Annotated in this window: 112 protein-coding genes, 5 pseudogenes, 1 CRISPR repeat array, 1 riboswitch and 1 other annotated feature (2 of these 120 cut by a window edge); of the genes and pseudogenes, 57 read left to right on the top strand and 60 right to left on the bottom strand. The window is 39.9% G+C overall.

Features of this window, described 5'->3' with window-relative positions:
* From I3B46_RS12465 to I3B46_RS12495, 7 genes are all read left to right on the top strand, one after another.
* Positions 1–1,151, top strand: the 3' portion of a protein-coding gene (locus I3B46_RS12465) for a TonB-dependent hemoglobin/transferrin/lactoferrin family receptor (protein ID WP_104873420.1). It extends 850 nt beyond the left edge of the window; the window shows 1,151 of its 2,001 coding nt (coding positions 851–2,001); its start codon lies off the left edge, out of view; the stop codon is at positions 1,149–1,151.
* Positions 1,152–1,177: 26 nt separating this feature from the next.
* Entirely contained in the window at positions 1,178–2,227 is a 1,050-nt protein-coding gene (locus I3B46_RS12470) for a hemin-degrading factor (RefSeq protein WP_004919129.1), read from the top strand.
* Between the two features lie 17 nt (positions 2,228–2,244).
* Positions 2,245–3,066: a heme/hemin ABC transporter substrate-binding protein gene (locus I3B46_RS12475; RefSeq protein ID WP_004919127.1), complete on the top strand. Its 822-nt coding sequence runs from the start codon at positions 2,245–2,247 to the stop codon at positions 3,064–3,066.
* Positions 3,063–4,064, top strand: coding sequence for a FecCD family ABC transporter permease (locus I3B46_RS12480; RefSeq protein ID WP_040133063.1), 1,002 nt, complete (start codon positions 3,063–3,065; stop codon positions 4,062–4,064). The genes I3B46_RS12475 and I3B46_RS12480 overlap by 4 nt, the downstream gene beginning before the upstream one ends.
* A gap of 5 nt (positions 4,065–4,069) precedes the next feature.
* On the top strand, positions 4,070–4,855 hold the full coding sequence (locus I3B46_RS12485; RefSeq protein WP_004919124.1) for a heme ABC transporter ATP-binding protein: 786 nt from the start codon (positions 4,070–4,072) through the stop codon (positions 4,853–4,855).
* Between the two features lie 651 nt (positions 4,856–5,506).
* Positions 5,507–5,878 (top strand): helix-turn-helix domain-containing protein, encoded by a 372-nt coding sequence (locus tag I3B46_RS12490; protein WP_014658208.1) that lies wholly within the window; start codon positions 5,507–5,509, stop codon positions 5,876–5,878.
* A gap of 397 nt (positions 5,879–6,275) precedes the next feature.
* Positions 6,276–7,814, top strand: a complete 1,539-nt coding sequence (locus I3B46_RS12495) for a sulfatase-like hydrolase/transferase (protein WP_104873419.1) — start codon at positions 6,276–6,278, stop codon at positions 7,812–7,814.
* Between the two features lie 77 nt (positions 7,815–7,891).
* Here I3B46_RS12495 and I3B46_RS12500 read toward each other — a convergent pair whose 3' ends face one another.
* From I3B46_RS12500 to btuC, 11 genes are all read right to left on the bottom strand, one after another.
* Positions 7,892–8,908 (bottom strand): lipoate--protein ligase, encoded by a 1,017-nt coding sequence (locus tag I3B46_RS12500; protein ID WP_061064120.1) that lies wholly within the window; start codon positions 8,906–8,908, stop codon positions 7,892–7,894.
* A gap of 75 nt (positions 8,909–8,983) precedes the next feature.
* A complete protein-coding gene (locus I3B46_RS12505; protein WP_014658203.1) occupies positions 8,984–9,472 on the bottom strand; it encodes a C40 family peptidase in 489 nt (162 codons plus the stop codon).
* A gap of 90 nt (positions 9,473–9,562) precedes the next feature.
* Entirely contained in the window at positions 9,563–9,964 is a 402-nt protein-coding gene (gene arnF / locus I3B46_RS12510) for a 4-amino-4-deoxy-L-arabinose-phosphoundecaprenol flippase subunit ArnF (RefSeq protein ID WP_004919107.1), read from the bottom strand.
* Positions 9,961–10,308 (bottom strand): 4-amino-4-deoxy-L-arabinose-phosphoundecaprenol flippase subunit ArnE, encoded by a 348-nt coding sequence (gene arnE, locus I3B46_RS12515; protein ID WP_004919105.1) that lies wholly within the window; start codon positions 10,306–10,308, stop codon positions 9,961–9,963. Before arnE ends, arnF begins: the two co-directional genes overlap by 4 nt.
* Positions 10,305–11,963 carry a lipid IV(A) 4-amino-4-deoxy-L-arabinosyltransferase gene (gene arnT / locus I3B46_RS12520; protein WP_072502212.1) on the bottom strand — a complete coding sequence of 553 codons (1,659 nt, stop codon included), beginning with the start codon at positions 11,961–11,963 and terminating at the stop codon, positions 10,305–10,307. The genes arnE and arnT overlap by 4 nt, the downstream gene beginning before the upstream one ends.
* A gap of 7 nt (positions 11,964–11,970) precedes the next feature.
* On the bottom strand, positions 11,971–12,864 hold the full coding sequence (gene arnD / locus I3B46_RS12525; RefSeq protein ID WP_004919102.1) for a 4-deoxy-4-formamido-L-arabinose-phosphoundecaprenol deformylase: 894 nt from the start codon (positions 12,862–12,864) through the stop codon (positions 11,971–11,973).
* Positions 12,864–14,846 (bottom strand): bifunctional UDP-4-amino-4-deoxy-L-arabinose formyltransferase/UDP-glucuronic acid oxidase ArnA, encoded by a 1,983-nt coding sequence (gene arnA, locus I3B46_RS12530; RefSeq protein ID WP_004919101.1) that lies wholly within the window; start codon positions 14,844–14,846, stop codon positions 12,864–12,866. The genes arnD and arnA overlap by 1 nt, the downstream gene beginning before the upstream one ends.
* On the bottom strand, positions 14,846–15,838 hold the full coding sequence (arnC, locus tag I3B46_RS12535; protein WP_004919099.1) for an undecaprenyl-phosphate 4-deoxy-4-formamido-L-arabinose transferase: 993 nt from the start codon (positions 15,836–15,838) through the stop codon (positions 14,846–14,848). Before arnC ends, arnA begins: the two co-directional genes overlap by 1 nt.
* Positions 15,838–16,983: a UDP-4-amino-4-deoxy-L-arabinose aminotransferase gene (gene arnB / locus I3B46_RS12540; protein WP_104873418.1), complete on the bottom strand. Its 1,146-nt coding sequence runs from the start codon at positions 16,981–16,983 to the stop codon at positions 15,838–15,840. The genes arnC and arnB overlap by 1 nt, the downstream gene beginning before the upstream one ends.
* Positions 16,984–17,115: 132 nt before the next feature.
* Complete coding sequence (locus I3B46_RS12545) at positions 17,116–17,886, bottom strand: vitamin B12 ABC transporter ATP-binding protein BtuD (RefSeq protein WP_040133060.1); 771 nt, start codon at positions 17,884–17,886, stop codon at positions 17,116–17,118.
* A 6-nt stretch (positions 17,887–17,892) separates the two neighbouring features.
* A complete protein-coding gene (gene btuC, locus I3B46_RS12550) occupies positions 17,893–18,894 on the bottom strand; it encodes a vitamin B12 ABC transporter permease BtuC (RefSeq protein WP_036943866.1) in 1,002 nt (333 codons plus the stop codon).
* A 121-nt stretch (positions 18,895–19,015) separates the two neighbouring features.
* Between btuC and I3B46_RS12555 the strand changes: the two genes are divergently transcribed.
* Positions 19,016–20,032: a RhoGAP domain-containing protein gene (locus I3B46_RS12555; protein ID WP_004919091.1), complete on the top strand. Its 1,017-nt coding sequence runs from the start codon at positions 19,016–19,018 to the stop codon at positions 20,030–20,032.
* Positions 20,033–20,280: 248 nt separating this feature from the next.
* On the opposite strand, the gene ihfA is transcribed toward I3B46_RS12555, so the two are convergent.
* From ihfA to fos, 14 genes are all read right to left on the bottom strand, one after another.
* Positions 20,281–20,577, bottom strand: coding sequence for an integration host factor subunit alpha (gene ihfA / locus I3B46_RS12560; protein WP_004919089.1), 297 nt, complete (start codon positions 20,575–20,577; stop codon positions 20,281–20,283).
* Between the two features lie 4 nt (positions 20,578–20,581).
* Entirely contained in the window at positions 20,582–22,969 is a 2,388-nt protein-coding gene (gene pheT / locus I3B46_RS12565; RefSeq protein ID WP_004919087.1) for a phenylalanine--tRNA ligase subunit beta, read from the bottom strand.
* 14 nt (positions 22,970–22,983) lie between these two features.
* Positions 22,984–23,967: a phenylalanine--tRNA ligase subunit alpha gene (pheS, locus tag I3B46_RS12570; RefSeq protein WP_004919085.1), complete on the bottom strand. Its 984-nt coding sequence runs from the start codon at positions 23,965–23,967 to the stop codon at positions 22,984–22,986.
* A 123-nt stretch (positions 23,968–24,090) separates the two neighbouring features.
* Positions 24,091–24,215: a sequence feature (Phe leader region), on the bottom strand.
* A complete protein-coding gene (pheM, locus tag I3B46_RS22695) occupies positions 24,165–24,209 on the bottom strand; it encodes a pheST operon leader peptide PheM (protein ID WP_120752679.1) in 45 nt (14 codons plus the stop codon). (Overlaps the previous feature by 45 nt.)
* A gap of 89 nt (positions 24,216–24,304) precedes the next feature.
* Positions 24,305–24,661 carry a 50S ribosomal protein L20 gene (gene rplT, locus I3B46_RS12580; RefSeq protein WP_004263714.1) on the bottom strand — a complete coding sequence of 119 codons (357 nt, stop codon included), beginning with the start codon at positions 24,659–24,661 and terminating at the stop codon, positions 24,305–24,307.
* Positions 24,662–24,703: 42 nt separating this feature from the next.
* On the bottom strand, positions 24,704–24,901 hold the full coding sequence (gene rpmI / locus I3B46_RS12585) for a 50S ribosomal protein L35 (protein ID WP_004263702.1): 198 nt from the start codon (positions 24,899–24,901) through the stop codon (positions 24,704–24,706).
* A 94-nt stretch (positions 24,902–24,995) separates the two neighbouring features.
* Complete coding sequence (infC, locus tag I3B46_RS12590; protein ID WP_036943861.1) at positions 24,996–25,535, bottom strand: translation initiation factor IF-3; 540 nt, start codon at positions 25,533–25,535, stop codon at positions 24,996–24,998.
* A gap of 347 nt (positions 25,536–25,882) precedes the next feature.
* On the bottom strand, positions 25,883–26,422 hold the full coding sequence (infC, locus tag I3B46_RS12595; RefSeq protein ID WP_071599650.1) for a translation initiation factor IF-3: 540 nt from the start codon (positions 26,420–26,422) through the stop codon (positions 25,883–25,885).
* Positions 26,423–26,425: 3 nt separating this feature from the next.
* Positions 26,426–28,354 (bottom strand): threonine--tRNA ligase, encoded by a 1,929-nt coding sequence (gene thrS, locus I3B46_RS12600; protein WP_014658195.1) that lies wholly within the window; start codon positions 28,352–28,354, stop codon positions 26,426–26,428.
* Positions 28,355–29,162: 808 nt separating this feature from the next.
* Positions 29,163–29,762: a LysE family translocator gene (locus I3B46_RS12605; RefSeq protein WP_014658194.1), complete on the bottom strand. Its 600-nt coding sequence runs from the start codon at positions 29,760–29,762 to the stop codon at positions 29,163–29,165.
* Positions 29,763–30,069: 307 nt separating this feature from the next.
* Complete coding sequence (locus I3B46_RS12610; RefSeq protein WP_036943860.1) at positions 30,070–30,519, bottom strand: methyltransferase family protein; 450 nt, start codon at positions 30,517–30,519, stop codon at positions 30,070–30,072.
* A 122-nt stretch (positions 30,520–30,641) separates the two neighbouring features.
* Positions 30,642–31,037: a hypothetical protein gene (locus I3B46_RS12615; RefSeq protein ID WP_004919070.1), complete on the bottom strand. Its 396-nt coding sequence runs from the start codon at positions 31,035–31,037 to the stop codon at positions 30,642–30,644.
* A 130-nt stretch (positions 31,038–31,167) separates the two neighbouring features.
* Entirely contained in the window at positions 31,168–31,692 is a 525-nt protein-coding gene (locus tag I3B46_RS12620) for a GNAT family N-acetyltransferase (protein ID WP_053110851.1), read from the bottom strand.
* 55 nt (positions 31,693–31,747) lie between these two features.
* Complete coding sequence (gene fos, locus I3B46_RS12625) at positions 31,748–32,167, bottom strand: fosfomycin resistance glutathione transferase (RefSeq protein WP_036943857.1); 420 nt, start codon at positions 32,165–32,167, stop codon at positions 31,748–31,750.
* Between the two features lie 462 nt (positions 32,168–32,629).
* Between fos and I3B46_RS12630 the strand changes: the two genes are divergently transcribed.
* Positions 32,630–33,334 (top strand): MarC family NAAT transporter, encoded by a 705-nt coding sequence (locus I3B46_RS12630; RefSeq protein WP_004919062.1) that lies wholly within the window; start codon positions 32,630–32,632, stop codon positions 33,332–33,334.
* Here I3B46_RS12630 and I3B46_RS12635 read toward each other — a convergent pair.
* A complete protein-coding gene (locus I3B46_RS12635; RefSeq protein WP_004919061.1) occupies positions 33,331–33,987 on the bottom strand; it encodes a transglycosylase SLT domain-containing protein in 657 nt (218 codons plus the stop codon). The two genes, I3B46_RS12630 and I3B46_RS12635, sit on opposite strands and share 4 nt — an antisense overlap.
* 266 nt (positions 33,988–34,253) lie before the next feature.
* Here I3B46_RS12635 and I3B46_RS12640 point away from each other — a divergent pair, with 266 nt between their 5' ends.
* From I3B46_RS12640 to I3B46_RS12655, 4 genes are read left to right on the top strand one after another with little or no spacing between them, the layout of a single operon-like run.
* Positions 34,254–35,165 (top strand): metal ABC transporter substrate-binding protein, encoded by a 912-nt coding sequence (locus I3B46_RS12640; RefSeq protein WP_004919060.1) that lies wholly within the window; start codon positions 34,254–34,256, stop codon positions 35,163–35,165.
* A 1-nt stretch (position 35,166) separates the two neighbouring features.
* Positions 35,167–36,057 (top strand): manganese/iron ABC transporter ATP-binding protein, encoded by an 891-nt coding sequence (locus I3B46_RS12645; RefSeq protein WP_014658190.1) that lies wholly within the window; start codon positions 35,167–35,169, stop codon positions 36,055–36,057.
* Positions 36,054–36,944, top strand: a complete 891-nt coding sequence (locus I3B46_RS12650) for a metal ABC transporter permease (protein WP_004919054.1) — start codon at positions 36,054–36,056, stop codon at positions 36,942–36,944. The genes I3B46_RS12645 and I3B46_RS12650 overlap by 4 nt, the downstream gene beginning before the upstream one ends.
* A complete protein-coding gene (locus I3B46_RS12655) occupies positions 36,937–37,803 on the top strand; it encodes a metal ABC transporter permease (RefSeq protein ID WP_004919051.1) in 867 nt (288 codons plus the stop codon). Before I3B46_RS12650 ends, I3B46_RS12655 begins: the two co-directional genes overlap by 8 nt.
* A gap of 86 nt (positions 37,804–37,889) precedes the next feature.
* Here the strand turns inward: I3B46_RS12655 and I3B46_RS12660 are convergent, their stop codons facing one another.
* Positions 37,890–40,178 (bottom strand): FdhF/YdeP family oxidoreductase, encoded by a 2,289-nt coding sequence (locus tag I3B46_RS12660; protein WP_014658189.1) that lies wholly within the window; start codon positions 40,176–40,178, stop codon positions 37,890–37,892.
* 381 nt (positions 40,179–40,559) lie between these two features.
* Here I3B46_RS12660 and I3B46_RS12665 point away from each other — a divergent pair, with 381 nt between their 5' ends.
* Positions 40,560–41,429 (top strand): fructosamine kinase family protein, encoded by an 870-nt coding sequence (locus I3B46_RS12665; RefSeq protein WP_004919048.1) that lies wholly within the window; start codon positions 40,560–40,562, stop codon positions 41,427–41,429.
* 40 nt (positions 41,430–41,469) lie between these two features.
* On the opposite strand, the gene I3B46_RS12670 is transcribed toward I3B46_RS12665, so the two are convergent.
* Positions 41,470–42,009, bottom strand: a complete 540-nt coding sequence (locus tag I3B46_RS12670; protein WP_014658188.1) for a YniB family protein — start codon at positions 42,007–42,009, stop codon at positions 41,470–41,472.
* Positions 42,010–42,534: 525 nt separating this feature from the next.
* On the opposite strand from I3B46_RS12670, the gene hxpB reads away from it, so the two are divergent.
* From hxpB to I3B46_RS12690, 4 genes are all read left to right on the top strand, one after another.
* Complete coding sequence (gene hxpB / locus I3B46_RS12675; protein ID WP_104873415.1) at positions 42,535–43,200, top strand: hexitol phosphatase HxpB; 666 nt, start codon at positions 42,535–42,537, stop codon at positions 43,198–43,200.
* A gap of 189 nt (positions 43,201–43,389) precedes the next feature.
* Positions 43,390–43,965, top strand: coding sequence for a metal-dependent hydrolase (locus I3B46_RS12680; RefSeq protein WP_004919040.1), 576 nt, complete (start codon positions 43,390–43,392; stop codon positions 43,963–43,965).
* Between the two features lie 180 nt (positions 43,966–44,145).
* Positions 44,146–45,537, top strand: coding sequence for an L-cystine transporter (locus I3B46_RS12685; protein WP_004919037.1), 1,392 nt, complete (start codon positions 44,146–44,148; stop codon positions 45,535–45,537).
* Positions 45,538–45,818: 281 nt separating this feature from the next.
* On the top strand, positions 45,819–46,208 hold the full coding sequence (locus I3B46_RS12690) for a YkgJ family cysteine cluster protein (protein WP_004919036.1): 390 nt from the start codon (positions 45,819–45,821) through the stop codon (positions 46,206–46,208).
* A gap of 319 nt (positions 46,209–46,527) precedes the next feature.
* Here I3B46_RS12690 and I3B46_RS12695 read toward each other — a convergent pair whose 3' ends face one another.
* Positions 46,528–47,538, bottom strand: coding sequence for a luciferase-like monooxygenase (locus I3B46_RS12695; protein ID WP_104873414.1), 1,011 nt, complete (start codon positions 47,536–47,538; stop codon positions 46,528–46,530).
* Between the two features lie 256 nt (positions 47,539–47,794).
* Here I3B46_RS12695 and I3B46_RS12700 point away from each other — a divergent pair, with 256 nt between their 5' ends.
* Both I3B46_RS12700 and I3B46_RS12705 read left to right on the top strand, forming a co-directional pair.
* The gene (locus I3B46_RS12700) at positions 47,795–48,115 is read left to right on the top strand and encodes a hypothetical protein (protein ID WP_004919034.1); all 321 of its coding nucleotides are present in this window, start codon (positions 47,795–47,797) and stop codon (positions 48,113–48,115) included.
* A gap of 264 nt (positions 48,116–48,379) precedes the next feature.
* Positions 48,380–48,568, top strand: coding sequence for a YegP family protein (locus I3B46_RS12705; RefSeq protein ID WP_004919033.1), 189 nt, complete (start codon positions 48,380–48,382; stop codon positions 48,566–48,568).
* Positions 48,569–48,645: 77 nt separating this feature from the next.
* Here the strand turns inward: I3B46_RS12705 and I3B46_RS12710 are convergent, their stop codons facing one another.
* Entirely contained in the window at positions 48,646–48,966 is a 321-nt protein-coding gene (locus tag I3B46_RS12710) for an AzlD domain-containing protein (RefSeq protein WP_004919032.1), read from the bottom strand.
* 2 nt (positions 48,967–48,968) lie between these two features.
* Entirely contained in the window at positions 48,969–49,625 is a 657-nt protein-coding gene (locus I3B46_RS12715) for an AzlC family ABC transporter permease (protein WP_014658184.1), read from the bottom strand.
* An 81-nt stretch (positions 49,626–49,706) separates the two neighbouring features.
* Between I3B46_RS12715 and I3B46_RS12720 the strand changes: the two genes are divergently transcribed.
* Positions 49,707–50,267 carry a helix-turn-helix domain-containing protein gene (locus I3B46_RS12720; protein WP_004919030.1) on the top strand — a complete coding sequence of 187 codons (561 nt, stop codon included), beginning with the start codon at positions 49,707–49,709 and terminating at the stop codon, positions 50,265–50,267.
* Positions 50,268–50,361: 94 nt separating this feature from the next.
* On the opposite strand, the gene I3B46_RS12725 is transcribed toward I3B46_RS12720, so the two are convergent.
* Positions 50,362–50,712, bottom strand: a complete 351-nt coding sequence (locus I3B46_RS12725; RefSeq protein ID WP_014658181.1) for a hypothetical protein — start codon at positions 50,710–50,712, stop codon at positions 50,362–50,364.
* 113 nt (positions 50,713–50,825) lie between these two features.
* Between I3B46_RS12725 and I3B46_RS12730 the strand changes: the two genes are divergently transcribed.
* Positions 50,826–51,002 (top strand): DUF2526 family protein, encoded by a 177-nt coding sequence (locus I3B46_RS12730; protein ID WP_004919027.1) that lies wholly within the window; start codon positions 50,826–50,828, stop codon positions 51,000–51,002.
* Positions 51,003–51,466: 464 nt separating this feature from the next.
* Here the strand turns inward: I3B46_RS12730 and I3B46_RS12735 are convergent, their stop codons facing one another.
* The 4 genes from I3B46_RS12735 to crcB all read right to left on the bottom strand — a co-directional run bounded on the left by I3B46_RS12735 (position 51,467) and on the right by crcB (position 56,437).
* Positions 51,467–52,651 carry a M20 family metallopeptidase gene (locus tag I3B46_RS12735; protein WP_004919023.1) on the bottom strand — a complete coding sequence of 395 codons (1,185 nt, stop codon included), beginning with the start codon at positions 52,649–52,651 and terminating at the stop codon, positions 51,467–51,469.
* Between the two features lie 68 nt (positions 52,652–52,719).
* Positions 52,720–53,958, bottom strand: coding sequence for a Zn-dependent hydrolase (locus I3B46_RS12740; RefSeq protein ID WP_223854756.1), 1,239 nt, complete (start codon positions 53,956–53,958; stop codon positions 52,720–52,722).
* A 3-nt stretch (positions 53,959–53,961) separates the two neighbouring features.
* A complete protein-coding gene (locus I3B46_RS12745) occupies positions 53,962–55,185 on the bottom strand; it encodes a hypothetical protein (RefSeq protein ID WP_004919020.1) in 1,224 nt (407 codons plus the stop codon).
* Between the two features lie 871 nt (positions 55,186–56,056).
* Positions 56,057–56,437, bottom strand: a complete 381-nt coding sequence (gene crcB / locus I3B46_RS12750) for a fluoride efflux transporter CrcB (RefSeq protein WP_014658179.1) — start codon at positions 56,435–56,437, stop codon at positions 56,057–56,059.
* A gap of 104 nt (positions 56,438–56,541) precedes the next feature.
* Positions 56,542–56,614: riboswitch (Fluoride riboswitch) on the bottom strand.
* A gap of 365 nt (positions 56,615–56,979) precedes the next feature.
* Here crcB and fetA point away from each other — a divergent pair.
* The gene (gene fetA / locus I3B46_RS12755; protein ID WP_053110710.1) at positions 56,980–57,633 is read left to right on the top strand and encodes an iron efflux ABC transporter ATP-binding subunit FetA; all 654 of its coding nucleotides are present in this window, start codon (positions 56,980–56,982) and stop codon (positions 57,631–57,633) included.
* Between the two features lie 9 nt (positions 57,634–57,642).
* Positions 57,643–58,419, top strand: a complete 777-nt coding sequence (gene fetB / locus I3B46_RS12760) for an iron efflux ABC transporter permease subunit FetB (RefSeq protein WP_004919013.1) — start codon at positions 57,643–57,645, stop codon at positions 58,417–58,419.
* A gap of 168 nt (positions 58,420–58,587) precedes the next feature.
* Here fetB and I3B46_RS12765 read toward each other — a convergent pair whose 3' ends face one another.
* Complete coding sequence (locus I3B46_RS12765; RefSeq protein WP_163762053.1) at positions 58,588–58,977, bottom strand: hypothetical protein; 390 nt, start codon at positions 58,975–58,977, stop codon at positions 58,588–58,590.
* 1,122 nt (positions 58,978–60,099) lie between these two features.
* Here I3B46_RS12765 and I3B46_RS12770 point away from each other — a divergent pair.
* The gene (locus I3B46_RS12770; protein ID WP_004919006.1) at positions 60,100–60,390 is read left to right on the top strand and encodes a hypothetical protein; all 291 of its coding nucleotides are present in this window, start codon (positions 60,100–60,102) and stop codon (positions 60,388–60,390) included.
* 173 nt (positions 60,391–60,563) lie between these two features.
* Here the strand turns inward: I3B46_RS12770 and I3B46_RS12775 are convergent, their stop codons facing one another.
* Both I3B46_RS12775 and I3B46_RS12780 read right to left on the bottom strand, forming a co-directional pair.
* Positions 60,564–61,304, bottom strand: a complete 741-nt coding sequence (locus tag I3B46_RS12775; RefSeq protein WP_004919004.1) for a YnfC family lipoprotein — start codon at positions 61,302–61,304, stop codon at positions 60,564–60,566.
* A complete protein-coding gene (locus tag I3B46_RS12780) occupies positions 61,304–62,338 on the bottom strand; it encodes a LacI family DNA-binding transcriptional regulator (RefSeq protein WP_004919002.1) in 1,035 nt (344 codons plus the stop codon). The genes I3B46_RS12775 and I3B46_RS12780 overlap by 1 nt, the downstream gene beginning before the upstream one ends.
* Positions 62,339–62,570: 232 nt before the next feature.
* Between I3B46_RS12780 and I3B46_RS12785 the strand changes: the two genes are divergently transcribed.
* The 3 genes from I3B46_RS12785 to I3B46_RS12795 are packed head-to-tail and all read left to right on the top strand — an operon-like array spanning position 62,571 to position 64,588.
* On the top strand, positions 62,571–63,014 hold the full coding sequence (locus tag I3B46_RS12785; protein WP_014658177.1) for a PTS sugar transporter subunit IIA: 444 nt from the start codon (positions 62,571–62,573) through the stop codon (positions 63,012–63,014).
* An 18-nt stretch (positions 63,015–63,032) separates the two neighbouring features.
* A complete protein-coding gene (locus tag I3B46_RS12790) occupies positions 63,033–63,320 on the top strand; it encodes a PTS sugar transporter subunit IIB (RefSeq protein ID WP_004918996.1) in 288 nt (95 codons plus the stop codon).
* Positions 63,321–63,331: 11 nt separating this feature from the next.
* On the top strand, positions 63,332–64,588 hold the full coding sequence (locus I3B46_RS12795; RefSeq protein ID WP_014658176.1) for a PTS ascorbate transporter subunit IIC: 1,257 nt from the start codon (positions 63,332–63,334) through the stop codon (positions 64,586–64,588).
* 41 nt (positions 64,589–64,629) lie between these two features.
* Here I3B46_RS12795 and I3B46_RS12800 read toward each other — a convergent pair whose 3' ends face one another.
* From I3B46_RS12800 to I3B46_RS12810, 3 genes are all read right to left on the bottom strand, one after another.
* Positions 64,630–65,442, bottom strand: a complete 813-nt coding sequence (locus I3B46_RS12800; protein ID WP_163762055.1) for a bestrophin-like domain — start codon at positions 65,440–65,442, stop codon at positions 64,630–64,632.
* 280 nt (positions 65,443–65,722) lie between these two features.
* The gene (locus tag I3B46_RS12805; RefSeq protein WP_230089714.1) at positions 65,723–66,292 is read right to left on the bottom strand and encodes a TetR/AcrR family transcriptional regulator; all 570 of its coding nucleotides are present in this window, start codon (positions 66,290–66,292) and stop codon (positions 65,723–65,725) included.
* Positions 66,293–66,758: 466 nt separating this feature from the next.
* The gene (locus I3B46_RS12810) at positions 66,759–67,109 is read right to left on the bottom strand and encodes a phage holin family protein (RefSeq protein ID WP_004918982.1); all 351 of its coding nucleotides are present in this window, start codon (positions 67,107–67,109) and stop codon (positions 66,759–66,761) included.
* A gap of 546 nt (positions 67,110–67,655) precedes the next feature.
* Here I3B46_RS12810 and I3B46_RS12815 point away from each other — a divergent pair.
* Positions 67,656–67,922, top strand: coding sequence for a LysR substrate-binding domain-containing protein (locus tag I3B46_RS12815; protein WP_004918980.1), 267 nt, complete (start codon positions 67,656–67,658; stop codon positions 67,920–67,922).
* Positions 67,923–67,968: 46 nt separating this feature from the next.
* Here the strand turns inward: I3B46_RS12815 and map are convergent, their stop codons facing one another.
* Entirely contained in the window at positions 67,969–68,763 is a 795-nt protein-coding gene (map, locus tag I3B46_RS12820) for a type I methionyl aminopeptidase (protein ID WP_004918978.1), read from the bottom strand.
* Entirely contained in the window at positions 68,756–68,962 is a 207-nt protein-coding gene (locus I3B46_RS12825) for a ParD-like family protein (protein ID WP_036943836.1), read from the bottom strand. The genes map and I3B46_RS12825 overlap by 8 nt, the downstream gene beginning before the upstream one ends.
* Before the next feature lie 321 nt (positions 68,963–69,283).
* On the opposite strand from I3B46_RS12825, the gene I3B46_RS12830 reads away from it, so the two are divergent.
* The 15 genes from I3B46_RS12830 to I3B46_RS12900 all read left to right on the top strand — a co-directional run bounded on the left by I3B46_RS12830 (position 69,284) and on the right by I3B46_RS12900 (position 83,218).
* Positions 69,284–69,709, top strand: coding sequence for a universal stress protein (locus I3B46_RS12830; RefSeq protein ID WP_163762056.1), 426 nt, complete (start codon positions 69,284–69,286; stop codon positions 69,707–69,709).
* 462 nt (positions 69,710–70,171) lie between these two features.
* Complete coding sequence (gene nirD, locus I3B46_RS12835; RefSeq protein ID WP_004918973.1) at positions 70,172–70,486, top strand: nitrite reductase small subunit NirD; 315 nt, start codon at positions 70,172–70,174, stop codon at positions 70,484–70,486.
* A 2-nt stretch (positions 70,487–70,488) separates the two neighbouring features.
* Positions 70,489–70,797: a recombinase-like helix-turn-helix domain-containing protein gene (locus I3B46_RS12840; RefSeq protein ID WP_004918964.1), complete on the top strand. Its 309-nt coding sequence runs from the start codon at positions 70,489–70,491 to the stop codon at positions 70,795–70,797.
* Positions 70,798–70,861: 64 nt separating this feature from the next.
* Positions 70,862–71,899, top strand: coding sequence for an aromatic ring-hydroxylating oxygenase subunit alpha (locus I3B46_RS12845; RefSeq protein WP_004918962.1), 1,038 nt, complete (start codon positions 70,862–70,864; stop codon positions 71,897–71,899).
* Positions 71,892–72,647, top strand: a complete 756-nt coding sequence (locus I3B46_RS12850; protein WP_004918960.1) for an SDR family oxidoreductase — start codon at positions 71,892–71,894, stop codon at positions 72,645–72,647. Before I3B46_RS12845 ends, I3B46_RS12850 begins: the two co-directional genes overlap by 8 nt.
* A 31-nt stretch (positions 72,648–72,678) precedes the next feature.
* Positions 72,679–73,455, top strand: a complete 777-nt coding sequence (locus I3B46_RS12855; RefSeq protein WP_036943834.1) for an IclR family transcriptional regulator — start codon at positions 72,679–72,681, stop codon at positions 73,453–73,455.
* Between the two features lie 110 nt (positions 73,456–73,565).
* Entirely contained in the window at positions 73,566–74,492 is a 927-nt protein-coding gene (locus I3B46_RS12860; RefSeq protein ID WP_104873410.1) for a VOC family protein, read from the top strand.
* Between the two features lie 4 nt (positions 74,493–74,496).
* Positions 74,497–75,711, top strand: coding sequence for an NAD(P)/FAD-dependent oxidoreductase (locus I3B46_RS12865; RefSeq protein WP_004918952.1), 1,215 nt, complete (start codon positions 74,497–74,499; stop codon positions 75,709–75,711).
* Between the two features lie 70 nt (positions 75,712–75,781).
* A complete protein-coding gene (locus I3B46_RS12870) occupies positions 75,782–77,005 on the top strand; it encodes an MFS transporter (protein WP_376739126.1) in 1,224 nt (407 codons plus the stop codon).
* A gap of 30 nt (positions 77,006–77,035) precedes the next feature.
* Complete coding sequence (locus I3B46_RS12875; RefSeq protein ID WP_004918950.1) at positions 77,036–77,554, top strand: cupin domain-containing protein; 519 nt, start codon at positions 77,036–77,038, stop codon at positions 77,552–77,554.
* Between the two features lie 15 nt (positions 77,555–77,569).
* Positions 77,570–78,409: an alpha/beta fold hydrolase gene (locus tag I3B46_RS12880; protein ID WP_104873409.1), complete on the top strand. Its 840-nt coding sequence runs from the start codon at positions 77,570–77,572 to the stop codon at positions 78,407–78,409.
* Between the two features lie 14 nt (positions 78,410–78,423).
* Positions 78,424–79,218 (top strand): SDR family oxidoreductase, encoded by a 795-nt coding sequence (locus tag I3B46_RS12885; RefSeq protein ID WP_014658164.1) that lies wholly within the window; start codon positions 78,424–78,426, stop codon positions 79,216–79,218.
* A gap of 10 nt (positions 79,219–79,228) precedes the next feature.
* Positions 79,229–80,023 (top strand): aspartate dehydrogenase, encoded by a 795-nt coding sequence (locus tag I3B46_RS12890; RefSeq protein WP_104873408.1) that lies wholly within the window; start codon positions 79,229–79,231, stop codon positions 80,021–80,023.
* A gap of 13 nt (positions 80,024–80,036) precedes the next feature.
* Positions 80,037–81,506, top strand: coding sequence for an aldehyde dehydrogenase (locus tag I3B46_RS12895; protein WP_104873407.1), 1,470 nt, complete (start codon positions 80,037–80,039; stop codon positions 81,504–81,506).
* Positions 81,507–81,574: 68 nt separating this feature from the next.
* Positions 81,575–83,218 (top strand): thiamine pyrophosphate-binding protein, encoded by a 1,644-nt coding sequence (locus I3B46_RS12900; protein ID WP_104873406.1) that lies wholly within the window; start codon positions 81,575–81,577, stop codon positions 83,216–83,218.
* 57 nt (positions 83,219–83,275) lie between these two features.
* On the opposite strand, the gene I3B46_RS21805 is transcribed toward I3B46_RS12900, so the two are convergent.
* Positions 83,276–83,458: a hypothetical protein gene (locus I3B46_RS21805; protein ID WP_231405852.1), complete on the bottom strand. Its 183-nt coding sequence runs from the start codon at positions 83,456–83,458 to the stop codon at positions 83,276–83,278.
* 783 nt (positions 83,459–84,241) lie between these two features.
* Between I3B46_RS21805 and I3B46_RS12910 the strand changes: the two genes are divergently transcribed.
* A complete protein-coding gene (locus I3B46_RS12910; RefSeq protein ID WP_004918937.1) occupies positions 84,242–84,673 on the top strand; it encodes a hypothetical protein in 432 nt (143 codons plus the stop codon).
* Between the two features lie 19 nt (positions 84,674–84,692).
* Here the strand turns inward: I3B46_RS12910 and I3B46_RS12915 are convergent, their stop codons facing one another.
* The 4 genes from I3B46_RS12915 to I3B46_RS12930 all read right to left on the bottom strand — a co-directional run bounded on the left by I3B46_RS12915 (position 84,693) and on the right by I3B46_RS12930 (position 90,791).
* A complete protein-coding gene (locus I3B46_RS12915; protein WP_004918928.1) occupies positions 84,693–85,448 on the bottom strand; it encodes an energy transducer TonB in 756 nt (251 codons plus the stop codon).
* Between the two features lie 48 nt (positions 85,449–85,496).
* Positions 85,497–88,496, bottom strand: a complete 3,000-nt coding sequence (locus I3B46_RS12920) for a TonB-dependent receptor domain-containing protein (protein ID WP_104873405.1) — start codon at positions 88,494–88,496, stop codon at positions 85,497–85,499.
* Positions 88,497–88,513: 17 nt separating this feature from the next.
* Positions 88,514–89,974: a porin family protein gene (locus tag I3B46_RS12925; protein WP_104873404.1), complete on the bottom strand. Its 1,461-nt coding sequence runs from the start codon at positions 89,972–89,974 to the stop codon at positions 88,514–88,516.
* Positions 89,975–90,041: 67 nt separating this feature from the next.
* On the bottom strand, positions 90,042–90,791 hold the full coding sequence (locus tag I3B46_RS12930) for a Slam-dependent surface lipoprotein (RefSeq protein ID WP_231405853.1): 750 nt from the start codon (positions 90,789–90,791) through the stop codon (positions 90,042–90,044).
* Positions 90,792–92,150: 1,359 nt separating this feature from the next.
* Between I3B46_RS12930 and copM the strand changes: the two genes are divergently transcribed.
* Positions 92,151–92,516 (top strand): CopM family metallochaperone, encoded by a 366-nt coding sequence (copM, locus tag I3B46_RS12935; protein WP_036943814.1) that lies wholly within the window; start codon positions 92,151–92,153, stop codon positions 92,514–92,516.
* Positions 92,517–92,641: 125 nt separating this feature from the next.
* Here the strand turns inward: copM and I3B46_RS12940 are convergent, their stop codons facing one another.
* Positions 92,642–93,115 (bottom strand): anti-virulence regulator CigR family protein, encoded by a 474-nt coding sequence (locus I3B46_RS12940; RefSeq protein ID WP_036943812.1) that lies wholly within the window; start codon positions 93,113–93,115, stop codon positions 92,642–92,644.
* Positions 93,116–94,013: 898 nt separating this feature from the next.
* Positions 94,014–94,310, bottom strand: a complete 297-nt coding sequence (locus I3B46_RS12945; protein ID WP_004918910.1) for a putative quinol monooxygenase — start codon at positions 94,308–94,310, stop codon at positions 94,014–94,016.
* Between the two features lie 151 nt (positions 94,311–94,461).
* Between I3B46_RS12945 and I3B46_RS12950 the strand changes: the two are divergent.
* The 3 genes and pseudogenes from I3B46_RS12950 to I3B46_RS12960 form a co-directional block, all read left to right on the top strand.
* A pseudogene (locus tag I3B46_RS12950) lies at positions 94,462–95,040 on the top strand (sulfatase-like hydrolase/transferase); the annotation flags it as partial.
* A gap of 336 nt (positions 95,041–95,376) precedes the next feature.
* The gene (locus I3B46_RS12955) at positions 95,377–95,541 is read left to right on the top strand and encodes a hypothetical protein (protein ID WP_004918906.1); all 165 of its coding nucleotides are present in this window, start codon (positions 95,377–95,379) and stop codon (positions 95,539–95,541) included.
* A gap of 303 nt (positions 95,542–95,844) precedes the next feature.
* Positions 95,845–96,219 carry a lytic polysaccharide monooxygenase gene (locus tag I3B46_RS12960; RefSeq protein ID WP_231405854.1) on the top strand — a complete coding sequence of 125 codons (375 nt, stop codon included), beginning with the start codon at positions 95,845–95,847 and terminating at the stop codon, positions 96,217–96,219.
* Here the strand turns inward: I3B46_RS12960 and I3B46_RS12965 are convergent.
* Positions 96,187–97,295, bottom strand: a protein-coding gene (locus I3B46_RS12965; protein WP_196992986.1) for an IS3 family transposase whose coding sequence is annotated in 2 segments (ribosomal slippage) — positions 96,187–97,043 and positions 97,043–97,295 — 1,110 coding nt in all. Because the reading frame shifts where the segments join, the coding sequence is not laid out codon by codon here. The two genes, I3B46_RS12960 and I3B46_RS12965, sit on opposite strands and share 33 nt — an antisense overlap.
* 66 nt (positions 97,296–97,361) lie before the next feature.
* On the opposite strand from I3B46_RS12965, the pseudogene I3B46_RS12970 reads away from it, so the two are divergent.
* Positions 97,362–97,670, top strand: a pseudogene (locus I3B46_RS12970) (lytic polysaccharide monooxygenase); the annotation flags it as partial.
* 388 nt (positions 97,671–98,058) lie between these two features.
* Positions 98,059–98,286: a HEAT repeat domain-containing protein gene (locus I3B46_RS12975; RefSeq protein WP_004918896.1), complete on the top strand. Its 228-nt coding sequence runs from the start codon at positions 98,059–98,061 to the stop codon at positions 98,284–98,286.
* A gap of 575 nt (positions 98,287–98,861) precedes the next feature.
* On the opposite strand, the gene I3B46_RS12980 is transcribed toward I3B46_RS12975, so the two are convergent.
* The gene (locus tag I3B46_RS12980; protein ID WP_053110723.1) at positions 98,862–99,641 is read right to left on the bottom strand and encodes an elongation factor Tu; all 780 of its coding nucleotides are present in this window, start codon (positions 99,639–99,641) and stop codon (positions 98,862–98,864) included.
* Positions 99,642–100,035: 394 nt separating this feature from the next.
* Here I3B46_RS12980 and I3B46_RS12985 point away from each other — a divergent pair, with 394 nt between their 5' ends.
* The gene (locus tag I3B46_RS12985) at positions 100,036–100,530 is read left to right on the top strand and encodes a hypothetical protein (protein WP_004918885.1); all 495 of its coding nucleotides are present in this window, start codon (positions 100,036–100,038) and stop codon (positions 100,528–100,530) included.
* Between the two features lie 160 nt (positions 100,531–100,690).
* Positions 100,691–100,958: a CRISPR direct-repeat array (repeat unit 28 nt; unit sequence TTTCTAAGCTGCCTATGCGGCAGTACAC).
* A 244-nt stretch (positions 100,959–101,202) separates the two neighbouring features.
* Here the strand turns inward: I3B46_RS12985 and I3B46_RS12990 are convergent.
* Positions 101,203–101,853: a DUF4431 domain-containing protein gene (locus I3B46_RS12990; protein WP_014658149.1), complete on the bottom strand. Its 651-nt coding sequence runs from the start codon at positions 101,851–101,853 to the stop codon at positions 101,203–101,205.
* Between the two features lie 730 nt (positions 101,854–102,583).
* On the opposite strand from I3B46_RS12990, the pseudogene I3B46_RS12995 reads away from it, so the two are divergent.
* A pseudogene (locus I3B46_RS12995) lies at positions 102,584–103,576 on the top strand (chitinase); the annotation flags it as partial.
* Positions 103,577–104,365: 789 nt separating this feature from the next.
* On the opposite strand, the gene I3B46_RS13000 reads toward I3B46_RS12995, so the two are convergent.
* Positions 104,366–104,968, bottom strand: coding sequence for a DJ-1/PfpI family protein (locus tag I3B46_RS13000; RefSeq protein WP_036943804.1), 603 nt, complete (start codon positions 104,966–104,968; stop codon positions 104,366–104,368).
* 595 nt (positions 104,969–105,563) lie between these two features.
* Between I3B46_RS13000 and I3B46_RS13005 the strand changes: the two genes are divergently transcribed.
* A complete protein-coding gene (locus I3B46_RS13005) occupies positions 105,564–105,902 on the top strand; it encodes a hypothetical protein (RefSeq protein ID WP_163762058.1) in 339 nt (112 codons plus the stop codon).
* A gap of 775 nt (positions 105,903–106,677) precedes the next feature.
* On the opposite strand, the gene I3B46_RS22700 is transcribed toward I3B46_RS13005, so the two are convergent.
* Positions 106,678–106,944 (bottom strand): hypothetical protein, encoded by a 267-nt coding sequence (locus tag I3B46_RS22700; RefSeq protein WP_004918857.1) that lies wholly within the window; start codon positions 106,942–106,944, stop codon positions 106,678–106,680.
* 708 nt (positions 106,945–107,652) lie between these two features.
* Between I3B46_RS22700 and I3B46_RS13015 the strand changes: the two genes are divergently transcribed.
* Positions 107,653–108,309: a CPBP family intramembrane glutamic endopeptidase gene (locus I3B46_RS13015; protein ID WP_060561331.1), complete on the top strand. Its 657-nt coding sequence runs from the start codon at positions 107,653–107,655 to the stop codon at positions 108,307–108,309.
* 220 nt (positions 108,310–108,529) lie between these two features.
* Here I3B46_RS13015 and I3B46_RS22010 read toward each other — a convergent pair whose 3' ends face one another.
* The gene (locus I3B46_RS22010; protein ID WP_004918846.1) at positions 108,530–108,664 is read right to left on the bottom strand and encodes a hypothetical protein; all 135 of its coding nucleotides are present in this window, start codon (positions 108,662–108,664) and stop codon (positions 108,530–108,532) included.
* Between the two features lie 207 nt (positions 108,665–108,871).
* Here I3B46_RS22010 and I3B46_RS13025 point away from each other — a divergent pair, with 207 nt between their 5' ends.
* Positions 108,872–110,602, top strand: a complete 1,731-nt coding sequence (locus I3B46_RS13025; protein ID WP_404935920.1) for a replication endonuclease — start codon at positions 108,872–108,874, stop codon at positions 110,600–110,602.
* 152 nt (positions 110,603–110,754) lie between these two features.
* Positions 110,755–112,533, top strand: coding sequence for an AIPR family protein (locus tag I3B46_RS13030; RefSeq protein ID WP_163762059.1), 1,779 nt, complete (start codon positions 110,755–110,757; stop codon positions 112,531–112,533).
* Positions 112,534–112,950: 417 nt separating this feature from the next.
* Here I3B46_RS13030 and I3B46_RS13035 read toward each other — a convergent pair.
* From I3B46_RS13035 to I3B46_RS13045, 3 genes and pseudogenes are all read right to left on the bottom strand, one after another.
* Positions 112,951–114,038 (bottom strand): annotated as a pseudogene (locus I3B46_RS13035) (IS3 family transposase).
* 112 nt (positions 114,039–114,150) lie between these two features.
* A pseudogene (locus I3B46_RS13040) lies at positions 114,151–114,769 on the bottom strand (terminase small subunit); the annotation flags it as partial.
* 366 nt (positions 114,770–115,135) lie between these two features.
* Positions 115,136–115,343 carry the 3' end of a lysis protein gene (locus tag I3B46_RS13045; protein WP_169342347.1) on the bottom strand. It continues 221 nt past the right edge of the window, so the window shows 208 of its 429 coding nt (coding positions 222–429); its start codon lies off the right edge, out of view — the gene reads right to left on this strand; the stop codon is at positions 115,136–115,138.

Consider the following 115,343-nt stretch of genomic DNA (forward strand, 5'->3'; position numbering starts at 1 on the left):
TAAACCCAGAATCAAACGATTGGTTAAATCTTAAAGCAACCACTTACTATTCTGACGTTAATATTACCGCTAAAGGTAAAAATACTCACTATGAAGGCCGTACCCAAAAAACTTATGGTCTGAAAGTTGATAATAAAACACACTTGTATGATTTACCTATCGCAGCCCATAACTTTACTTATGGCGGCGAAACATACAAACAAAATCAAACACCTTACGCTTCAACAACGCAATTCCCTGATGCTGATATCACCTTTGCTTCAGGTTTCTTGCAAGATGAAATCGCCTTAAAAGATTTACCTGTATCGTTTATTGTTGGCACTCGCTATGACCATTATAAAGCAACCGCTAAAGATAATGAGGACGTGAAAGAAGGCAAATGGTCTTCTAAAGGCGCCGTTAGCATTACACCAACAGACTGGTCAATGCTATTTGCCTCTTATTCAGAAGCTTTCCGAGCACCTTCTATGATGGAAATGTATAACGATGAAATTCATTTCCAAATGGGCCCAATAGTAAATAAATGGCGACCAAATCCGAATCTCAAACCAGAGTCTACACGTACTGCTGAATATGGGGTTGGGCTACGGTTTGATGATCTATTCACTGAACGTGACAATCTACAATTTAAAGCAAGTTATTTTGACACTAAAGCAAAAGACTATATCAATACCTATGTGAACGTTGACTTTAGAAATCCTCAGAATAACTACACAACCTCCATCAATACAAAACGAGCTAAAATTTGGGGTTGGGATGCTTCAATGGACTATAAAAACGACTATTTGGGTTGGAATTTAGCTTATAACCACACCGAAGGTAAAGATGAATCAAATGGTAAATCAATTACCTCCATTAAACCTGACTCGCTAACCAGCAACCTTAACGTACCAATTTCAGACAGTGGTTTTTCTGTGGGTTGGTTAGGTGAATTTACTCGTCATACCGATTTCAACGATGCATCCAAAGCACCGCGCCAAGCAGGCTACGCTGTTCATGATTTTTACGTTAGCTACCAAGGTGAAGGCCAATTAAAAGGCCTAGGAACCAGTGTCGTTTTAGGCAATGCCTTCGATAAAGAATACTACTCGTCACAAGGCGTCCCTCAGGATGGGCGTAATGCCAAGCTGCTCGTCAGCTTCCAATGGTAATTTATAGTTAATTAAGGAGATACACTGTGAGTTCAACACTTTTCGAGCGTTACCAACAAGCAAAAGCAGAAAACAAAGCAAAATACGCTCGTGATCTGGCTGCCTACCTTAATGTTTCAGAAGGTGAACTATTGCATTGTCGTGTAGGTCATGACAAAGCACAAAGACTGAATGTTGATGCCCCAACACTGCTGAAAGCGCTAGCATCTGTCGGTAAAGTTAAGGCCATCACCCGCAATGAGTATGTTGTTCATGAGCAAGTTGGTCGCTATGACAATGCAAAATTTAGCGACCATGCAGGGTTAATTTTAAATCCACGCGCCTTAGACTTACGCATGTTCTTCTCTCATTGGGATGCCATTTTCACGCTGACTGAAGATTCAAAAAATGGTGAACGCCATAGTATTCAATTTTTCGATAAACAAGGCGATGCGCTGCATAAAGTCTATACTACAGATGAGACTGATATGGCGGCATGGAACTCTCTCATTGCACAATATGCAACGTCAGACAATCCACCTCTTGCTATTGAAGCTGCTGTGCCATTCTCTGAGCAGCCAATCAGTGATGAATTGAAACAGCAGCTAGAACAAGAGTGGCGCAACATGACCGATGTCCACCAGTTCTTTATTTTATTGAAAAAAAATAATCTTAGTCGCCAACAAGTCTTCCGTGCCGTTAGTGATGATTTAGCATGGCAAGTTCCTGTTGATTCATTCAATCAATTAGTCAATACCGCGTTTAATGACCAAAATGAAATCATGATTTTTGTTGGTAATCGTGGCTGCGTGCAGATTTTTACTGGTCAATTAAAACGCCTTATGCCATACCAAGCAGAAGGTTCGGACATTAAATGGCTCAACATTTTTAATCCAGACTTTACGTTGCATATGATTGAAAACGGCGTTTCAGAGTGTTGGGTAACACGTAAACCTACTCAAGATGGTTTCGTAACAAGCCTTGAAGTCTTCGATAAAGACGGTAATCAAATCGTACAAATGTACGGGCAACGTACTGAAGGTACTCCAGAGCAAGAACAATGGCGTAATCAGGTTATGGCGCTACCGCACATTTAATCGTTAGGTAAATAAAAATGAAACAATGGCTTCTAATTGCAGTGACATTAATCATGAGCTTTTCCGCTCAATCAGCCGAACGGATCATCACGTTAGGTGGTGATGTTACGGAGATTGTTTTTGAACTTGATGCAGGCGCTCAAGTGGTTGCTCGAGATAGCACCAGCCTTCATCCTGCTCAAGCTGTTAAGCTACCCGATGTCGGTTATATGCGAATGCTCAACGCTGAAGGTGTGCTTTCTATGCGCCCAACGCTTGTGCTTGCCAGTGAACTAGCAAAACCCTCAATGGCACTTTCCCAGATAGAAAAAAGTGGTGTAAAAGTCATCAAGGTGACTGGTAAGCCTGCATTAGAAGCCATTCCAGAAAAAATTACAACGGTGGCTAATGCTGTCGGTAAAACAGAACAAGGTAAACGGTTAGTTGAGCAATTTAATCAACAGATTGCCAAAGTAAATACCTCACCCATAGATAAAAAAATTCTGTTTATCATGAGTCATGGTGGCGTAATGCCGCTTGCTGCGGGGCAGCAAACCGCTGCGGATAGTCTTATCAAAGCGGCGGGAGCTAAAAACGCCATGAACGGGTTTAATAGTTACCGCCCATTATCACAAGAAGGTGTGATTGCAAGTCAACCTGATTTGATTATCGTCACCCATGAAGGCATCAAATCATTAGGTGGTGAAGATAAAGTCTGGAAATTGCCAGGCCTGGCAATGACACCTGCCGCAAAAAATAAGGCACTAATCGTTGTTGATGATATGGGAATGCTTGGATTTAGCCTTGGTACCCCTAAAGTCATGCAACAGATACGCGAGGCATTAGAGAAGTTTCAATGAGTCGAATTAAATACCCTCTGTTCGCTATCATTGCGTTATTGTTCGTTTTGATGGCGATTGCCTTACTTGCCTCCAACGCTGGCGCAATGAATGTATCGTTTAAAACTCTGTGGCAGACGCCTGCCACAGACCCTCTTTGGCAGATCTGGCTCAATATCCGGCTACCACGTATTTTGCTAGCGATTTTAGTCGGTCTTGCTCTTGCTGTTTCAGGTGCCATCATGCAGGGGTTATTTCGTAACCCGCTTGCTGATCCCAGCTTATTAGGGATCAGCAGTGGCGCTGCCTTATGTGTCGCTGCATTTATTGTATTCTCTTTTTCATTACCTACCGCCCTACTTAACTATGGGCATATTGGCGCCGCTTTCGTCGGCAGCCTTATTGTTTCAATTATTATTTTTAGCTTAAATCGCTACTCAAATGGGAATTTAGCACGCTTACTTCTCGCTGGGATTGCGATCAATGCCTTGTGTATGTCATTCATCGGCGTACTAAGCTATATCAGCGATGACCAACAGCTGCGTACTTTTAGCTTATGGATGATGGGAACACTTGCGAATGTCGACTGGACTTCCTTAACGATTGCCGCCAGTGTTATCTTACCGACCTGCTTTGTCTGCCTTTGGCAAGGTAATAAGCTTAATCTACTGCAACTAGGTGATGAAGACGCTCACTATCTCGGATTAAATGTGGAGCGAACAAAATTTATTTTACTATTCCTTAGCGCCTTACTGGTAGGTTGTGCTGTTGCAATGAGTGGCGTGATTGGTTTCGTCGGCCTCGTGGTGCCCCATTTAATCCGTATGACGCTAGGCCCTGATCACCGCTGGCTAATACCTGGCTCTGCGATTGTTGGAGCGACCTTACTTTTAATTGCCGATACCATTGCTCGAACTGCGGTTTCTCCTGCTGAAATTCCTGTTGGATTACTAACAGGACTCATTGGCGGGCCTTACTTTTTATGGCTAATTTTACGTCAACCAGCAGGGAGAGTTTAAACATCATGAATACACAAACTCTACTTGAAGCACGTAACCTCAGTTTTCACGTTGCCGATAAGGTATTAATAAAAGATATCAGTTTATCCATACAGCAACATGAAATGGTCGTCATTATTGGTCCAAACGGTGCAGGAAAATCCAGTTTATTAAAACTACTGACTGGTTTTCACTCTCCCACTCACGGGGAGTGTCTGTTAGAAGGTTTAGATTTACGCAAATGGCAACATAATGCATTGGCAAAAAAACGTGCGGTGATGAAGCAACAAAGTAGCTTATCATTTGCCTTTACTGTTGAAGATGTCGTGGCGATGGGGCGTAGCCCGTATGGCGCTGAGCATAAGCAACAAGCCATTGAAGAGGCGTTAGCACAAACAGATTGTTTGGAATTACGCCAACGCGATTTCCGTCAGCTTTCTGGTGGTGAACAACAACGCGTTCAGTTAGCACGAGTACTTGCTCAAGTCTGGCAACCCAACCATAGCCCTGCTTGTCTTTTTCTTGATGAACCAACTTCAGCTCTTGATCTTTACCACCAACAACATAGCCTACGGTTATTACACCAATTAACACGTGAGCGGCCTTTTGGCGTGTGTTGCGTCTTACACGATCTTAACCTTACCTCCCTGTATGCTGATCGCGTGTACTTAATTCACCAAGGCCAACTTGCGGCGGCAGGTACGCCTGAAGAAGTTCTGACGACAGAAAATCTAACTCGTTGGTATAAAGCAGATTTAGATGTGATCTCACATCCTGAAACAGCCACCCCACACATCTACTTGCGTCGTTAGTCACCTATTAGGTTTCTTGGGTCTTCTCAAGAAACCTAATAGTCTTCCCTTTGCATAATTTCATCTCCAGCTAACCTCTTTGCCAAAACAGGACATGAATGCCACGCCATGTATTTCTTGCTTATACCATGTTGAGTCAAGTGATTTTTTTAAATTGTTAAAGATACGTTAAGTAAATTGACTTATTTGATAGTTCAACTAAAGTTAAACAGTCAACCATTAGCATCAAAAATCACAGATTATTGAGCATTAACCCCCGTCACTATTACCTCGGTATTTCCTAAGTATTGATGGTAAAAATCAGCACACCTGTCACAACTTAAGTTAAATTAATTTTTCAATATTTTACTTGGTTAATAATTTCGAATACATCCAACAAAAAAATTGAACTTGATATATCCGACTGCTTTTTTGATATATCAACCCCTACCATTTACACTCAGCTATTTGATTTTAATAGACAAATAACATACACTCTTGTATGTATAAATTTGAATTATTAATAAAATCTATCGTATCAATAACTATTCTCATTAAAAAAAAGCACGTTATGCCTATCGATATATCGGAAAAATGGGAAGAATAGACAGTAATTTCTTTAGTTATTATTAGTTATTAATGAACAATAACCCATAGAAGTGGGAGGTAAATATGTCTGAGAGTGTAGTCAACGATATTGTTAAATGGCTGGAAAGTCAGTTACAGCGCAATGAAGGCATCAAAATCGACACAATTGCCGATAAAAGTGGTTATTCAAAGTGGCATTTACAGCGTGTTTTCAAAGAAATGAAAGGTTGCACGCTTGGCGAATACGTTCGTAAACGCCGTTTATTAGAAGCTGCTAAATCATTACGCAATGGTAACCTGCCAATTTTAGATATCGCTCTGCAATATGGTTTTAGCTCACAAGCTACTTTTACACGTATCTTTAAAAAACACTTTGACATTACCCCAGCAAAATTTCGTCAAAGTGGTCAGTTGCCTGAATGTAAAACATTTATGTCTTGCAACTGCAACAACTAAATAAATTTCAGTTGTATAGTTGAGTATTAATAGTCCCCTTAATTATTTTTTCATTCCCTAAACATTGAAGTCTATGTCCGAGCCGGTAAATACCGGCTCTTTTTTTGAAATTTGCCCATATCGCTAACAAGTTTATCCTCAATACCGCCTTATATAGCAACAAAAGAAAGCTATCTTCTCTTAAAAGATCATTTCAGAACGGATAATAGAGTGATGTCATGCCTTTAAAGCACACACGTCCAATGTGTATTTTTTTGACATTTATTGAAAAAAAACATAATCTGCGGCAACTCATTTATGAGTGTTATAGTTAAATTATTATTAATATTATTTTCTTATTGTTATAAAGGCTGTTTTTGTGGGACATTCCAGATTATTTGCATGGTATAAAAATAGAATGCAAAATAAAATCTTAAAAATAAAACACTATTTTGTATACATTATACCACTCATCATTCTTATCGTTTCATCAAAATTAATGTTGAAAGGTTCTGGGTATGCTCATCCAACTCCGAGAGACATTACGCTCGTCTGTGCTCTTTATATTATCCTTTACGCTTCAAAAAAAGCTTATTATTGGATAGGTGTACCAATAGCAATATTGTATGCTATTTATACGCCTATTGGACTGACCTTTGATAAACCAACCTACCAATATTTTGCTTCGGTTATTGCAACTGATGCTATTGAGGGCATTGAGTTTTTCACACAAATTCCATTTACTCATTATCTTTATGCCGTCCTCATTATTGTTGGAATATTCGCCTTCCAAAAATTATGTACAAAATTAAATATTAATTATTATCGAAACAAAACACTGATGATCATTCTGGTGATAATTGCCTTGATTAATCAATCGCCATTTGATTATTTCTACAATATTTATGAATCCATATCTAAGGTTAAGGGTGAGGTTAGCGCACTACATGATTTTACCAAATCCAGCGAATGGGGAAAATCAACGTTAAATAACAACAGCCGTTATGATGACTATGTATTAGTGATCGGAGAGAGTGTTCGCCGTGATTATATGGGTGTCTATGGATACCCTATAAATAACACCCCCTTCTTAAGCCGCGTGAACAGTACCATTATTGATGGGTTAAACAGTGCTGGAAATAACACTATTGGCTCATTAAGATTAATGTTAACACAGTCAGATAAAGAAAAATTAGAACCTAATTATGGCTTAAATCTAGTTGGACTCGCCAAATCAGCCGGTTTCAAAACATACTGGATATCGAATCAAGGTTATATCGGTAAACACGACACTCCAATTACCTTTATAGCAAAGCATGCTGATGTGAAAAAATTCAATAAACTCGGCGCCTTCAATTCTAATGATGAAAGTGATTTTTCCCTTATTCCTATCTTTCAAAAAGAATTAAATGCCCCTATCCAAAAGAAACAGAAAAGATTATTTATTATACATCTTTATGGTTCACACCCGAACCCATGCGGTAGAATTCAGGATTATGAAAATCATTTTATTACCCAAGATAGGCAATATCATAATATCTCCTGCTATGTTGCAAGCATTAATAAAACAGATGAGATCCTTGAGTCAATTTATTCATTGTTAGAGACGCAATACCAACAAAAAGAACGTAAATTCTCAATGATTTACTTTGCTGATCATGGTCTTTCCCATCAAGAAGAGGGAGACCAAATAAAGCTCCTACACGGAAAAACAAAATATGCGTATCGTGTTCCATTAATCCAGCTCTCTTCCGATCACCAATCAACTCAATATATTGTTGCTAACAAATCTGGGATGATGTTTATTGATGGTATTGCTAATTGGTTAGGCGTTTCTAATCCGCTTCTAAATGAAAATTATCATTTATTTAATTCAGAAAATTATATAGAAGATTTTGGTTTGAGTGAAAAAATAGAGGACAAACCGGATGACGCTATTAATATTCATGGTAAATAACGCTTAATGTTACCTACCCCTTACCTATTTTTATTTCGGGTTAGGTAACATTTAAGCAGCATAGAAACAAAGCGTATTTAGCTTAACTCATGCACTAGCCAGCTTTCAAGATCAGATAACTGTTCGGTTAATTCAGGCCATATTTGATGCATTTCTAATATTAATTTACGAATGGTTTCTGTTTGGTAAACTTGATCGGTAAGTTTCTGGCTTAACCATTCTAATGGGGATGGGTCAAGACTGTCCGTAAAAAATTGGCAACGTTTAATAACCCCTTTTTCGATATCAAAATGAAATTCGATACCTCCCCATGGGAAACGTGTATCACTGTAATGGGTAAAAGCAGGTGCTTGACCGAAATTCCATTCCCAACTACTTTGCTTCGCAAAAGTTTCACGAAAATGCGGTAAGTCCGGTAATTTCTCAGGTGAGATAAATTCAGCCTCAACGGTTTCACCATAATAATCGAAAAAGCTTTTTACGATACCCTCGCACACTTTTTCATGACTGATATCTGATACCAGTTCACATAAATTCGTGACTCTTGAGCGAACTGAAGTGATCCCTTTAGCCTGTAATTTTTTAGGGTCAGGGTTTAGATAATCTGCAAGCCGATTTAAATCAGAATTGATAAGTAAAGTACCATGATGGAATCCTCTGTCACGGGTTTCTCGGTAAGCAGATCCTGATATTTTCCTTGGCCCATCATCGGTGTGTAATACCAAATCATTGCGACCAGAAACCTCAGCATTGATCCCCACCCTTGCTAAGCCATCCACAATAATTTTTGTCGAAATACTTTTATCATATTCTGGTTTGCCCGCCATGAAGGTAAAACACGTATTGCCGAGATCTTGAAAAACGGCACCGCCCCCGCTACTACGGCGAGCTAAGCGTACATTATCCTCTTCCATACGACGCGTATTACACTCTTTCCATGGGTTCTGTGCTCGCCCAATAACGACCGTGTCAGCGTTACGCCATAAAAACATAACACGTTGATCGGCGGGCATTTGACGAAAAATCGTCTCTTCAACCGCAAGGTTAAACCAAGGGTCGAAAGATTCTGAAATCAGTAAACGTAAGCGAGACATTAAGCTATCCTAGAAACAAAAGTTGCAACTAAGATAGCATAATTGAAGACAAAAATGAGGGGATCACACGGGAAATCAGATACGCCGCGCTTGCCAAAACACTTTTCGCCAATACACATTATCCATTGACGAACGGATCACACCCTTACTGGTCGATGCATGAATAAAGGTATTATCTGTATCATAAATTCCGACATGTAAACCATTTTCACCGGACCCCGTTTTAAAGAAGACGAGATCACCCGGCATCAGATCGGATTTATCAATACGCGTTCCCAATCGTGTTTGATCTATCGTTGTACGCGGCAATTGGATAGCAAAACGGTCGCTAAATGTACGGTAAACAAACCCAGAGCAATCAATACCGCTTTGACTCATCCCACCATAATTATATGGCGTACCATACCATTGCTCTAACTGTTCTTTAAGTTGTGCAATGGTCATTATAGGGTCAGATAATTGCGTTTTTAGTGGCGGTGGTGGCGTTCTTTTTACCGACGTGGAAGAGCAGCCAATCAACACTAATGAAAGCAATAATGGTAGGTGTTGCCATTTTATTATCATGTTGCACCCTTAAATAAACAATCGACACGCTTAATTTATTATCATAGTTGCTCAAATATGAAAAATAAATTATCACGCAACCAAATTATTCTACTTTTGAGATTGTCCTTTTGTTGGACGGCTAATTAACCAAACACCAAGGATAATAAATGCAACGCCCCCTGCTTTTAGCCAAGTCGCGGGTTCATGATACCAAGGTAAAATAACCGCTAATAGATAAACAAATACATAGCTTAAACTAATCAGCGGATAGGCTTTATTAAGCGGGATGGATTTTAGTGCAAACAACCAACATAACATTGATAAGGCATAGCAGACTAACCCCACAAACACTATGCTAAGATTTGCCAGATTTGCGAGTAGCCATTCAGATTGTAACCAATGCCATCCTAATGTAAACGAAGGCAACCCCACTACACCTGCTTTTAAGCTTAATTGTGCAATGGTGACTAATAGCGCACTTCCTATTACCCAAAAATAGCCTTTGTTCATCCGCTTATACTCATCAAGAAAATACCAAACATAATTGCCGCCACACCTAGCCAATGATTAAGCCCTGTCTGCTCATGGTAGACAAACTGACCAATCAAAGTAACCAACACAAAATTAATACTAAGCATTGGATACGCAATGCTAAGCGGCATGCTTTCGAGCAATTTAAGCCAAAACAGCATGCCTAACCCAAGCATTAGCAATGCCAGCACCAGCCAACGAATGGCTGATGCCGTTTTATTATGTTTATCACCCTGCCAGCATACCACCGCTTGCTTTTGCGCTATTTGCCCAAGGCAAGTGAGTACACTAACTAAAAGCAGTAATAATAATTGAGCAATCATTGTTTGTGATACACCACTATCGCAATTCGCGAATTACTGATCACCTCATCTGGCTTAGGAATATCCGGTAATCCTTCTTTACGTCCAAGTAAGAAAACCACTGTCACTTGGCCTTCTTGGCGAGCTTTTGCCAACCAAGCCGCAAATTGATCAGGCTTCACTAAACGGTGTTGGCTATCCGGGTATTCCAAACCATAAGTCAGCTCACCGCTGCTATTATACAGGTAGATATTAGCGTTTTTCGTTTCCCACGCTAACCCGGCTGCAATGCCCACATTACTCGCCATAAGATATTTGCTATCCATCAACAAGTCATGGTTTTGGTGGATAAAGCTCTGTGGCAATTTGGAATTTATCGTGTTATTTGGCAATGCACTACCGATACACAGGCTCACCGCCAACGAGCAAGAGGCGGCCCATAGCCAATATTTGGCATTTAACACGGTACATAGGTAACCGATGATACCCCAAATCGAAAAAGCAACGATACCAAGCACCATTTTTGACCATTCGTCGGCTTCGTATAACGGGCGCTTAATCACCGTACTGACAACAATGACAGCGATTACGGCGAGCACCCCAATCGCAACGTTGATCATGCCATTGGCCTTTAATGCTTTCATCTTCCCACTGCGTACACAATCCACCCCATATTTAGCCATGAGCAGTGCTAGTGGAGCCATAAATGGCAGCATATATGTTGGCAATTTGCCGCGTGAAATGCTGAAGAAGATCACAGGCACAATAAACCAACAGAGCAAGAAAAACATATCTGGACTTGATTTGCGCTCTCTCCAACCTTTCAGCAAAGAGCCAGGTAATAACCCAACCCAAGGTATACTGCCTAATAAAATAATCGGAATGTAATACCAAAAAGGAGCAATGTGTTGCGCATCATCGGCGGTAAAACGTTTAATGTGCTCTATCCAGAAGAAATAATTCCAATAGTCAGGCTCCTGTTTAGCGATGGCTAGCGCCCAAGGTAAACTAATGATAACCGCTGATATAATCGCCAATGGCCCATACTTCACCATCTCAAGAAAGCGCTTTTGGTAGATTGTGATAGGCAACATTACAATCACAGGAATGGCAAGCGCAAGGAACCCTTTAGTCATAAAGGCCATCCCACACGCTAAACCAAGACATATCCATGCAGCAAGTTTTTCTTTTATGCCACGCGCCTTCATCGCCCATAGGCAACAATACATACTGGCTGCTATCCAGAGTGATAGCATAGGGTCAAGTACACTATAGGTGCCGACAGCAAATACCAAGAACATCGACACATAAATAAAACTTGCGACATAAGCGACATGGTTGTTACGCCACATCATTTTTGCCATTCGGTAAACAAGTAATGCACTGAGCAAAATACAAAATACCGAACCAAAACGAACTGCAAAGTTAGTATCGCCAAAAATCATTTGGCTAATATTGTTGATCCAATAGCCTGCTACTGGCTTTTCAAAATAGCGTATATCCAGCATATATGGCACGATCCAATCACCGCGTTGTAACATTTCACGGCTGATTTCTGCATATCGTGTTTCGTCAGGTTGCCAGAGTAAACGGCTATTTAACGGTAGCAGATAAGTTAAGATAAAAAAAAGAGCCAGCAGAGAGGCTCCTACTTTGCTCGCTCGATTATTCAACATGCTTATACTATCCCTCTTCTTGGCAGCCAAGCCAACCCTCACGCCCTGGGAATGGCGCTCTCACGACTTTCCCTTTAGGTAAAGTGCTAATGTCTTCTGGCAGCAAATCACTCAATGTACAGAATTGGATTTCTTCTTGGGCAATTCGTTCCAATAATTGTGAAAATTGTTCTGATTTAGACATACCTTCAACTTCAGTATGAATGGTGTAAACGGGGACACCTTGATCCTCTTTTATCGCTTGAAGGATAAAATCATTAAAATTTTCATCACTGACAACGGTGCCAACGACTTCATCATAAGTCGGTAATGTGACAGGAATTTGTACCGTGCCTATTGAACCATCACGTAAAATGGGTCTAAATGGATACTTACCGCGACAATCGCTGTTGTAATTAAAACCAAACTTTTGTTTAACCTCAAGCACACGTTCATCGCCTCGCCAGCCAGCAACCGCCGAACACGTAACAGGCTGACCGATGGCTTGCTGCAAAGCATCAACCCCCAATTTAACCTGCTCCGTTAATTGGGCTTCGCTCCATTTAGCCACTTTGGCTTGCCAACCTTGGTGATCCCAAGCATGCAACCCTACTTCATGACCTGCATCTAGCGTTTGTTTCATCAAATAGCCTAAATCTTTGGCTATTTTTTTACCTGGCCACGCTGTACCCGCCAATAAAATATCTAGCCCATATAGGGAGGCGGCATTTGACCTCAGCATTTTCCACAGGAATTTAGGACGCAAAAGGCGCCATAAATGGCGCCCCATGTTATCGGGTCCTACACTGAAGAAAAAGCTGGCCTGAATGTCATGCTGTTTCAGCACGTTGAGTAGTTGTGGTACACCTTCTAATGTGCCTCGATAGGTATCCACATCAATTCTCAAGCCAACTTTTTTCATTAGTTCTTACCTAATTCTTCTACCGCACCTTGCAAGAAGAAATCCAGTGTCTCTTCAATAGTATCTTTCATATCGATTGTTGGAACCCAATCAAGCAGACGACGTGCATTTTCCACGCTTGGTTTACGGTGTTCAACATCTTGATAACCTTTACCATAGTAGCTGCTACTTTCGATTTCACGGAAACCTGCAAACGGAGGGAAATGGCCGCGTAGAGGGTGTTTTTCGAAACTTTCAAGTAACATTTCAGCTAATTGGCGAATGCTTGCTTCGTTTGTTGGGTTACCGATATTGATGATCTGACCGTCGCATTTGCCGTCTTTGTTTTCAATAATACGGAACAGTGCTTCGATACCATCTTTAATATCAGTGAAACAGCGTTTTTGCTCACCACCATCAACCAATTTAATTGGCGAACCTTCAACTAAATTCAAGATTAACTGAGTGATCGCACGAGAGCTACCAATACGTGCTGAGTTCAAGCTATCCAAACGTGGCCCCATCCAGTTAAACGGACGGAATAACGTAAATTTCAAGCCTTCTTTCGCGCCATATGCCCAAATTACTCGGTCTAACAGCTGTTTAGACACAGAGTAGATCCAGCGCTGTTTATTGATAGGACCAACAATCAAACGTGACTCATCTTCATCAAACTCTTTATCATCACACATACCATAAACTTCAGAAGTCGATGGGAAGATAATACGTTTGTTATATTTCACGCAGTAACGCACGATTTTCAGGTTTTCTTCAAAGTCTAATTCAAAGACACGCAGTGGGTTACGGGTATATTCGATTGGTGTTGCAATCGCCACCAATGGCAGAATAACGTCACATTTCTTAATGTGGTATTCGATCCATTCGGTATGAATACTGACGTCACCTTCGATAAAGTGGAAACGTGGGTTACCAATAAAGCGGTCAATCGCCGATGAGCTGATATCCATACCATAGATATCATAATTATCATCTTGCAATAAACGCTCTGTTAAATGGTTACCGATAAAACCGTTAACACCTAAGATCAGAACACGCTTACGACGTTTAATTTGTGCAGTCGGTTTTGGCCCTACACGAACATCAGTCACGATACCCATTTCATTTGCTAGACGGTTGCCTTGCATATATAAACCGGAGTCACCCTGACCACTAACAACTTCAATAGCCCCTTCGCCACAAGCAATACGCAGAGGGTCACTTGATAATACTGTACCCGCGCGTTTACCTTGATTATCATCGAGCACACGTGCACGCCAAATTACCATTTTACGCTCACCTAAATAGGTAAATGCGCCTGGGTATGGCTCAGTAACAGCACGAATTAAGCAATCAATTTCTTTTGCAGAACGGTTCCAGTCGATCAAGCCATCTTGAGCGGTACGACGACCGAAATAGCTTGCTTGGCTCTCATCTTGCGCCACTGTTTTATAGCTACCCGCTTCAATCAATGGCAGTGTTTTATCTAACAGTACTTCAGCCGCTTCACGAACTTTTGCGTGTAACGTTAATGCAGTATCAGTATCGGTGATTGTGACTTTTTCTTGTGCAACAATGTCACCAGCGTCGGCTTTAGTGACCATTTTGTGCAACGTCACGCCTGTTTCTTTCTCGCCGTTCAGCAATGCCCAGTTAATTGGCGCACGACCGCGGTATTTAGGCAGTAAAGAGCCATGCAGGTTAAATGCACCTTTAGGGGCCAATGCCAGCAATTCTTCACTGAGCATATCGCGGTAATAGAATGAGAAAATTACATCAGGTTTTAATTCGCGAATACGTTCAATCCATAGCGGATGGTTTACGTTTTCTGGCGCGTAAACAGGAAGTTCCATGTCCGCGCTGACACGCGCTACTGAAGAGAAAAAGTGGTTTTCGTTAGGATCATCAGTATGAGTAAATACTGCTTGAATATCGAAACCTGCTTTTTTTAGCGCTTTCAGCCCTACACAGCCAATATCATGATAGGCAAAAACAATAGCTTTCATTAGTTTTCTTCCTGGTTTTTGTCAGTCTTAGCCTTAGCACCGACGACTTTTTGAATAAAATAACGGGGTCTCGCGCGCACATCATTATAAATCCTGCCGATATATTCACCAAGCAAGCCCATAGCAACAAATTGTGCACCGATAAACATAAAGAGTATTGCAAACAGTGTGAATACGCCGTCAGCGGCCCATGTTGCACCAAAGAGCAAACGTAATACGATTAACAACACTGCGAGCAAGAAACCGCCTGCTGCAATAATACTCCCAACAACACTTAACAAACGCAAAGGTGCTGTTGTTAAACACGTCAACAGGTCATACATTAAATTAATCAGCTTCATAAAGCTGTATTTAGAATCGCCAAACTCACGTTCAGCATGCGCTACATCAATTTCAATGGTTCTACGTGCAAACGTGTTGGCTAAAATTGGAATAAATGTACTTCTTTCATGGCATTGTAACATCGCATCAATAATATGACGGCGATAAGCACGCAACATACAACCATAATCGCCCATAGAGCGACCGGTCGCTTTTGTGATCATCGCATTAATCATTTTAGATGCCGTTTTACGGAACCAAGAATCTTGACGGTTAGCACGACGCGTGCCAACAACATCATAGCCTTGTGCCGCCGTTTGCACTAAGCGAGGGATCTCTTCTGGAGGGTTTTGTAAATCAGCATCCAGTGTAATCACCAAATCACCATCCGCTTGATTGAAACCAGCCATAATTGCAGAATGCTGCCCATAATTACGATTCAAAATAATCGCGATAACATGGTTATCAGGATTTTCTGCTGCCTCAGTCAACATTTTAGCGGAACGGTCACTACTCCCATCATCCACTAAAATCAACTCATACTCTTGCGTAAGTTGTTTACACGCTTTAATTGTACGCTCAAGTAACTGAGGTAGGCTTTGCTCTTCATTATAAACAGGGATTACAACAGAGACTTTTTTTATCTCTTCAAATTCATCTACAAATGACACTATTTTGACTCCAAAAGGATTTCATTTATCGCTTTAACAACCCGATCAACATCTGCATCAGACATATCAGGGAAGAGAGGCAGGGAACAAAGGGTCGCGGTGTTCCATTCTGACTCTACGAGTGAGAGCTCTGGGTATTTCTCACGGTAATATTTCTGTGTATGTGCGGCACGGAAATGTAAACCTGTACCGATATCATACGCTTTTAGTTTTTCCATAAAGCTATCACGATCAATACCGCATACACTTTTATCGACACGCACCATAAATAAGTGGTTAGCATGCAAATGTGAATATTCAGGAACTGAAAGCATTTGTAATGGGGAGTCTTTCAGTGCGGCACGATAACGCGCTACCAATTGTGCACGACGTTGATTCATTTCTTCAACACGAGACAACTGAACAACAGCAATCGCTGCATGAATATCAGATAAATTATATTTTAAACCAGGTTCAACCACTTCTGCTTGTGGTTTTCGACCTTGCATTTGTCTATCAAAGGCGTCAACCCCGAGACCATGGAATTTTAAGGTACGAACGCGCTGTGCTAATTCATCATTATCAGTGACGACTAATCCACCTTCCGCACACGTCACATTTTTAATTGCATGAAAAGAGAAAATAGCGGTTCCCTGCTGACCAATCCATTCTTCTTTATAGCGCGTTCCCACCGCATGAGCCGCATCTTCAATCAACGCCACTCCCGCTTTTTGCGCGATAGCACGCAAAGCGTCAAGATCACAAGGAGCACCTGCGTAATGTACAGGAATTATCGCTTTCGTTTTCGCAGTAAGCGCTTTTTCTACCGCATCGGGTTGTACCATTAATGTATCACGGTCGACATCAATCATAACGGGTGTCGCGCCTAATAACTCAATCATATTAATGGTGGATACCCATGTCTGCGACGGGGTGATCACCTCATCGCCTGGGCCGATACCCAATGCCATTAAAACAACATGCATACCCGCAGTGGCTGAACTTAGCGCTATTGCATGCTTACAACCATAACGTTCACAAAAATCTTGTTCCAACTGATGGTTCTGAGGCCCTGTCGTAATCCAGCCTGAACGTAGAACTTTCTCTACTGCCTTAACCTCTTCGTCACCGATTGCCGGTTTTGAAAACGGAAGGAAATTGCTCATATAATCTGTAGCCTAATTTTTTATTAAGAAGAGAGTATTCTAGTTAAAGTTACTTTAACCGAACATCAACACCTGAAAACATTTCTTATATCGTAAAGCATAATGAAACCGACGATTAAAACAATTTTTCTGCTACTCGTCAAAACTAATTACTTGCCAAGTTTTCGTTTCGCTATCTGTACTTGAAATAATTTTACTTGCAAATATCTCAGATAAATTAAAGTCAGTCATCACTTGCTCAGGTTTACCTGAAAAAATAATTTCACCTTTTTTTAACATCCATATACGACTTGCATGTCGATATGAATGACTCAAGTTATGCCCACTCATTATAACCGTTCCTTGGCAATCACAAAAATATTTCACCCATTTATCAAGCTTGGATTGTTGAATAATATCTAAATTGTTTGTTGGTTCATCAAATAGAATAAATTTTCCACTTAAATCTTGACGATCCCAAACTTGCAAAAAAGTTGCAATAATACGGACTCGCTGCCATTCACCACCCGAAAGTTGTGTAATAGGTTTCATTAACAAGCACGCTAATTGGAAATCTTCAGTTAATTGGTTAAATAACGCTATTTGATACTCATTTGATGAATAAAACAGCGCCAGATATTGAAAGACTTTTAAAATAGGTTGCGTTGATACTTGCTGAGGAAAATAGGCTCTTTGCTGACGCAAAGCTTGCACCCGATACTCGTTGAGCGCCCGACCATTAATATTTAATTGTCCTTGAAAAGCTAAAAAACCACTCATTCCACTGAACAAAGTACTTTTCCCCGCCCCATTTGCACCAAGTAAATGAATTTGCTCTCCCGCAAACACAGTTTCATTAATATTGATAAGCCGGCTATCAATGGAAAACTGAATTAGCTCAATGATAGGTTGTCTATTCATCATTCTATTTTATCGCCATTGATTGTTACGCGCTAATAGCCAAATAAAGATAGGTGCCCCTAACGTCGCGGTTATCACACCAATAGGTACCTCAGCATTGGCAATCAGTGTGCGTGAAAGCATATCGGCTAATAATAACCCTCCCGCTCCTGTGATAGCACACCCCGGCAATAATGTTCGGTGGTCGGTCAATCCTGCCAACCGTAAAATATGGGGAATGACTAACCCAACGAAACTAATAGCACCCGCAATAGCAACGCTCAAACCAATTAGCACCCCCGTCACGATAATCAGAGCAAGACGCCAGCGATGGTGAGAAAAACCGAGTTGATAAGCTTGCAATGATCCAAGTGATAAGTAATTGAGTGTATTACCTTGGCAAATTGCCCACAATAAAAAAGGAATACAAGCAATGACTAGAGCAAATTGACGCCAATCAATACCGCTAAAGCTTCCCATCATCCAATAGAGGAGTTGACGTAGGTCTAGGCTGCTACTCATATAGACCATCCAAGTCATTATCGCACCACAAATCACACCAAGCGCCACGCCAACTAGCAGTAAGCTCGTGTTATTAAAATGCTTTCGTTTGGCAAAAAACAGCAGTATCGCGGTTAACAATAATGCACCAACAATTGCACCTGAACTTATTAGCCAATACTGAGTTACCCCATGAGAGAGCAAAACAATCAGAACGACGGCGACACCAGCACCATTGCTGATCCCCAATAACCCAGGTTCAGCCAGTGGATTTTCGAATAAGGCTTGCATGATAGCCCCTGTTACCGCAAGGGCTGCACCAATGGTAATGACTGCCAATAATCGAGGAAAACGAATTTGCCAAATAAATAATTGTGCCGATTCGCTCGCCCATTGGTTAGGCCATAACCCTACTTCGCCGACACTCAAAGCCAAGACACTGACAACGATTAAAAAACAGACCAATACACGCAGTAACCGTATATCGGCGTGCCTCTGACGTTTTTGAAGGGTAAGCAATTGATTATTCATTAAGTAGAAAATGTCTTAAATATTAACAGTATTGCCCAATTATAGCTTTTTGTGCAAGCGATACCAATGCAGCAAATTTATACTGCACATCCATTTTTATTTGAGCATTTGAAGGGACAATATGAAATCGACTTTATCAACATCAACGCCCGACTTCACTTCCACAACTAAAATAGCCGATACACCCCTTAAGCCTATCAATCAACCCAAAACAAGCCTCTTTGCTGCATCAATCCAACGAGTGACTAATGTTTTAAAAAAATTTTTAGGGTTACCTTCGCAACACCAACATGAATCTATTGAAATAAAAAACAAAAATATTGATGTATTAAATTACAAAAAATTAAGCGATAGCGATCAAGAAAATGCGCTCCCCCCTTCTCAATACAAAACCCCGGCTGAATTAAACGCAATGCAAATGCGGATAGCGCAACAACAAACAGCAAAACTCATTGAAAAACAGAATATAGATGCTATCAATGAGTATATTGGTATCGCTTATGAAGATCGCCTTAAATACCAGCAAATTAATGAGATTGGTACTGCTATCTTATCTCATCCAAATTACTTACATGAAACAGGACCATTTCGAATATCAGGCAACAAACAGAGAGTTGAAATAATATTAGAGCATCTCGCTAGCAATAAATCTATTGATATCTTTTTTATTCAAAAAAATAACATTGACGTATCTGATCTAACATCAGCATATAAAAAATTAGTTGGCAACGTTTTAGATAGTTCATCGAGTGAACAAAAAACATTATCGACTCTCTTCACTAAATATCATGATGCAATCGGAAACAAAGCTACAGTGAAACGTGCTATTGAAACAAACCCAACATTGGCAACGAGCGAAAATAATATTTTAGCCGTTTCTGATACAAAAATTTTAGACTCACTGCCACCGCTAAAAAAACTGCCATTGATATTGCAAATAGCGGTGCCCCTACTTACCGAAATCAGCCGTCATGCAGAAAAACACCAGATGACCCCAGAAAATTTATCGATCGCCTTTGCCCCGACTCTCGATAGAACCGATTATTCTAAAACGGCGGGAAATCCTCTTGATCAACTTAAACAAATAGGACTTGCACAATTACCTATTAATTATTTTACCGCATTGTTGCAAAGATAGGCGACCGAATATAAATTTTTCCACCTTAAAAGTTATAGCTACCGATACCATAGGTAGCTATTTAAAATATCGATAAATACATCAGTGTGATCAATCCTCAATATCCTCTAAATATTTTCTAGCTGATAGTGTGGAAACCCTATTCTGCATCCAGATAGATAGCATAAAATATATTGAAATAATGCTGTGCCATGAAAAACAAAAGACCGCCTAAACGGCGGTCTTTTACTCGCAATGCAAGTCTACTATCACTCTTTTGGTGTCGCTTTTTCGACGCGGCTCTTCAATTTTTGGCCAGGACGGAAAGTGACAACACGGCGTGCAGTAATTGGAATATCTTCCCCAGTTTTTGGGTTACGACCGGGACGTTGATTTTTATCACGTAAATCAAAGTTACCGAATCCAGATAATTTCACTTGCTCACCATTTTCTAAGGAGAGGCGAACCTCCTCAAAGAAAGATTCCACAAGGTCTTTAGCATCACGTTTGCTAACACCCAGTTTTTCAAACAAATTTTCTGACATTTCAGCTTTAGTAAGCGCCATAGTTTTAGTCCCTCAAGGAGGCTTGGAATCGCTGTTTTAATGCAGCAATACACAGATCAACGGTCGCGGTTATCTCTTCTTCTTCCATGGTACGCGTTGTATCTTGGAAGACGAGACTGATAGCGAGACTCTTATAACCGTCTGCTATCCCTTCACCACAATACACATCAAACAAGTTTATGCCAACTATATGATTTATGCCAACTTTTTTACATTCTGCCAAAACATCTGCGGCGGCAACGTTTTCTGGCACAACAATCGCAATGTCGCGACGGTTCGATGGATAGCGTGAAATCGCCTTCGCATCAGGGATTGCACGGTGTGCTATCGCATCACAACGAACCTCAAATACCACAGTTCGACCATTTAAATCGAGTTTACGTTCTAGTTCTGGATGAACAACACCAATAATACCAATATGTTCATTTTCCAGATAAATCCCAGCACTTTGACCAGGGTGCAATGCCGGATGTACTTCAGGTTTAAATGTAATTTGATTCAGTTTGCCAGTCAATTCCAAAACAGCTTCAAGATCACCTTTTAAATCAAAGAAGTCCACAACTTGTTTATCTAATGACCAATGTTCATCGAATCGGTTACCCGCAATCACGCCAGCCAGCATGGTTTCCTGACGGATTTGATATTCTGCTTGATTATCAGGGATAAAGCGCAAACCTGTCTCAAATAATCGAATTCTATTTTGTTGACGATTTTGATTATAGACTACCGTAGTCAAAAGACCTGTTAAAAGTGACAAACGCATCGCCGACATATCAGCAGAAATTGGGTTTGGTAACACTAATGCTTCCTGCTCTGGGTGAAGCAAAGCTTGCACTTTCGGGTCGACAAAGCTGTAAGTAATTGCTTCTTGGTAGCCTTTATCAACTAACATCGCCTTAATACGCTTAAGCGGCAGATTAGCTTCTTTGTGCTTAGTCATGACTAAATCTGCACGCAGCGGTACATCTGGAATGTTGTTATAACCATAAACCCGTGCAACTTCTTCAACCAGATCTTCTTCGATCTGCATATCGAAACGCCAGCTTGGTGCAACCACATCCCAACGCCCTTCAGAAGCTTTCACTTGGCAACCTAAACGGGTCAAAATATCTGTCACAACATCATCCGCAATCGCATAACCAATCAATCGATCGAGTTTATTGCGAGTCAGAGTAATATGAGCGACTTTCGGTAAATGAGCTGAGCTTGTGACATCAATAATGTCACCAACTTCACCACCACAAATATCCAGAATCAATTGTGTCGCACGTTCAATGGCTTTGAACTGTAATTCAGGATCAACACCACGCTCAAAACGGTGAGAAGCATCAGTGTGCAAACCATAATTACGTGCACGACCTGTAATCGCTAGTGGATTAAAAAACGCACATTCTAGAAGGATGTTTTTGGTTTCGCTGTTAACACCTGAATGCTCACCACCAAAAATACCCGCAATACCGAGTGGATTTTTCTCATCAGCAATCACTAGCGTATCAGCGTTCAGCGTCGCTTCGCTACCATCTAACAGAACCAGCTTTTCATCTTGTTTTGCCATACGCACCACGATAGCGCCATTTAGGCGATCGAGGTCATAGGCATGCTGAGGTTGACCCAGTTCAAGCAATACATAGTTTGTGATATCAACAACAGCATCGATTGAACGCACGCCACCACGGCGCAATTTCTCTTTCATCCACATTGGGGTTGGTGCAGAGACATCAATATTTTTGATAACTCGACCAAGAAAACGCGGACATGCTTCAGGTGCTTCAACGCGGATTGGGAAGGTATCGGTTGTAGTGGCTTTCACCGCCTCAATCTTAGGCGCTGTCAGTGCTTGTTTATTGATTACAGCCACATCACGTGCTACACCAAGAATGCTTAAACAGTCCGCACGGTTTGGCGTAATGCTAATTTCGATGATGCTGTCATCAAATTTCAAATAATCACGTAAATCAGTACCAATTGGCGCGTCTAATGGCAGCTCAATAATACCGCTATGATCATCAGAAATACCTAACTCAGAGAATGAACAAAGCATCCCTTCTGACGGCTCGCCACGGAGTTTTGCTGCTTTGATTTTAAAATCGCCGGGTAGAACTGCACCAACCGTTGCGACAGCTACTTTCAAACCTTGACGGCAGTTAGGTGCCCCACACACGATATCAAGCAGGCGATCGCCGCCAACATTGACTTTTGTGACTCGTAGTTTATCTGCATTTGGATGCTGACCACATTCGACCACTTCACCAACAACAACACCTGTAAATTGCCCCGCCACCGGTTCAACACCATCAACTTCCAAACCGGCCATCGTGATTTGTTCGGATAATGCTTCACTGCTAATGGCTGGGTTCACCCATTCACGTAACCAAAGTTCACTGAATTTCATGAGAAAGTCCCGCCTTATTTAAACTGTTTGAGGAAACGAAGATCATTTTCGAAGAATGCGCGCAAATCAGAAACACCGTAGCGCAACATTGTAAGGCGCTCCATTCCCATGCCAAATGCAAAGCCTGAGTAGATTTCTGGATCAATACCCACATTGCGTAGTACATTTGGATGAACCATGCCGCAGCCTAACACTTCTAACCACTTACCATTTTTCCCCATAACATCCACTTCAGCAGAAGGCTCTGTGAATGGGAAATAAGATGGACGGAAGCGGACTTGGACTTCTTCTTCAAAGAAATTATTTAGGAAATCATGCAATGTGCCTTTTAGGTTAGTAAAGCTGATATCTTTATCAACAATCAACCCTTCTGTTTGATGGAACATTGGCGTGTGTGTTTGGTCGTAATCGTTACGGTAAACACGACCAGGTGCGATAATACGGATTGGCGGTTGTTGCCCATTCATGGTACGAATTTGCACACCGGAAGTTTGGGTACGCAGCAAACGCTTCGCATCAAACCAGAAAGTATCATGATCGGCACGAGCTGGGTGGTGGGCAGGAATATTTAATGCATCAAAGTTATGGTAGTCATCTTCGATTTCAGGCCCCGTCTCAACACTAAAGCCTAACTCACCAAAAAACTCTTCAATTCGCTGAATGGTACGGGTAACTGGGTGTAATCCCCCATTTTCCATACGACGCCCAGGTAATGAGACATCAATTCTCTCCGATGCTAAACGTGCATTCAGTATTTCAGCCTGCATGGCTGCTTTACGCATATTCAGTGCATCTTGAACCTGTACTTTGGCTTCATTAATCACAGCCCCTGCTGCTGGACGTTCATCAGCAGGCAGATCACGCAACGTTTTCATCTGTAGTGTGAAGTGGCCACTTTTGCCTAAATATTCAACACGAACTGACTCTAACGTAGCAACATCTTGGGCCTGTTCAATGGCTGCTTTTGCCTGTGCAACCAACTCAGCGAGATGTGGCATTATTTCCCCTTTATGACCTTACGGTCGTTTTGCTAGTTATTCACCGATTTATTAAGTTCTCACTTGCCATTTATTGAATGGATAAGCACTTAACTGATTTTACTGTATTTTTCTTCAATCAAAAACAAAAAAGCCTCCTGACGGAGGCTTTAGCGTAACTTTTCGTTTCTTTTCTTACGCGCGCAAGCCCCCGAAACTCAGGTGCTAAAGTAAAAGAAGAAACGAAAAGCGACGATTTGCATATAATTAATTCACTAAACGGACTGTATTACTTAAGTATTAACATAAAACCACATAAATGAAAAGAGGAAGTCTCCTTCCTCTTTTCAAGCAAACATTAAGCTAAAGCGCCTTTCGCTTTTTCAACTAAAGCAGTGAATGCTGCTTTGTCGAATACGGCGATGTCTGCCAGGATCTTACGGTCGATTTCAATTGAAGCTTTTTTCAAGCCATTGATGAAACGGCTGTAAGACAGACCGTTTTGGCGAGCCGCTGCGTTGATACGCGCGATCCACAGTTGACGGAACTGACGTTTACGTTGACGGCGGTCACGGTAAGCGTATTGACCAGCTTTGATTACCGCCTGAAACGCTACGCGGTAAACACGAGAACGTGCACCATAGTAACCTTTCGCCTGCTTCAGAATTTTTTTGTGACGTGCACGGGCGATTACACCACGTTTTGCGCGAGCCATAGCTATCTCCTATCGTCTTTAATCTTATTAACCAATGTTTACTTATGCGTAAGGCAGGCAGGCAACTACCAGACCCAGATCGCCCTTAGATACCATTCCTTTCGGACGTAAATGGCGTTTACGCTTAGTAGACTTTTTAGTCAGAATGTGACGAAGGTTTGCATGCTTGCGCTTAAAGCCACCGCCTGCAGTTTTTTTAAAGCGCTTTGCTGCGCCACGTACAGTTTTAATCTTTGGCATTTCTTTAATTTCCAACTTCGCATTGTGATAAACTACGAATTAATTAGGCGAATAGCATCTACATTGCTGTAAACACAATTACTTGATGGCCTAATTATTTCTTCTTAGGTGCCAGCACCATGATCATCTGACGCCCTTCAATTTTTGAAGGGAATGACTCCACAGACGCCAGCTCATCCAAATCGGACTTAATACGGTTAAGTACATCCATACCGATTTGTTGGTGAGCCATTTCACGACCACGAAAACGCAGTGTAACTTTGGCTTTGTCACCATCTTCGAGAAAGCGAATCAGGTTGCGTAGTTTGACCTGATAATCACCTTCATCTGTACCAGGGCGGAATTTAATTTCCTTCACCTGAACAACTTTTTGCTTCTTCTTCTGTTCTTTTTGAGACTTGCTCTTCTCATAAAGGAATTTGCCGTAATCCATGATACGACAAACTGGCGGTTCGGCATTTGGGCTGATTTCAACAAGGTCTACCCCTGCTTCTTCGGCTTTTTCTAGTGCATCACGCAGGCTCATAATGCCGAGCTGTTCGCCGTCTAAACCGGTTAAACGGACTTCATTCACACGAATTTCATCGTTAATACGATTTGGACGTGCTGTTGGGATTCTTTTTCCGCCTTTAATACTTTATTCCTCCAACTGGATAAAGAGATTTGCTTATATTCTCTAAAGCATACACCCTAGTTACCGTTTAATCTAATAGATTCAATATGTTGATAACTAAAGTGCCATATTCTTTGCCTACGTCACCTCGGGTAATTACCGAATGATAAGGCGATTCGACCGCGGATTTTAATGCTTATTGCCCGATTACTCAAGTAGATAATCAATTTTTTCGCACAAACCCATGTCTTTTCATATTATCAAGCCTATATTCAGAGCATCCAATATAGGTTGTTAGATATTTTCCATGATTGGTTCAACAAGATATAGCACCCGCTTTTATGCGGGTGCTGTTCATGATGATAAACTTACTTTTTCTTTGGTGCTAAGACCATGATCATCTGGCGACCTTCAATTCTTGAAGGGAATGACTCCACAGACGCCAGTTCATCCAGATCGGCTTTAATGCGGTTAAGCACTTCCATACCGATCTGTTGGTGAGCCATTTCACGACCGCGAAAACGCAAGGTAACTTTGGCTTTATCACCATCTTCCAAAAAGCGAATCAGACTACGTAGTTTAACTTGATAGTCGCCTTCATCTGTTCCTGGACGGAATTTAATTTCCTTCACTTGAACAACTTTTTGTTTTTTCTTTTGCTCTTTCTGAGACTTACTCTTCTCATAAAGATATTTGCCGTAATCCATGATCCGGCAAACAGGTGGCTCAGCATTAGGGCTAATTTCAACTAGGTCAACACCAGCCTCTTCCGCTTTCGCAAGTGCTTCACGCACACTCATGACACCGAGTTGCTCACCGTCAAAACCGGTAACTCGAATTTCAGTTGCACGGATTTCTTCGTTAATACGATTTGGACGTGCTGTTGGGAGTTTTTTTCCGCCTTTAATACCTTATTCCTCCATCTGATTAAGCTGACGACTGCGAATTTCTTCTAGCAGTTTGTTTGTAAATTCATTGACATCTAGGCTGCCTAAATCTTTACCGCGACGGGTACGTACAGAGACTTTACCTGATTCAACTTCTTTATCGCCGCAAACTAACATGTAAGGAACACGACGCAAGGTGTGTTCGCGGATCTTAAAGCCGATTTTCTCGTTACGTAAGTCCGCTTTCGCACGAATGCCAACACTTTGTAGCTTGCTGACTAATTCTTGAACATAATCCGCCTGAGTATCAGTGATGTTCATCACAACCACTTGTTGTGGCGCCAACCATGTTGGGAAGAAGCCTGCATATTCTTCTGTCAAAATACCGATAAAGCGCTCAAGTGAACCTAATACCGCACGGTGGATCATCACAGGCACAATACGTTCGTTGTTTTCACCAACATAAGATGCATTGAGGCGGCCTGGCAAGAAGAAGTCTAACTGTACAGTACCACACTGCCATGCGCGGTCTAGGCAGTCATACAGTGTAAATTCAATTTTAGGACCATAGAATGCCCCTTCGCCTGGCTGGTATTCAAACTCAATACCTTGATCTTTTAACGCCTGAGCCAGATCCGCTTCTGCGGTATCCCACATATCGTCAGTACCGATACGTTTTTCAGGACGTGTAGACAATTTAACAACAATTTTTTCAAAGCCAAATGTTGCATAAACGTCATAAATCATTTTAATACAGTCGGTGACTTCACTTAAGATTTGATCTTCAGTACAGAAGATATGAGCATCATCTTGTGTAAAGCCACGTACACGCATTAAACCATGTAACGCGCCGGATGGTTCATTACGATGGCAGCTACCAAACTCAGCCATTCTTAATGGCAGATCACGGTATGATTTCAAACCTTGGTTGAAAATTTGTACGTGACCTGGGCAGTTCATTGGTTTCACGCAATACTCACGGTTCTCAGAAGACGTTGTGAACATCGCGTCTTTGTAGTTTTCCCAGTGCCCAGTTCTTTCCCAAAGTACCCGATCCATCATAAATGGACCTTTTACTTCTTGATAGTTATAGGCTTTTAGTTTAGTACGTACAAAGGTTTCTAATTCACGGAAGATTGTCCAGCCATCATTGTGCCAGAACGCCATACCCGGCGCTTCTTCCTGCATATGGTATAAATCTAATTGCTTACCAATTTTACGGTGGTCACGCTTAGCCGCCTCTTCAAGGCGTAATAGATAGGCATTCAGCTGCTTTTTATCTGCCCAAGCGGTACCGTAAATACGTTGCAGCATTTTATTATCGCTGTTACCACGCCAGTATGCACCCGCCACTTTCTGTAATTTAAAGTGGTGACAGAAACGCATATTAGGTACGTGTGGACCGCGACACATATCAATATATTCTTGATGATGATATAAGCCTGGGCGGTCGTCTTGACTAATATTTTGATCAAGAATTTCAACTTTATAATCTTCGCCACGGGCAACAAAGGTTTCGCGAGCTTCGGCCCAAGAAACACGTTTTTTAATTACATCATAATCTGTTTTGGCAAGCTCAAGCATACGCTTTTCAAGCTTTTCCAAGTCTTCCTGCGTCAGCGCATAATCTAGGTCAATATCATAATAAAAACCATTATCGATAACTGGACCAATTGCCATTTTGGTGTTTGGCCACAATTGTTTGATTGCATGACCTAGCAAGTGAGCACAAGAGTGACGAATGATTTCTAACCCTTCATCATCTTTGCTGGTAATGATAGCCAAATTGGCATCATGCTCGATCAGTTCACAGGCATCAACCAATTCACCATTTACACGGCCCGCAATACACGCTTTTGCGAGACCTGCTCCAATATCACGCGCAACATCCATCACAGAAACGGCATGGTCGAACTGACGCTGACTTCCATCAGGAAGAGTAATAACAGGCATTAATAAATCCTTATCAGCAGTGGTGACCCACACGAAAGATCACTTGCTTGATTATTCCAAGTTTATAAAACAATACGTTACGATTAATTCCTCACTTCACTATGCGAGATATGTACACAAATGACTAACTGACTATGCACATTAAAAGTAACTCATTGACAATGATAACACAGACTGATTTATTCGCGATAGATGAGTGGTTATTATCGCCGAATAGTTCAAACCTGCTCAAATAGAGCGATGGACACAACTTGAATAGTGCAACATAGAAAATGGTGAGTTTATATGAAGTACCAATCAATACGAAAATGAGCGCAATAAAAATACTGAGTCTATTTTCTACAATTAAAACAAGATATGCCGCATTGCCACAACAATATAAATAGGTATAAATACTAAAATAATCAACCCTTGGCTTTGCTCAACTGGAAAAATATTTGGATTGTCACCACAGGTGCTAATAGCTGCTTCCCATTAAAGGCCGCCTATTTTTCAAAATGACGAGTGAAAAACTGAGCCTATATATCAGCGCAATGATAATCACAATTCAGTCAGCCCCTTTTTCACTAATGCTGACTTTCTATCCGATTTATTTAATCGTAGGTTTGCTCAATATTCATTCCCGTTTCGATTGGTTTAATTAACTCAATTGTGCGCGTGGAGGTATATAGCGGAATGTATAGCTGGTATGCTTCTTTCCACCAGCCTGCCTACACTCCCCATATACACCATAATGCTGTATATCCACTATCACTTATCCGATAACCCAATATTTCCCTTTTTGCCTTACTGTTGAGGCGATAAGATATTATTGGAATATCACTGATATCGCACTTGCCGCAAGCAATAGCCCCATAATTAAATTAAACTTTTTCAAAACATTAGGGTTCTTCAATCGTTCGCGCAACTCACTACCAAACATAGCCCAAATCGTGACAGATGGAAAATTAATTAGGCTAAAAATAACCGCCACAAGCAACATTGAGCTATAAGGGTTCGTTGAGTCTGTGTAGAGGGCCATACCCGATATCGCCATCATCCATGCTTTTGGGTTTACCCATTGAAACAGCGCTGCTTCTAACAACGTTAGCGGTTTTTCATTACTGTTTTTTGCTGATCCAACTGAACGGCTGATTGTCGTCTTCCAAGCTAGCCATAATAAATAGGCTATCCCTAGATACTTCAAAATATTATAAACGATCTCTGACGACTTAATTAAAGCCCCCACTCCCATTCCCACTGCAATTAGCATCACCAAAAAGCCTATTGAGACCCCTAATGCGTGTGGCATAGTTCGCTTTAGTCCAAAATTCATCCCCGATGCAAGTAACATGATGTTATTGGGGCCTGGGGTAATGGACGTGACAAAAGAAAACATCGATAACGAAATGAAAGTTTCAATATTCATAGTGTGTGCATCTATTGAGCAAATGGTTAATAAAAAATAGCAATGGATTGTTTACTCAATGCATTGGCCTTCAAGCCGCTGAATACTGAGTGAAGAGCAGTGTAAAGTGATCTGAATTCACTTTTTTTATCTCTGCGTGCGCATGCCTCGTTTTACGTCATCAACCAGTAAATAGATACCTCTAGTCGTGATACGCTCCGCTGATAAATAAACAAGACAATATGATAAACAACGATATTTTGCGCTAGTTGTTAAGAACAAAATGCATATTTAACGGTTATTTTAAAATACACACCGTATTCTTAAGTTACAGCCAGCGTCGTGTTTGTTGGCTATAACGTTGCCACTCCTCTTGAAAACGTGCTGATAGGAACTTTTCTTCTTGAGGGATAGTATACAGATCGGTCACCAGCCAAAATACAAGGCCTGATACAAGAAAATACGGTGATTGGGTAAACAGTGCCAAACTGACACACAAGGATGTAAACGCCAAATAGAGTGGATTACGAGAGAATTTAAATGGCCCCTCCGTGATCAACGCTGTTGCCTGAACGATGGGATTAGGGGATGTCTTGTAACGATAAAAATAATATAAACTGGCGGCTATCCACCCAAAGCTTTCCAACGCAACCAGTATCGCCAATATTCCCATCCAACCAGAGAAACTCCAAGACAGGCTATTTTTCGTATCAAGATAATAGAAGGCGATGGCGTTGAAAATTAGCCAATTTAAGAAAGGAAGTCTAAATATGCGCATGATACGCTCCCTAAATCAACACGGCATACTTAGACTAACACAGATCATGTAAGATGTTTTAAATAACAAATTTTGCTTTCTATCCCTGCGATATTTTCTGCACTATTTTGATTAAGTTAACGCTAATTATTTCCCAAAAAGAACACACTTTTTAACCCTTCTAAGCGTGCATATTCTTGTTGGCAAACTAATTTCCGTACTTGTACTGGCATACTCTCAACCCGTGAGCGTATGGCATTCAATTGGTCGTCCAGTCCATTCATACCTTTAACGTTGACAACATCTTCATTTGTCTTTAAATATTCGGCAAAGGTTTGCAAATTACTTTCTAAACTGTCACATGCATTATAATCCGCACCCCAGCTTGGCATTAGCGCATTAATAGATTCAGGCAAAATACTTGCTACACTAGGATAGATGTCCTGCTTCCATTGCTGCGGAAAAACAATAAGCAGTGCAGCTATTGCGACTCCCATTAGCATGACGAATGCCGTCAGAGCCGTCATTACATTTTTCATTTACAACCCCAAAACTTACCTGTTTGACTTTAGTTAGCATAGTGCATAGGGCGTAAAGCAATATTTATAATAAAAAATAGTTTGTAAAGAAAACTCTAGCAATATTAATAGGCTAATAAAAGTAAGCAAATTAAGATGATACGTTTACACTTAAGTGCTTATAGAAGATAGTTGTACTTTCAAACTCCTGTTGAGCATTCGATACAAAATGAGGAATTTCGCCCACCTCAATATAATCTAGTTGGCGATACAGATGTGCAGCAACATCACCTGTACGAGTATCTAATACAAGTAATGTTCGTTGATGGCTTAGCGCTACCTGCTCCACAGCGAGAAGCAACTGTTTAGCTATGCCTTGCTGACGAAAAGCTGTGTGTACCATGAGTTTTTCAACTTCTGCCCGATGGCGACCATTTGCCTTTGCGCAAAATGAAAGTTGAATTGCCCCAGCTAACTGTTTGTCGACTAATTTTACGAGTAATAAACGTTCACCGGTTTGCAAGCCTTGATCAACTGTTTGCCAATAATTGCGCGCTTCAACCTGTGTTATTGGAGCAATAAATCCAATCGAAGCCCCGCTGTTTACACAGTCGATTAATAACCAATCTAATTGTTGTTCCAACCCACCAACAGTCGCTACACTTTGAATAGACATAATGTTTCCCTATAACTTTCACCTGTGTTATCACCTATTCGCCGCGGTGTATTGACTATGAATAAAATACCATTCCGTCGTACGGCTTTTTGCGGCAACTCTTTAATCTATCTATTAATGAACCAACATGAATTTCTAATTGATGACCATCTGGATCTAAAAAATAGAAGGAGTCACCTTCACTGCGGTTATCTTTCCAGACAGTCACGCCGGCTTGATGCAATTTTTCAACGATATCCGAAAAATCCTCAGCTGACACCGTAAAAGCATAATGGGTGTAATCACGACGCTTTGCAGCAGCAACCTCTTGTCTCATCGGGTCATAAGAAAGGCATACCCATAGTGCACCACAGGTTAAATAAGCCCCTCGCTCCCAACTTGCATGTAACTGCATTCCTAATACCGTCTGATAAAAAGAAATACTTTTTTGTATGTCACTAACGGCTAGAGTTAAATGATTGATTCCAATTAGCATTTTTTCTCCCTCGCTCACTAATAAATAATTGTACACGTATTCTTTTAATGAATTTACATAACCAGTAAGTAAATAACAAAATTAACGGTATAACTTAACCATATCGAAATTTTGACAACCTACTAATAGATGCCCTTTCCCTTTTTATGTCCCCCATAAAAAGGGTTTTTTTTATCTTAAAAATTGAACATTTTTTAGCTCACTGTTATATCTCACTGTTATAAAAAGAGTAAATCAACTTATTCACAATAGAATGCGAATGTTATCCACAGTTAATGTGTACAACTACTTCTTTTTAAATCTTAAAAAAATCATCACAATAAGATTGGTAACTTTATCGCGTGATATATCAGAGATTGTGTAGCGAGATAAGCGGTTTTACAGGGCATCTGTGCATAATTTTTGCTATAGTGCCAATTCGCACTGAATTTTAACCTCCATTAAGAGCTTAATTTGCCTATTATGAATGATTTTCTTCAGCTATTTCAGGCCATCGGTATTGGATTGGTTTTAATACTTCCTCTTGCCAACCCATTGACAACAATTGCAGTGATGCTGAGTTTGTCTGGCAACATGACCAAAGAGCAGCGAAACCATCAATCACTTTTGGCTTCTATTTATATTTTCGCGATCATGACTATTGCCTTCTACGCAGGGCAATTAGTGATGAATACATTTGGTATTTCGATTCCCGGATTACGCATTGCTGGTGGGTTAATTGTGGCATTTATTGGTTTTGGTATGCTATTCCCTAGCGGTGAGAATAACGATGATACCAGTGCCTTAACACCTGATGACACAACCGTCTCTAAAAAACGTCAGAAATCACCTAATATTGCGTTTGTTCCCCTTGCCATGCCGAGTACTGCCGGGCCAGGTACCATCGCTATTATCATTAGCTCAGCGGCCTCTTTACAAGGTGATGTTGGCTTTGCCCCTTGGGTATTAAAAGTCGCTCCGGTAATCACCTTTTTCATTGTTAGCTTAATTGTTTGGTTAGCATTACGAGGTGCCACTTCTATCATGAAATGGTTAGGTAATGGTGGAATTGATGCGATATCAAGGGTAATGGGGTTCTTATTAATTTGTATGGGAGTGCAGTTTGTTATCAACGGTATCGTTGAGATTGTCGCGCAACTCCCACATTTAGTGGCGGCACATCATTAATTCATGGCTAATGAATTATAGGCATTTTTGACTTTCCATAAATAACGCGGAGCTTGAGGCGCTGGGTGTTTCGTTTGAACGTGTTGATAAAACTCTTCAGGTGTCAATCGATTAATCATCGCGATAGCTCTGCCTTTATCATTATCAAATGTCCTTAACAAGGCGCCAGCACCATTGACGTAAGCCACGACAGTCGCATAGTACATCGTTTGGGGATTGTTAATCCCAGCAAGGTGTTGCTCTTTTAATATCCGAATATAAGCTGTGCCAATATCAATATTTTTTCTCGGATCTTTTAAATCTCGCGTTGAAGGCTCCCCTGATTTCCCTTGGTAACGATATGCATCACGCCCCGCAGTTGAAGCTTTGATTTGCATTAAACCAATCGCATTCGACTTACTGACGACATCCGGCCGGAAATTTGATTCAACCTCAATGATGGCCCGAATTAAGGTTTCATCAACATTATAACGACTCGCAGACTCTCGAATGAACTCATCAAATGGCGTACGAGGAAAGGAAATATTTTGCTGCACTGTTGATAAATTGCTACTTTTATTTAACATCCGTTGTGTTGATACTTGTTTTTCTGGTTCACTAGAGCAACCCGCTAGCAACAGAAATACCAATGCGCCACTGATATTTTTTTTCACCGAGATATCCTCTGCTAATAAAACTGACGGAAGAATAACTAATAGTAAGAAAAATAAAATAATTTTTACTTAACTTTTACTTCAAGACATGTTTTAGTCATTGAAAAAAGTAATCACAATAATAGAAAAATCACACACTTTTTGTCTTGACTTTATCCAGTTGATATTGATAATCATTATCAATTGACTTTTACTCCTGCTATTCTTTTTATGCGTAACAGGGTAATTAAAAAATCCACTAAGCCAATGATGTCAGGGTCTGAATAATGAAGAAAACACTATCTCTACTGTCTAAACCACTACTTTCTGCTGTCTTTGCTTTATCTACTATTTTACTAATCAGTCAACCTGCATTAGCTAAAAAGTTTAAGGTCGTCACAACTTTTACCATTATTCAAGATATCGCACAAAACGTCGCAGGGGATGCCGCCGTTGTGGAATCGATTACCAAGCCTGGCGCTGAAATCCACGGTTACCAACCAACACCAAAAGATATCATGAAGGCCTATGATGCCGACCTGATCTTATGGAATGGCTTAAACCTTGAAGTCTGGTTCCAACGCTTCTTTGAAAATTTCCAAAATGTTCCTGCTGTTGTCGTCACTGAGGGGATTGACCCTATGCCAATTCGTGAAGGCGAATATAAGGGGAATCCGAACCCACACGCATGGATGTCACCTGCAAACGCCCAAATTTATATCGAAAATATTCGCAAAGCATTGGTTAAGTATGATCCAGAAAACGCAGAAATCTACAACCAAAATGCGAAAAAATATGCTGAACAGATCGCACAACTTGATGCTCCACTGCGTGAGCGACTCAACCGTATCCCTGAAGAGAAACGTTGGTTAGTCTCAAGTGAAGGCGCTTTCAGCTACTTAACAAAAGATTATGGCTTTAAAGAAGCTTATCTCTGGCCAATTAATGCGGAAGAACAAGGAACGCCACAACAAGTTAAAAATGTGATTGATACTGTACGTAAATATAATATCCCTGTGGTATTTAGCGAAAGTACAATTTCAGACAAACCAGCACGCCAAGTTAGTAAAGAAACTGGGGCAAAATACGGTGGAGTCCTTTATGTAGATTCACTATCAACCGCAGATGGCCCAGTACCAACCTATATCGAACTGTTAAATACAACCGTTGACACTATAGCGAAAGGATTTGATCAGTAATATGAGTAACTCGAAACGCTTTGAACACCCTAATTTGGTTGTGGATGATGCCACTGTCACTTACAACAACGGTCACACTGCAATTTATGATGCAAGTTTTGATATTACAGGCGGATCAATATGTGCATTGGTTGGCGTCAACGGCAGTGGTAAATCCACCTTATTTAAAACGATCATGGGGCTAGTCACCCCATCATCTGGCAGTGTCACGCTCAATGGTGAGCCAATCAAAGAGGCTCTCAAAGAAAACATTATTGCCTACGTTCCTCAAACAGAGGAAGTGGATTGGAACTTTCCTGTGCTTGTCTCCGATGTGGTGATGATGGGGCGTTACGGCAAAATGGGCTTTTTTCGTATTCCTAAAAGTGAAGACAAAGAAGCGGTAAAAAAAGCACTTGAACGTGTAGATTTGGCAGGGTTAGAGCATCGCCAGATTGGCGAGCTTTCTGGCGGGCAGAAAAAACGCGTCTTTTTAGCTCGTGCGCTAGCCCAACAAGGTAAAGTGCTCCTACTTGATGAACCCTTTACAGGGGTCGATGTTAAAACAGAAAACGCCATTATTGACCTGTTACGTAGCCTACGTGATGAAGGCCACCTGATTTTGGTGTCTACTCACAACTTAGGGAGTGTGCCTGAGTTTTGTGACCAAGTCATTTTGATTAATCGCACCGTACTCGCAAGTGGTCCGACTGAAACCACATTTACCCAAAAGAATTTGCAAGTGGCTTTTGGTGGTGTGCTACGCCATATCAATCTTTCAGGTCAAGAGCTGCATGACGACGACGATCCACGCTCTGTCACGGTGATTACCGATGATGAACGCGCCGCCGTTTTCTATGGTCATGACCACAATGCCCCCGTTAGAACAAACCAGCCTAAGGATCCAGTATGATCGAGTTGTTACTGCAACCTTTCGAGTACAACTATATGGTTAAAGCCATTTGGGTAAGCGCTATTGTGGGTGCCGTTTGTGCATTTCTTTCAGCTTACCTAATGCTCAAAGGTTGGTCATTAATGGGCGATGCCCTCTCTCATTCCGTTGTACCGGGTGTTGCCGGAGCTTATGCGTTAGGCTTACCCTATGCCGCCGGCGCCTTTTTTACGGGGATCCTCGCGGCCCTAGCCATGACCTTTATTAAGCATATTACTCGGTTACGTGAAGATGCCGTTATCGGCTTTATCTTTTCAACTTTCTTTGCCGCGGGGCTATTAATCGTCTCTTTAAACCCAACCTCAGTGAATGTGCAAACCATCATTTTCGGTAATATTTTAGGTATCGCCGACGCCGATGTATTGCAGGTTGAAATTATTATCGCCATCTCCTTTATCGTGCTACTGGCTTTATGGAAGGATTTACTTGCCGTGTTCTTTGATGAAAGCCACGCTCGTTCAATTGGCTTGAATCCATTGCGCTTAAAAATTATCTTTTTTACTCTACTAAGTGCTTGTACGGTAGCTGCATTACAAACGGTTGGCGCAATCTTAGTTATTGCTATGGTGGTAACTCCCGGGGCAACAGCTTATCTACTCACTGACCAATTTAAGCGTTTATTAATCATTGCAGTCGCTATTGGTACTGCCACCAGCGCGATTGGTGCTTATGCCAGCTATTTCCTCAATGGGGCAACTGGCGGCTTAATTGTGACGCTTCAAACGGTTATTTTCTTGTTGGCATTCTTCTTTGCGCCAAAACACGGCATTTTTGCTTCTCGTCGTAAGGCAAAACAGGAAGTCGAGAACCTGCATAAAATAAAACAACAAGGAGCCTCTAATGAGTGATTTTATTGACTTACTAACGGCACCGTTTATTTTCCCGTTTATGCAGAAAGCGATTATTACGGCTATCGTGACAGGTGCAGTCTGTGCGATTTTATCTTGCTTTTTAGTGCTTAAAGGCTGGTCATTAATGGGGGATGCCATCTCCCATGCTGTATTACCGGGGATTGTTATTGCTTCTGTTGCGGGTATACCACTCGCTATTGGGGCATTTGTTTCGGGCCTGTTTTGTGCATTTGCCACCGGATACCTCAAAGAGAATAGTCGTATCAAAGAAGATACTGTGATGGGAATTGTCTTTTCAGGCATGTTCGCCGTCGGCTTAGTGATGTTTGCCAAAATCGATACCGAGCAGCATCTTACTCATATCCTATTTGGGGATATTCTTGGTATTACCGATGCCGAATTTAAGCAAAACCTATGGTTTGCAGGCATTACCATCGCTATTATCTTACTAAAACGTAAAGATTTTATGCTGTATTGCTTTGATCCTAATCAAGCGCGTGTGATTGGCCTGCCTGTGAAGTTGATCCATTATGGTCTGCTCTCATTGCTCGCCCTTACCATTGTCGCCTCGCTTCAAGCGGTTGGGATCATCTTAGTCATTGCGATGCTTATCTCCCCGGGCATCATCGCTTTTGTCCTATGTCGAAGCTTTGGGTGGATGCTCTTTGTGGCCGTGATTGCCTCCGTCACCTCTAGTGTGATTGGAACCATTGTCAGTTTCCACATTGACGGTGCTACAGGCCCTTGTATTGTTATTACTCAAGCCATCTATTTCATCATTGCCCTGCTCTATAGCAAAATGGTCTTAGCGCGCAAAAAAGCGAAATTACCGCAAGAAAAGTTACAGTCGGCCTAATGCGCTGTTAGCGATAATAAGCAAAATAAAAAGCCACCCAATCATCTTAAGGGTGGCTTTTGTCTCTATGTCATCAAGAGATGGTGTTAAGACGCTACATCCACTTTTTCTAGTACCACTGGAATGTTTTTGTAAGCCGGAATACCACTTTGCGGGTCAAAATTATCCAACGCAATTAAGTTATTCGCTTCTGGGAAATAGGTCGCCACGCAGCGATCAGCCATATCATGGATAACCACTTTTAAGTTATCTAAGCGGCGATGAGTGCGCTTTTGTTCACTATCCAGTGCAATAATATTGACTCTATCGCCTGCGGCTAAGTTCTGTTTCTTAGCCTGTGCTTCGCTAATAAACATCACATCACGTTGGCCAAAAACACCGCGATAGCGGTCATTGAGTCCATAGATAGTGGTGTTATATTGGTCATGGCTACGTACTGTCGCCAAGACTAATTCGCTATTCACCGCTGATTTAGGGTCTTCAATAACGCCTTGCGTCGTAATGAAGTTTGCTTTTCCTGATGACGTCAACCAGCGTCGCTCTGCAGCCGCATTGGTTAAGTGAAAACCACCGGGCACACGGATCCGCGCGTTATAATCTTCAAAACCCGGTAACACCGCCTCCATCGCGTCACGAATTTTATCGTAGTCATCGATAAACTCATCCCATTCTACTTTAGTATTTGGCAATGTAGCCTTAGCCATACCGGCTACGATGGCACACTCTGATTTCAAGTGAGGGCTAGCCGGTTTTAGCTTACCGTGCGAGGCATGTACCATCGACATAGAATCCTCAACGGTAATACTTTGTGGTCCGGTTTTTTGTTCATCCCGTTCAGTACGCCCTAATACGGGGAATAGGAATGTGTTTTTGGCTGTCAACAAATGGGAGCGATTAAGTTTAGTCGCTGCATGCACTGCTAAGTCTAATTTTTTCATACCGCTATAGCAGGCATCCTGATCCGGCATCGCAACCGCTAAATTACCTCCCATACAGATCAATGCACGCGCACTTCCTTGAGAAATAGCTTGCATACTCGCGACAGCGGCATGGCCAAATTTAGCTGGGGGTTTAAAACCAAACCGTTGTTCGATTTTATCGAGAAAAGCTTGGCTTGGTTTTTCGGTGATCCCAACAGTACGGTCTCCTTGTACATTGGAGTGCCCACGTAAAGGACAGATGCCGGCCCCTTCACGTCCAATGTTCCCTTTGAGCAGCAGCAGATTCACTAATTGCTGAATATTTTGTGTACCGTGCTGGTGCTGAGTGATCCCCATTCCATAACAAATAATCGTGCTATCCGCCTCAATATATAATTGGGCTATTTGTTCGATTTCATCACGAGTTAGACCGCTAACACGTAATATATCTTCCCAACGCGTCGACATCACATCATGTTTGAGTGCCTCAAAACCGGCAGTGTGAGACTGAATAAACTCATTATCTAATATAGGCGATTTACCTTGTGCGACCGCAGCCTCATGCTGCTCAATAACAACACGCATCACGCCTTTTATTAATGCGGTATCGCCACCGATGCGTACTTTATAATAGTGTTGGGCTAATTGAGTTGACTCTAAAGTCAGCATCTCAACAGGATCTTGTGGGTACTCAAACCGTTCCAACCCACGTTCTTTTAACGGATTGATCGCGATAATTTTTGCACCACGTTTTGACACTTCACGCAATGAGCTCAGCATTCTTGGGTGGTTAGTGCCGGGGTTATGACCAATACAGATCACTAAATCGGCTTTATCAAAGTCTTCCAATAACACAGTGCCCTTACCCACCCCAATAGATGCAGCAAGTCCAACACTCGTTGGTTCATGGCACATATTGGAACAATCAGGGAAATTATTCGTTCCGTACTCTCTTGCAAACAGTTGATATAAAAACGCAGCTTCGTTTGAGGTGCGCCCAGAGGTATAAAACTCGACCACATTAGGGTCGGCATAGCCAGATAAATGTTTACCTATTTGTGCAAAGGCTTCTTCCCATTCAATCACTTCATAATGGTCAGTTTGCGGATTATATTTCATTGGATGCGTTAAACGACCTTCATTTTCTAAATCGTAATCATCCCACTTTAATAATTCAGTTACTGAATGTTTTGCAAAAAATTCAGGTGTGGTTCTTTTCGATGTTGCTTCCCATGACATGGCTTTTGCGCCATTTTCACATATATCGAAGGAGGCATAATGTTTAGGATCAGGCCATGCACAACCAGGGCAATCAAACCCCTGAGGCTTATTCATTTCAAACATAGCAATCACATCATGACCAATTTCCATTTGGCCTCGAATAGCTTCAGCCACGGCTTTTACCGCGCCCCAGCCAGCGGCAGGACCAGTGTAATTTTCAATTTTCTCTTTCATTTTCATTACTCTTTTTAATTTAAATATTGCAAAAAATAAACATCGAATAATTACAATCTAATTATGTATAAAATTAATTTTATTATATTCATTAGAAAATATAGCAAATAATAGTCATTACAATAAGGCTTTATTTTTTAAAAAAGAAAAATAACATTTGAAATATATTCATAGTCTTATTTCAATATTTATTTATGACTAGTTATTAATTTAAAAACAATATATCGATAATAATGAATATCTAAAATAATCCATTCAACATAATGTTATAGTTGAGCCATTTCGTGATAGGCTCTTCTTTTTAAATAATTATTGCTGTTAATTCCTAAACTGTCGCTATAGAATCGTGTTAGTGAAGACCAAAGCAAAGCGAGGTGTATCATGTGGCAAGCAATGTACCGTTTATTAAGCGAACACTTAGGTGAAGCAGAACTTCATAACAAAGAAATACTTTCTGGGGGTGATATTCATCACACGATGAAAATCGATTACGGTGACCATACCATTTTCGTCAAACAGAATCTGCGTGAATTTCTGCCTTTATTTAAACAAGAAGCCGAACAGCTTGAAATGCTTGCCAAAAGCAAAACCATCACCGTGCCTAAAGTGTATGGTGTAGGGAGTAATAAACACCACAGCTTTCTGCTATTAGAATATTTTCCTTTAAAAAGTTTTGATGCAACTAACGCATGGCGTTTCGGCCAGCAATTAGCCCACCTACATCAATGGGAAGAGCAACCGAGCTATGGTTTTGACTTTGATACAATGTTAGGCACCATCACTCAGCCAAATGGTTGGGAAAAACGGTGGAACTCTTTCTTCGCCGAAAAACGTATTGGTTTGCAATTACAAATTGCCGCTGAGAAAGGAATGGTCTTTGGCGATATTCAGCAGATCGTTGATATTGTCAAAGAGCGCCTGACAGGACATCAACCGCAACCTTCCTTACTTCATGGGGATTTGTGGCCTGCCAACTGCGCTATGACACAAGAGCAGAATGGTATTTTATATGATCCCGCCTGCTATTGGGGGGATAGAGAATGTGATATGGCAATGTTGCCTTTATACCCAGAGTTACCCATCCAAATTATTGACGGATACCAAAGTGTGTGGCCTTTACCTTCGGGCTTCCTCGAAAGGCAACCTATTTATCAACTTTATTATCTACTTTGCCAATCCAATATTTTTGGCCTTGAAAAAAGCTATTTGCACGCACGTACCATTATCGATGAGTTAATTGGCGAGAAATAATGACGGTGTTGGCCCAGCGATGCCTGACTGGGCCAGATAATTACCAATTCAGCAACTTTAATGCCAAATAGATAACTATACCGAATGCGATTGGCGAAAAATAAAGAATAAAGAATTGGGTAAATATGGTGTGTCGAGGGATCGTCACTTTAGCCTCAAGCTCTTCTTTCGAGACTTCATTTCCTTTGGCTTTTTCCAATATCACGTGATCTTCGAGGCTTTCACGAATAAATTTAATTTGTCGATACATGCGTAAGCCAGAAGCGCTTAGTGCTAAGCCAACAAAGATAAAAAGAAAGATAATGATAAAGCCGATATTCGCGCCTGAAAAACCATTGGCAACTTGAGGTACTGGGGAGTTGTTCCAGAAGACATTAAGAAACGGTGTACTTTGGCGCGTCATTTCAGCCATTAATTTAATAAAATCATTGGCTACTGCATTAATACCCTCTCCTTCTAACCCTTTCATACCCGCCAATTTGACTAATGACGCTAAAGTGGAAATCAATGCTACAAGAAAAACAATCCAACCGATAATACGCTTGCCGATTGCGACATAACTTGCAGTCTGGTAATTCATTATTGACCCTCTAAAAATTTTTTTATAACTAATCATAACTGAATTTTTATAAAGCCACCAAATTTACCACAAGGAATAATACGGATACTCGCAATTTCAGATTATTTAACTTGCGCTTTCGTGACTGCCCATTGTCGTCAGTGGCAAAGCTGCCCACTTCTTAGACCGCAACCGCGATATGACGGATTTAGGGGAGCTTGTCATTCCCATATTCCCTTGTGTCGGATATGGATTGCTGTGTTGATATCTCAGCCATGTTATCGAGCATTTTCAATCCATAACTGAATAGTTTCATAAAGATCCAACTTTTGGGGAACGTTCACACTCAAGATAAAGATGACCGTTTCGATATATATAATCAGTCAGTGACTTGCTACAATACTCATCGCAATAAAGGGCTATCAGTTTCAGATGATATGCAATACCTTGAATTGATACGGTGACAAATTAATTGGGTCAATCCTGTTACTGCATACAACACCTTGAAACATGGCAAGGTCACACATACATGAATGGAGTTTTGACATGTACCACAACTTATCCATCCAGTCTGTTATCTTTGATATGGATGGCTTGCTGATTGACTCTGAGCCTTTTTGGGCGCAAGGGGAGCGTGAAATTTTTACTCAATTAGGCATCGACCTATCCATCGCTGATAAACTACCCGATACACTAGGCTTACGAATCGACCATGTCGTAGAGCTTTGGTATCACGCTTCTCCGTGGCAAGGACATAGCCTAAAAGAAGTCGAACAGATGATTATTGATCGTGTTATTGGCTTAGTTGAAGAGCAGCGTCCCCTCCTTCCCGGTGTGCATCACGCATTAGAACTATGCCGTTCAATGGGATTGAATATCGCCCTCGCCTCTGCCTCGCCGCAATACATGTTAGAGAAAGTACTGAACTTATTTGAGATCCGTGATTATTTTTCGGCGGTTGTTTCGGCGGCTGATTTACCTCACAGTAAACCGCACCCTGAAGTTTATCTCAATGCAGCTGCTTTACTGGAGACAAAACCCATCCACTGCGTATCACTAGAAGACTCCTTTAACGGTATGATTGCTGCAAAAGCGGCAAGAATGCACTCAATCGTTGTTCCTGACCAACAGCATTTTCATGATCCGCGTTGGGGATTAGCGGATGTTAAACTCGCATCACTTAATGAACTCACCGAAAAATATTTGCGTTAATTATTTATTGCCGCTTTTTTCGCCCGTCCCTATCACGTTTTGATAGGGATATTACATAAAAGTATAAAACTCTGATGTTATTTGCTAATAACTAAGAGTTTTTTGCATTTCTAGCCCTATCATATTCTTTTTAAACGCTTTATACTGCCCTCCTAACTGTATAGATAAACAGATGGTAATTTATCCACCATGACCGCTGAAGGGCACCTGCTATTTTCTGTCGCCTCATTAATAATGGCACATAAGCTAGAGATCACACCTGAGCTTGCTCAAGGTGATTGGCTGCATATGGTGCCAGGTGCGCTATTGGGGGCATTACTCCCCGATATCGACCACCCTTCATCGATACCCGGCCGGATGTTAAGGATCCTTTCCCTGCCGATTTCCAAATTATGTGGCCATCGAGGTTTTACACACAGTTTAATCGCATGGCTACTATTAGTGCTCGCCTGTTACCAATGGCTACCGGCCAACTGGCCTATTCCTAATGATTTGATCCAAGCATTTTTACTGGGTTATATGAGCCATTTAGTGGCTGATATACTCACCCCTTCCGGAGTTCCCTTCTTATGGCCTCTGCCTTTTCGTTTTTGTTTTCCGTTACTGCGTAGCAAGTCAAATAAACGTGCAGAACGTTTTATCGCGATCGTTTTGGCTGTTTGTGCTTGCTTTATACCCGTTAGTTATAGCTTTGATTTTCATAGCCAATTTGAAAGCATAATAAAATATATTCATAATCAAATAGATATACGCATGTCTACATAGTCATCTATTTTGTAATATACTGTAAGCATCATTCATCATAAGTTATTACTTTTCAGTATAAGAATTGTCTTTTATCTGCTGATAACATATAACCAGTTGTTAGGATGAGCTAATTCCTTATAACCTTTAAGGTTTACAGCGCTAATAACATAATTCAAAAAACTGCGATTGGAGTTCGGAATGAATATTCCTTTAATTATTAATGTGCTTGTCTTTGTAGCACTGCTCATACTACTGGCAAAACTAGGGGCAAAAGGCTGGAGCCTGTCGAAAAAAGTTCTATTAGGTCTGGTTTTTGGTGTGGCATATGGCGTCGCTCTCCATTTGGTGTACGGTACTAATCACCAAACACTGAAAGACTCTATTCTCTGGTTTAATATCGTGGGTAATGGCTATGTACAGCTATTGCAAATGGTGATTATGCCATTAGTTTTCGCATCGATACTGAGCGCGGTCGCACGTCTGCACAAGGCATCATCGTTAGGTAAAATCAGTTTCTTAACTATCGGAACACTGTTATTAACCACTGCAATAGCCGCACTTATTGGTATTTTGATTGCAAATCTTTTTGGCTTAACTGCCGAAGGTTTGGTTCAAGGTCAACAAGAAACTGCTCGCCTTGATGCAATTCAAAATAATTATGCGGGCAAAGTGTCTGATCTAACTGTTCCACAACTTATTTTATCATTTATTCCTAAAAACCCATTTGCTGATCTGACGGGCGCTAGCCCAACATCTATTATCAGCGTGGTTATCTTTGCTGCCTTCTTGGGGGTTGCTGCTCTGCAATTACTCAAAGATGACCAACAACGTGGTGAAAAAGCGCTCGCGGCTATCGATGTGCTGCAAGCTTGGGCAATGAAACTCGTCCGTCTAGTTATGCGCTTAACACCTTATGGTGTCATGGCGTTGATGATCAAGGTTGTTGCAAGCTCTAACCTATCAGACATCATTAATCTAGGCACATTCGTGATAGCGTCGTACGTCGCACTAGCACTGATGTTTATCGTTCACGGTATTTTCATTGCGGTAACAGGCCTCAGTCCTATTAAGTTTTTCAAAAAAGCAGGCCCTGTATTAACATTCGCGTTCACAAGCCGTTCGAGTGCCGCCAGTATTCCTCTGAATATTGAAACTCAAACTCGTCGCTTTGGTGTTCCTGAATCTATCGCCAGCTTCTCGGCTTCATTTGGCGCGACAATCGGTCAAAACGGTTGTGCTGGTATCTATCCCGCTATGTTAGCTGTTATGGTTGCCCCCACCATGGGCATTAACCCATTTGATCCACTGTGGATTGCGACATTAGTTGGGATTGTTACTGTTAGCTCAGCAGGGGTTGCTGGTGTTGGTGGTGGTGCAACATTTGCCGCGCTGATTGTACTCCCTGCTATGGGGTTACCTGTCACACTGGTTGCCTTACTGATCTCCGTCGAACCTCTGATTGATATGGGTCGTACCGCCCTCAACGTCAGCGGCTCTATGACAGCGGGCACGGTCACTAGCCAATTAATGGGTGAAACTGACAAAACCATCTACAACCAAGAGGATGATGGTGAGCTAAAACACGTCTAATTTACATTAGCATAATTTAAGATAAAATTATCCACTGACTGCACCCCAAAAGTTGCAACACGACTGATTAAGGTGCAGTTTTTGTTTTTTAAAATTCTAATCGAATTTATTTATCGTATAGATAATGAGAAATATCAGAATGAAACACTGAAAAATCTTGCCAATCGGAAATAATACGTAAGATAATAGCGTTTGAGCAACGATTCTAGGCCTCCTGCCTATGTTGCGTCAGCCCGTTTTCTGCGGGTCATTATTTCCAAAATTTTTTAGTGATTTTATATATGACCAATATTACTCATATAATAAAAACTGATCCTGAAAATAATCCCTGTGTAAGTTGTGGTGCTTGTTGCGCTTATTTTCGCGTCTCATTTTATTGGGCAGAAAGCGAAAGTGGTGGTGGCACGGTTCCTCAAGATCTCACTGAGCAAATAACACCATTTATGAGTGCAATGAAGGGCACCAATCAAAAACACAATACACGCTGCACAGCATTAACCGGTACGGTTGGTGAATGTGTCTCTTGTGCTATCTATAGTCAAAGGCCTACCCCTTGCCGCGAATTCGAGCAATCTTGGGTTGATGGCGTTCATAATGAAGCTTGTGACCGAGCTAGAGCGGCTCATGGTCTGCCCCCTCTTGAACCCCATCTGCCACAAATCGCTTGTTAGCCGTCTATGACCCAGATTATTCTGGGTTATCTCACTTATCCTCTAAAATAATAGCTAAATGCTACCACGTTGAACGTACTCTGCCATTTTGAGTCGCCCTCTAGCATTGGGAAAATAAGTCGATTCATTGTGCTCAATTGACAGAGCATCGTTTAAAAGCCAGCGTCTTGAATGCAATCTAGCCGAACAGAAGAAGCTTGGGCCACAGGTCAATACCTCTCGTTATCGCCTGTAGCCCATAAAAATGCGGTTAACTCGTGATGCTAAACGGATTTTATATTAATGGGATAAATAGTGTCGCTACCGCTATTCATAAGCGTTACTGCTCTCTCAGCGCCTGCATTGCTTGCATCGCTAATTCAAATGAATATAAGCGGGATTGATGATCAAAAATTTGCCCATTAACCATGATTTCATCCGCTTGAGTTTGACGTAATACGGATTCTAGCCCATGGCGAATTTTGGCTTTATCCCCCACTAATGACATCCCGAGTGCTTGTTGCACGCCAAATTGTTCAGCAGGCGACCAAATTTTCCCCATATCTTCCACTGGAGGTGGTAATTGTGCAGGCTGACCTCTACGTAACATCACAAAAGCTTGCTGCATAGATGTAAATAAAAACTCCGCATCACGAACAGTATCAGCAGCAATAATATTAATACAAACTATTGCATATGGCTTAGCGAGCCTAGATGAGGGCGTAAAGTTTTCCCGATACGTCTGTAATGCCTGTAATAACAAATCAGGGGCAAAATGAGAGGCAAAGGCGAAAGGTAACCCCATTTGAGCTGCAAGTTGCGCACTGTATAAACTTGATCCTAGCAGCCACACAGGTATCTTTTCACCATAACCGGGAACTGGCCTGACAGGAGGATTAGGATCTGTTGCATCAAACCAATTCACCAACTCAGCCACATCGCGAGGGAAATTATCAATATCATGACTCATATGGCGACGTAACGCTCTCATGGTTTGTTGGTCACTCCCAGGCGCTCGACCGATCCCTAAATCAATTCGATTAGGATATAACGTATTCAATGTGCCAAACTGCTCAGCGATTACTAGCGGTGAATGATTGGGTAACATCACGCCCCCAGAGCCAAGATGCAGTGTTGTGGTATTGGCGGCAAGGTAACCAATCAACACCGAGGTGGCGGCACTGGCAATTCCCGTCATATTATGATGCTCTGCAAGCCAATAACGGTGGAAGCCAAGTTTCTCGGCCAATTGGGCTAAATCTAAAGAGTGAGAGAAAGCCTCCTTCGCAGAAGCGCCTTGTGGAATAGGTGCGAGATCTAATATTGAAAATGGAATTTGTATCTCAGACATAACGGCTCACTTTGTTGCTATTTTGTTATTTAACTACCATGCTAATCGATTATCATGCCGCCTTCCAGCCACTCAAGTAGACACCGCACAAGTGATGCTTTTTTATAGTCCTTGTCGATACGAGCGGGGCTAATTAAGTAGAAAATATGGAAAAAGTGCAGTAATTGTGAAGCTTCGGTCAAAGGAGGTAAAAGCGATTGCGGCAAAAAATGAATTAATTGATTATCTGAATCAATACAAATAAGAGGATATATCAATGAACAAACTAAATTCTGGTTTACTTGCTCTCATGTTAATGTCTGTTGGATTTGCCGCAGCAGCCAACGGCCCTGATAACCGCTCTTCACGCCCACATATGGGGAACCACCACAATGTGTTGTTTAGTGTTGCTCAACAAACAACGACACCGAATGAGACATTGAAAAAATTAGCGAATGACGCACCAAAAGCGGCTGATGGTAAACGTTACCTTGTTAAAATGAGTATTGTTGAAGTGCCTGAATATGTGCCAGCAAAACAGAAACCCACATCACAACCAACAAAGAGTGCACCAGCACCAGAGCCTGCTGCACAATAAACGCTAAAATAAAATATCTATAGATGCGACCTTTTAGATTAATATGCAGAATCAAATAGCATCTATTCTTCATATTCGTTATCTTAAACTAACAATAATTAGTTCTATTAATCCTACGATTGCCTCTATGTTATAGAGGCTTTTTTTTCAAATTAAATAGGCTCTGAAACTAGTAAATTTGCCTATTTATTTCTAATCTTAAGAGGCAATAGCGAGTATTGCGACATTCTGAGTGTCCACTTTATACCATTTTTGGAGTCAATCATGGGTTATTTTGAACTGAAAAAATCAACAAAAGACACCGCTCAGCCTTATTATTTTGTTCTTAAAGCGGCCAATCATGAGATTATCGCCAGTAGCGAGATGTATTCAACTAAACAAGCGGCATTAAAAGGGATTGCTTCTGTCCAAAAAAATGCAGCAACGGACGAAATCAAAGATCTTACCGTTTAATTTCCATCCACTCGTTTTATCAAATTATTGTGAATTAAACGCCCTTGTCCGTTTGAACGGGGCGTTTTAAGCTAATATCAAAAAATTAAGCGCAGTAATGCGGTCACCACAGAAGCAGATAACACAATGACAATAAAAGGTTTTTGATACCAAGTAAGCAATCCGGCTACACATACACCAATTATTTTAGGTATATCCGAAAAATGGTCACCTTCAAATACTGTCGAAGTCATCGCAACTGAAAACAAGATCACAATAGCTGCTGCTGAAAACAGAGCCTTGCTATTATCTGATAAAATAATTTTTCCTTTGAGCAAGGCACCCGATGAGCGCATTAGATAAGTGCCCACTGCCAGCAATAAAATTCCACTCAAAATCAGCCATGGGTTATCCATCATTATTAACCTCTCACATATATAACTAAGCTTAATAAGGCCAGTAATACGGGGATCCCTGCTGGTAAAAAGGGAGTAGCGATCACGGCAATCACAGCACCAACGATTGCCGCTAACCGCAATCGCTTATCTTTCAATGCGGGTAATGAAAGCGCCAATATAATTGCGGGGAACATCGCATCCATACCAAGTGTATGAGTATCTTGAATAAAGCTTCCTACACCTTCACCAATCAATACGCCTATTGGCCAACAAATTAATATCCCTAATCCGCATAACCAAAATGCCGCTCTTTTTTCTTTTTCAGTTTCCTGAGATAACCCAAATACCACACTTTCATCATTCATAATATGATAACCCAATAGCGCTTTTGGGCCTTTCCCCGCTAATTCACTGACGGCAAAGCTAAATGGAATATGCCGTGAATTCACGAGTAACCCCGCCAAGGCAGCAGAAATAGGGCTTCCGCCTGAAAAAATGACCCCAATAAAAAGAAATTCTGACGCCCCTGCTAACACTAAAATAGAAAGAGTCAAAGGAACCCAAAAATCAAATCCTTGAGAATGCGCTAGTGCCCCATATGAGATGCCGACAATTAAATCCGCAAGACAAACCAGTGCAATGTTTTTTACCGTGCTATGATTAAGCGTTGAGGTTAGCATAATGAGTCGTTCGATATATAATGCGTTCGTTCATTATGTCGGTAGTTATCTAAAAGTGCAATCAAAATAGGAAACTAAAACTTGAGCTCCTTCACTCCACCTATTGAGTTAATCGCCAAAGCATTAGTCAGAGAACGGCAAAAAAGTGGTCTGTCACTCTCCGAACTCTCTCGTCAGGCGGGCATTGCTAAATCGACACTCTCGCAACTAGAGGCCGGAAATGGCAATCCAAGTATTGAAACTCTATGGGCTATCTGTGTCGCTTTAGATGTGCCGTTTTCTCGATTAATTGAAGATAGACATGAGCCAGTCACCGTCATTCGCCATGGTGATGGTATTCAAGTCAGTGCTGAACATGCTAATTATCTCGCTTTTTTACTTTCAGCAGCACCCGCAAACTCACAACGTGATATCTATACTGTGGTTGCTGAGCCTGGGCGAGATCGTATTTCAGAACCTCATATGCGTGGTGTGAGTGAACATATTATTTTGATGAGCGGTCGTGCCATGGTTGGCCCTTTAGATAACCCAACAGAGTTGTTTCCCGGTGACTATATCCACTACCCCGGTGATGAGCCGCATATTATGCGAGCACTTGAGCCAAATACCATGGCTGTCATGATCATTGATAAACAAAATTAGATGTCTACCATTTGACGCATGCTCAATAGATAGAGCCTCAGTTATCACATAAGGCTCTATCTGAGTTTTTATCTAATTAAACGCTAGCAAGCGCCTATTCCCAAAAGTAGATATTTTTCTCTTGCCACCCTTTTCTTTTCATACAACTCATATATTCGCGATGGCGGCTATCTTTATTCACATCCAAAACATAACTTTCCGTCTTGGGAACTTTTTCCTCATAAGTTTTCTCTTTACCGCATTCATCGTTTTTCTTGCATTTTTTCGTAATTGTTTCATACACCGTTCTTTGGGCGACTTCGTTACGAACTGGAAATCGCTTAAAAGAATCAAATTCACATTGTGAATCTGCCTCTTGGTAAGTCCATTCCACAGGGCCTATTGGTTCCCATTTTGATGTACAAGCACACAGTAGAAAACACAGCAGTATAACGGTTAATTTCAATATCTTATTCCTATGCTAGATGTAATAAAAAATAAATCATCGACAGCCACAATAAATAATACTACCCACATTCCATGTGTTATAATTTTTAATCATGTCTATTGGAGATAGTTATGCAACACTACGACAATATTGTTAAACACGTTGACGCACTATTAGCAGAAAACTCAATCTCAAATATGAATATATTGCTGGCACAGCTTTCTCACGACGCTCAATTAACACAAGAGCAACGTTTCGAGCAGCAACAACGTTTAAGAAAAGCGATATTTAAACATCATGAGTCTTAGCTTAATTGTGATGAGTTTCAATTATTGTTACTCATCACAATATAAGTAAAACTTCACCGAATTATATTAATGAAAACAAGCATGTCAATAAAATAGGCCACTTAAGTGAAATATACAATCATTTGTTTATATTTGACTATGCGTATTTTGGTAAAATATTTTAAACACTATATTAATAATTTATTTATTCGTCGCAAAATCACCATTTTTAATAGAATAAAAATAAAAACGTTCTCTCTCTTTATATTTATAGCTAAATTTTAATCTTAATACTTCACGTATTCTAAAAATTTTAAATTGCGTCTCTTTTAGGGGAGATGATATTTATGGCTAGATTTATTTTTGATGTTCACAATATCCATCAAGGTATCTTGTGATTTAACGATGAGATAAAACGATTCTATCGGCAGGTAATAATACAAATAAAACCTTGCCGCGATTATCGCGACAAGGTGAACCATCAACTAGAAATTATCCTGTTGTAAATAGGACCATGCATATTGTGCATACAGTTCAGCTCCCGTTGCCATTGCGTCTTCATCAATATTAAAACGCCCATGATGGTGCGCCCACTGTGTATCTTTATCAGGGTTTCCTGAACCTAATAAAGCAAAACAACCTGGAATATTTTCGATATAAAAACTAAAGTCTTCGCCACCTGTCGTTGGTTTTTCAAACATCAACGCATCTTCACCAAATGCTTGTGTAATGACAGATTGCGCCAATAGCGCACTACGCTCTTCATTGATCACAGGCAGTGTTCCATACGTATAAATAACTTCTGCTGTAGCCCCATACATCGCTGCGGTATGTTCTGCATAACGTCTGATAGCCGCTTCAATACGATCCCGAGTTTCGATATTAAAACAACGTACCGTTCCGTCTAATACTGCATTCTCCGCAATAACATTAAAACGCGTTCCCACGTCCATTTTACCGATACTGACCACTGCAGACTCAAGTGCCGATGTTTCCCGTGAAATGACAGCTTGTAAGTTCATCACAAAAGAAGAAGCCACAACAGCCGCATCGACCGTTGCTTCAGGCATCGAACCATGGCCGCCACGTCCTTTAAACTTCACGACAAGTAAATCCGCCGACGCAAAGGTTCCCCCCACATTACAAGAGACTTTCCCAGAGGGGGTTGTAGACCAAATATGCATCCCAAAAACGTTATCAACATTGTCAATTGCACCTTGCTTGACCATTTCACGTGCACCTTGAGCAATCTCTTCCGCCGGTTGGAAAATCAACCTTACATTGCCTTTCAAATCTTCACGAATTTCATACAACGCTTTTGCCGCCGTCAGTAACATAGAGGTATGCGCATCATGACCACAAGCGTGCATTTTTCCTTGATTTTGAGACTTATAGTCTAATGCATCATTCAGCTCAAGTACGGGTAGCGCATCGATATCAGCTCGTAATGCAACGGTTTTTCCCGGTTTACCGCCCTTAATTTCCGCGATAATGCCTGTTGGCTCTGTTAAACGATATTCGATACCGATTTTACTTAACTCTTCCGCAATCCGTTTAGTGGTTCGTACTTCTTCCCATGGCAATTCAGGGTGTGAATGCAGGTCTCGACGAAATGCAATCATATCTGCGGTATGTTTTTTGATCGCTGCTGTAATTGTTGTGTTTACCATTTTTCTACCTTTACCTTCTTATGCACAGACGCCTTCATCTGCTTAATCACATAATACTTCTCTTCACTTTAACACTCTGTTAGCGAACGAACCGTCGCGAACATTACATCGGCTCCTAGCGCAATTTGTGCATAATCCGTCCATTCATCAGGGTGATGACTTAACCCATTACGGCTAGGCACAAAAATTAGCCCCGTGCGCGTAATACCGGCAAAAATCATCGTGTCATGTCCCGCACCACTGACCATAGTGCGATAACGCAAACCTTGCTTTTGTGCATGTTGTACCATCAATTGATGGATTTCAGGGGCTAATTCGGTAGGAGACACATAAAGAGGCTGAACGATATCACTTTGAATATTGCCTTTAGCACTCTCTTGTTTCACCAATGCAATGATCTGCTCGATGGTGTTACGCAAAGCGGATTCATTTCTTGAGCGAATGTCGACGCTAAAAGTCACTTCACTTGGGATCACATTTGCGCCATTTGGTAAGACGTTTAATCGCCCTACTGTTGCAACCGTATTATCCCCAGCGGCAGTAGCAATATCAGGAATTTGGCTAATGATACGGCTAGCGTTGACTAATGCGTCAGCGCGCATATCCATTGGTGTCGTTCCTGCATGTCCCGCCTTACCGCTTAGCTTCACTTCCAGTTGTGCAATACCAACAATAATATCTACAATTCCAATATCTTCATTGGCCTGCTCTAGCACTGGACCTTGTTCAATATGCAATTCTAAAAAAGCTTTGACTGATGAAGGTGCCAGCACCGCCTCTGCCGCCTTATCTGCATTAAAGCCCGCATCTGCCATGCGTTGCGCTGCCGAAACACCCTGCCTATCTTTCAGTTGATATAGCGTTTGAGTTCCGATAAGCCCAGTAATGACACTTGATGCCATCAAGCCACGACCAAAACTCGTTCCTTCCTCTTCGACTAATGCGATCACTTCAAGAGGGTAACGGGGTTGCAATTGTTGTTCACGAATGCGCGCAACCACATCTAACCCTGTCACAATTCCTGCCGGGCCATCAAAAGCGCCGCCATGGGGAACAGAGTCAAAGTGTGAACCAATAATCACAGCAGGCAATCCCTCCTCTGAGCCTTCTAAACGACCATAAATATTACCGATGGCATCTTCTCGAACTTGCAAGCCAAGTGCTCGCATTTGCTGTTTTATATAATCACGTGCTTGCTTATCTTGCTCGCTATAGCTCATTCGTGTCGTTCCTTGACCCGGCGTTGCTGTAAATTCAGCCAATTGTTCTAAATGGCGTTGTATTCTTAATGTACTTGTTTCCATCATCATTTACCCTGCAAGCGGTGTAATAAAACCAACCATAATCCCAGCCAATACCACAGAAACCATGGTTACTGAGATAAATCCACCAACTAACATCGGCCCTAACATATGTCCGGTCAAAATTTGACGCTCTTTCTCATCTTTGGTCAGCGCATTGATGGCTTCATTCGTAATGATATAGTCGGCAGGGAAGCCATACAGTGCGGTTAACGACACGGCAAAGGCCATCTCTTTAGAGACACCCAGTATTTTTCCCACAATCCACGAAGCTAAATACATCCCAATGACGGCTGCAATGATCAGCACCAACATAGGGTAGACAAGCCTTAATAACATGTCTGGGGTTGCATGATTCAGGGTGTCAAAAATAAATAGCATTAACGCCATAATGGCAAAACCAAAACCATTCGCTTTTTGTAGCGGTTGTCTTTCCAAAAAGCCCAGTGACGATGCAATAACGCCAAATAGTAAACATAATACAAACGGGCTAATACTCACGATAGGTGCTGCCCATGTAGAAACTAAATAAGCAAGGTACCCCACCGCTGCTAAGCGCAAAAACTTGAAGTAACTGGTATTGTAGTGAGAAGGAATTTTTTTAAATAATCTCGGCATCTCATCTTCTGAAACGACTGTTTTCACTTCAACATTATCGGCCCCTTCAACCGATAATGACGCCTTCCACTGACCATGACGATATTGCTCAAGCACTCGACGCCCTTCACGTTTTAACATTACCGCTGTCAATGGATAACCCGCAAACCCCTGCATAACGTAAATAAGGATGGCAAAAACCGATAGGTCAATAAGACCCGCATCAGCAGCACCTTTAGACATGATCAAGGATGACACGATACCACCGACTAATGGAGGGATCGCCACTAATACTGTATTCAGGTCAAATAACACCATTCCGACAGCATAAATAAAAACAATGATGCCCAAGATCCCTGATAACGAAATTAAAATGGTTTTCCACTGCCGCAACAGCTCTTTGAGTGATAGCAGCGTTCCCATATTAGTAATTAACAGATACATCAACATCACCGCCACGACTTGCGGTATTCCGGCAATGCTGACGATATCTTTAGGGAAGAATGTCCAATAACCGAATAGGAATAAAACAGCACATACAAATACGGAAGGGATCCACGCTTTGGTTCTTACTGCAATAGCATCCCCAATGTATAAAATCAAAACGATAATAAACAGTGCTAACATCTGTGACATAACTTTTCCCCGTCAATATCTGTTTCTAATTCAATTTTCTTTAGATGATAAATTTTATTATTTATTTTTATACAAAATATATTTTTAGTGATGGTGTGATATATAGCCAAAATTAAGATTATTTCGCTGCTATTAATAAAAAACAGCAGTAAAAATCATAATATCATCGAAAATCAATATGTATAGATAACGTTCTAGAAGAATGGGCGAATAGCAAAATAGAAAACTCATCCCCTTAGTAGTGATAAATGACACCATAGCGTCATATAACATTAGAATTAGTCTGTTTTTTAGCTAAAGAGTAGCGTTATCGTTCTAATTAAAGCTCATTAACAATGAATAACACTTTAGTTTATTTATTAATCAACGGGATTATATTCTGTTGTCAGATGGAGAGTTTGCAAAAAATATACTTATTATTTTTAGAAAAGAATAATTTTGTAGGCAAGTAAAAGCAGTTATTCCAAACAATCTACTTTATTACTAATTTGTTAAATTTAACCCTCGAAACGTGTTTTTTTACTCACAATAACCATAAAATGACGACTAACCATCACTAAGATCACATACTATCTGGTGATATTTTAGCCAAAAATAATGGGGGATTTATTGTCGAGATAGTCTTTAATAATATCATAGCTAAAGTGCGTTAGATTTCTTAAGTCATCCTTTTAGCCATAATGGAAAAATAACCACCTCAAAATACACCATCGTGGAATAACAGACTATTTATTGCTGTTGATCTCGATTTTACAGATCAATTGGGGAAATATTTTACGATTGCCGCTCTCAACACAGCAATATCAGAAGATGATTATCGAATGCCTAACAACCACATTTTTCACCTACATCTATCTACCCTACTCGTTGATTACGACTGAGTGAGCCAGTGGTGACTCATCATGCCTAAAAAAGTAAAAATGAGTGCGCCTATGACATGAATGGCGATTGTGCTCAATGCAACCATTAACTTCCCTTCTTGGATCAACGTTAATACTTCCAAAGAGAAAGTGGAAAATGTAGTAAACGCGCCACAAAAGCCGGTGACAATAAATAGTTTATAATTGGGGCTAATATTGGCATTGGCAAAATAAGAAATGGCAAAACCGATAACAAATCCCCCGACAAGATTGACAAAAACAGTTCCCATCGGAATATTTGGGTATAAGTTATTCAGCTTCAGCCCCACAAACCATCTTAGCCAGCCACCTAAAATTGAGCCTAATGCGATAGAAAAAAGTGATGCATACATACGAAGCCCCTTATCGCGCTTAAGGGGATAAATGAACGGGATCTCTCTCATTTATACCCCAAATATTCAGGGCACATAATACCTGTACCCTATCATTTAAAAAGGTGAACGTAGGCATCATCAGCCCTTTATTTGGACGGTTTTTTAAACAGGAGGAATGCCATCTCCTTTTGTTAGAATATCTGCAATTAACAACAAGGTAAATAGCCCCAGCTTTAAGAATTTCTCTTGTTAAACACAATGTAACGTTAATTTCTTTGCACTACCATTAATGACATTCCTATTGCTACATATCGTTATTTGATTAAGCCATGTAATATGGTTTAAAAACCATCAATAGATGTATTTTCTTAATCCTAATCATCTTCTTTATTTGATCCCTGCTCCGCTTAATATGTCAATCTTAGCGTGAATGGCGCATAATATTTTGGATTACTATACAAGGTAAATTCCTTGTTCCGTTTCATGTCGCGAGCAAATCAATGATCAATTATAAAATTGCCTGCATGACGTCACATTAACTCTATGGGCTAAGCGTAAAAATGGATAAAAACCGCGGTTTATTGCAATTAGAAAATATTGGATATGTTATTGATAACAAAACAATACTAGATAAAGTTCAGTTTGATTTATCGGCTGGTGAATTTAAACTCATTACGGGGCCTTCGGGATGCGGTAAAAGCACGCTACTTAAGATCATCTCTTCATTACTTTCCCCTACCTCAGGGCAAATTATCTTCAATGGCAATAACTATTCAACCATCCCCCCTGAAGAATATCGCCAACAGGTTTCTTATTGCACTCAAACCCCCTCTTTATTTGGAGCCACCGTTTACGATAATTTATTTTTCCCTTATCAGATACGTAAGCTACCGTTTAATAAAGATAAAATTTATAAAGACCTTGGTTACTTTTCTTTACCCGATTCAATATTAGAAAAAGGCATTAATGAATTATCTGGTGGAGAAAAACAACGTATCTCGTTGATTCGCAACCTTCAGTTTCTACCAAAAATATTACTGTTAGATGAAATAACCAGCGCATTAGACGAAGCAAATAAAGTAAAAGTTAATGAGCTAATCCACCAGTTAGCGACACAACAAAATATCGCTATTCTTTGGGTGACTCATGATCAGGATGAAATTGCACATGCTGATGACATTATTACCCTTCCCGTCCATAATGCAGATAAATAGGAATGAGTCATGCACCAACCCACTATTACCAATGAATCTCTGGGCTTTTCTATTATGCTTGTTTTGGTCGCTATCTTTATCAGCCATAAAGAAAAACTGGCATTAGAAAAAGATATTATTTGGAGCACTCTACGCGCTATCATCCAGCTATTGATTGTTGGCTATATTCTAAAATACATTTTTAATGTTGATCATGAAGTTCTGACTATCGCGATGGTGATGTTTATCTGTTTTAATGCGGCTTGGAATGCCAAAAAGCGCAGTAAATATATTGATAAAATCTTTTTGACCGCTTTTATCGCCATTACCTCTGGAACACTCTTAACCCTATTAATACTGATCATCACAAAAGCAATAGCTTTTACCCCGATGCAAGTTATTCCAATCACAGGCATGATCGCAGGGAACGCCATGATTGCTGTCGGTCTGTGTTTCAATAATCTAGGCCAACGATTTAGTAGCCAACAACAACAAATACAAGAGATGCTAAGTTTAGGTGCAACACCTAAGGTGGCCTCTATCGCCATTATTCGAGACAGTATTCGCGCATCCTTGATCCCGACTGTAGATTCCGCAAAAACCGTCGGTATTGTCAGTTTACCCGGTATGATGTCTGGATTAATTTTTGCTGGGGTTGATCCATTAGAAGCAGTGAAATATCAAATCATGGTCACTTTTATGTTACTAGCAACAGCCAGCTTATCGACCATTTTGGCAGGTTATATGACCTATCTTAAGTTTTACAATAGCCGCCATCAGTTATTAATCAATACATTAAATAAATAACAATAAAGAAAACGCTTGATAGTAGCGACGTTATCAAGCGTTAATCTTTATAGACAGTTAATTTACAGCTTTGCTAATATTCAAGCCTTTCCTGTAGATACCTAATAATATTAAACAGTTATTACTTTACGTTTTAAATGTTAATAAAAAGTAAAATAAAATATCTATTTACTGACAATATCTTGTCCATAAAGATTCCATGACCGATAAAGGTAACAAATCATAATCACCTTCTACGAGCGGAATCGATAGTGCAATCCTGCCATCTTGATTTTTATACGTTTTTACGGCAAATCGCTTATAACCCTCGATTTTTGCATTTTTAACACGCAGTACTTCACCACAAACATAGCCGACCTCCCCTTTATCAGCCGTTGAGCGAATAAAATTATACTTAATATTCCTAAATGATGCGGATTCAGTATAAGACAAGTAATCTGCCACATTGTATTTGGCCAATTTAATCAGATCTGGGTTTGGCTTATAATTAACCATTACCCCTAATAAAAATGAACAACCAATAAGTAATACAGTAATGAGCAATTTAACCATATTCATACTTTTCGCTCTTGTATAACACAACGAGTAATTTGATAATAAAGACAGATCACTTGAACAGTAGGTATCTTAATCAAGTATTTCTAAATAATATGGATTGAGGTGCTATTTCTAATAGAGATATACATCCTATTAATTACTTAAAGTTACCTTACTATATAAATTAAAATGAACTCTCATCGATTAAAAAATCCTTACAATATAATAGATAGTAACAATTAAATGCTCGCCATTTCAGTCTTTACGCATTCCTTCACACAAACCGAGAGTAATCCTAACAGTAATAATGTTTAAAAATAAGAGTCAGCAATACAGCAAACTGTTACAATTTGTGTCTTCCTTCCAAAAAGAACTCTTGGGTATAACACTCAAAATAGTTATTTAATTTAAGTATTAATCATATTTCATTTTCAAGCATGAATAAACATAAATAAATTATTCAATTAGATAATATGTATTACAGAGTATTAACCAACCCTAAATAGGAGTAAATTGATCATAAAAAAATAAAAACTGTCCTCTCAATTGCAATATATTCTGCAACCTATTCTGTTTTTTAGTGTTTATCACATGATGCTTTTGCTGATATTTGCTTGTATGTATCTTGTTTTCAAGATAACCGACATGAAGAAAATCCTCATCTAAATGATCAGTTACCCTCTTTAGTTGTAGTGTGTTTCTTTATGTCTTTTTATACAAAGTACTCACCTGCATTCTGTCATTAACGTTCTCTATCAATTTTGAACGGGTACGATGATGCAACTTTCCTCTCTCGCGTGGAAACATGCTGTAGTACTACATGCCCATATCCATAAGCTAAATGTTACAACAGACACTAAACATAAAAATAATTTACATATAAACTCAAAAACCACTACTCTTATTGCGAGTATTCGTATTTCTTAATGCCATATTCATTATGAAAATTAATGATTTTGAGGGAGGTTAGCGACTAGTAAGAAAGGGGCGATTAAATAAAGGCCATACCAGAAAACAACAGCAAATACAGAATATTCCTATAAATAGCCCTTTGATTGAAAAACTAAAATTTTACGGCTAATTTTGACAATAGATTTTATTTTAGTCCGGTAGCATCTACGTGTCTCTCTGATAGGGTGTACCATGACAAACATTCAATTGCTATTACTTGCAACCAACAATTTTAACGCAAGTGCTCCTCTCTCCCATACACATGCATCGTATGTATATCAATTTTATTACGCGCAGATTGCTCACAAGCAGTTAAAGCTTAATGATTTTATGAAGGGATTTATCGAACAAGTTGAACCTATATTGAAAAATAATAGCGATTTATACGATCGACGCGACGAAATCTACCAATTAATTCAAAGCTACTTGCAGCAAGCAGAAACGCGTTTTATTCAAAGAAAAATGCAAATTAATAAAGAATAATATTAAAAAGCGCCTCCTTAGTTTTCACTTAAGAGGCGCTCATCGAAAAAATGTGAGTTTCATTAAATAGACACAAATTCAAGTGCCGTGACTTCTTTTAACGATCCCCTCCGCTTTTGCATGGCACACAAGCTAACTGTTATTTAATCAATAAGTTAATCTTGTGCTTATTGTCACTCCTCAAACTGTGTGTCAATCACGACAGATTGCCGTTGAGTTTGCATCTCTCCATCAACATCATATTTGGTCAAAATTTGACAATTTGTTGGTGCACCAAAATGATTATATTGGCATTTTCTCTCAGAAATATAGCCCAAATCACCTAACATTTTCTGCTCTATTTGAATATCCGCATAACGGTTTATATCAGCTAATGGCTTGAAGAGAGTTTGCATATATAACTGATTTTTATCATAGTAATTCATTTCCTGTAACTCACCTAAATTACTATATACTACCTTATCAACGGTGCCGTTATCCTCTTTAGAATGGATACTCTTAATGTAGTTACGTTCATCATATTCAAAATACGTCGTACCATAAGAGTCTTTTTGGGATATAAAACGGCACTGTTCGTCTAAATCGATGATAATTTCCCCTTCATTGCTGCTGCCCTTCAGTTGGTTATTATCTCTTTTGAGTTGAATATGCTGTTGTATGCCATGAGAAATTGATTCAAAGCTTTCAATGCAACTCTTTTGATCCAATTTTAATTGGATATCCTGTGTCACCGTCTTATCTTCGGTATAAAAAGTCGCTTTTATCTCTTTCACTGGGCCTTTTACTAATACCCCACTAAACAATACATATATATTCTGTACTGCTGGTAAATATCCTTTCGCTATCGATGCCGCTGATACCGTTGATGTTGATAAACCCAATAATGTTAACAAAAAAACAACAAACTTCATCATTATGCGCTTTGCCTTGCTTCGAATTTATAGGGAAAAATAATTTCTTCTTGTTGATGCGGAGAACCACTATCAGGATCAGCTAACCATTTTTGTAATTTTTTCGCCGTTTCTTTCGCCATTTTATTGTAATCAATACGCACCGATGTTAACGACGGGTGAATATAATCACAATTAGACGACCCTTCAACACAAGCCACTGCCAACATAGAAGGCACTTTAATTAACCTTCTTTGGCATTCAAACAAAACACCTAGCGCAATCATTTCATGACTGCATATTACTGCATCTAATTCCGGCTGCCGAGTTAACATTTCACTAATCGCTTGACGACCAAAATCCATTGTCGCCACATACGGTGTCGTAATACTTTGCTCTGCGCTATGATAATGATTTAGCATCGCTTTAGTCCAACCACTCAATTGTTGGCTCTGTATTTTGCTATCCATCTGAGCACCAATATAGCCTATTTTCCGATATCCCTTTTGCAACATGTAGTTGGTTAGAAAAAATACGGCTTCACCAATATTACTTCTTATATTTAATGAGAATAGATGACTCGACTCCCCCGCCACACCAATAACAGGAATATCAAGGTTTTTGAGATAACTAAATACGCTCTCTGAATTAATCCCACCAAAAATAACCACAGCAGCAGGGTTACTTTGCAGTAACGTAAAGAGGACTTCAGACTCTTTTTTCTGCTGATAGTTATGACTACCAATAACAACCTGATAGCTATTTTTATTGAGGACCTCTTGTAATGGTTGCAGAAATGCAGAGCTTGCGTAATCCCTTAATGAAGGCACCAATACAGCAACTGTACGACTTTGACCTGATGCCAATATACCTGCGGCTGAATTTGGTATATATCCTAGCTCAGTGATTGCTTCATTGATTTTTTCTCGCAGTTTATCTGAGACCAAATCAGGTGTACGCAACGCTCTAGATACAGTCATTGAACCAACGCCTGCATATTTAGCCACATCCTGTAGCGTAACTCGTCCTGTATTCTTTCTCTTGCGTATTTTTTCCATAAAAAATATTTTTTGCTCTATTCACTCTTATCTCACTATAACTTACCACAGGTTAGTTTTGTTCATGAGTGGACTTTCGTGTTCTTGAGTTTTTATTGGCTTTATTTATGCGAAATGATAGCGCTATCACGAAAATGAATAATTCGACTAGATAGCGCTACCATTGATCACTACTATGCCCTTAGTTAGAAAAAAAGCTAAAAATAGTTTTACACCACCAGGAGCAAACTTAATGTTAACCACATTATTGACCCCCAACGTCATTCAGGTTGTTGAAAGTGCCACCGATTGGCGCGATGCGATTCAAATCGCTTGCGAACCACTCCTCAAAAACCACCGTATTCAACAATCTTATGTTGATGCCATCATTCATTCACATGAAAAGATTGGTCCTTACTATGTACTAGGCCCAGGCATTGCAATGCCACATGCTCGCCCTGAAGACGGCGTCAATCAGCTATCTCTTGGTCTTACCGTTATTAAGCGCGGTGTTGAGTTTGGTGCCGATGGCAACGATCCCGTTAAGTTATTAATTGTTCTTGCCGCAACCGATAGCAACAGCCATATCGGCGCTATCGCTAAACTCGCTGAACTTTTTGATAACCAAGAAGATATTGACAACATCATGCAATCAGAAAACGTCGATGACATCCTCAACATCATCGCGCGTTATTAATTATTAAAAGGAAACAATATGAAAATTACAGTCGTATGCGGAAATGGTTTAGGCACTAGCCTAATGATGGAAATGAGCATCAAAAATATTTTAAAAGATCTTCAAGTCAGTGCCGAGGTTGACCACGTTGATCTTGGCTCAGCTAAAGGTACCGCCAGTGATATTTTTGTTGGCACCAAAGATATTGCCGAACAATTGGTTGCTCAACAAGTTGCTGGAGAAATTGTTGCTTTGGAAAATATGATAGACAAAGTGGCAATGAAAGAGCACTTAAGTGTGGCTTTACGTAATCTCGGCGCACTATAAGCGGAGGCTGTATGTCATTTTTTCGTTTTCTGATGCAAGATGTGTTATCTGAACCCGCTATTTTAGTGGGTTTGATAGCGCTTATCGGCCTTATCGCTCAAAAGAAACCCGCCACCGAATGTATTAAAGGCACCATCAAAACCATTATGGGTTTTGTGATCTTAGGAGCGGGTGCTGGCTTAGTTGTTAGTTCATTAGGCGATTTCTCCGCTATTTTCCAACACGCATTTGGTATTAATGGCGTCGTTCCAAATAACGAAGCGATTGTTTCTATCGCCCAGAAGAGTTTTGGCCGTGAAATGGCAATGATCATGTTCTTTGCCATGTTAATTAATATCTTAATTGCACGCCTCACCCCTTGGAAATTTATCTTTCTCACAGGGCATCACACACTCTTCATGTCGATGATGGTTGCCGTAATTTTAGCAACAGCGGGTATGGAAGGCACTCTATTAGTGGTTGTTGGTTCATTAATCGTTGGCTTTTGTATGGTGTTCTTCCCAGCCATTGCGCATCCATACATGAAAAAAATCACTGGCTCTGATGACGTTGCAATTGGTCACTTTTCAACGATATCGTATGTCCTTGCAGGTTTTATTGGTAGCAAATTTGGCAACAAAGAACATTCTACTGAAGATATGAATGTGCCAAAAAGTTTGCTTTTCCTACGAGACACACCAGTTGCCATCTCATTCACTATGTTCATTATTTTCATTATTACCTGCTTATTTGCGGGAGGAGATTATGTTCGTGAAGTCAGCGGTGGCAAAAACTGGTTTATGTTCTCATTAATGCAATCCATTACATTTGCTGCGGGTGTTTACATTATTCTGCAAGGTGTACGTATGGTAATTGCGGAGATCGTACCCGCATTTAAAGGGATTTCGGATAAATTGGTTCCAAATGCTAAACCAGCGCTAGACTGCCCTGTTGTTTTCCCTTATGCACCAAATGCCGTGTTAGTCGGCTTTTTAAGCAGTTTTGCTGCGGGTATTATCGGTATGTTCATACTGTATGCGTTGAATATGACCGTCATTATCCCAGGTGTCGTGCCACACTTCTTTGTTGGTGCAGCGGCGGGAGTCTTTGGTAACGCAACAGGAGGTCGCCGAGGCGCTATTTTAGGTGCCTTTGCACAAGGTTTACTCATTACCTTCTTACCTGTCTTTTTATTACCTGTCCTTGGTGACATTGGTATCGCTAATACCACATTTAGTGATGCAGACTTTGGTGCTATTGGTATTCTTTTAGGCATTATTGTCCGCTAACCATAGTGCCCCGTAATACTTCCGTTACGGGGCATATTTATTTAATCAAGTTTCCCGACTAACGCCCCTTCTTTAAATAAGAATTCCTGTAATGATATTAAATCATCCGGCGTCACATGAATGACCCCCTCACCGGGAATATCAATTTCTGCGATCATAAATAGTGCCAGTGTTGTTAATGATGGCAATATGAGGATCAGCCAGTTTTTACCTTTAGTTCCTCGAATGTTATAACCAATTAAAACGTTAGAACAAATCGCAAAGAAAATTAATAAGAACCATGCTGCATTCGGTATTTGATGCCGCCAACTCGCCATCGTTTTTTGTTGTGAAAGATAAAGATCACTAAATGCAGTTAATACCGAGGCGATCACTGGATTTGGTGATTGATTTGCCTCTTTAACCGCAATTTCCCACAAGGTAGCTTGTTTTTCTAATGAGACTCTCCGCCATTGATTATTTTCATCGCTGACACCTGATTTAAAAAATTCAATTCTCGCGTCTAGGTACTGCTGCAATAAATGGATTGCTTTACGTCTGTCACTGCTGTTTAATAATTGCGCTCGTTGGTAAGCATTCCCTATCGCAATCGCTTCATTCTCTTCTGTTTGCTGACGATTGTTGTAGCCACTGATCGAGATTGAGAGAACAAAACCAATCAATAAGCCTAATAACGATAAGATAGCCCCTAATATAATTTTCGCTTCGTCATCAGCAATATCATCATTCAGCTTCTTACGCTTAAAGATAAATTTACCGATATAAGCTGAAATAATGAGCAAGGAAAATGTAATTATAAACAATAAGATAGAGTCAATTGGTGTATCATTAATAAACTCGGAAAAATTAAACATAAAACATGTCCAGACAAGTAATTTTCCGATGATATAACACATCCAGAATAAATTTTTCTAGCTTTTTCACTGGCAAAAATCAGTTTAGATTTTAACGCTAAAATGTCATCATCAAACGATAAAAACATGATAGTATTAACGATGCAATCATAAAAAACAGTCGCTTAACCTACTGTTTTTTAGTCACTTTTAGATATGTAATTTAACTTCAGTACAAGACAGATTTAAATGACAGCATCCTTCTATTTCTAGAAGGATAGAAGAGTGATTAGATACGGTGTTATTGGACTAAACCGAGTAACTTTTGATAAAGTATTGCGCCTAATGTGTTCTCATCATATTCAAGGCTCGATGCAAGCTCATCGACGGCAGCGTGCATACTGTGATACAGCATAGAGCTAACCAGCCCAATTGGCTCTGCTGACCAAACACCTTGCGCCTTTCCATGTAACAAGATTTTTTTCACTTGTGAAATTGCCCGCTGTTCATGTACGTTGCTACACGTATGAAAACTTTCATGAAATAGCATGTCATGAATACGTCTTTTTTCAACATAGTATTGTACGCTGCTTTCACACCACTGGCTTAGCATCGCTTGACTGCCCACCTTCTCTTTCAGTGCATCATCAATTTTTCCCAAATACCATGTCATATAACGCTCACGCAAAGCCTCTAAAATCTCATCCTTCGATTTAAAGTAGTGGTAAAAAGTACCTTTCGCCACATCGGCTTGGCTAACTATTTCACTCACTGTTGTCTCTAAAAAACCTTTCGTGAGAAATAAATGCTCAGCAGCATTCATTAAATCATCCAATCTCTCTTTTGCGGGTTTTGTTCTCGGCTTTTTCATTGGCTCCGTCATCAGCTTAAACCTTTTAAGTTAATTAGAGATAATGCAAAGAGTAATAGATTTTATGGTTTCACACAAACTTCCTACCGCTTTAAGCTAGCCAGAGAAATAACATGTTTAATAAACAAACAAAACACGAGATCTTACCCATCATTGCGGAACACCACAAGATTGTTCTCTTTTAGAGCATAAAATTATCCATTATGGAGTTCATTAGCATTTGATTAATGATATCAATATACTTCTTCTTATATTGATACCGATGCAGTAAAAAATAAATAATTCTCTTATTGAAGGGATCAGAGATGATAGTTAGGTAATCATTAAATGGTAATTAAGATAGCAGTAGAATTATAATCGTTTTAAATAACAGTACCTTCTTAAGGTAGGTATCTCGATAAGCCTCATTTTGGGCTTATCGTACAACTTATTTTTGATAAGAATGATTTTTCTATACTTCAAAATATTATTCTTTATTTCTATAGCGTTTTTGAATTGCAATCAACATCGAATCAATAACCCAACTGAGCTTCTTTGTACCCAGGAAACCTATCATCGCACCACAAAACTCGGCAAGTGATGACCAAGCATCAGAATAATTTAAATAGACAAGTAACCATTGAAGCGCTCGAATAGCACTGACTGTAATAGCACCACATATTACAGCTTCTGCTAATGATTGCCATGTACTTTTACTCTCTCGCCACTCTCTAACAAATGCAATCAACGTTGCTAACATAACACCACTTAATAAAGGTAAATTGAGTTGAACCCAGCGGAAAACTTGCGCCCAAAAATCGATATTTTTTTCATGCATAATGGTACCTCCTAAATGGAGTGCTAGTTTATTGTCAATAAATGAAGCCCCCTTATTGTTTATATAAAACTATCGAAATAATGGGCATCACAATCATATGATATTAAATATTAATTATTTCAATAGTCATTAAAATTAATTTCACATTCTACTTATGTATCGTAATAACAAAAGAATAGTATTACAAACATTGTGAAAACCAAGCCAAATAAGATTAAAATAAAATCACAATCATTAATTGTTTACATATCTTAATTTATATTATCTAATATAAACTAGCATACAGAATGGATCCTTACACAAACTCTTCTCGACCTAAATATGCTATTTCTTTAGTCATTAATAATTATTACTCTTCAAATGACAACACAAAAAATATAACCCTACTGACAACAAAATATTACCTTTATGATTATCACTTTAATTATCTTTTTTTATGTATTGATAAAACACGCCTAAAATAATCAATAGCAACCCTATCGATTGTAAGAGTAAATGATTTCCAGCCTGCCCGTTGATGATATCTAAGATAAAGCTTGATACGACTTGACCAATAATAGCGAAGCGACTGTTCAAGGAGTGGGAATTTCGCTGCTACCCTGCTTTATCGCCGCCCCTTATATTGAAAAAGGTATGCTAACCCCTTTACTGACGGATTACTCATTGCCAGAACACTCTATTTATGCGGTTTATCCTAATAGACACTATTTACCCCATAAAACAAGAATGGCTATCGATTTTCTGTTTGAAAGACTGAATCCCAAGAGCGAATATGGCCAGCGTTATGAAATTAATTATTATGCTTCGCGATAACAGTCTGAAAGCCGCACTCGCGGCTTTGCAGAGCCATCGTCAAATTTTAAAGATGATGTTTTGCGACAAATGCTTTTTCTTCATCGCGTAAAGTTAAGACTTCATAACCGGTTGCGGTCACTAAAACAGTATGTTCTGATTGGGCCGATAATTTTTTATCTCGCGTCACAACTGTCCAACCATCTTTTTTGGTCTTAATTTTCATACCACCTTGGTTGATCATCGGCTCTATTGTGAATGTCATCCCTTCTTTTAAGGTAACCCCTTGCCCACGTACACCATAATGTAGCACTTGTGGAGCTTCGTGCATTTCACGGCCTATACCATGACCACAATATTCACGAACCACGCTATAACCATTTTTTTCTGCATGGTGTTGGATTGCAGAACCAATATCCCCTAGTGTTGCCCCTGGTTTGACTTGTTTGATCCCTTCCCACATAGCCTCATAAGTATCCTTAACAAGTTTACGTGCTAATGGTGAGGCTTCGGGCATCACATACATCTTACTTGAGTCTGCAATAAAGCCATTTTTCTCTAATGTGATATCAACATTGATAATATCTCTGGCTTTCAAATGTTCATCAGCTTTCGGTACGCCATGGCACACCACTTCATTAAGGGAGGTATTTAATACATATTGATAACCATACTGGCCTTTGCTGGCTGGTCTCGCCTGCAATTCATTAACAATATAATCTTCAACCTTGTCATTAATTTCCATGGTCGTAATACCCGGCACAATAAAAGTATCTAACATCGCAAATACTTTGGCTAATAAACGGCCGGATTCACGCATCAATTCAATTTCTTCAGCTGTTTTGATTGTGATATTACTCATGGTACTTCCCTTTATGGTTAACAGTTTCTTTTTCTAGCATTTCGCTGATAAGCGTTGTGAAGGTTTTATCGGGATTTAATTCGGCTTGGATACCTATTTTTATCCAAAATTCAGCCTGAGAATTGATCGAGCGTGACATCACTTGGCTAGCACGGCGCAAATAGTCATGCAGATCATCTGAAATTTTCACGATTCCCAAGACAGCACCTCATTAACATATAAAATATTACGATTTATATATAAACCATATAATAACTAAGATGAGAAAGATAGTCATTCAATGGGGAACCGCACAAATGAACTGTTTTTTCATCAAACCGTTTTAATTTTCTAACTTCAAGCCGCCGTCAAAGTATTGTTCGTTACAACGTTGTATTGTTATTGTTATTGTTAGCTAACTCCATTTTTGTATTGGCTATAAGATGTTAAATTGATTAAATATTAAACTTATCTTTATTTTTACTGATTGTTTTTAGCGGATAGATTTTAAATAGGCTTGGATAATTGTTCGGAGAACAATATGTATAAAAAAATTTTAGTTCCTATTGATATTACAGAGAAAAATTTAGCAAACCTTGTACTTCCTCATATTCAATACCTTTCGGAGGAAGAAGGCGCTCATATTCATTTTTTAGCAGTTATTCCTACTATCCCTTTTTATACCTCTATGGGCTTTGGTTTTGCCGAAAATGCAGATAGCGAACAAGATAAAGTAACAAATCAATTAGTTGATATTATTAAATATTTTAATCTTCCTAAAGAAAAGTTTACCGCTCAGGTCGTCATGGGAACGCCTAGGGATGAAATTTTGCGTATTGCCGATGATATTCAAGCAGATTTGATTGTTATTGGTTCTAGACGCCCTGGAATGTCAACATATTTCTTAGGATCAACAGCTTCGATGATCATCCAAAACTCTAAGATTTCTGTCTTAACAGTACGATAATTCACTAACCCACTTCGGTGGGTTTTAATTTAATTCTTAGTAACAAACTAAAAAATATAAACTTTTAAATCTCATTCCTTTCAATTTTCCTATTCCTTCTCTCTGAAGAAAATAAAAAAACGCCTTAATGGATAAAGGCTTTCTCATATCAGAAATAATTCTCACTCTTTGCTGTTATTTATTTTTTACCACTATAATGGGTAATTTACCGTGAAATAATGATAATCCCTTATTTTATGATTTTATCCATCAAACGATAGTCACACTATTTTCAGCCCATTTTGTTTCTCATATGAAACTAAAAATGACCATAATCTCGACACACTGCACATTTCAAAACAAATATTTTACATATGAGTAACATTCGATTGACTGTTTATCGCTCAGCCTATTAGGCTAGTTTTAAATAATAAACAATGTTTTATATATGAAACAACACTATTTTGCTGTGGAGGAAACAATATGAGTTGGGTCGCGATTTGTGATGTCTCGCAAGTACAAGAAGAATTTCCTTATTCAGCCCGAGTCAATGATACCGAGATCGGTGTTTTCTTAGTGGATGATCAATATTACGCCATGGAAGATGTTTGCCCTCATGCCTATGCCCTACTCAGTCAAGGGTTTGTTGAGGATGGCAAAGTGGAGTGCCCACTTCATGAGGCTGTATTTGATATCAAAACAGGAAAATGCCTACGTGAGCCAGGTGGTCGCGATCTCAAAACCTACCAGACTCGCATTAATAACAACCAAATCGAAATTAGCTTTATTGAGGAGTAGAAATGGAACCGATACAGAATTTCAACCCTTACTTACCTGCTAATCACCAAATTATACCGGCTCGTGAAGGCGGTAAAGGGCAAATCCAAGCACCGGGAACGGCGCCAAATATCGTTTGGCAAACTCGCTCACGTCTCCCTGATGACTACGAAACCGCTCTCATTGCCACATTGGAAATCTTATTTGATTCAGGTATTGAAACTCTCGAGCAAATTATTAGTGCACTCAATCAAAGACAACTCTTTGATAGACAAGGACAACCATGGAATGAAGCCAGTTTTCGCGAATTTCTCCAAGTAAACGGGTATTAATCTCCTGCCAGTGACGCAGAAATAATAATAACCAACGATACCCCACGACAACAGGAAGCAGATTATGACAACTCATGCACAACTTCAGAACTATCAAGATTATTTAGACGTTGGACTTAGAGGCCAGTGGTATCCCGTTTTATCCAGTTGGGAAGTCACTAGCAACCCAATCGGTATCACCCGCTTAGAAGAACAAATTGTGTTATGGCGTGATCAGCAAGGTCAAATTCATGCACTTGAAGACCGCTGCCCTCACCGTGGTGCACGCTTATCAATGGGGTGGAACCTAGGTGAACGTATTGCCTGCTGGTATCACGGCGTTGAAGTTGGAGGCGATGGTATTGTCAAAGATGTTCCTGCTGTTAGCCAATGTCCATTAGAAGGTCAAAAGTGCCTAAAAACCTACCCAGTTCAAGAATATCATGGCGCAATCTTTCTTTATTTTGCCATTACTGATGAAGAGCCACCGACGCTAGCGTTCCCTGAAGAGCTGGCGGATAGTGAAAATCATAGCCACTTTTTATGTACAGCCACTTGGCATTGTAATTATCAATATGCACTCGAAAATGTCATGGATCCCATGCATGGCACTTATCTCCACTCTTCTTCGCATTCAATGGCGGACGGTGATAAGCAATCAGAGATGATTTTAGAACCGACTCAAAATGGGTTTATCTTCCGCAAAAATGACCAAATGGGGGTGAATTTTGATTGGGTTGAATTTGCCAGTACAGGCGCGAACTGGCTACGCCTATCCATCCCTTATCAAAAACGTTTCGGACCGGGTGGCCACTTCTGGATCATCGGAATGGTTGTGCCAGAAGATCGCTTCAATACCCGCGTCTTCTTTTGGCGTATCCGTAAAGTAAAAGATTGGCAACGTGATCTCTGGCGCTTTATGTACCGTAATCGCTTAGAGGGATTACATTGGGATGTTTTAGAGCAAGACCGTATTATCCTTGAAAATATGGCGCCTAATGCTCGCCAACATGAGTTCCTTTATCAGCATGATGTTGGGCTATCTCGCCTACGCCGTATTATGCAACGTGAAGCCAAAAAGCAATTTGACCAAATTTATAATAAGGAAACGTCAAATGCATAATTTACTGGCAGGCAAACGCATCGTCATTACGGGTGCAGCAAGAGGCTTAGGCTTTGAATTTGCGAAAGCGATCGCACAACAAGGTGCTCACGTCATCCTGTGCGACATATTAAGTGATCGCCTACAGCAAAGCATTACCCAGCTACGCCAAGCCGGTTTGACTGCCGATGGTTTTAACTTAGATATTGCCGACCCCGAGGCCATAGCGCATGTTTTTCAGCAGATTGGTCAACAAGGCAATATTGATGGCCTCGTTAATAATGCCGCCCTTGCCACTGGCGTTGGCGGCAAAACATTGGATGAGTATGACTTAAATCTATGGGATCGCGTCATGACCGTTAATGTAAGAGGCACATGGTTAGTGACAAAGGCGGCACTCCCATTTTTGCGCCAAAGTAGAAATGCCAAGATAGTGAATATTGCTTCTGATACAGCTCTATGGGGCGCCCCTAAGCTGATGGCTTACGTCGCGAGCAAAGGGGCAATTATTAGCATGACACGCTCAATGGCAAGGGAGCTTGGCACACACCGGATCTGTGTCAATGCTATCGCGCCTGGCCTAACTAAAGTTGAAGCCACCGAATATGTACCAGTTGAGCGCCACCAGCTTTATGAAAATGGGCGTGCTATTCAAGGGGAGCAAAAGCCCGAAGATGTGACCGGTACTGTCTTATATTTGCTTTCGCCAATGGCCGATTTTGTGACGGGCCAACTGATCCCCGTCAATGGTGGGTTTGTATTTAACTAAAGACGCCGCTTAATGCGGGGAGGTTAACGCTTTGAGTTCAACATGCAAATATTTGATCCCCGGTTTGGAAAAAGGATTGCAGCTTTTGTTACTCCTAGCACAGCAGCACCGAGAGCTAACCTTTGCTGAAATTTTACGTCTAATCGATATGCCGAAAGCGACGGCCTATCGTGCAATACAAACTTTGGTGCATTTAGACTTTATCGAACAACACCCAAGGACAGGAGCTTTTTCACTCGGTCGCAAAGTGCTTAGCTTAGGTTTAGGGTACATTGCCTCACTCGATCTAACACAGTTAGGCCAACCGATCATTGAACAATTACGCGACCGTAGTCAGTGCAATAGTCACCTCGTCATACGCGATGGGCGAGACATTATTTATATTGCTCGGGTTAGTGCTGCCGAATCAAAAATTAACCACGTGAGTGTTGGTACTCGGTTATTAGCTCACCGCACCTCAATTGGTCGGATGTTACTTAGTGGCTTAAGTCGAGAGGAGTTCGATACCCTCTATCCTGATGATGAGTTACCTGATGATGCGGGAAGTAAACAGGCATTTTGGACAATGATCCAAGCAGACCGGCTACGGGGTTATGTTATCGGAGAGTCTTTTTACCGTCGGGGTATCTCTTCCATTGTTTACCCTGTTTACAACCGAGACCACGGTGTCGAGGCGGCGATCAGTATTATGGTGCCAATGGATAGCATTCCCGCGCAAGAACGCCAACGATTACAAAATGAAGTGAGCGATGCAGCCCAAAAACTTACTGAGTTTATTGGCGGAATAACCTCCGCTAAAGCGGTATAGCGTTACCCATAAATAAAACTAAATATTAGGTTTATTGCCATAAGCCTCAGGCCTCTGCTTGCCCAAAAACAAGGTCGGCAATAAAAAACGATTATATAGAGGGTCAAATTATGTCAGTCATTGGTATTGAAAAATTAGAGTTTGGTGTTGATAACCTTGCCGCTTGTCAGCAATTCTTGCAGGATTTTGGACTGCAAACATCACCCAATAACCCTTCTTATTTTACAACACTGTCCGGTGCAAGCGTTACCCTTTCATCGATTGATGATCCCCGCTTGCCTACACCTTTTGAACCAGGCTCCACCTTACGACGGATCACTTGGGGCGTAAAAGACCACGTTACACTCGAACAGGTCATCAAACAGATTGAAGATTGCGCAGGCTTTCAACTCACCTCTGATGGGGCACAGTGCCTTGACCCGAACGGTATGACGGTGGCTTTTACGATTAGCCAACAACAAGATGTTACCGTCGATATTTCCCCTATCAACCAGTGGGGAGATATTCGTCGTATTGATGCGCCAAGCCCTGTTTATGACAAAGCAACCCCCATTAATATTGGTCATGTGGTCTTTTTTGTTGATGACCTACAGGCCACAGAAGCATTCTATTGCCAAAAACTGGGCTTCCAAGTGTCTGACCGTTATATCGACCGTGCGGTTTTTTTACGTACACAAATTAATGGTTGCCACCATAATTTATTCCTACTCAAGCTGCCTCATCGCGGGCGGGGTCTGAATCATGTGGCATTTACGGTTCGCGATATTCATGAGGTGATTGGCGGTGGCCTCGCCATGAACCGCCAAAAATGGAGTACTTTTATTGGCCCGGGTCGTCACCCTATTTCGTCTGCCTACTTCTGGTATGTCAATAGCCCAACGGGCGGTGCGTTTGAGTACTACACCAACGACGACTATCTAACCGAAAAATGGCAACCCCGTGAACTAGAGCACTCTCTCGTTTCCTTTACCGAATGGGCGGTTGAAGGTGGTATCGACCACGAAACACGCCGACAAGTGAAAAAAGACAAGGAGTGATGCCATGACACAACTTATTGATGGCGGTATTGTCATTATCGGCGGCGGGCAAGCCGGTGGCTGGGCCGCAAAAACATTACGAGATGAAGGCTACCAAGGCATTTTATCTGTTATTAGTGATGAACCACATGATTTCTATGAACGACCGCCTTTATCAAAGGCAGCTTTGAAACAGGAGGGCACCCCTCTATCACGCCTATTTAGTGAAGATGAAACGGACTCTCTGAATTTGACTTGGTATCGCCCTGTTCGTGCGACCCATATTGATGCCAACAAAAAGCAGGTGCAGCTCAGTGATGGTCGCCATTTAGCTTTTGATAAATTATTAATTGCAACGGGAGGCCGGCCTCGTTTTCTCTCTTCTGCTTGGCAATCGCATCCTCGCGTATTTGCCCTGCGTACTTGGGATGATGGGCAACGTTTACGTGAAGCGCTGTTGTCCGCTAAAAAAATGGCCATTATTGGCGGTGGATGGATTGGCTTAGAAGTTGCGGCCTCTGCACGCCAAATGGGCATTGACGTTACCGTTTTTGAACGCCAAGAGCGCTTATGTCAGCGTAGTGTACCTGCATCTGTTTCAAACGCACTCGCGCAACGCCACCAGCAAGCGGGGGTAGAAATCATAACCGATTGTGGCGAAATTTTGCTCGATGAAAGTCACGATGATTTACGGATCAGTTGTGCTAAGCAGCCTAGCCAATCCTTTGATCTTGCTGTTATGGGGATCGGTGTTGAATTAAATCTTGAGCTAGCGGCAACAGCAGGCCTTGAAGTCACACACGGTATTGTGATCAATGGACAAGGGCAAACATCTCACCCTGATATTTATGCTGCTGGCGATGTTGCTTGTCATCCCACATTATCCCTGTGTTTACAATCTTGGGCTTATGCACAAAACCAAGCCATTACCACCGCCAAAGCCATGCTTAATGCCCACAGTGAGGATTTTAATGACCCTGCATGGCTATGGTCAGATCAATATCAAGACAATATCCAGATTTTAGGGATCCCAACCCCACTAGCAACCCAACATATTCAACGCATCACACCAAATGCTGAAGTGCATTTTTCACTGAATGATGACAACGAATTAGTTCAGATGGTCGCATTTAATGACCCTCGTTCCATCAAGCTAGGCAAAAGGTGGATGCAAAACAGCCGCAAGTTATCCCCATCGGAACTTGCAGATCCTAATTTTTCACTGATGTCACTGAAGTAAATGTGCAGGTAGGAGAAATAATATGGCAAACCAACCGATACCCGTGCCCTCAGTGACACAAGAAAATGAAATGGCATCACCGCAAGAAAGCGTGAACTGGTTGATCCCAATCGCACTATTTTCCTGCGTACTGTTAGCCTTTTTCGACAAAATTAGTATTGCCGCCCTATTTTCTGATGAACAGTTCCAAAAAGCTCTAGGAATTGATTTTGATCCCACACGTCTTGGGCTATTGATGAGTGCATTCCTGTTTGCCTATGGCGTGTCATCCATGCTGCTCAGTGGGATTGGCGATAAATTTCACCCCACCAAAATGCTGCTATTTATGATCAGTAGCTGGTGTATTTTAATGATTTTTATGGGTTTTACTCACCATTACGCCACAATGGTTTTTCTTCGAGTATTACTAGGTATTGCTGAAGGGCCATTACTTGCCATTTCCTATGCCATCGTGCGCCGTACTTTTCCACAAAAAATGCAAGCAAGAGCGACAATGCTTTGGTTATTAGGCACGCCTATTGGTGCGGCTCTTGGTTTTCCAATTTCCTTGTACTTACTGAATAATTTTGGCTGGCAAAGCACCTTTTTCGTTATGGCGGCTTTCACTGTACCCGTATGGTGGCTAGTCGTTATCGGCATTCGCCACCCCAATTTAGTCAATAAGCAAACACAAAACGTGGATGGCAAAGTCTCTACCAAAGACATGGCAGAAGCTAAAATTCAACGTAATACCCTGTTACGCAATAGCCATTTTTGGATTATCTGCTTATTTAATATTGCCTTCTTAGTTTACCTCTGGGGCATGAACGGCTGGTTACCAAGCTATTTAATCAAAGGCAAATCAATCAATTTAGAGCACGCGGGGATCTTATCCTCACTCCCCTTTATCGCCATGTTATTTGGTGAAGCGATAGGAGCATGGATTTCTGACCGTTATGATCGTCGTGCCTTAATCTGTTTTATCTCATTACTTGGCGCCGTAATCGGCCTTTCAGGTGTGCTATTTCTCACCAGTACCTACAGCATTATTTTAATGATGGCCTTTAGCATGTTTATGTGGGGGGCTGGTGCTCCAAATATATTTGCTCTTCTGGCCAAAGCGACACAAAAGCAAGTCAGTGCACTCGCTGGCGGTATTTTCAATGGATTAGGCAACCTTGCGGGTGCCGCCGCACCGTTGTTAATGGGGGTATTAATCACCCTCACCCACAATATGGATAGTGGCCTGTTATTTATTGTCATTATCGGTTTGATCGGCAGCGTATTACTTATCCCCCTTATAAAAAGATACTGATTTAACTACTCAATATCAGGAGATATCACTATGTCACAACAACTGAATCAAATAAAACCACAAGGCATCTCGATGGCGGATTGGGTTGAATCACGCATCGCCCGTTTTGAAGGCCGCAAATATGACTGGAATGCATTGAAATTTCAGGCGGATTTTGACCCTAAATACCGTCGGGCGCAGATGCGTTACATCGGTACGGGGGCGACAGGGGTTGCCAACGATGCCAATACCGTTCCCGCGGAAAACTTTACCTTCTCAACCATGGTACTGCCCTCAAAGTGTGAAGGACCGCTGCACCTGCACCCTGATGTTGAAGAAGTCTTTTTCATGCTCAAAGGAACCATCACCTTATTTATTAAAGATGGGGATGAAGAGTATGAAACCGTGCTCAAGGAGCGTGACCTAATTTCGGTTCCAGCTGGGATTTACCGTGGTTTATTTAATCATGGTGAAGAAGAAGCGTTGATGTGCGTGATGATCGGTACGCCTAAGCCTGCCATTCCGACTTACCCAGACGATCATCCATTATCAAAAGTCAAACGTAGTTAACAGGAGAATTCAGTGATGAAACTGCCTATTGAACATTTACCCACTATCCAAACCGCTGAATTCGGCTCATATCATTTGAATTGGCGTGAAGCCGGGAACGGTGAAACGGTGATCTTACTTCATGGTATTAGCTCAGGCTCTGCATCGTGGATTTATCAACTGACAGATTCATCACTGACCCAGCAATACCGCTTGCTGGCATGGGATGCACCAGGCTACCTCAATAGCCGAGCACTGACTACCGACACCCCAACCGCCAATGACTATGCGGAAGCATTAGCGGCCTTTATCGATGGCTTAGATCTTCCTCAAGTTGTATTGGTTGGTCATTCACTTGGTGCCATCATGGCCTGTGCGTTCGCTGCAAAATATCCACAAAAAATAAAAGGTTTATTTTTAGCCAATCCGGCGCAAGGCTACGCAACTAAACATAAAACTGAACAGAGACAGGTTTATGAACAACGACGAGAAATCGTCTTCAATTCAGGTATTGAATATTATGCACAGCATCGTGCCGCCGCCCTACTAAGCCCATCTGCCAGTGAACCACAGATTGATTGGGTAAGGCAAACCATGCGTAAACTTAACCCTCGCGGTTTCTTAGCCGCAGCATGGATGTTGGCTCACGATGATATTAGCCGTTACCTCAATCTTTATTCAGGCCCCGTCCAAATGATTGTTGGTCTTGATGACACCATTACGCCGCCTGAAAAAGTGCACATGCTCGCTCAGCAACACAGTTGCCCCCTTACCTATATTGAACGAGCAGGACATGCAAGTTATCTCGATGCATCTCAGCCATTTAACCATTACCTGAAGCAATTTTTGGCGACCTATGCCGTAGTAGAAGTTTGATTAAGGAAAGCGCTATGAATTTACAATTAGAAAATCGTGTCGCCGTCGTCACTGGAGGAAGTTCAGGAATTGGCCTAGCCACAGTCCGACTCCTGTTAGCCGAAGGATGTCATGTCGCCTTTTGTGGTCGAAACCAAGATAAACTGACCGAGGCACATCACGCATTACAGGCGGCCTATCCACACGCTAAGTTGCTCGCTGTCTGTTGCGATGTGCTGGATAAAACGCAAACTGAGGCATTTGCACAGCAAGTACAAACACATTTTGGGCAAGTCGATTTACTGATTAATAATGCAGGTCAAGGATATGTGGCTCACTACGCTGATACGCCTGAAGAAGCTTGGTTACAAGAAGCGCAACTTAAATTGTTTGGCGTTATCAATCCCGTTAATGCATTTATGCCCTTGTTAGAACAGTCAGATATCGCGTCAATTACCTGTGTCAACTCGCTATTAGCAAGACAACCAGAGCCTCATATGGTAGCGACCTCTGCCGCTCGCGCGGCTTTACTCAATCTCACGCTTAATCTATCGAAAACCCTTCTGCCGAAAGGCATTCGTGTCAATTCTATCTTGCTCGGCATGGTGGAGTCAGAGCAATGGCGTCGCCGCTTTGAGGCGCGTAGCGACAAAAGTCTTGATTGGCACAGTTGGATTGGTGAGATCGCCAAAAAACGCGGCATTCCAATGCAACGCTTAGGGAAACCAGAAGAGCCTGCTAGAGCATTGGTGTTTTTAGCTTCACCAATGGCTTCATTTACCTCTGGTGCGGCGTTAGATGTCTCCGGCGGTTTTTGCCACCACATTTAAGGGAACGATGATGAAAACACTGATGCTTATCGGATATGGTGCTATGGCGAATGAAGTGATCCAACGGCTTCCTGCTGGGATTGAGCTAGGCTGGATAGTGGCCCGCGAACATCACCACAATGATATCAAACAACGCTTTCAAAACCGTGTGATACCACTAAGCTGCCCGACGCACGCCTCACAAAAACCAGACTTAATCTTGGAGTGTGCTAGTCAACATGCTGTCAAACAGTATGCCCCCATGGTTTTAGAAAAAGGCTGGACGCTAGCCGTGATTTCAACTGGCGCATTGGCGGATGCGCAATTAGCACAAACGCTAAGCCAAAAAGCTCAACAACACCACGCTATCTTTATCCCATTATCAGGTGCTGTTGCTGGTCTCGATGGACTACGTTGTGCAAAAGAAGCCGCAATCCGCCAAGTAACCTACCAATCACGTAAAAGTCCTGCCAGCTGGCGCAATGGTCCGGCTGAAAATTACATCGACCTAGATACGGTTACAGAGCCAACGGTTTTTTTCCACGGAACAGCACGCGAGGCGGCACTGAAATTCCCCGCAAATGCCAATGTGGCGGCGACGGTTGCCCTCTACGGTATCGGTATGGATAAAACAAAAGTCGAACTTATGGTCGACCCGACGACCAAGCAAAATAGTCATCGCATTGAGGTTACTGGTGATTTTGGCCATTTTTGTATCGAATTAAATGGTAACCCATTACCTTCAAATCCTAAAACATCCCTGCTATCTGCATTAAGTGCCGTCGAAATTTGCCGTCGCATTGCAGATCAAGATGCCATTATCTGACTGGAGAATTCCCATGAAAAAACTCGATATATTTGTCGGTGGACGATGGCAACAAGGGCGCGGTAATGAAATGTGCTCTCGCTTTCCGGGTGACCAACACATTATCGCCACGCTCAACAGCGCCAGTGTAAGTGATGTTGAAGAAGCGGTTCAGGCGGCAGAGCGTGCATGGCGAGCGCCAAGTTGGCGCAATATGCCCCCACATCAACGCGCGACTATTTTACACAACGTCAGTATGCTAATCGAAGAGCAAGCAGACGAGCTAACCCGCTTACAAACTCTCGACAATGGTAAACCTTGGGCAGAAGCTCGTGGGCTAGTCATGAGTGCCGCGGCAACAGCCCGTTATTTTGCCGCCGTATGCGAAGTCAGTGGCGGAGAGCTGCCTCCTCGCCGCCAGCCCGATATGATGACATTAAGTACATATCAACCCCTAGGTGTTATTGCCGCTATTACACCATGGAATTCACCGATTGCTAGCGATATGCAAAAAATTGCACCTGCACTAGCCGCGGGCAATGCTGTGATATTAAAACCCGCCGAGGCGACCCCGCTTATCTCATTGAAACTCGCGGAATTATTTGAGCAAGCGGGTCTACCGAGTGGCTTACTCAGCGTACTCCCCGGTAAAGGCTCTATCGTTGGTGATGCACTTGTCCGCCATCCTTTAGTGAAAAAAATATCCTTTACTGGCGGCACCAATACAGGCCGACAACTCGCACATATTGCGGCAGAAAAACTGATCACAACGTCACTAGAGCTTGGTGGTAAGTCTCCTACTATTGTCTTAGAAGATGCGGATCTCAACCTTGCTGCACATGGCGTTTGTTATGGTATTTTCAGTTCAATGGGGCAAGCTTGTATTGCAGGCTCTAGGCTGTTCGTCTCACGTGCTGTTTATGAACCTTTTATGGAAAAGCTCACTGCACTGACTCAACAACTCATTATCGGAGACCCTCGCCAAGAACGGGTTCATGTCGGCCCTTTGATATCCCCCGAACACCGAGAAAGTGTTATTCGCTACGTCAACCAAGCAATCGCTGAAGGTGGCACAATTCGCCTTGGCGGAGCTATCCCCCAAGACCCTAACTTACAAGCAGGGAATTATTATTTACCAACCATTATTGAAGGGCTGAATAACCAAGCTTCTGTCTGCCAAGAAGAGATCTTCGGGCCTGTACTGGTCGTTATCCCTTTTGATAATGAAACGCAACTCATAGAAGAAGCCAATGATTCTATTTATGGCCTTGCTGCGGGGATCTGGACGCAAGATTACACTCGCGCCTTTAAATTAGCAGATGCTTTAGACGTTGGTACTGTTTGGATCAATACCTACAAAGTTTTCTCCATTTCAACACCTTTTGGTGGGTTTAAAGAGAGTGGACTCGGTAGAGAAAAAGGCCTTGAAAGCCTCAAAGCTTATATGCAGCAAAAAAGTATTTTTCTGGCACTAAACCCACAACCAAACCGTTGGTGTGAATAAATGACCATGCATCCGTAAATATCTTCACGTTGCAAATTATTGGTTATCGAATTCTAAAGGAGAACACTATGTATGAGACAATCACGGTTGGCGAGGCGATCGCCAGAACATTAGAACAATACCAAGTCAGTACCGTCTATGGCGTTATCTCAATCCACAACCTGCCGATTGCAGATGCAATTGGTCGCCGTGGCGTGATTGACTTCACCCCTAGTCGTGGGGAAGCGGGTGCCGTTACCATGGCTGATGCACATGGTCGCTTCACCGGACTTGGCGTCGCCTTAACCAGCACAGGAGCCGGCGCGGGTAATGCCGTGGGCTCAATGATTGAAGCCATGAATGCTTGCTCGCCAATTATCCATATTACAGGGCAAGTAGAAAAAGCGTATCTGGATATGGATGCCGGTTTTATTCACGAAACGCGCGATCAACTTGGCTTTTTAAAAGCCAGCTCTAAGCAAGCATTTCGCGTCCATAGCGCCGAACAAGCGGTTGCCGTCTTACATAAAGCCATTCAAGTTGCACAAACCGTTCCTTGTGGCCCCGTCTCTATCGAAATACCGATTGATATACAAAGCGCACAAGTTCCCTTATCGCTACTCAGCGCACCACTGACAGTTCAACCTTTACCAGAAGCAACGGCGGATCAAGTCGATGCGATTTGGCAAAAATTACAGCATGCACAACGCCCTTTATTATGGATTGGTGGTGGTGCGCTACACGCCTCTGATGCGATTAAAAAATTGGCAGATCAGGGGGTAGCGGTGATCAGTAGTACGCATGGGCGAGGTATTTTATCTGACGAACATCCATTTAGTTTACGCGCTTTCCATAACGCAGATGCTATTGATAAATTGATGCGTTCTTGCGATATCACACTCGTCGCTGGCTCTCGTTTACGCAGTAATGAAACCAAAACGTGGTCATTACCCTTGCCACAACCTTTAATTCAAATTGATATCGATCCGCTAGCGGCTAATCGAAACTATCGTGCAGATTTGGTGGTTACTGCCGATTGCCATAGTATTCTGAACGCATTGGCCAGCAAACTCGAGCAATCTAAGCGAACAATTTCACCACAATGGCAACAACAAGTCCAAGAAGCCACTCAGCAAGCCGAGGCACAACTCAGAGCGCAATGTGGACCATACAGCCAATTAAGCGATGCGGTTGAGCAGGCACTGCCAGATCACGGTATATTTGTGCGAGATATCACCGTTTCAGGTAGCTTATGGGGAAGCCGCTTACTAAAAGCGACTCAGCCATTACACAATATTCACTCTTTGGCTGGTGCGATTGGATTAGGCTTAGCAATGGCTATCGGTAGCGCTAAAGCGAATCCTCAGACTCCCGTTATTGGCTTAGTTGGCGATGGTGGTTTAATGCTAGGTATTGGGGAGCTTGCTACCATGGCACAAGAGCAACTACCGATTGTGCTTCTTATTATGAATGACCATGGATATGGTGTTATGCGCGGGATCCAAGAGAAATATTTCGCTGATCGGCAATATTATAATGAGTTACTCACTCCTTCATTTACGCGATTAGCAGAATCAATGGGAATTAAAGCACTAACCGTTGATAAGGCAGAAGATTTCAAATCTACGTTACAACGTGCCGTCGAATTAAAACAGCCTGTCGTTGTAGAAGTCCTTATGGAAAATATTGGTAAAATGAATTTCTCAGGGCCTCCCCAGAAAAAACTATTTTAATTCACATTGCTAAATGCTTAATAGCGCATAGAGTGTCTATGCGCTATTTCATTAAGCTTATTTAGTTTGGTTTCTTGCCATATGTTGATTAATCACACGTTGTACAGCATACGATCGGCTATTTTCTGTGAAACTTAATGCCGTCGCGGCTTTTTCATGGGCATCCATATTTAAAAACGTTTTCGATAGACCATTAATCGTTGGCTTTTCAATATTGGCTTTTTCAGCATGCCTAGCCATCGCAATTTGGTTAGCTTGAGAGGTAGTGTTTTCTGTAAAACTTAAAGCAATCAGCGCATTTTCATGCGTACGTACCTTATCGTGAGCCTGTGATTGTGCTACCGCTGAAGAACAAAAAAAATGTTGCTATAATAGAAAATAATACTTTATTCATAAAATAACCTTAGACTGATTAATATAAAATGATTGATAAAAACCCAGCAGTCGATAGGTTTTTATCCATAAATTAAAATGCTAATTAATAAAAATAAAATAAAACATATAGCGAGTTCAGATTTTAAAAACGCAATCATAAAATTATTAATAAGCATTAACTAAATTCAAACTGAATGGGGAATTAAGCGAATAATATTCGTTTGAAATTTTAGACTCTCACCATCGTGATTAATATGGCGAATAACAAACTCAAAAGAATATCAGCCTGAATAATTCTTCACCAACAGAAATAATTTACTGGCTACTGCATTTTTCCTTTATATCCTAAGGAATCAAACCTAATATACTTCGCTAGCGGATCACTGAACATTGATTCTTTATGCAAATAAACAATGCGTTTTATGCAATCTCCTTTGTACCCTATAAACAGGTAGTTTATTTATCCTATGCTGTAGCACCATACTGTTTGCCTTAAAAATTACTTTTGTTCTAGAGACACTTAATCACCGTTTTAATATTAGAGGTTACTTGCATATTTTATTTTACTGTAATTCAAGTTAAGTGCTATATTAGGCTCGATGGAAAAATACATATATCAACAACAAACCTGATATCTAAGGGATTACTATGAAAAAGTATTTGTTGCCAATTAGCCTTTTTGTAAATGTGGTATTGCTGATCACCATTATTGTCGTGGGAGCTCTGTTTTTTAACTTAAAAAGCAAAATTGACTCAACTGTCGAACAAATTAAAAATGGGCAATATGCTGAATTAGTTAAAGATAATACAGCAAACTTAATTCCCGAAGGGCTAAAAAATTTCAAGAAAATTGAACCCAATCAAAGTCAATGCGACTATTTCTATCAACAAATAGATTCACTGATAGGTTATTTAGAAGAGAACCCGACAATTGCAGGTTCAGAAAAATATGTTAAGCAGCTAAACAACCTTAAAAAATCAGCAGAAAAAACCCCTTCTACACTGAAAGAAACAGCCTGTGAAAAAGGGATTTCAACGATTAACTTTATTGGCGAAAAAATATCTACGGCAACTGAATGATGTGTGCCACCCACAATCGCTATTTAAATTCAATTTTAAAGGTGACTATGTGAGCAAAGCCGGAAGGTGGCTTCCCTACTGACTGGCTTTTTTCAACAGCAGCGAGCGCAGCGTTATCCAATAGTTCACTACCTGAACTACTCACAATACGCGCTGACGTTATTTCTCCCGTCTCCGTTAACCTAAATTGGACTTGAGCAACACCTTGTTTCTTCATACTTTTGGCGCGCCGAGGATAGCGTTTATGCCTTTCAACTTCTTGGCGTAATTTTTCCCTGTATGCATTGATTTGCTGAGTATCTGCTAGGTTTGACATCCCATTTTTAGGTTGCCCCACCTTCCCCATCGAAGGGGAAGATGCCGCCGTTTCCCCTTGTTGTGACTGCTGTGGTGTTATTGCCGACTTGGTTATTTTATTGGTAGATACTTTTTGCTGTTCAACCTCTTTTTTCTCGCTTAAACGCTTATTTGGCTCTTTGACCTTTTTTTTAGGTCGCTCAATTTTCTTCTCTTTTTTTGGTAGCACTACCTGTGCCGTCTCCACGACAACAGGCGGAACAATCTCCGCTTCAGGCTCAACCATGGGTGTCATATCTGAGTCTGTTGGCGCAGTTTCTTCAATAGCGTGTGTTAACGCAATCGACATCACTGGCGCATCCATTACCGCTTGATGCTGTTGATTTTTTTCTTCTTGAGCCAGATGAATAAAGCCCATAATAATGACAGCGTGCAGCAAAACAGACAGAGTAACAGTTAAAAAACGCGTCTTTTTCATGAGAATCTTAAGATGCCCTTCTTAGTACCACAAGAAGGGCATTTTGCTTTAAAAATGGCTTGTAAAATTCAATCGTAACGTTCTACCTGGAGCAGGCATCATGGTTCGAGTGAGTGGATCCACATAATATTCATCAAGAATATTTGTCGCTAACAATTCCATTTTGACGTTGTCTGAAATGCCATAACTGACGTAAGCATCGGCAACAAATACAGGCTCCCAGCGCATTGGGCTATTATTTAAAGGTGCGTAGTTGGCCGGATATTTATCCATCATTTTCTTTTCGTCATTATTTTCAGCACGGCTGTGATAACGCATGCGGCTACCAATTTCTAAACGCTCATCCAAAAAACGCATCCCTAAATTGGCATTAATACTGTATTTAGGTTGTAATTGTGTGCGTAAGAACCCACCAGGAAAGCCCGCATCAACACATTCAGACATATTAAACTTGTTAGTTGGATCTAAAGCAGCAATGGAGGCACTATCACACACCTCATTTTGCAAACGGTAATCAAGCCCAATATCCCCAAAATAATTACCATTGTCATAACGAGCTTGTAGCTCAATACCTGATGTTTTGTGCTTATCTACTTGTGTAAACTTGAGATAGATATCCCGTTCAAACGCGTTTTCAATGACCGTGTGATAATAATTAATACGCACGTCAGCAAAACGTTCTGCACCCAGTAGACTTTGTAAATTACGCACATAACCCACTTCCACTGTTTTACCGCGTTCAGGCTCAAACTTCTCGGTGAGTGACGCATAACCCCTTGAGCCAGAAAAACCTACCGTATCCTCAAAGATACTAGGCATACGTACCGTTTCCGTATAGCTCGCATAAACTCGGTCATTATCAGTTAAATAGGCAGAAGCGGAAAAGGAAGGCGCCCAAGCATGTGCTTTCTTTTTCCCCTGATGGCGGAATCGTTCTTCTTCGGATAAATAGCGAATATCTTCCTGTTCATCGCTAGAGCGAGATTGATTGGGAATATATTGATTAACCACTTTTCCTGTAAATGGATCGACAGTCTGTGCTTTTGTATCAATCGTACCATTATAAAAAGGGTTGGTTTCTCGGGTCAGTTTATTTTTTCCATCGGGTCGCCATTTAGCCTTATTTTTTTCATCTATGCGGAACTCCCCTTGCCCATTTGCAGATCTGAATCCCGCATAATCGAGAGAATGTTTTTGTAAATTTAGCGCTTCCTCAACAAACCTTTCTAAATAATAAGGCGAATCCATGACGTCATCTAATTTTTGCCCTTCAGCATTGGTAAAACGAGTCAATGTGTCATATTCATTTTGTGTAATTGTGCGTGAAATATCATAGTTTTTGGAGAGTAGTTGATGAGGTCTCGCAAAGTTAACATCTTTCGCATCGCGTCGTTTATCTAATAAATGATCTTTCGACCAATAACTCGTTCGTTGAGCACCAGCCGTCACATTCAACCAATCTGTTGGCCGCCATTCAAAATTAAATGCGAATGTATTCTCTTGCCTTTCCCCTTCTCTCGGTACAGCTCGGAAAATCGTCGATGTAGAACTCCCTGAATATTCAAAAATATCATCCTCTGTATCAACCGTTTCTTTGCTAAAACTCCCCATTAAAGTTAAATCAAGGCTATCTGTTAATGCCATTTGGTTAGATAAATTTAATCCTTGTCGTTTGTTCGTTGAATTCAAGGATGCACCCGGTACTAACGTACCATCAATATTAGGGTTGCGAGGCATCCACCCATATTCAAACCCCATATCACGCTCTTTAGGCTCTCGAGGAAAACCGCCTGAAGTATTCGTATCACTCGTTGTTTTGGTCATCCAGTAACCAAGTTTCATATTTACGTATGGATTATCTTCAGGATTTAAATAATAGTCGGCATGAAAAGCTTGAATATTAAATTTCGCAAGTGTCCATTGCGGCACTTTTCCATCTAACTCCATGAAACTGATCCTTGATGGCATGATTTCCCCATAGTGGTTCGTCGTATGGGTATATCCTAATGACACCTTTTGTGAGTCAGATAAAAATAGATTCGTTTTCACTAAATAACTCTCCATTTCACTGGAGGTATTAGTTACCTCTTTACCTGGTGCAAACACGTTCGCAGCAAAAGGCAAATAGGGGTCAACCGGTTTAGATGGGTTCTTCGGGTCATAACTAAACACATCATCTTTATAGCGATTAGCTCCACGTTTACCCGCAAAGTAGTTTCCTTGGTCTCGATAACTATAAGCCGCCATGATATCGAAACGTGATTGCCGAGTTCCCACCGCGACCCTAACTGCATTATCTTTAAAATTAAAAAAGTTTGCGTCTCCACGAGATTTAGGCGTAACTAGCAGCCCTGGATCATTAAACAACATTCTTGCTTTGTTGCCATTTTTTATATTATCCATAATCGCAGGGTCATCTCGATAGTCATGCCCATAACCTAAATTAGGTACTCTTGGTTTTGTTGAATTACTGCTGGTTTCCAATTTTAAATCAAAACCAAACGTTTCATCTGGAGCAACGACATCATCAATATTAAGTGTCTTTATCGCAATGCCCCCACCAACCGATGTTTTCACATTAGGGTTTAAGGATGCACTTTTTTGAATCGTTATACTGCTGATCATATTTGGGTCAACATAATTACGATTATTGGCTCCGTTATATCCTCGCCACACTGTTTGGGCTTGCTCTGTGCCATCGACAGTGACTGGTACTCGCCCTTGACCTTGTATCCCCCGAATATTGGGATCTAATGCACCACTATTACGTGCATCTCCACTATACACCCCTACCGCACTATTGAGCACATCTGCTGGGTTAGTTCCTTTATAACGTTCAACAAGATCTTTTCCGAGGTAAATATTGGATTCATTTTTATCATACTGATCGTCATAACCTTTTTGATCGCGTTCCTTAATTGTTTCTGCGTTATCTTTAACAATAATAGTACCGAGGTCTTCTTGTTCTTTTGCTAACACTAAACCGGAAATTAAGGTAAGCGAAATCCCTGTCACAATATTCATTGTGATGATTTTTTTTATTTTCATTGTTAACACCTAAAATATTAAAAGCGTTTTTCTAATCTAATTTCAATTTCACTTTGTTGATATGAATACAGTGCATCAATATTACTTTTATTGACTCTATACCTATAAGAAATGGATGGTGTCATTGTGGCAATACTGTATTTAGGTAAACTTAACTTAGCCAAATACAGTTGTTCATCATCCATTCGATTTTGACTTCCCAACGCATATTGCGGAGCATTAAATCGAGTTTGCTTATAACTGGCGATCCCCAATAGATGATAATACTGACTAACGTCCTTAAATATTCCTCCTCTTATGCCATATTGTTTATAACTGTCACTATCATAAACCTTATTCACATACCCACTATCTACACCACCAAATATCACCGCATCTGAGCTAAGAGCATAAATCCCTGTGATATAAGCCTGACTCTTATTACCATCTTGGCTTTGATAAGGTGAACGATAGTTTATTTTTTGGTGATCAATCACTGTACTCAGCGAAAATTGGGGTAAAAAACGATACTCCGCTTCCATTCCCACTCCAACACCATAATAGTGTCGCCGCTCTCCTACCCATTTAAATTCACTAATTGGGCCAATAGCGAATGATTTTTTTGCATCCTGATATTGATAATAAACCCGTATGTGGCTGGTATTTTCATTATACTCGGCAGCACCATCATACTTATAGCCATAGGTATATGCTTTAAACAGTAAACTGTGATGCTGGTAAAGTGAAAAGGTACGTTTAATATCACCATCATAGATAAATTTGGTGCCTTTATCCGCCAAGCCAGCACCATAACAAAACTGCTGCACTGCATTTCTGTAGCAACGCTGTCTTTTATCCCCCGGTACTTGATTAATATTAGAGTTGTAACCGTAACCTACCGAAAAACTTCCTGACCAACTATTTCGTTTACTTAATTCCGTAATAAATTGTGAAATTGTAGCTAATACACTTTGTGGTAACTGCTGCTGATACTTTTCCAATACCCGTTTAAACTGTGAAGATGCCTCATTATTTTGTTGATCTTCAAAATAAGTTCGAGCTAATTCAAGCTCGACACGCAAAAAATCAGGTTTTAGCGCTAAAATAGTTTGGTAGTGAAAAATAGCCTGAGCATAATCATGATTTGCACGTGCCATTTGTGCTTTAGCAAACTCAACAAGTAAAACGTCATATCCACTTAATTGTTGGTAATATGATAATAGACGTTCTACGTCATCGTATTGCCCACGATTTAAGGCAATATAAATAGCCATTCCCATCTCATTAAGCGTATTACTAACCTGATATTCTTTACCATCGAAATTAATTTTGATGTCATCTTTAATAAACGGTTTATTATTTTCAATAACGGGAGATTTTCGACTAAATTCCGCTTTATCTTTTAATAAAAAGCGATAATTATCAATATCACTTATCTCTCCGATGGCGACACTACTATAAAGTAACAACCATAGGATACCCGCTCGAAATAACCCCATAAATCTCAACCAATGTTCTATTAAAGTAATCGTAATAGGTGGAAATCCTTTCCACCCGCAATATAAGTTATTGCACTTTTGAACCGCCAAACGAAGTGTCTTTTGTATGGTCACTATCAAAGGTGGTTATACCCGCGACAACATCCGCATTTTTGCCAAAAAACTGCCCTGAGCTTTTACCCTGAATTGAACCATTTGCTATTGCACTACCAGAAAATTGCCCTTTGTCTTGAATGTTACCATTCATAGTAATATTAAGAGATTGACCATTTAGAGCGCCTGTATATTTTTTCGAACCAAAATCAGCATTAAATACACCGCTTAATTTACCTTGACCATCAAATTGATTGATACCAGCAATGGTATATTCCGCCTGCCCCGCGGTTGGTACCGACTCCGTGGCTTCTTTACCTGAGAAGAAAGCAGTATGACTTTGGTCACCTACACTCCCCGTTTTAGACCAGTCGCCAAAATAGACTTCTGCATTAGCAACTTGTGTAAAATGAAACTCCCCCATCGCCCCTCCATGGCCACCACTTGATGCAGGTAATACATTGACACCTTGCTCATTCTCTGGTGCTAATGATTTAAAACCAGAAAAACCAATTCTTGTACCGTTAGCGATGGTTTTCAAACCGACACCAGGATCACCAATAACCCCACTATGGGTGCCTTGTGCAAACTGTGTTTTTCCAACATTCACCTCAACTCCATTGGAATCATACGCTTGGCTCTGTCCTGAAACCGTCTCTCCACTAGTACTAAACGCAACACTCGATAAAACAATTGTTAATGCTGTTAATGATAGGTTTTTCATAATATTCCTTGCCATATAAATGATAAATGCATATTAAATATAACTATCTACTCACAACAGATTCATTAAAATAAATGATCGATTCGGAGTATATATCAACCCCACTCAATTGCAAATAGTTATTATTATCATTACCATTTGTAGGTATTTTACTTCTTTTTACGCTATAACCATGGCCAAATCGAATAAAAAAATAACAAATATCATTAAAAAACAGACGATTAAACAATTATCCTAACTTAGGATAAATTTAGGCCTATAGAATGGAAAAATAGCAAAATTAAGACTATTATATTGCCTATATAAATTTCAATTACCTTTCATATAATAACCACAATGAAAACATAAGAATTTATTATGTGATCTGCATCATAAAGCCTCATACATTGATTCTTTCCCCCACTCCATTTCCTTTTTTTAAGCACAATGACTGCATAAAAATTCAACAAATAAACATACAACATTGCAGATGCGCTCCCCTATCAGTAACTGTTATTTGCAATAACTTTCAATATTATTTTTGATGGCATAGCAACACTTTGAACATCAGTAAATAACAGTAAAAATAATGAGTTGATTATCACTCAAATAAGGATTCAAATTTACAGAATAAAATATCTATGTTAATTTTCATTTTTATAAAAATTTTCCTGCCTGCTATTTATTGTGAAGACCATTATTTAATAATATAAATAATTTTAAAAACGTAATAAATATAACAGCTTCACTCCATTAGCTATAAAAAGGATTTTTAATATTTATAGAATTAACCCAACCTAATTATTCTTAATCTCCCCCGTATTAAGAGACTATTTCTGCATAGCCATTAATAACCCCTGAATCATCACCACACCTGTTTAAATCAGAGTATATAACAACCTAGAATAGACTCTCAAATAGAAATCATTATCATTAACATTGATAATTTATTTTATGAAATTTAAATAAAAAGATATACTTTAACAATAAAGCCTAAAAAAACTTCAACCTTAAAATCAATTAATTACCACATAAGCCCCATATTTAAAAATAATTAAAGAGTATATTTACATGGCGAAAAATACATAAAACCAATAACACCACGCATCTAATTATCCATTCGATTTATATAAACCAGTAAAAAACAGATAAGCGCTTATTCGAAATTTTTGATATAGATCACTATTATAAAGAATCGTTATTTCATTTTATCATACCACTATTTTTAGACTCACTGCGTCTCTCTCAATTAAATGAGTTAAGTATAAAAATCAATTTATATGTAAAATAAGTTAAATCTGTTATTACCCCATTGACCTTAACCTTAGGGGAAGCTTTATCGTCAACCTAACTTAATCCCCTTTTAATAAGGTATTTATCATGAAAAAAATGCTTCCTATCGCTGCAATTTTAACCATTAGCATCGCCTCCTTTAGTTCTTTTGCTAATTCAAATCATTCTATGCATGCTCAAGCTCCTGCCAGCAACGAAATGCAAAAAGAGTTAAACCAATCTATGGATAAAATGCATGCAGATATGGCCAAAAGTATGAATGAAGAGAATGCAGATATTGCATTTGCGCAAGGTATGATCGCTCATCACCTAGGGGCAATTGATATGGCAAAAATTGAATTAAAATATGGCACCGACCCTGAAATGAGAAAGCTTGCAGAAGAGATTATTAACGCCCAAGGTCCAGAAATAGAGCAAATGCAAAAATGGTTAGAAAAGAATAAAACGAAATAATAATCCCTTTGATTGCATAGCCCTCAAAAAATTGAGGGCTAATGGGATAACGTTTATCAAATGAACGGTCTTTTTCAATTTAACAGGTATATATTACTTAATGGCTTCAATACACATTACTAAGATCAGTCAAATACATTATTAATAATCGAAGTGACTACCGCTGTACTTAATGCAATAAGTACTAAGTCATTACCAACAATACTCCATTCATAGCCTGGATAATGAGGTAATTGTACAAGCATAGAAGGTGGAACAACCTTTTTAGCTATCCCTGGCGGCAATGGTTTCCCCCTAGCTAAGTTTTTGGCAATACCGGGTGGTAACGCGTGATAGCCTGTAATACCACTGTCTAAAGCGAGTGCTCTTGCTTCATTGTAAGTTAATGATACTGATATTGAATTACTCTTATTTAAGGATAAATGATCTGCTTTTTCTTTTCCGTTACCATTATGACCTTTGTTAGGCTTATTTTTTTGATGCTCTTTTCCTTGCCCATGACCATGACCGCCATTGGGATCTGCATAGGAAGATAAAGAGACCATTGAGAAGCTTGCAGTTAATAGCAATAGGTTGCACATTCGAAAAAGCTTATTCATATAAATACCTCCACCGAGCTGGTATTTTCAAAATACACATCAACACCCCTCCTCACCATAGGTAATATTCCTATAATAACCTCCATGTACAAAATATCATAAGCCTTATTCTGACTTCGCATCAAGGCTAACAGTCTTTTATTCTGCATGATAAGTGAAAATCACTAAATCTTATTGAGGGTGTGCTAGAAAGGATAAGGTAGAAATTTTAAGTTATATTAAAACGTATTTTTAAGCTGCCTATACGGCAGTGAACGTCATCAAGCACCAGTAAATCAACCTCACACATTTCTAAGCTGCCTATACGGCAGTGAACAACTTGCTATCGAAGTCAGAGAGGGTAATGGCTTTCTAAGCTGCCTATACGGCAGTGAACTAATTGCGGTGCGCAATCAGCTCAAATGATTGTTTCTAAGCTGCCTATACGGCAGTGAACTATAAATTATCAGTAAAAAAACTTTATGCAACAGTAAATTATAACAATTTCCCCTTAAATACCTTCTTTTTTATCAGGTAACATAACCTATTGTTTTAAAAGGATATAAAAACTTTAAAAATTTAAAGGGTAAAAACAAGGAAAATCACTTGCTGATTAGACGAAAAAATTAACCCAACCTTTTATACATTAAATACTATTAAAATAAATATTTCACACACACCTAACAGATAGTTTGATGGCCCTATAAAATCATTAGTTAAGCTGAAAGTCGCTTTTTACCTTTTAGAGAAAATAAAATCCCGGTTAACCAAATAAGTAAAGTTAAACATACCTATTGACCAATTATCCCCTAGTCCTTTCTGCATCACCATTAAAAATAAAATAACCATCAGCTATACACTAATGGCATTAAAATAGAGTTACCCTAATGATTTTTATCGAAAAGAAATTCTATAGTGTTTATATTTTAGCTAGAGCGTCATCCATAAATATAAAAGAAGGCTCTTTTCGCTGATATTGATTAATCATGGGAACAAGGCGTTGAAAATGTTCGCTCTTACAATGTGCATCTAAGGCTGCTTGATCAGGCCACTCTTCGATAAAAATAAAATGCCCCCTATCTTTTTGGTCAACATATAAATCATAAGCAATACAGAGAGGCTCACGCTTAGTCGCTTCAACTAATTCACGGTAAAGTGGGAGTACGATATTTATAGCCTCAAGCTGGATAAAATCTTCTGCAATTACTTTTAACATATTATTACCCCTAAGTTACGTCAAAAATGACACCATAATCATAACTCAGTACATAATAAATCTATACTGGTGTATCTACTTCCCTTATTAGCAACATCATGGTTAATTTTGCAAATGTGCGACTGCTCACACTAAAAGTAAATATAGAAACAGCTTTGTATACCCACTAACAGAAGATGGCCCTATTATTCCCAAGTTTATTGAGTCCATCGACAATCCTGCAAAGAAAAAACTGATTGTTGTTCATTTAATTGGTAGCCACTCTCCATTTTGTAAAAGGATCTCAAATAAGTATGATAAATTTTATAAAAGCAAAGACTTATCTTGCTATGTTCAAAGTATAAAAAATACTGATTTACAGTTATCTCTATTACATGGCATATTATCAAAGTCTAAAAACTCATGGTCTATGTTATATTTTTCAGATCATGGGCTTTCTTTTATTGATAATCAACAAGATCTAATCCATGGTGATAAACATCGTCAAAATTTTGAAACGCCTCTTTTTATTACTTCTTCAGATTCAAATACGAGAGAGATAATATCAGCGCAAAGGAGTGAACTGAATTTATTTCATTTATTAGCTGAATGGTTAGGCATCCATGAAAAAAACATACAATCTTCCTGTAAAATGATATCTAATAATGAGTGTAAAGATCAAAATATAGCTATTGATTTTGACCAAAAAATCATTTATTTCAATGAATTATTAGATGACAGTATTAAATAATGATTGAATGGCGAACCTTTTAGTAGGTTCGCCTAATTTATTGTTAATTATTTGAATCATTTAAATACCTTTATCTCTCCATACTAACACATCACGTTATACACAATATCAGTTACACCATAATCAATAAAATATTTTAATGATTACGCCATAACAACCTTAACCTATAAATTACCCATATAGTAAAATATCACCTCTTATTTTTAGGAACATTAAATCAATCACTTAAATAAAAGATGATTTAAGAGACACCTATCACATTAAGTAATGGAATATGAACTTCTCCTACATAATTAAAATAAAGTAGTCATGATTATCAAATAGAAGGAAATAATCATGAAAAAACTATTGTTTATTATTTCAATTCTTTGTTCATCGGCTTACGCGACTAACACTGTTACTTGGTGCTCACCTGAACCAAATCCTGTTACAGGCAAACCAGATTGCATAACTTATACACCAGGAATGGGAGGGATTGATTCAGGCGGCGAAGGCCCCTAATGCTGATTGAATAATGCTATTGGTTCTAACCCTCTTTTCCTTTGGAGGGTTAGGATAATACCACTCTACCCTATTTCAACTTCTCATACCCTTAAATCTCATTAAATAATACTTAGATTTAACTAATTAGATGATTAATCAGCAAAGATGACGCAAAATTTAATAAATAAAGAACTAAATTATTCAATTTTGCTGCAAGTCAGTATGATAAAAATATTATTACTGAAACGATGAATGAGTTCTCTGACACATCATTCAATAATCGTTCAGTAAATATTCTTTATCTTTATGTCCGAGGTGATTATGAAAAATCTAATCATACCATTAATATATCCAAGTATATTAGGCACTGTATTAACGTTATTTTCATTCTACGCGAGCGCCCATGGCTATATAAGGATGCCAGAAAGTCGCGCTTATCTATGTAGCTTTAACGACTATCTTAAGGAGCCAAAAACACCATTAAACAATGATTGTGGATTAGGGCCTGAATATGAACCTCAGAGCATTGAAACTCAAAAAGGCTTTCCAGAATCTGGGCCTCCTGATGGATTAATAGCTAGCGGAGGTGGTATAGAACGTTTCAGTCCTCTTGATGTGCAAACACCTACCCGTTGGCATAAAATTGATATTGTCCACTCCCCATTAATTAAGACACTTCAAATTAGAGATTTCTAACTGTTTACGGTATGTCTCCGGTGGGAGGTTATTTAAACTTTCGTGGGTTCGATTTAGATTGTAATCTTGCTGCCAAAACCACACCATCTCTCGTACTTGGCTTAATGATTCAAATAAATAGGCATTTAAAAATTCACGGCGAAATGAACCATTAAATCGTTCGATAAAACCGTTTTGTTGAGGTTTACCGGGTTGAATATGGCATAAATCAATTCGATTATTTTTACAATAATTCAATAGATTAGCTGAAATAAGTTCAGGCCCATTATCCACTCGAATTTGTTTCGGCAATCCTCTATCGATTTTCAAACGTTCTAGTACTCTAATGACTCGTTCAGCAGGCAATGACGTATCAACTTCAATTGCCAGGCACTCACGTGTCCCCTCATCAATAATATTCAAGGTTCTGAAGCGTTTACCACAGTACAAACTGTCGTGTACAAAATCCAAAGCCCATTGAATATTCGGGACTTTTTCTATCACTAATGGTCTTTTTTCACGCTTCGGAAGCACCTTTTTAACCCGTCGTTTCAAGTTCAATCCTAATCGACAATAAACGCGATAAACTCGTTTATGATTAAAAGAATAGCCTTGAAATCGCAGCCGAAAATAGCATTTCCAAAATCCTGATTGTGGTGATTTCGCTAACACAGATTGTATGGCATCGATCACCACTTGGTCTTTTTTACGCCAATCTAACGGTTGACGGTAAAAAGTAGCTCGGGGCAATGAAGTTAGTTTGCAAGCCTTAATGACTGATAAACCTGCCTCTTTTAATGATTGTGCACAGGACTTCTTTTCAGTCACTACCAACCCTTTTTTGCAAAAAGCGCCTTCATCGCCTGATTTTCAAGGCTGACTTCCGCAAAGAGCTTTTTCAGTTTCGCATTTTCATCCTCAAGCTCTTTTAATCGTTTAACATCATTAGCTTCCATGCCACCATATTTTGATTTCCAATTATAATAAGTGGCGTTACTGATCCCATTTTGGCGACAAATGTCTTCCACTTTCATCCCTGAATCAGCGAGCTTTAAAATATTAACGATTTGAGTTTCAGTAAAACGGGCTTTTTTCATCATGACCTCTGCAATTTTTAGGGCAGAAACTCTAATTATAGCTGTCTTATTTTAGGGGGAGTGGACAATATGAAAACGGGTCTCAATACCTTCACTTGGTATCTAACTATGGCTCATGCAACCGATAATTGGCGGTTTTTTATTACAAAAAATGGCTGGGACCAATCAGCACCATTAACTCGTTCAGCTTTTGAGTTAACGCCATTTTGTCAAAGAGATGATCATGGAGCAATGCCATTGATCGAAGTGGATATCAACTTTATATGTGATGTGCCCGCTGATCATGAAGGTTACCATGTTATTCTTGCAACATGGGATGTTGATAATACCCAAAATGCTTTTTATCAAGTTATCGATGTGAATTTAAGTAATTAACATTCAATTTGTTGAGAATAACACATGAATGACGTTTATAGATGAGAGCCCATATTTTGGGCTCTTATTAGCACTCTATACTCAAATAGTGAAAATACCTCTTAGCTCAGTTAATTTAACTATCTATTAAGTTTTCCTATCATGTATTTTACTAATAGGATGTATAAAAAACCTACTTCGCCCTGATTTTAACATTAGATGGTGATTATACCGATGCCTATCCGTAGTAAATTTAGTTGCTATTGTTTATAAAATGCAAATTTCTCATATACTTTTTATTAAAGTTGTCATCTAGGAACAATGCAATAAGGAGAAATAACAATATGATGTCTATTTTGGCTGATTATAATCAGATTTTTCTTAACATATCCTAGCTAGGTATGAATAAATGAATCATTCACGACAAAAAATCATATTAAATACACTAATCCAGCTCACACAAGGAACTAATAATGAAGTTAAACTCACTGCGATATCCATCCTTGGTGATTACAAATACGCAATTCAAAATGAAGAAACCTTAAACCGATTAATAGAGCTTTGCTTTGATCCTAATAAAGAGGTCGCAATTACCGCGCTTAAATCACTCGGAAAATTGTCAATTCATTTTCAATAGTTATATTTTTTGTAACTATCTGATTTTAATGTGATTCTGAAAATATCATGTTTGCTAATTTTTATCAGCGATCATTTATCTAAAGCATCAATAACTTTTTCAATTGCCGCAAACCAAATGAAATGATGCCCCATTGCTAATACCTTCGGATAGTTTCTAGCTGAGGCACCTGAGATTGATATGCACTCTATATAAAACAGAATAAACATACTGTTCTGTAAAGGATTTAAATAGGGTTTAAAGCTTCTTCGCTAAAAGAATTTTTCCGTTAAATTGTATAAGTGGCGTTTATTTCAATCAATATACTCTATTTAGCATTAATATATTGATAAATTTAAATAGTTAAATTGATAATGATACCGTTATATTTATCATAAAATTCAATAGATGATATGATACAGATAACGCTCTAAATATTTCATAACATACAGCCTGACAAATTGAATACAATTATATATTCAGGAGTTTAGTGCGTATTCGTTAATAGCTCCATTCATCATTCAAACATCTGTCTATAAACAGGTATTTAAAACAAAATGAGATAGTGGATACCTTAAAACTATCATGATATTTCATTATTTCTCATTCTCTAATACAGTAATAAAAGCCATAGCTAACGTGTTATTTAATGTACCTAAGCATCGTGCATGTAAAGGGATCAATGTTGGCTTTTCTAACTCCAATACTATGTGAGAATAATTCCCACCTCTCTTTATGGGATCTTGGCTTCGAACAGTCGCATTACCAATGACATCCTGACAAGCAAATGCCAATACCGTTCCATCAGTGATGATAGTATTATCACTTGCTTCTTCCTTTGTAAACACATAGGCATAACTATGTATTTCAGTCATTAACGTGTTAGGCTCTGGACTAAATTTAGCCATAATATTTTTTTGTAACTGAAATTTTTCTGGAAAATCTCTTTCCCAATCATAATAAGCCCCTGTTATTTGGATTTCATACAGATCCAATAATTCGTTAACTTCCTTAACAACAAGTGTCATTAGCTTTTTAAAGTCATCATCATTAAGCATCTCTTTTGGTAAATGCTTACCATGATAATAAACTTGGACAGAATTATGACCTGATTGCCTTGCTATTAAGATGGATTCTCTAAGATTTTGAGTTGGTCCATCCGCCATGTTAATAACCAAAATAATACTGTCTTGATTAAATGCTTGTTTAACCTGCTGAATGAGTGAGTCATTCTTTCCATGAGTTACAAATGTTGCCCCTTCTAGCTCCTTAACTAAGGTATGCCTATAATCATCGCCAAGGATCATCACTGAGTTTTCAGCTGAGAATGCAAAAGATGAAAACAGCAACCCCAGTAATAAATATATTGCCTTCATTGACACGCATTTCCTCTTACTCTAATACATTAATGGTAATCTTTTCATACTAGTGTATTTTAATCAAAGATTATCTCACTTGACTAAGCAATAAATACAATGAGTCGTACCCAATATCATGGGTTAAGCGCCTCAAAAATTAGCCATCCCCAGTGTGGAAAAAATAATGACCATTTACTAAAGAGATTAATTGATAAGATATCCATGAGCAAGTTTGATTTGTAAGCCTATAAGCCCGTGTTTACGTCAATTCAGTGTGTTTTTATTTAGCATACTGTTATATTTATCACTCTAGGTAATTTTAAGATATTTATGATGTTTTTATCTAACATTATGTATTATTAATATTGGCGATAATCTTATTCTAAATCCAGAATTATGAGGTCAATATTAAATGTCTAAGTTTCAATGTAGCTGCGGTCATATAATTAGGGATAATACAGATTATCTTAGTTATAAGGCTTATTACATCTCTGATCAAGACTTCTATGATTTTCTTGATGAACTAGAAGGGGAGTCTAGAGATAATTTTGCTTCTGTAGCATACAAGTATGTAAGAGATATCTATCAATGTACTAAATGCAATAATATTTTTATCTTTAGAGGTGATTTTTTTCATGAATTTCAAGCAACACAGCCTGATAGCCACTCTCTGTTGATATCTAACATGCGTGATAAATGGCCTGGATTTTTAAGAGGATACTTCATAAAAGGAAAAGGTGAGATTTATTGGGAAACAAATCAACAAAGTGATTACCTCACAGGCCTTACCCGTGAACAGGTAGAGTCGACGTATTATCATAAGTTAAATGAGTTTCAATCATTGGGAATACTAAGAGATGCCTTTTTGCATGTTGATGGTGTAATGCTTCACGAATATAATCGATAAACTTTGCTGTTTTAGGTTATGTCAAATATATGGTTCCCGCATAATTTGTTTTACTTTCACTATTTGTTTTGGTTTTACAATTTCCTCTGGTGTTGCCAGCGATAGCGGGAGTTGCATCCGGAGTACACCAAAAAATCATCCATGAGTGCGATATCGCCAATTTCTAAGCTGCCTATGCGGCAGTACACGCAGGTAAGCGCGGAGAACTACAAATGTTTATTTTCTAAGCTGCCTATGCGGCAGTACACGTTTATTTGCCGGTGTGAAAGAGGGTAAGTTTTTTCTAAGCTGCCTATGCGGCAGTACACGTACACATTCCCTCCGTCTGCTAGGGTTGTCATTTCTAAGCTGCCTATGCGGCAGTACACAAAACAACGATTGCCCCTGCAAAAAATGCGCCTTTCTAAGCTGCCTATGCGGCAGTACACTATAAATTATCAGGAAAAAATCTTAGCGCAACAATAAATTACAACGATTTTATGCAAAATACCTTCATTTCTACGACATAATATAACTTATTATTTTTAAAGGAAAATTTTTTGAGCAAAAAATAAAGGGTAAAAAAAGATAAAAATATCGTACCTTCAGTCACTCATCACAAACGAATAGCAGGTTGCCCTATTTCATTTTTCTACGATACTTTATGTTTTCAGTTTTATGCCATACTGCCAATTACTTAACCAAAACATAATGTTCAACACTGCAAAGAACCGGAGTTTTGTGATGAATATTGGTTGCATGGTATAGGTCACAAGTGATATCTACCTTTTTACCTTGGATCTCTTTTAGCTGATTAAATTGATCTGAATTTCTTGGTGCTAAATGCAAAGCACCTATCCCCCATTCAGTGGGCTCTCCCTCACTATCTTCCGGTTCTTTTGATGAGACAGAAATTATATTATCTGTTCTTAATGTTAAGAACCCATCTGGTTTTTCTAATCTAATAACGCCTCTTAACTTTACTGGCGAATTATAATAATAATTAAATTCAGATATATCTTGCTCATCTACTGGTTGGCTAGCAGCAATATTTCTATAAATAATCGTTGAGCGATGATACCAATCTAGCAAGCACGACTTTGTATCGCAATTTTTAACCCGCAATTCCCAATTCTTTTTAACTAACCTCTTAAATTCATCGCTATTTCCAGTTACTAACTTTGCTTGCAGATAATCAACATATAATTCATCATCTGCTTTAGATAGCTCAGGAGTATTGCATATTAGTTTTTCCACATTACTCTGAGCCTTAGCACAATCAAAACTTGCAGCGTATGTGATTGAAGGGAACACAAATATTAAAAATAGAAATAATCTAATCATCTAAATTCTCTATCGCATTTTCATCGGTAGAATGATTCTAGCATTTTAACTAAAAGCGAAATACTCTATTTTTCTATTACGACTCACCACTGCAATCTCTAATTTTAGAATTTTGTTGTAATATCTTTGGCATCCTCCATAAAATAGACAATAAAGACCAAAGCAGATAATATTCCACTTATAAACAATCATTATCATTTATAAAATAAACACTAGCTATTCCGCTGCAACCAATAATACTAGCAGAATTACCTATTTTATTTTCTTGCACGGCTCACTTGATACGTCGCTTCTAGCTTCTTGCGAACCCCTGCTAATTTGTCAACATTATCAGATTATGGTTCATTTATTTATTTCACAAAGCTAATCGTCACTCGCTTCATAAGTGAAAACCGCGGCATGATACTGACAATAAATATCATCAATATAAATTGGAATAATAGCTATAAATAATATGTAACAATTACTGTCATAATTTATTTACTCTTTAGTGAGTCATTTGAAGATAGCCATTGCTATAAATACGCCTCCACTAATCTGAAAAATTATACATCTAAGAGCAAAACATTCTTTTTTGAAAGCATCCTATATTTTCCAGTCAGCTTGAATTTAATTTATTATTGGCAGGAAAAGGTTTCACCTTACCCTCGTTAAAAAAACGCATTATATCTTTACGCCCACCAATATTGGCGCGTGTGGAATTAATCTTACCTAAAATAACGAGGTTACTATGAGCTCAGATAACATTATCAATACACAAGTCGTAGATGACGCAGCCGCCATGCCGGATATCTCTAATAAAAAAATTATGATGGGTTTTTGGCACAATTGGGCCGCGGGTGCCAGTGATGGCTATCAGCAGGGGCAATGTGCCAATATGAATCTGACAGACATTCCTGAAGAATATAACGTGGTGGCCGTGGCCTTTATGAAAGGCGAAGGTATTCCAACCTTCAAGCCATACAATCTGTCGGATGCCGAGTTCCGCCGTCAAGTCGGAGTATTAAACAGCCAAGGCCGCGCAGTACTCATTTCCCTAGGTGGTGCCGATGCGCATATCCAATTGAAAACTGGCGACGAAGACAAGCTAACTAATGAAATTATCCGTTTGGTGGAAACCTACGGCTTTGATGGCTTAGATATCGATTTAGAGCAAACAGCCATTAGTTCAGCTAATAATAAAACAGTTTTACCTGCCGCATTGAAAAAAGTAAAAGAACATTACGCCGCCGAAGGGAAAAACTTTATTATCAGTATGGCGCCAGAATTCCCATATTTACGCATCAACGGTGCTTATCTAGATTATATCAATGCCCTCGAAGGATATTATGATTTTATTGCTCCGCAATATTATAATCAGGGTGGCGATGGTATTTGGGTTGATGAAACCACGAGCGGTAAAGGTGCTTGGCTCTCCCAAAATAGTGACGCAATGAAAGAAGACTTTTTGTATTACCTGACTGAAAGTCTAGTTACTGGTACCCGCGGTTATACAAAAATTCCACCCTCTAAATTTGTTATCGGTTTGCCTGCCAACAATGATGCTGCTGGCTCTGGTTATGTGATTGATAAACAAGCTGTCTATAATGCTTTTGCGCGTCTTGATGCCAAAAACTTGTCGATTAAAGGCCTAATGACTTGGTCGGTGAATTGGGATAATGGCAAGAGCAAGACTGGTGTGGCCTATAACTGGGAATTTAAAACTCGTTATGCCGCACTGCTCTAAAGGAAGCTACCTTGCAGCCGCTGTCACTACAATGTCATTGGCACTGACGGCCTTACTAGCTGGCAGATATAAATGACCATTTGTGTACGTGAAATGACAATATAAAGAGCCAATTTAAATAGGGTTAGTTATGTTTAAATATTTGGATAAGTATCTAACTTATGTATCTATATTAGGAATTATCATCCCATTTTTATTAATATTTTTCCTGAAAAATCCAAAATCTGTAAGCTTTTTTAGACATTCAATCCTTTTATTGCTAACCCTGATATTGGTACTTTCTGCAATATTCTTTATTCATTTACCGTGTATAGGATCTTTAGTGTTTCTTTAGCAAAGCGCATATACATAAGCCTCACTTCGGTGAGGCTTTATTTTGATGTTTTTGGTTAGTTGAGGGATCACTCAAATACTAATAATCACTGTAGCACATTGTTATATTAATCATCAGCTATGCGCAGTGATAAAAGGGGGTTGATAATAATGCTATCAAAACAGTAATACACCCGATAATATTAAAATAAGCCTTATCAAGGTCATTCATTGAGCAATATGTATAATTAAACACTCACCACGCGGCACCATTTTTTTCTATCAGCCCTGACGTTGTTCATCTATAACTGAACAATTCTGTTTTTGATTTTTCATCAATATTCAAGGTAAAAAATGACATATTTAATAAGAATAGCGATGCTATAGCACAAAACATAACCACCCGCTGAGCAGATGGTTCAGACTATTGCGCAATCCATTTCGCATTTAAAAACCAATAAAACTTATTGTAATTTAGTGTTGGGCTTCTGTAATTGCATTAACAATAATTTGTTCATATAACTCGTGTTGGTTTGCAGGTAATATCTGACGATGCATTTGTCGACGTTTGTCACTATCAAAAAGTTTTTCAGCTATCCACCCCGTTAAATATAAGGCGGATAAACACCCCCCTGCTGTACCGATATTACCACGAATAACCAGAGGCTTATCTTCAACGTCTGCTCCCATATTAATAAACGCATTTCTTGCATCGGGATGTGTCGTTGCTTGAATGTCATTCAATAATCCAAGCTTATGTAAGATAAAGGAGCCTGCGCAAATAGAACCAATGATTTGTTGCTGACTGTTAAGTTTAAAGGATTGCATAAAACTTTCATCGGCAAGTGCATTTGGCACACCTTGCTGACCGCTGCTGAATAAAACGACATCAGCTTGATTTGCAAGTGAGACGTGACCATCGGTTTCGACCTTTTGCCCAAGAGTAGATGTGTGAAAGGGTTTAGTGCCCAACACGCTAACATTCCAATCCTCACGGCAGCGACCAAAAATATCACGCATCAAAAAGTAATCGATATCAGTAAATTCATCAAAAATAATAATAGCAACATTAAACATTTTTATTCCTTATTAAATAAACCGCTATTTCCATGATAAATATTTATGTTGTTAAAGGAAGCGATTGCTGAGAGGGAAGCATTTACGGATAAATTTATATCCGCACCTAAAATACCTTTGTGTATTTGCCTTGCATTTAAGATAGTCATCTATGCTGTCACTAAGCTCAATAATAAAGCGATGCATCGCCTGCCTTCGGCTTCAAATTGACATACGCCACTGTTTAGAGGCTGACTTGGTAGCGTGATAAATTACTTTACAGACAGAATCATTGGCAGGAAATTTCACTAAATACAGTGTACAGATAGGCAATTATCTTACTGAATATTTTGAATCCATCAAAAAACGATTTGTCATGAAGTGACCGCATTTTGAACGACTATCCAAACACAGTCATGAGTCAATATCGTTCTTTTCTTCAGAAATAATTCAAGAGCTAAACGAACCATAGATCATTATGAACGCCTACTGCTGGCAGAGACCTGATCTTCTGTTTTGTCCTCAAAAATTGGAGAGCCAGTTGCTAGGGATCATTCACTATGACGGGTTATAAATATATAGTTATTTAAACCCTGAATTGCTAAAAGGCTTATAAATGAAGAATAAACACACCACTCAAGACTATATGCAGAAATTTATGATAAAACAAAATGAGGTGATAGTCCCTTACTTAAGGCAAGTGATTCATCCTACCGAATTAAAATCAGTATTTTGTATTTATGAGATGATTGAACAAGGTGAAAATATTTATACCTACTTAGTTAATGGAGAGATGGTTGTTATATTTGAAATTTCTCGAATCGACCACTCTATCACTCATGACCTAACCCTCCCTATTCGTGAATACGCTCAAGAAATAAAGGGAAGGCAATGGCATAGATATATCAGGGAATTACAAGCATTCGCTGAGCAAGAAGACTCTCAAGTCAATTAAAATATCACACAATGTATTTATTTGGTGAACATTGTTAGTTAGCGTCATTAAAGAAAGAGGGGCATGCAGTATCGGTTGCACCCTCCTTTGCTCAAGATGATGGCATCCCCCTTTTCTTTATATCTGCATATGTGTAGCGATGTTGCTTTTTGTTGACTTGTTATTTTAACTATTGCTGTTCCCGTATGGCTAGTTAATATAAATCCTATTCAGACTTAAATAAGATTTATATTGTTATATTTGAACGCAATCAGCACACGGGAAAGATTTTTGATATAATCGTATATATTTTAGTGATATATCTCTTGTTAACATTATTCTTTATATCTTTTCAATACTGGATACCTTCCCTTTCTAATCAGTATCACTTATTTGCTATTCAAATAAACACTTCTGTCTTACATAATTCTGCGACCTTAAAATCATGTGCTATCTGAATAACCAATAATTTTGTTAGCGAAATGAGCAGGTTGGTCGATGATGGTATTATCTATAGCTGAGGTGATAACACCTTCGACTTTTTTATACATAGGAAAATCGCCACAGTGAACTAGTCTATCTTTATCTTGATGATTGAGATGGCTGCTGTCTCCGTTTACTCACACAATTGTCTTAAGTCAAAAGGCCTAAATCAGAAACTTAACCAACCATCTCACTCAATAAGCGAATATTCTTTGGTCGCCATTCCATTAGCCATCTCTATGACCTCATTCTTTGGGGTAGTTAACTCATAACCGTTAAGCAGTAGATAAACACAACTCGCCATCATAGCGGTTCATTTATTCGCATTAGCAACCGGGTGGTTTCTTATCCAGCTTTTAATTAAAGATGAAACAAGAACAAACATATCATCTGTTTGCTGGTAATAGTTCACATGACTTGAACTTGATTGGGATAAACTAAGATCATTGAAGTTCAATACTTCTACTTCTATTGGCTCATTAAGAGTTTGCAGCACTATCAATACGCTGTTGATACTTTTTAAGTCATCAACTGGCAGATAAGTAATTCCTGCAACAAATTTCCCTGTGATATTCAGCACTCACTTTACCTTAGCTAATTTTCCATGGTTTTTTCGTGGCAAGCAAAACCAAGGTCAAATGCATTTTTAATTTACTCATCCTGAGTGTGATTTTTTGCTCGTGGCTGGCTTTGGTATTGCGATTTTACTTTTATTACGAGCAGGTATATTTACTTTTGCAGTGCGTGCCCCACATCAGCATCATTGTAAGCCTACGAGCTATACACCATATCTAGATATATGATAGCTATTACTCCAGATAAGAGTTAAAATTAAGTTTCATTAAGCTAATAGCATTGTTTTACATTATCATACGTATCATTCTCGCTCTGGGAGATTAGCGCCGCCTCATTACAGACGACGATATTTTGTTAGTGCGTTACTGATAAACCGTTTAGTCCATTCTTCCTGCCAAGGAAAGAGCAGTAAATGGAATATACGAGGGTAAGCCACACTCAGGATTACGTGGGTCGTTAATCATCCCCTAATCAATGATAAATTGGGCTGGATTGTCTTTGTCACATGCTCTTAATGCAGGAAATAGCTCAGTATTTTTAAATCAAATGGGAAGGAGTTGGCTTAGTCAATTCCTTACATTTAGGGGCTATTTAATATAATCCACTTAAGCGCTTCGACAATGGCAAATGAAACAAAACCAATATTTTTTGGTTTTTTATTGGTAATACATTAAAATCAATGTTTATAAACAACAAAACAATGTGGATAATAATGATATCTATGGACAGAGTTCTACACAGCTTGGTCTGCGTCAGTTTTTTTGTAGGTTGGTACTTAATTCAGTATGCCTTACTGGCATTTCCTGGAATAACCACCTATAACGATGCCTTAGCCGCTTGGCCCCTATTTACGATTCTATTTATCTTACCTTATTCCCTGTTCTCTCGAGCATATTACCAGAAACAAACCGGGCTAATGCCTTTCGGCACAGTACGATTTTCAGATCTCAGGCTTCCAATAATAGCAATGGTCATATTATCTGTTGCAACTATGTTTTACGGAGAAGATGAAACATCGATACTTGAGATGCTCGCCCTATCACCATTGCATCAGTTTATTCTGGTCGTGTCAGTCGTTTTCGCAGCGCCAATTATTGAAGAAATTATTTTCAGAGGCTTTTTACTGAATGCCGGAATGGGCTACGGCCCAAATGGCAAGCATGTGATGATTATTATCACCTCTGTACTATTTGCAATGATACACCATCAATATAATTCACCTGCCACATTTATTATGATTTTTGTGATGTCCGTTATTTTTTGCCATGTCAGAATTCAGACTAATTCGCTTATGGCACCAATTATTTTGCATATGATTAATAACGCCGTGGCAATGCTTTTATTGTTTCTTTTAAACGACACCCCCTAAGGGGCATCCTGCCCCCCACTTAAATGTGACTAACACATTTTTATTTAAAATAATGGTGCTTACCCCTACGGAAAACAGGTTCAATTTAGTTTCTGCAGATAAGCACCATTTATCTAAATTACTCCTTAAAAATGCATAAATTCTCAATGAATAAAACGTACGTAAAATAGGTGTAATTTTGCATAACCTATTTTTTCGCTCAAACGGCTATTTCCAGTAATTAACCCATTAGTTTTTTATAAGCGTCGGCAACTTCTTGTGAAATCATGTTTGCAACTTCGGTTTTGATAGGTTCGCCGCCTTTGCTGGTTAATTCAGTTCGGGTTTTCACCATCCCTAAATGTTGTGTGGCCATTTTAAGCGCATCACCTTAATAGCGAGTGATTGCCTCAACGCCAAACTTCCCCTCCTTCCCCCCACAAATAACTGGCAAGATGCACCGGCTAAAGTCCCCCAATCTGGTTTAGCCATCGTGTTTATCTTCTTCGCTGATTAAAAAGCCCACTCATAAAAATAGATTTTTGATTGTCCCGCTGTCACGTCATTAGATGCTCGCAAAGTTATTGCCGCCGTTCAGCGCCTAACCAATACAGATTATTGGTATCGCAAATTAAAAGCCCATCGTACCCAATGGCTTGAAGCCTTGATGATCGCAAATATGGATGTTTGCCAGAATCGCAACCCCTACGCCAGTAAACAAGCCATTCGAGCTGTGCAAGCGCAACGTTTATCTAATATGCAGTATTTACAAGGCATGGATATTGAAGACGTTGAAACGGGTGAGCGGTTTGATCTGTTCGATAAAGTGATGGCAAGTGTTTCAAACCCTGAAATTCGTCGCATGGAATTAATGGCGCAAATGGCCGGCATTGAACGTGTAGCGAAAGAACGTGGCGATATCGGTATGTTTATTACCAGGACCTGCCCTTCTAAATATCATCCAACAAAACTGCGTAAGCGTAAGAAAGACGTGATCGCTGCGCTTAATGGTAAATGGAAAAATGAGGCCTACACACCAAAAGACGGACAACAGTACTTAGTCAAAGTCTGGTCGCGTATTCGTTCTGCATTTAATGACAATAACATTAATGTTTATGGTGTTCGGGTTGTTGAGCCGCATCATGACGGCACGCCTCACTGGCATATGCTGTTATTTGTTGATAAAGCCAGCCGTGCAAAAGCCATTGAGATTATGCGTAAACGCGCTTTAAAAGAAGATGGTGACGAGGCCGGCGCACATAAGTACCGTTTCGAATGTAAGCACATGAATCGCGGCGGTGCTGTGGGTTACATTGCAAAGTATATCGCTAAAAATATTGATGGTTATGCGCTTGATGGCGAGATAGACAACGAAACAGGCAAAGATTTAAAAAGCATGGCGGCAGCGGTTACTGCTTGGGCTTCTACTTGGCGCATTCCTCAATTTCATTTTTACAAACTTCCCTCAAAAGGTGCTTATCGTGAATGCCGTCGGCTTCCGCGAGGCGTTTCGATTGCTGATCAACTCGGTGATGTTGCGGAGCGTGTTCGCGCCGCTGCCGATGGTGGCGATTTCTTTGAATATGTGATGTCGCAAGGTGGGCCATGTATTCGTCGTAAAGAAGAAACGATACGAGTTGCACGTGAAGTCAGTGATGTAAACACATACGGCGAAGAGGTGCAGAAAGTGGTAGGTATTTATAACCAGCTCGCAACCGGCAAACCAACACTCAAAACGCGTGAAAGGCAATACAAGATTGTGAAGAAAAACACCGATGCTGCGAACGATGGTCTTTTAAAAAGCGCCATCGGCGCGCCTCGGAGTCCTGTCAATAACTGTAGATCGCGGATCACATCAAATCTATCAGATGTGCAATTTTACGAGCCAGAGCACTGCTCTGGTGAAGTATGCAACATAGAGGAATACGGTTTTGCGTTTATTGAAACAGACGCTCAGAACGCGGCAGGAAGCGAAATTTCACAGGGTAGACAGCAGCGGCAAGTATCACGAATTGAATTAAATGAAGAGGAAAGCGAATTAAGGCCAGAAATTTGCAGTTTTATGCAGAAAACAGGCTTTGATCTGCCAACTGAAACCATGGCCAACATGTTTATTAAAGGTATGGCCATCAAAGATGATGACCGTATTTTCAGGTTTGACGGTAGACAAGTGCGGGTTATTGAGTCTGAATTAGTCATAAAAAAACGAATTCAAGCGGTAAAAATGAAAAAAGAAGCTGATTTACAGCGGAATAGGGAGCGTTGCATCGAAGCACTGGTGCGCATTAAAGAAAAATATAATAATGAACCATAAGGCAATAATCTAATTTAGAATATTTATTTTTACGATTGACAAATTATCTCAATATATTAATTTTATTCTCAATAAACGGCGATTTTAATTTTTCTTTTTGAAAAATAAAATCAGTACTAAATATATTCTCAGTATGACTTAATGGAATTTTTATGGCCTTTGTAACAGAATTAACACAAGAAGATAATGCAACTCCGGCTATGGCAACTGCCAACTTAACAGCAATCAGACTTGGTGTTACTTTACGTGAGCGGTTTGAAGAACATATTCATAAACGTGAATGTTCTATTGGGCAATCTGACTATGAAATAAAAATGGCAAGTAGAGCTATTGCTGCTTTTGTAATACACCATTTAAGCCAAGTTGATGATTATATTTCAGGGGCATCGGTATGTGATAGCTCTCACGATGGCGGAATTGATGCTATTCATGTAAATCACACTGAAAAAACTGTTGTTGTCGTACAATCAAAATTTTCCCAATCAGGTAGTTCAACATGGACAAACGCAGACTTTCTTGTATTTAAACAGGCGTGTGATCATCTAATCGAAGAAGAATATGAACGTTTTGATACTATATTACAAAGTAAGAGAGAAGATATTAGCAAAGCACTTAGTTCAATTGATTATAAATTCCTATTTGTTATGGCTCATACAGGAAAGCGTGGAGCGGCAAATATAATTCTGTCGGACATGCAACAATGGCAGAATGAACTAAATGAATCTGCATCTTTAACTAGCGAATTACCAAATAACGAATTACCTTTTCAAGTTCACTTAGTTTCCTCTGAAGATATTACTCAATGGAGACATGCACAATCATCAGCAGCCGTTGATTTAGACGATGTTGAATTAGAGCAATATGGGAAAATAGAAACACCATATACTGCATTCTTTGGTATAATTAGTGGTGATCAGCTATCCGAATGGTGGAAGCTACACTCCTCAAAATTGTTTACAAAAAATATTCGTAACTTACTTGGCAAAACAGAAGTTAATGAAGCGATAAAAGAAACCGCGCAAAATGACCCTGATAATTTTTGGTTTTATAATAATGGCATTACAGTTTTAGTTCGCTCCATTGAGCCACATAGGCGGAATAAAACAAATCAGCGAGATGTCGGACGTTTTAATTTTAGAGACGTGAGCGTCATTAATGGTGCTCAAACAGTGAGTAGTATAGGTTCACTAGATACTGTCGATGAGGATACATTAACAAAAATAAAAGTTCAGGCTAGATTCATACAAATTCCACAAGGCGCTTCAGAAGATATTATAAACTTAATAACTAGAGCTAATAATCATCAAAACCGAGTTCTAGGAAGAGATTTTGCATCTCAGCATCCTCAGCAACTGCGTCTACGTGATGAATTAATTATCGAAGGATACATATACCAATTACTCAGAAGCGATGTGTCTACCGATGAATTAGGGGAAAAACACATTGATATTGATGAAGCGCTAGATGCTTTAGCGTGCTTAAGTTGCAGGTCATCCACCTTATCACTATTAAAAGTCCAACGAGGTAAGTTTTTCGATAATCTTGAAGGACCTGCATACAAAGCATTATTTAACTCTTCAGTTAGTGGGGTCTCTCTCATTAATGCGGTTTTACACCACCGAGTTATTGATAACAAAATCAAAGAAATGCTAGTCTCAACTAACCGACAAGAAGATAAAAAACGCTATGGGATTCTTACTCATGCCAATCGCGTATTTGCTGGGTATATCCTTGATAATACACCAAGACTTAAAACTGCAAGGGAAATTATGACTGTCAATGTAAATCGAATTCATGATGAACTAGAGCGTATTTTATCAGTAACAGAACATTTCATTGAAGCAGAATACCCTACTGCATATCCAGCTCGTTTTTTTAGTAACGTAGATAAAATATCACTCACACTAGAAAAACTACGCGAAGAATCATAATTAGCTATAAGTTTAAAATATTGAACCGTCGAAAGACGGTTTTACATTTCCACGAACAACTTCCGCAATTCTCCGCCACAATCCGCAATATTAAACAAGGATCGTTACCTGCACGAAGCACCACCACTGGCGCGGCTCAGGCGATCTCTTGCAACTGCATGAAAAGCGCCCTATTTAGTGGGCAGGCGAGGCGGGGCTACGATTGCGCGGCGACATGTTTGTTGTTAATTATCCGTCCGCAAAATCTCAGCGTCACAGAGGCGTTAAAATCAATTATTCACCGCGATAGCAATTATTTTTGCGTTGCTTACAATGGTGCACAGAGCGCTTAAATCGCTGTTTGATGAGGTTTAATTTCTGCGGATTAGTCTTGGTGGTGCGGTAATCCCCCGTTTTTAACCGAGGTTATAAGTAGAATCAGGTCATTCGTTGTAGATGTTGCATTGGGGTATAGCCATTCAACGCCATGTTCGGTCGTTCGTGATTATAAAACCATTGCCACCGTGTAGCATAGTCTTGTAATTCATCCAGTGATGAAAACAAGTATTGCCCTAACCATTCATAGCGGACTGTCCGATTATAACGCTCAATGTAAGCATTTTGCTGCGGATTACCTGGCTGGATAAAGTTTATTTTGATATCTTGCAGATTAGCCGATGATATCAATATATTACTGGTGTATTCTGGCCCATTATCACAGCGTATGGAAACCGGTTTTCCTTTCCACTCAATAAGTTGCTCTAGTACTCTTACAACCCGACTCGCCGGCAGGGAAAAATCCACTTCAATAGCTAATGCTTCACGATTAAAATCATCGATGATATTCAATAAACGGACTGAGCGCCCATCCGACAGTTGATCATGCATAAAGTCCATTGACCAACATTCATTGCTCGTTTCGGGTACCGTCAGTGGCTCGGGCTTATCCCGTTTTAGGCGTTTCTTCGGCTTTATTCGCATGTTCAGTGACAACGCACAATAAATTCAGTAAACCCTTTTGTGGTTAAATCTTAAGTTTTTTACGTTTCGAAGGTATAAAAAGCACAAGCCAAATCCCCAGTTGCGCTGGCTATCAGTGATGCGTATCAGCCAGTCAGCTATTGCTTCATTTTCTTTACTCAGTTTAGCTTGATAACGATAGCAACTTTCGCTCACTACAAATAACTGGCAGGCAAAACGTACGCTGATATTCCGTATTTTGACAGCTTCTTGCGCCATCCGCTTTCGATGCGATGGCTTCACCACTTTTTTGCCATAGCTTCCTGAATGATCTCAGCTTTCAACCTTTCTTCTGCATACATTTTTTTGAGGCGGCGATTTTCCTCTTCCAGTTCTTTCAAGCGGGTCATCATGGAAGCATCCATCCCACCAAAGCGTGAGCGCCACTTATAAAAACTGGCGTTGCTCATACCATGTTCGCGGCACAGTTCAGAAACAGGCGTTCCCGCCTCAGCTTGCTTAAGGATGGTGATAATTTGGCTATCGGTAAAACGTGCTTTTTTCATAGAGATCTCCTCAGTTCAGATTACGAGAAAATTCTACTTATTAATACACCGATTTTTCGGGGGGATTACCGGGGCGCTTTATTGGCTAACATGTTTTTTTCACAGCATCTTAATATTCGACCGCATCACGCCACTGATAATTAAATCCAAATCCCCAACAATGGCGACAACATAATCGACGATATTCGGTTAGCTCATTTACGTCTGCAGTTGCAATATCCCACCACATTTTTAATACGGCATCTTGGGTTATCTCGGTTCTACGTTCTCGTTCTGCTAGCGCGTCCGCGATTGCTCTTGAAACCTTAGCATTTCTTAGCATTCGAGTAGCATTTACATAAGCTGTATTGCCTTCGCCTTTATAACCGGCTCGCTTATATGCAGCAGCTCGATTTAAGTCGATAAGATACTCGTTAACGAATTTGACTTGTGAGTCATTAAGCCCGTAGTTGCGCACATCAAAGGTATTTTCATCATCGTGCGCACTATCATGTTCTCTACTCTGCGCAGTTGGTATTGCGCTATTACATATAGACTCTTTTGCGCATTCTTTTTCGTGCGCAGTGCGCAATTTCTTTTGCGCAGATTGCGCAGCTGGCCTTTTAATATATCGCCTTGCTGTTGCGTAATTAAGTCCCTGGTCTTCACTCCACTCTTTAGGGGATATTCCTGATTTAGCATGCTCGGTGAGGAACTGTTGCTGTAGCGTCCCCCCAATCCGGTTTAGCCATCGTGTTTATCTCCTTAGCTCATTAAAAAGCCAATCAGTGTGAATAGGCTTTGTGATGAGATACAATCATAAAAATGAAACTACTTTGTCGGGACAGTTAAATTATAATGTTGGACTTTATATCTCAATATCACATCATATCCATAACTCTAGGGGTATTATCTGCAATTTTTTGGGTGGCTGCCGCATTCGTAAAATCTAAAGTAAGCCCAAATCGAGTTCAATTAACATTTGGAGACGGGAGAGATCCTGTTGATTTACATAATTTTCTATTAACTACTAGCAAGCAAGCTCGCTTTAATGGAATAGCCGCTATTTTTGCTGCTAGCTGTGCTATTTCACAAATATTTGGTATTTAGATTCTCAATTACCAGCATTCCTTTTTTACATATTCTTGCAGTCCCTTAATCATCTGTTCTGACTCTGCAATTCGCTCTCTGAGTAACCAATAATTTCGGATAGCGGAGTCAGTAGGTCTGGCGGTGATTGCATCATCCAAGCCGGTGGCGGTGGTGCCTTCGGCTTTTTTACAGCTGGCTTTGATGTACACCCGCTCAGGATTGCGCTCAGCAGCA

The organism is Providencia sp. 2.29 (assembly GCF_015832305.1).
GTDB lineage: Bacteria > Pseudomonadota > Gammaproteobacteria > Enterobacterales > Enterobacteriaceae > Providencia > Providencia stuartii.

Bases quoted from the DNA above. Each gene is read 5' to 3' on its own strand.
- I3B46_RS12795 (WP_014658176.1), top strand. From the start codon at position 63,332: ATGTCATTTTTTCGTTTTCTGATGCAAGATGTGTTATCTGAACCCGCT.
- I3B46_RS12745 (WP_004919020.1), bottom strand. From the start codon at position 55,185: ATGTCACAGATGTTAGCACTGTTTATTATCGTTTTGATTTTATACATT.
- I3B46_RS12925 (WP_104873404.1), bottom strand. From the start codon at position 89,974: ATGGGGTTATTTCGAGCGGGTATCCTATGGTTGTTACTTTATAGTAGT.
- fetB (WP_004919013.1), top strand. From the start codon at position 57,643: ATGCACCAACCCACTATTACCAATGAATCTCTGGGCTTTTCTATTATG.
- I3B46_RS12785 (WP_014658177.1), top strand. From the start codon at position 62,571: ATGTTAACCACATTATTGACCCCCAACGTCATTCAGGTTGTTGAAAGT.
- I3B46_RS12640 (WP_004919060.1), top strand. From the start codon at position 34,254: ATGAAGAAAACACTATCTCTACTGTCTAAACCACTACTTTCTGCTGTC.
- rpmI (WP_004263702.1), bottom strand. From the start codon at position 24,901: ATGCCAAAGATTAAAACTGTACGTGGCGCAGCAAAGCGCTTTAAAAAA.
- I3B46_RS12735 (WP_004919023.1), bottom strand. From the start codon at position 52,651: ATGGTAAACACAACAATTACAGCAGCGATCAAAAAACATACCGCAGAT.
- I3B46_RS12680 (WP_004919040.1), top strand. From the start codon at position 43,390: ATGACCGCTGAAGGGCACCTGCTATTTTCTGTCGCCTCATTAATAATG.
- I3B46_RS12955 (WP_004918906.1), top strand. From the start codon at position 95,377: ATGAAAAAACTATTGTTTATTATTTCAATTCTTTGTTCATCGGCTTAC.
- I3B46_RS12900 (WP_104873406.1), top strand. From the start codon at position 81,575: ATGTATGAGACAATCACGGTTGGCGAGGCGATCGCCAGAACATTAGAA.
- I3B46_RS12840 (WP_004918964.1), top strand. From the start codon at position 70,489: ATGGAACCGATACAGAATTTCAACCCTTACTTACCTGCTAATCACCAA.
- hxpB (WP_104873415.1), top strand. From the start codon at position 42,535: ATGTACCACAACTTATCCATCCAGTCTGTTATCTTTGATATGGATGGC.
- I3B46_RS12715 (WP_014658184.1), bottom strand. From the start codon at position 49,625: ATGCTAACCTCAACGCTTAATCATAGCACGGTAAAAAACATTGCACTG.
- I3B46_RS12545 (WP_040133060.1), bottom strand. From the start codon at position 17,886: ATGATGAATAGACAACCTATCATTGAGCTAATTCAGTTTTCCATTGAT.
- I3B46_RS12685 (WP_004919037.1), top strand. From the start codon at position 44,146: ATGAATATTCCTTTAATTATTAATGTGCTTGTCTTTGTAGCACTGCTC.
- I3B46_RS12500 (WP_061064120.1), bottom strand. From the start codon at position 8,908: ATGTCTCGCTTACGTTTACTGATTTCAGAATCTTTCGACCCTTGGTTT.
- I3B46_RS12895 (WP_104873407.1), top strand. From the start codon at position 80,037: ATGAAAAAACTCGATATATTTGTCGGTGGACGATGGCAACAAGGGCGC.
- arnD (WP_004919102.1), bottom strand. From the start codon at position 12,864: ATGAAAAAAGTTGGCTTGAGAATTGATGTGGATACCTATCGAGGCACA.
- I3B46_RS12985 (WP_004918885.1), top strand. From the start codon at position 100,036: ATGTCTAAGTTTCAATGTAGCTGCGGTCATATAATTAGGGATAATACA.
- arnE (WP_004919105.1), bottom strand. From the start codon at position 10,308: ATGATTGCTCAATTATTATTACTGCTTTTAGTTAGTGTACTCACTTGC.
- I3B46_RS12620 (WP_053110851.1), bottom strand. From the start codon at position 31,692: ATGTCTATTCAAAGTGTAGCGACTGTTGGTGGGTTGGAACAACAATTA.
- I3B46_RS12830 (WP_163762056.1), top strand. From the start codon at position 69,284: ATGTATAAAAAAATTTTAGTTCCTATTGATATTACAGAGAAAAATTTA.
- I3B46_RS12940 (WP_036943812.1), bottom strand. From the start codon at position 93,115: ATGAATAAGCTTTTTCGAATGTGCAACCTATTGCTATTAACTGCAAGC.
- I3B46_RS13015 (WP_060561331.1), top strand. From the start codon at position 107,653: ATGATATCTATGGACAGAGTTCTACACAGCTTGGTCTGCGTCAGTTTT.
- I3B46_RS12730 (WP_004919027.1), top strand. From the start codon at position 50,826: ATGCAACACTACGACAATATTGTTAAACACGTTGACGCACTATTAGCA.
- arnF (WP_004919107.1), bottom strand. From the start codon at position 9,964: ATGAACAAAGGCTATTTTTGGGTAATAGGAAGTGCGCTATTAGTCACC.
- I3B46_RS12870 (WP_376739126.1), top strand. From the start codon at position 75,782: ATGGCATCACCGCAAGAAAGCGTGAACTGGTTGATCCCAATCGCACTA.
- I3B46_RS12875 (WP_004918950.1), top strand. From the start codon at position 77,036: ATGTCACAACAACTGAATCAAATAAAACCACAAGGCATCTCGATGGCG.
- I3B46_RS12860 (WP_104873410.1), top strand. From the start codon at position 73,566: ATGTCAGTCATTGGTATTGAAAAATTAGAGTTTGGTGTTGATAACCTT.
- I3B46_RS12780 (WP_004919002.1), bottom strand. From the start codon at position 62,338: ATGGAAAAAATACGCAAGAGAAAGAATACAGGACGAGTTACGCTACAG.
- map (WP_004918978.1), bottom strand. From the start codon at position 68,763: ATGAGTAATATCACAATCAAAACAGCTGAAGAAATTGAATTGATGCGT.
- I3B46_RS12880 (WP_104873409.1), top strand. From the start codon at position 77,570: ATGAAACTGCCTATTGAACATTTACCCACTATCCAAACCGCTGAATTC.
- rplT (WP_004263714.1), bottom strand. From the start codon at position 24,661: ATGGCTCGCGCAAAACGTGGTGTAATCGCCCGTGCACGTCACAAAAAA.
- I3B46_RS12700 (WP_004919034.1), top strand. From the start codon at position 47,795: ATGAACAAACTAAATTCTGGTTTACTTGCTCTCATGTTAATGTCTGTT.
- arnT (WP_072502212.1), bottom strand. From the start codon at position 11,963: ATGTTGAATAATCGAGCGAGCAAAGTAGGAGCCTCTCTGCTGGCTCTT.
- I3B46_RS12930 (WP_231405853.1), bottom strand. From the start codon at position 90,791: ATGAAAAACCTATCATTAACAGCATTAACAATTGTTTTATCGAGTGTT.
- I3B46_RS12850 (WP_004918960.1), top strand. From the start codon at position 71,892: ATGCATAATTTACTGGCAGGCAAACGCATCGTCATTACGGGTGCAGCA.
- nirD (WP_004918973.1), top strand. From the start codon at position 70,172: ATGAGTTGGGTCGCGATTTGTGATGTCTCGCAAGTACAAGAAGAATTT.
- I3B46_RS12480 (WP_040133063.1), top strand. From the start codon at position 3,063: ATGAGTCGAATTAAATACCCTCTGTTCGCTATCATTGCGTTATTGTTC.
- I3B46_RS21805 (WP_231405852.1), bottom strand. From the start codon at position 83,458: ATGGCTAGGCATGCTGAAAAAGCCAATATTGAAAAGCCAACGATTAAT.
- fos (WP_036943857.1), bottom strand. From the start codon at position 32,167: ATGCTAATTGGAATCAATCATTTAACTCTAGCCGTTAGTGACATACAA.
- I3B46_RS12765 (WP_163762053.1), bottom strand. From the start codon at position 58,977: ATGAATATGGTTAAATTGCTCATTACTGTATTACTTATTGGTTGTTCA.
- I3B46_RS22010 (WP_004918846.1), bottom strand. From the start codon at position 108,664: ATGGCCACACAACATTTAGGGATGGTGAAAACCCGAACTGAATTAACC.
- I3B46_RS12960 (WP_231405854.1), top strand. From the start codon at position 95,845: ATGAAAAATCTAATCATACCATTAATATATCCAAGTATATTAGGCACT.
- I3B46_RS12710 (WP_004919032.1), bottom strand. From the start codon at position 48,966: ATGATGGATAACCCATGGCTGATTTTGAGTGGAATTTTATTGCTGGCA.
- I3B46_RS12805 (WP_230089714.1), bottom strand. From the start codon at position 66,292: ATGAAAAAGCCGAGAACAAAACCCGCAAAAGAGAGATTGGATGATTTA.
- I3B46_RS12650 (WP_004919054.1), top strand. From the start codon at position 36,054: ATGATCGAGTTGTTACTGCAACCTTTCGAGTACAACTATATGGTTAAA.
- I3B46_RS13030 (WP_163762059.1), top strand. From the start codon at position 110,755: ATGGCCTTTGTAACAGAATTAACACAAGAAGATAATGCAACTCCGGCT.
- I3B46_RS12705 (WP_004919033.1), top strand. From the start codon at position 48,380: ATGGGTTATTTTGAACTGAAAAAATCAACAAAAGACACCGCTCAGCCT.
- I3B46_RS12845 (WP_004918962.1), top strand. From the start codon at position 70,862: ATGACAACTCATGCACAACTTCAGAACTATCAAGATTATTTAGACGTT.
- I3B46_RS12885 (WP_014658164.1), top strand. From the start codon at position 78,424: ATGAATTTACAATTAGAAAATCGTGTCGCCGTCGTCACTGGAGGAAGT.
- pheT (WP_004919087.1), bottom strand. From the start codon at position 22,969: ATGAAATTCAGTGAACTTTGGTTACGTGAATGGGTGAACCCAGCCATT.
- I3B46_RS12975 (WP_004918896.1), top strand. From the start codon at position 98,059: ATGAATCATTCACGACAAAAAATCATATTAAATACACTAATCCAGCTC.
- I3B46_RS12505 (WP_014658203.1), bottom strand. From the start codon at position 9,472: ATGATAATAAAATGGCAACACCTACCATTATTGCTTTCATTAGTGTTG.
- I3B46_RS12615 (WP_004919070.1), bottom strand. From the start codon at position 31,037: ATGAAAAATGTAATGACGGCTCTGACGGCATTCGTCATGCTAATGGGA.
- I3B46_RS12645 (WP_014658190.1), top strand. From the start codon at position 35,167: ATGAGTAACTCGAAACGCTTTGAACACCCTAATTTGGTTGTGGATGAT.
- I3B46_RS13005 (WP_163762058.1), top strand. From the start codon at position 105,564: ATGAAGAATAAACACACCACTCAAGACTATATGCAGAAATTTATGATA.
- I3B46_RS12630 (WP_004919062.1), top strand. From the start codon at position 32,630: ATGAATGATTTTCTTCAGCTATTTCAGGCCATCGGTATTGGATTGGTT.
- I3B46_RS12920 (WP_104873405.1), bottom strand. From the start codon at position 88,496: ATGAAAATAAAAAAAATCATCACAATGAATATTGTGACAGGGATTTCG.
- I3B46_RS12890 (WP_104873408.1), top strand. From the start codon at position 79,229: ATGAAAACACTGATGCTTATCGGATATGGTGCTATGGCGAATGAAGTG.
- I3B46_RS12665 (WP_004919048.1), top strand. From the start codon at position 40,560: ATGTGGCAAGCAATGTACCGTTTATTAAGCGAACACTTAGGTGAAGCA.
- thrS (WP_014658195.1), bottom strand. From the start codon at position 28,354: ATGCCTGTTATTACTCTTCCTGATGGAAGTCAGCGTCAGTTCGACCAT.
- I3B46_RS12865 (WP_004918952.1), top strand. From the start codon at position 74,497: ATGACACAACTTATTGATGGCGGTATTGTCATTATCGGCGGCGGGCAA.
- arnB (WP_104873418.1), bottom strand. From the start codon at position 16,983: ATGAGCAATTTCCTTCCGTTTTCAAAACCGGCAATCGGTGACGAAGAG.
- ihfA (WP_004919089.1), bottom strand. From the start codon at position 20,577: ATGGCGCTTACTAAAGCTGAAATGTCAGAAAATTTGTTTGAAAAACTG.
- pheS (WP_004919085.1), bottom strand. From the start codon at position 23,967: ATGCCACATCTCGCTGAGTTGGTTGCACAGGCAAAAGCAGCCATTGAA.
- I3B46_RS12695 (WP_104873414.1), bottom strand. From the start codon at position 47,538: ATGTCTGAGATACAAATTCCATTTTCAATATTAGATCTCGCACCTATT.
- crcB (WP_014658179.1), bottom strand. From the start codon at position 56,437: ATGTATGCATCACTTTTTTCTATCGCATTAGGCTCAATTTTAGGTGGC.
- arnA (WP_004919101.1), bottom strand. From the start codon at position 14,846: ATGAAAGCTATTGTTTTTGCCTATCATGATATTGGCTGTGTAGGGCTG.
- I3B46_RS12670 (WP_014658188.1), bottom strand. From the start codon at position 42,009: ATGAATTACCAGACTGCAAGTTATGTCGCAATCGGCAAGCGTATTATC.
- I3B46_RS12810 (WP_004918982.1), bottom strand. From the start codon at position 67,109: ATGCATGAAAAAAATATCGATTTTTGGGCGCAAGTTTTCCGCTGGGTT.
- I3B46_RS12605 (WP_014658194.1), bottom strand. From the start codon at position 29,762: ATGAATATTGAAACTTTCATTTCGTTATCGATGTTTTCTTTTGTCACG.
- fetA (WP_053110710.1), top strand. From the start codon at position 56,980: ATGGATAAAAACCGCGGTTTATTGCAATTAGAAAATATTGGATATGTT.
- I3B46_RS12770 (WP_004919006.1), top strand. From the start codon at position 60,100: ATGACAAACATTCAATTGCTATTACTTGCAACCAACAATTTTAACGCA.
- I3B46_RS12660 (WP_014658189.1), bottom strand. From the start codon at position 40,178: ATGAAAGAGAAAATTGAAAATTACACTGGTCCTGCCGCTGGCTGGGGC.
- I3B46_RS12910 (WP_004918937.1), top strand. From the start codon at position 84,242: ATGAAAAAGTATTTGTTGCCAATTAGCCTTTTTGTAAATGTGGTATTG.
- I3B46_RS12980 (WP_053110723.1), bottom strand. From the start codon at position 99,641: ATGAAGGCAATATATTTATTACTGGGGTTGCTGTTTTCATCTTTTGCA.
- I3B46_RS12945 (WP_004918910.1), bottom strand. From the start codon at position 94,310: ATGTTAAAAGTAATTGCAGAAGATTTTATCCAGCTTGAGGCTATAAAT.
- I3B46_RS12690 (WP_004919036.1), top strand. From the start codon at position 45,819: ATGACCAATATTACTCATATAATAAAAACTGATCCTGAAAATAATCCC.
- I3B46_RS12485 (WP_004919124.1), top strand. From the start codon at position 4,070: ATGAATACACAAACTCTACTTGAAGCACGTAACCTCAGTTTTCACGTT.
- I3B46_RS12655 (WP_004919051.1), top strand. From the start codon at position 36,937: ATGAGTGATTTTATTGACTTACTAACGGCACCGTTTATTTTCCCGTTT.
- I3B46_RS12495 (WP_104873419.1), top strand. From the start codon at position 6,276: ATGCAAAATAAAATCTTAAAAATAAAACACTATTTTGTATACATTATA.
- I3B46_RS12775 (WP_004919004.1), bottom strand. From the start codon at position 61,304: ATGATGAAGTTTGTTGTTTTTTTGTTAACATTATTGGGTTTATCAACA.
- I3B46_RS12915 (WP_004918928.1), bottom strand. From the start codon at position 85,448: ATGAAAAAGACGCGTTTTTTAACTGTTACTCTGTCTGTTTTGCTGCAC.
- btuC (WP_036943866.1), bottom strand. From the start codon at position 18,894: ATGAATAATCAATTGCTTACCCTTCAAAAACGTCAGAGGCACGCCGAT.
- I3B46_RS12475 (WP_004919127.1), top strand. From the start codon at position 2,245: ATGAAACAATGGCTTCTAATTGCAGTGACATTAATCATGAGCTTTTCC.
- I3B46_RS13000 (WP_036943804.1), bottom strand. From the start codon at position 104,968: ATGTTTAATGTTGCTATTATTATTTTTGATGAATTTACTGATATCGAT.
- I3B46_RS12740 (WP_223854756.1), bottom strand. From the start codon at position 53,958: ATGATGGAAACAAGTACATTAAGAATACAACGCCATTTAGAACAATTG.
- I3B46_RS12800 (WP_163762055.1), bottom strand. From the start codon at position 65,442: ATGTTTAATTTTTCCGAGTTTATTAATGATACACCAATTGACTCTATC.
- I3B46_RS12990 (WP_014658149.1), bottom strand. From the start codon at position 101,853: ATGATTAGATTATTTCTATTTTTAATATTTGTGTTCCCTTCAATCACA.
- I3B46_RS12555 (WP_004919091.1), top strand. From the start codon at position 19,016: ATGAAATCGACTTTATCAACATCAACGCCCGACTTCACTTCCACAACT.
- I3B46_RS12490 (WP_014658208.1), top strand. From the start codon at position 5,507: ATGTCTGAGAGTGTAGTCAACGATATTGTTAAATGGCTGGAAAGTCAG.
- copM (WP_036943814.1), top strand. From the start codon at position 92,151: ATGAAAAAAATGCTTCCTATCGCTGCAATTTTAACCATTAGCATCGCC.
- I3B46_RS12610 (WP_036943860.1), bottom strand. From the start codon at position 30,519: ATGCGCATATTTAGACTTCCTTTCTTAAATTGGCTAATTTTCAACGCC.
- I3B46_RS12790 (WP_004918996.1), top strand. From the start codon at position 63,033: ATGAAAATTACAGTCGTATGCGGAAATGGTTTAGGCACTAGCCTAATG.